100 protein-coding genes and 1 tRNA gene (2 of these 101 running past the window's edge) are annotated in these 115,343 nt (G+C 62.3%); 58 read left to right on the forward strand and 43 right to left on the reverse strand.

From position 1 onward, the window contains the following. The 3 genes in view from A6B35_RS00785 to A6B35_RS00795 are tightly spaced (at most 19 nt apart) and all read left to right on the forward strand, a layout consistent with a single transcriptional unit that may run on beyond the window. On the forward strand, positions 1-852 hold the final stretch of the coding sequence (locus tag A6B35_RS00785; protein WP_006200251.1) for a PrkA family serine protein kinase. 1,098 nt of this gene lie to the left of the window's left edge; only the last 852 of its 1,950 coding nucleotides appear in the window; the start codon falls outside the window, past its left edge; the stop codon is at positions 850-852. Between the two features lie 19 nt (positions 853-871). Continuing rightward, entirely contained in the window at positions 872-2,182 is a 1,311-nt protein-coding gene (locus A6B35_RS00790; RefSeq protein WP_040582070.1) for a YeaH/YhbH family protein, read from the forward strand. Positions 2,183-2,191: 9 nt separating this feature from the next. Further along, positions 2,192-3,742 carry a SpoVR family protein gene (locus A6B35_RS00795; protein ID WP_006200253.1) on the forward strand — a complete coding sequence of 517 codons (1,551 nt, stop codon included), beginning with the start codon at positions 2,192-2,194 and terminating at the stop codon, positions 3,740-3,742. A 64-nt stretch (positions 3,743-3,806) separates the two neighbouring features. On the opposite strand, the gene A6B35_RS00800 is transcribed toward A6B35_RS00795, so the two are convergent. From A6B35_RS00800 to A6B35_RS00810, 3 genes are read right to left on the reverse strand one after another with little or no spacing between them, the layout of a single operon-like run. Continuing rightward, on the reverse strand, positions 3,807-4,703 hold the full coding sequence (locus tag A6B35_RS00800) for an HlyC/CorC family transporter (protein WP_006200254.1): 897 nt from the start codon (positions 4,701-4,703) through the stop codon (positions 3,807-3,809). Beyond that, positions 4,700-5,839: a 3-dehydroquinate synthase gene (gene aroB, locus A6B35_RS00805; RefSeq protein WP_006200255.1), complete on the reverse strand. Its 1,140-nt coding sequence runs from the start codon at positions 5,837-5,839 to the stop codon at positions 4,700-4,702. Before aroB ends, A6B35_RS00800 begins: the two co-directional genes overlap by 4 nt. Continuing rightward, complete coding sequence (locus tag A6B35_RS00810) at positions 5,836-6,447, reverse strand: shikimate kinase (protein ID WP_006200256.1); 612 nt, start codon at positions 6,445-6,447, stop codon at positions 5,836-5,838. Before A6B35_RS00810 ends, aroB begins: the two co-directional genes overlap by 4 nt. A gap of 162 nt (positions 6,448-6,609) precedes the next feature. Between A6B35_RS00810 and A6B35_RS00815 the strand changes: the two genes are divergently transcribed. The 6 genes from A6B35_RS00815 to A6B35_RS00835 all read left to right on the forward strand — a co-directional run bounded on the left by A6B35_RS00815 (position 6,610) and on the right by A6B35_RS00835 (position 10,875). Continuing rightward, positions 6,610-6,762, forward strand: a complete 153-nt coding sequence (locus A6B35_RS00815) for a hypothetical protein (protein WP_006200257.1) — start codon at positions 6,610-6,612, stop codon at positions 6,760-6,762. A 26-nt stretch (positions 6,763-6,788) separates the two neighbouring features. Continuing rightward, entirely contained in the window at positions 6,789-7,706 is a 918-nt protein-coding gene (locus tag A6B35_RS00820) for a site-specific tyrosine recombinase XerD (RefSeq protein WP_006200258.1), read from the forward strand. 100 nt (positions 7,707-7,806) lie between these two features. Then, positions 7,807-8,757: an acetyl-CoA carboxylase carboxyltransferase subunit alpha gene (locus A6B35_RS00825; RefSeq protein ID WP_006200259.1), complete on the forward strand. Its 951-nt coding sequence runs from the start codon at positions 7,807-7,809 to the stop codon at positions 8,755-8,757. Positions 8,758-8,922: 165 nt separating this feature from the next. Further along, complete coding sequence (locus A6B35_RS37110) at positions 8,923-9,057, forward strand: hypothetical protein (RefSeq protein WP_280110128.1); 135 nt, start codon at positions 8,923-8,925, stop codon at positions 9,055-9,057. A 259-nt stretch (positions 9,058-9,316) separates the two neighbouring features. Next, positions 9,317-10,612 (forward strand): L,D-transpeptidase family protein, encoded by a 1,296-nt coding sequence (locus tag A6B35_RS00830; protein ID WP_006200260.1) that lies wholly within the window; start codon positions 9,317-9,319, stop codon positions 10,610-10,612. 11 nt (positions 10,613-10,623) lie between these two features. Further along, positions 10,624-10,875, forward strand: coding sequence for a sulfurtransferase TusA family protein (locus A6B35_RS00835; protein ID WP_006200261.1), 252 nt, complete (start codon positions 10,624-10,626; stop codon positions 10,873-10,875). Positions 10,876-10,994: 119 nt separating this feature from the next. Here the strand turns inward: A6B35_RS00835 and A6B35_RS00840 are convergent, their stop codons facing one another. Both A6B35_RS00840 and A6B35_RS00845 read right to left on the reverse strand, forming a co-directional pair. Further along, entirely contained in the window at positions 10,995-12,098 is a 1,104-nt protein-coding gene (locus A6B35_RS00840; protein WP_006200262.1) for a CobW family GTP-binding protein, read from the reverse strand. Positions 12,099-12,101: 3 nt separating this feature from the next. Continuing rightward, positions 12,102-13,268, reverse strand: a complete 1,167-nt coding sequence (locus A6B35_RS00845; protein WP_040582071.1) for a D-alanyl-D-alanine carboxypeptidase family protein — start codon at positions 13,266-13,268, stop codon at positions 12,102-12,104. Between the two features lie 214 nt (positions 13,269-13,482). On the opposite strand from A6B35_RS00845, the gene A6B35_RS00850 reads away from it, so the two are divergent. The 3 genes from A6B35_RS00850 (at position 13,483) to A6B35_RS00860 (ending at position 16,026) form a co-directional block, all read left to right on the forward strand. Then, a complete protein-coding gene (locus tag A6B35_RS00850; RefSeq protein ID WP_006200264.1) occupies positions 13,483-14,646 on the forward strand; it encodes a M20 aminoacylase family protein in 1,164 nt (387 codons plus the stop codon). Between the two features lie 178 nt (positions 14,647-14,824). Next, a tRNA-Arg gene (locus tag A6B35_RS00855) sits at positions 14,825-14,901 on the forward strand. Positions 14,902-15,228: 327 nt separating this feature from the next. Beyond that, entirely contained in the window at positions 15,229-16,026 is a 798-nt protein-coding gene (locus tag A6B35_RS00860) for a hypothetical protein (RefSeq protein ID WP_006200265.1), read from the forward strand. Positions 16,027-16,240: 214 nt separating this feature from the next. Here A6B35_RS00860 and A6B35_RS00865 read toward each other — a convergent pair whose 3' ends face one another. The 3 genes from A6B35_RS00865 to A6B35_RS00875 all read right to left on the reverse strand — a co-directional run bounded on the left by A6B35_RS00865 (position 16,241) and on the right by A6B35_RS00875 (position 20,065). Beyond that, positions 16,241-17,185, reverse strand: a complete 945-nt coding sequence (locus A6B35_RS00865; RefSeq protein WP_006200266.1) for a formylglycine-generating enzyme family protein — start codon at positions 17,183-17,185, stop codon at positions 16,241-16,243. A gap of 8 nt (positions 17,186-17,193) precedes the next feature. Beyond that, on the reverse strand, positions 17,194-18,699 hold the full coding sequence (locus A6B35_RS00870) for an arylsulfatase B (protein WP_006200267.1): 1,506 nt from the start codon (positions 18,697-18,699) through the stop codon (positions 17,194-17,196). A gap of 478 nt (positions 18,700-19,177) precedes the next feature. Then, the gene (locus A6B35_RS00875; protein ID WP_006200268.1) at positions 19,178-20,065 is read right to left on the reverse strand and encodes a hypothetical protein; all 888 of its coding nucleotides are present in this window, start codon (positions 20,063-20,065) and stop codon (positions 19,178-19,180) included. 317 nt (positions 20,066-20,382) lie between these two features. Here A6B35_RS00875 and A6B35_RS00880 point away from each other — a divergent pair, with 317 nt between their 5' ends. The 4 genes from A6B35_RS00880 (at position 20,383) to A6B35_RS00895 (ending at position 26,121) form a co-directional block, all read left to right on the forward strand. Then, on the forward strand, positions 20,383-22,119 hold the full coding sequence (locus tag A6B35_RS00880) for an adenylate/guanylate cyclase domain-containing protein (RefSeq protein WP_040582051.1): 1,737 nt from the start codon (positions 20,383-20,385) through the stop codon (positions 22,117-22,119). A gap of 393 nt (positions 22,120-22,512) precedes the next feature. After that, entirely contained in the window at positions 22,513-23,727 is a 1,215-nt protein-coding gene (locus A6B35_RS00885; RefSeq protein WP_006200270.1) for a glycosyltransferase family protein, read from the forward strand. 1 nt (position 23,728) lies between these two features. Beyond that, positions 23,729-24,973 carry a glycosyltransferase gene (locus A6B35_RS00890; RefSeq protein WP_006200271.1) on the forward strand — a complete coding sequence of 415 codons (1,245 nt, stop codon included), beginning with the start codon at positions 23,729-23,731 and terminating at the stop codon, positions 24,971-24,973. Further along, the gene (locus tag A6B35_RS00895) at positions 24,970-26,121 is read left to right on the forward strand and encodes a glycosyltransferase family protein (protein WP_006200272.1); all 1,152 of its coding nucleotides are present in this window, start codon (positions 24,970-24,972) and stop codon (positions 26,119-26,121) included. Before A6B35_RS00890 ends, A6B35_RS00895 begins: the two co-directional genes overlap by 4 nt. A 13-nt stretch (positions 26,122-26,134) precedes the next feature. Here the strand turns inward: A6B35_RS00895 and A6B35_RS00900 are convergent, their stop codons facing one another. Continuing rightward, positions 26,135-26,806 (reverse strand): class I SAM-dependent methyltransferase, encoded by a 672-nt coding sequence (locus tag A6B35_RS00900; RefSeq protein ID WP_081482062.1) that lies wholly within the window; start codon positions 26,804-26,806, stop codon positions 26,135-26,137. 344 nt (positions 26,807-27,150) lie between these two features. Here A6B35_RS00900 and A6B35_RS00905 point away from each other — a divergent pair, with 344 nt between their 5' ends. The 3 genes from A6B35_RS00905 to A6B35_RS00915 all read left to right on the forward strand — a co-directional run bounded on the left by A6B35_RS00905 (position 27,151) and on the right by A6B35_RS00915 (position 31,433). Then, positions 27,151-29,865: an ABC transporter transmembrane domain-containing protein gene (locus tag A6B35_RS00905; RefSeq protein WP_006200273.1), complete on the forward strand. Its 2,715-nt coding sequence runs from the start codon at positions 27,151-27,153 to the stop codon at positions 29,863-29,865. 187 nt (positions 29,866-30,052) lie between these two features. Further along, positions 30,053-30,502, forward strand: a complete 450-nt coding sequence (locus tag A6B35_RS00910) for a cyclic nucleotide-binding domain-containing protein (RefSeq protein ID WP_006200274.1) — start codon at positions 30,053-30,055, stop codon at positions 30,500-30,502. A gap of 76 nt (positions 30,503-30,578) precedes the next feature. Further along, positions 30,579-31,433 (forward strand): MBL fold metallo-hydrolase, encoded by an 855-nt coding sequence (locus A6B35_RS00915; protein WP_006200275.1) that lies wholly within the window; start codon positions 30,579-30,581, stop codon positions 31,431-31,433. Positions 31,434-31,497: 64 nt separating this feature from the next. Here the strand turns inward: A6B35_RS00915 and A6B35_RS00920 are convergent, their stop codons facing one another. Continuing rightward, positions 31,498-32,259 carry a polysaccharide deacetylase family protein gene (locus A6B35_RS00920; protein ID WP_006200276.1) on the reverse strand — a complete coding sequence of 254 codons (762 nt, stop codon included), beginning with the start codon at positions 32,257-32,259 and terminating at the stop codon, positions 31,498-31,500. Then, complete coding sequence (locus A6B35_RS00925; protein ID WP_006200277.1) at positions 32,256-33,344, reverse strand: glycosyltransferase family 4 protein; 1,089 nt, start codon at positions 33,342-33,344, stop codon at positions 32,256-32,258. The genes A6B35_RS00920 and A6B35_RS00925 overlap by 4 nt, the downstream gene beginning before the upstream one ends. 74 nt (positions 33,345-33,418) lie before the next feature. Here A6B35_RS00925 and A6B35_RS00930 point away from each other — a divergent pair, with 74 nt between their 5' ends. From A6B35_RS00930 to A6B35_RS00960, 7 genes are all read left to right on the forward strand, one after another. Beyond that, positions 33,419-34,600 carry a DUF3095 domain-containing protein gene (locus A6B35_RS00930; RefSeq protein WP_006200278.1) on the forward strand — a complete coding sequence of 394 codons (1,182 nt, stop codon included), beginning with the start codon at positions 33,419-33,421 and terminating at the stop codon, positions 34,598-34,600. A 399-nt stretch (positions 34,601-34,999) separates the two neighbouring features. Beyond that, positions 35,000-36,340: an adenylate/guanylate cyclase domain-containing protein gene (locus A6B35_RS00935; RefSeq protein ID WP_040582056.1), complete on the forward strand. Its 1,341-nt coding sequence runs from the start codon at positions 35,000-35,002 to the stop codon at positions 36,338-36,340. A gap of 163 nt (positions 36,341-36,503) precedes the next feature. After that, on the forward strand, positions 36,504-38,399 hold the full coding sequence (locus A6B35_RS00940) for an ABC transporter ATP-binding protein (protein ID WP_006200280.1): 1,896 nt from the start codon (positions 36,504-36,506) through the stop codon (positions 38,397-38,399). Continuing rightward, entirely contained in the window at positions 38,396-40,294 is a 1,899-nt protein-coding gene (locus tag A6B35_RS00945) for an ABC transporter substrate-binding protein (RefSeq protein ID WP_040582058.1), read from the forward strand. The genes A6B35_RS00940 and A6B35_RS00945 overlap by 4 nt, the downstream gene beginning before the upstream one ends. A gap of 2 nt (positions 40,295-40,296) precedes the next feature. Further along, on the forward strand, positions 40,297-41,295 hold the full coding sequence (locus A6B35_RS00950) for an ABC transporter permease (RefSeq protein ID WP_006200282.1): 999 nt from the start codon (positions 40,297-40,299) through the stop codon (positions 41,293-41,295). Further along, positions 41,292-42,473, forward strand: a complete 1,182-nt coding sequence (locus tag A6B35_RS00955) for an ABC transporter permease (RefSeq protein ID WP_006200283.1) — start codon at positions 41,292-41,294, stop codon at positions 42,471-42,473. Before A6B35_RS00950 ends, A6B35_RS00955 begins: the two co-directional genes overlap by 4 nt. A 147-nt stretch (positions 42,474-42,620) precedes the next feature. Then, positions 42,621-43,100 (forward strand): class I SAM-dependent methyltransferase, encoded by a 480-nt coding sequence (locus tag A6B35_RS00960; protein WP_006200284.1) that lies wholly within the window; start codon positions 42,621-42,623, stop codon positions 43,098-43,100. A 75-nt stretch (positions 43,101-43,175) separates the two neighbouring features. Here the strand turns inward: A6B35_RS00960 and A6B35_RS00965 are convergent, their stop codons facing one another. Then, complete coding sequence (locus A6B35_RS00965) at positions 43,176-44,591, reverse strand: adenylate/guanylate cyclase domain-containing protein (RefSeq protein WP_006200285.1); 1,416 nt, start codon at positions 44,589-44,591, stop codon at positions 43,176-43,178. Positions 44,592-44,806: 215 nt separating this feature from the next. On the opposite strand from A6B35_RS00965, the gene A6B35_RS00970 reads away from it, so the two are divergent. The 5 genes from A6B35_RS00970 to A6B35_RS00990 all read left to right on the forward strand — a co-directional run bounded on the left by A6B35_RS00970 (position 44,807) and on the right by A6B35_RS00990 (position 51,868). Continuing rightward, a complete protein-coding gene (locus A6B35_RS00970; RefSeq protein ID WP_006200286.1) occupies positions 44,807-45,628 on the forward strand; it encodes a hypothetical protein in 822 nt (273 codons plus the stop codon). Positions 45,629-45,701: 73 nt separating this feature from the next. Continuing rightward, positions 45,702-46,226 (forward strand): GNAT family N-acetyltransferase, encoded by a 525-nt coding sequence (locus A6B35_RS00975; protein WP_040582060.1) that lies wholly within the window; start codon positions 45,702-45,704, stop codon positions 46,224-46,226. A gap of 59 nt (positions 46,227-46,285) precedes the next feature. Further along, positions 46,286-47,611: a hypothetical protein gene (locus A6B35_RS00980; protein WP_244425872.1), complete on the forward strand. Its 1,326-nt coding sequence runs from the start codon at positions 46,286-46,288 to the stop codon at positions 47,609-47,611. Positions 47,612-47,868: 257 nt separating this feature from the next. After that, complete coding sequence (locus A6B35_RS00985) at positions 47,869-51,168, forward strand: ATP-binding protein (RefSeq protein WP_040582062.1); 3,300 nt, start codon at positions 47,869-47,871, stop codon at positions 51,166-51,168. 19 nt (positions 51,169-51,187) lie between these two features. Then, complete coding sequence (locus A6B35_RS00990; RefSeq protein WP_006200291.1) at positions 51,188-51,868, forward strand: redoxin domain-containing protein; 681 nt, start codon at positions 51,188-51,190, stop codon at positions 51,866-51,868. Positions 51,869-51,874: 6 nt separating this feature from the next. On the opposite strand, the gene A6B35_RS00995 is transcribed toward A6B35_RS00990, so the two are convergent. Continuing rightward, positions 51,875-54,832, reverse strand: a complete 2,958-nt coding sequence (locus tag A6B35_RS00995) for a trifunctional glycosyltransferase/class I SAM-dependent methyltransferase/polysaccharide deacetylase (RefSeq protein ID WP_244425871.1) — start codon at positions 54,830-54,832, stop codon at positions 51,875-51,877. Between the two features lie 409 nt (positions 54,833-55,241). Between A6B35_RS00995 and A6B35_RS01000 the strand changes: the two genes are divergently transcribed. From A6B35_RS01000 to A6B35_RS01020, 5 genes are all read left to right on the forward strand, one after another. Beyond that, entirely contained in the window at positions 55,242-57,461 is a 2,220-nt protein-coding gene (locus tag A6B35_RS01000; protein WP_006200293.1) for a mechanosensitive ion channel family protein, read from the forward strand. 586 nt (positions 57,462-58,047) lie between these two features. After that, on the forward strand, positions 58,048-58,713 hold the full coding sequence (locus A6B35_RS01005; RefSeq protein ID WP_040582064.1) for a coiled-coil domain-containing protein: 666 nt from the start codon (positions 58,048-58,050) through the stop codon (positions 58,711-58,713). Between the two features lie 7 nt (positions 58,714-58,720). Further along, a complete protein-coding gene (locus tag A6B35_RS01010; RefSeq protein ID WP_065518128.1) occupies positions 58,721-61,378 on the forward strand; it encodes an OmpA family protein in 2,658 nt (885 codons plus the stop codon). 16 nt (positions 61,379-61,394) lie between these two features. Next, positions 61,395-61,886 (forward strand): Rab family GTPase, encoded by a 492-nt coding sequence (locus A6B35_RS01015; protein WP_006204825.1) that lies wholly within the window; start codon positions 61,395-61,397, stop codon positions 61,884-61,886. A gap of 3 nt (positions 61,887-61,889) precedes the next feature. Next, positions 61,890-62,960 (forward strand): adenylate/guanylate cyclase domain-containing protein, encoded by a 1,071-nt coding sequence (locus tag A6B35_RS01020; RefSeq protein ID WP_065518129.1) that lies wholly within the window; start codon positions 61,890-61,892, stop codon positions 62,958-62,960. A gap of 148 nt (positions 62,961-63,108) precedes the next feature. Here A6B35_RS01020 and A6B35_RS01025 read toward each other — a convergent pair whose 3' ends face one another. From A6B35_RS01025 to A6B35_RS01065, 9 genes are all read right to left on the reverse strand, one after another. Continuing rightward, positions 63,109-64,167: an ABC transporter ATP-binding protein gene (locus tag A6B35_RS01025; RefSeq protein ID WP_006206445.1), complete on the reverse strand. Its 1,059-nt coding sequence runs from the start codon at positions 64,165-64,167 to the stop codon at positions 63,109-63,111. 40 nt (positions 64,168-64,207) lie between these two features. After that, a complete protein-coding gene (locus A6B35_RS01030) occupies positions 64,208-65,029 on the reverse strand; it encodes a carbohydrate ABC transporter permease (protein WP_006206446.1) in 822 nt (273 codons plus the stop codon). Continuing rightward, entirely contained in the window at positions 65,030-65,968 is a 939-nt protein-coding gene (locus tag A6B35_RS01035; protein WP_006206447.1) for a carbohydrate ABC transporter permease, read from the reverse strand. After that, positions 65,968-67,305 (reverse strand): ABC transporter substrate-binding protein, encoded by a 1,338-nt coding sequence (locus A6B35_RS01040; protein WP_006206448.1) that lies wholly within the window; start codon positions 67,303-67,305, stop codon positions 65,968-65,970. Before A6B35_RS01040 ends, A6B35_RS01035 begins: the two co-directional genes overlap by 1 nt. A 62-nt stretch (positions 67,306-67,367) precedes the next feature. After that, positions 67,368-68,027 (reverse strand): GntR family transcriptional regulator, encoded by a 660-nt coding sequence (locus A6B35_RS01045; protein WP_006206449.1) that lies wholly within the window; start codon positions 68,025-68,027, stop codon positions 67,368-67,370. Between the two features lie 18 nt (positions 68,028-68,045). Next, positions 68,046-68,930: a dihydrodipicolinate synthase family protein gene (locus A6B35_RS01050; protein ID WP_006206450.1), complete on the reverse strand. Its 885-nt coding sequence runs from the start codon at positions 68,928-68,930 to the stop codon at positions 68,046-68,048. Between the two features lie 163 nt (positions 68,931-69,093). Continuing rightward, entirely contained in the window at positions 69,094-70,479 is a 1,386-nt protein-coding gene (gene chrA, locus A6B35_RS01055) for a chromate efflux transporter (protein ID WP_006206451.1), read from the reverse strand. Continuing rightward, positions 70,476-71,294: a chromate resistance protein ChrB domain-containing protein gene (locus A6B35_RS01060; RefSeq protein ID WP_006206452.1), complete on the reverse strand. Its 819-nt coding sequence runs from the start codon at positions 71,292-71,294 to the stop codon at positions 70,476-70,478. Before A6B35_RS01060 ends, chrA begins: the two co-directional genes overlap by 4 nt. 185 nt (positions 71,295-71,479) lie before the next feature. Further along, positions 71,480-72,268 (reverse strand): 3-hydroxybutyrate dehydrogenase, encoded by a 789-nt coding sequence (locus A6B35_RS01065; RefSeq protein WP_006206453.1) that lies wholly within the window; start codon positions 72,266-72,268, stop codon positions 71,480-71,482. 228 nt (positions 72,269-72,496) lie between these two features. Here A6B35_RS01065 and A6B35_RS01070 point away from each other — a divergent pair, with 228 nt between their 5' ends. Beyond that, positions 72,497-73,285: an acetoacetate decarboxylase gene (locus A6B35_RS01070; protein WP_006206454.1), complete on the forward strand. Its 789-nt coding sequence runs from the start codon at positions 72,497-72,499 to the stop codon at positions 73,283-73,285. Continuing rightward, positions 73,278-74,438, forward strand: a complete 1,161-nt coding sequence (locus A6B35_RS01075) for a patatin-like phospholipase family protein (protein ID WP_006206455.1) — start codon at positions 73,278-73,280, stop codon at positions 74,436-74,438. Before A6B35_RS01070 ends, A6B35_RS01075 begins: the two co-directional genes overlap by 8 nt. Positions 74,439-74,655: 217 nt before the next feature. On the opposite strand, the gene A6B35_RS01080 is transcribed toward A6B35_RS01075, so the two are convergent. Beyond that, a complete protein-coding gene (locus A6B35_RS01080) occupies positions 74,656-75,189 on the reverse strand; it encodes a TetR/AcrR family transcriptional regulator (RefSeq protein WP_006206456.1) in 534 nt (177 codons plus the stop codon). A gap of 146 nt (positions 75,190-75,335) precedes the next feature. Between A6B35_RS01080 and A6B35_RS01085 the strand changes: the two genes are divergently transcribed. Both A6B35_RS01085 and A6B35_RS01090 read left to right on the forward strand, forming a co-directional pair. Next, positions 75,336-76,646, forward strand: a complete 1,311-nt coding sequence (locus A6B35_RS01085) for an efflux RND transporter periplasmic adaptor subunit (RefSeq protein WP_006206457.1) — start codon at positions 75,336-75,338, stop codon at positions 76,644-76,646. Then, positions 76,643-79,726: an efflux RND transporter permease subunit gene (locus A6B35_RS01090; protein ID WP_065518130.1), complete on the forward strand. Its 3,084-nt coding sequence runs from the start codon at positions 76,643-76,645 to the stop codon at positions 79,724-79,726. Before A6B35_RS01085 ends, A6B35_RS01090 begins: the two co-directional genes overlap by 4 nt. A 162-nt stretch (positions 79,727-79,888) precedes the next feature. Here A6B35_RS01090 and A6B35_RS01095 read toward each other — a convergent pair whose 3' ends face one another. Further along, a complete protein-coding gene (locus A6B35_RS01095) occupies positions 79,889-80,341 on the reverse strand; it encodes a L,D-transpeptidase (protein ID WP_006202191.1) in 453 nt (150 codons plus the stop codon). Here A6B35_RS01095 and A6B35_RS35375 point away from each other — a divergent pair. From A6B35_RS35375 to A6B35_RS36095, 3 genes are read left to right on the forward strand one after another with little or no spacing between them, the layout of a single operon-like run. Next, complete coding sequence (locus tag A6B35_RS35375; RefSeq protein ID WP_139032210.1) at positions 80,340-80,639, forward strand: hypothetical protein; 300 nt, start codon at positions 80,340-80,342, stop codon at positions 80,637-80,639. The genes A6B35_RS01095 and A6B35_RS35375 overlap by 2 nt on opposite strands. 59 nt (positions 80,640-80,698) lie before the next feature. Further along, complete coding sequence (locus tag A6B35_RS01100; RefSeq protein ID WP_006202192.1) at positions 80,699-81,031, forward strand: hypothetical protein; 333 nt, start codon at positions 80,699-80,701, stop codon at positions 81,029-81,031. A gap of 40 nt (positions 81,032-81,071) precedes the next feature. Next, on the forward strand, positions 81,072-81,239 hold the full coding sequence (locus A6B35_RS36095) for a hypothetical protein (RefSeq protein WP_006202193.1): 168 nt from the start codon (positions 81,072-81,074) through the stop codon (positions 81,237-81,239). A 73-nt stretch (positions 81,240-81,312) separates the two neighbouring features. Here the strand turns inward: A6B35_RS36095 and A6B35_RS01105 are convergent, their stop codons facing one another. Beyond that, positions 81,313-81,996, reverse strand: a complete 684-nt coding sequence (locus A6B35_RS01105) for a response regulator transcription factor (RefSeq protein ID WP_006202194.1) — start codon at positions 81,994-81,996, stop codon at positions 81,313-81,315. A 47-nt stretch (positions 81,997-82,043) separates the two neighbouring features. Here A6B35_RS01105 and A6B35_RS01110 point away from each other — a divergent pair, with 47 nt between their 5' ends. Together A6B35_RS01110 and A6B35_RS01115 are read left to right on the forward strand one after the other, a co-directional pair. Continuing rightward, positions 82,044-82,820, forward strand: coding sequence for a response regulator (locus tag A6B35_RS01110; protein WP_193364559.1), 777 nt, complete (start codon positions 82,044-82,046; stop codon positions 82,818-82,820). Positions 82,821-83,049: 229 nt separating this feature from the next. Beyond that, complete coding sequence (locus A6B35_RS01115) at positions 83,050-85,140, forward strand: sensor histidine kinase (protein WP_006202196.1); 2,091 nt, start codon at positions 83,050-83,052, stop codon at positions 85,138-85,140. A gap of 184 nt (positions 85,141-85,324) precedes the next feature. Here A6B35_RS01115 and A6B35_RS01120 read toward each other — a convergent pair whose 3' ends face one another. Next, positions 85,325-85,732 (reverse strand): hypothetical protein, encoded by a 408-nt coding sequence (locus A6B35_RS01120; protein WP_006202197.1) that lies wholly within the window; start codon positions 85,730-85,732, stop codon positions 85,325-85,327. 525 nt (positions 85,733-86,257) lie between these two features. Between A6B35_RS01120 and A6B35_RS01125 the strand changes: the two genes are divergently transcribed. Continuing rightward, the gene (locus A6B35_RS01125; protein WP_006202199.1) at positions 86,258-87,460 is read left to right on the forward strand and encodes an aromatic ring-hydroxylating oxygenase subunit alpha; all 1,203 of its coding nucleotides are present in this window, start codon (positions 86,258-86,260) and stop codon (positions 87,458-87,460) included. 456 nt (positions 87,461-87,916) lie between these two features. On the opposite strand, the gene A6B35_RS01130 is transcribed toward A6B35_RS01125, so the two are convergent. Then, a complete protein-coding gene (locus A6B35_RS01130) occupies positions 87,917-89,332 on the reverse strand; it encodes an aminotransferase (protein WP_006201242.1) in 1,416 nt (471 codons plus the stop codon). Positions 89,333-89,620: 288 nt separating this feature from the next. On the opposite strand from A6B35_RS01130, the gene A6B35_RS01135 reads away from it, so the two are divergent. The 3 genes from A6B35_RS01135 to A6B35_RS01145 are packed head-to-tail and all read left to right on the forward strand — an operon-like array spanning position 89,621 to position 92,494. Next, positions 89,621-90,538 (forward strand): ABC transporter permease, encoded by a 918-nt coding sequence (locus A6B35_RS01135; RefSeq protein WP_006201241.1) that lies wholly within the window; start codon positions 89,621-89,623, stop codon positions 90,536-90,538. After that, positions 90,535-91,362 carry an ABC transporter permease gene (locus A6B35_RS01140; protein ID WP_006201240.1) on the forward strand — a complete coding sequence of 276 codons (828 nt, stop codon included), beginning with the start codon at positions 90,535-90,537 and terminating at the stop codon, positions 91,360-91,362. Before A6B35_RS01135 ends, A6B35_RS01140 begins: the two co-directional genes overlap by 4 nt. Positions 91,363-91,420: 58 nt before the next feature. Continuing rightward, positions 91,421-92,494 carry an ABC transporter ATP-binding protein gene (locus tag A6B35_RS01145; protein ID WP_006201239.1) on the forward strand — a complete coding sequence of 358 codons (1,074 nt, stop codon included), beginning with the start codon at positions 91,421-91,423 and terminating at the stop codon, positions 92,492-92,494. Here A6B35_RS01145 and A6B35_RS01150 read toward each other — a convergent pair. From A6B35_RS01150 to A6B35_RS01170, 5 genes are all read right to left on the reverse strand, one after another. Then, positions 92,458-93,768 carry a flavin monoamine oxidase family protein gene (locus A6B35_RS01150; RefSeq protein WP_006201238.1) on the reverse strand — a complete coding sequence of 437 codons (1,311 nt, stop codon included), beginning with the start codon at positions 93,766-93,768 and terminating at the stop codon, positions 92,458-92,460. The genes A6B35_RS01145 and A6B35_RS01150 overlap by 37 nt on opposite strands. Continuing rightward, positions 93,765-94,841, reverse strand: coding sequence for an extracellular solute-binding protein (locus A6B35_RS01155; protein WP_006201237.1), 1,077 nt, complete (start codon positions 94,839-94,841; stop codon positions 93,765-93,767). The genes A6B35_RS01150 and A6B35_RS01155 overlap by 4 nt, the downstream gene beginning before the upstream one ends. 115 nt (positions 94,842-94,956) lie before the next feature. Next, positions 94,957-96,039 carry an ABC transporter substrate-binding protein gene (locus A6B35_RS01160; RefSeq protein ID WP_006201236.1) on the reverse strand — a complete coding sequence of 361 codons (1,083 nt, stop codon included), beginning with the start codon at positions 96,037-96,039 and terminating at the stop codon, positions 94,957-94,959. Positions 96,040-96,092: 53 nt separating this feature from the next. Continuing rightward, the gene (gene betI / locus A6B35_RS01165) at positions 96,093-96,779 is read right to left on the reverse strand and encodes a transcriptional regulator BetI (RefSeq protein ID WP_006201235.1); all 687 of its coding nucleotides are present in this window, start codon (positions 96,777-96,779) and stop codon (positions 96,093-96,095) included. A gap of 6 nt (positions 96,780-96,785) precedes the next feature. Then, complete coding sequence (locus A6B35_RS01170; protein WP_006201234.1) at positions 96,786-97,580, reverse strand: methyltransferase domain-containing protein; 795 nt, start codon at positions 97,578-97,580, stop codon at positions 96,786-96,788. A 200-nt stretch (positions 97,581-97,780) separates the two neighbouring features. On the opposite strand from A6B35_RS01170, the gene A6B35_RS01175 reads away from it, so the two are divergent. From A6B35_RS01175 to A6B35_RS01190, 4 genes are read left to right on the forward strand one after another with little or no spacing between them, the layout of a single operon-like run. Continuing rightward, positions 97,781-99,400 carry a phytoene desaturase family protein gene (locus A6B35_RS01175; RefSeq protein WP_006201233.1) on the forward strand — a complete coding sequence of 540 codons (1,620 nt, stop codon included), beginning with the start codon at positions 97,781-97,783 and terminating at the stop codon, positions 99,398-99,400. Continuing rightward, entirely contained in the window at positions 99,387-100,952 is a 1,566-nt protein-coding gene (locus A6B35_RS01180; RefSeq protein ID WP_006201232.1) for a phytoene desaturase family protein, read from the forward strand. The genes A6B35_RS01175 and A6B35_RS01180 overlap by 14 nt, the downstream gene beginning before the upstream one ends. A 2-nt stretch (positions 100,953-100,954) precedes the next feature. After that, entirely contained in the window at positions 100,955-102,214 is a 1,260-nt protein-coding gene (locus tag A6B35_RS01185; RefSeq protein WP_065518131.1) for an aminomethyl transferase family protein, read from the forward strand. Between the two features lie 2 nt (positions 102,215-102,216). Next, complete coding sequence (locus A6B35_RS01190) at positions 102,217-102,462, forward strand: hypothetical protein (protein ID WP_006200564.1); 246 nt, start codon at positions 102,217-102,219, stop codon at positions 102,460-102,462. 13 nt (positions 102,463-102,475) lie between these two features. On the opposite strand, the gene A6B35_RS01195 is transcribed toward A6B35_RS01190, so the two are convergent. From A6B35_RS01195 to A6B35_RS01210, 4 genes are all read right to left on the reverse strand, one after another. Continuing rightward, positions 102,476-103,534 carry a dipeptidase gene (locus tag A6B35_RS01195; protein ID WP_006200563.1) on the reverse strand — a complete coding sequence of 353 codons (1,059 nt, stop codon included), beginning with the start codon at positions 103,532-103,534 and terminating at the stop codon, positions 102,476-102,478. A 152-nt stretch (positions 103,535-103,686) separates the two neighbouring features. Next, positions 103,687-103,986, reverse strand: coding sequence for a GNAT family N-acetyltransferase (locus A6B35_RS01200; RefSeq protein ID WP_006200562.1), 300 nt, complete (start codon positions 103,984-103,986; stop codon positions 103,687-103,689). A 3-nt stretch (positions 103,987-103,989) separates the two neighbouring features. After that, positions 103,990-104,613: an alpha/beta hydrolase gene (locus A6B35_RS01205; RefSeq protein WP_065518132.1), complete on the reverse strand. Its 624-nt coding sequence runs from the start codon at positions 104,611-104,613 to the stop codon at positions 103,990-103,992. 5 nt (positions 104,614-104,618) lie between these two features. After that, the gene (locus tag A6B35_RS01210) at positions 104,619-105,551 is read right to left on the reverse strand and encodes a VOC family protein (RefSeq protein ID WP_006200069.1); all 933 of its coding nucleotides are present in this window, start codon (positions 105,549-105,551) and stop codon (positions 104,619-104,621) included. A gap of 225 nt (positions 105,552-105,776) precedes the next feature. Between A6B35_RS01210 and A6B35_RS01215 the strand changes: the two genes are divergently transcribed. After that, the gene (locus A6B35_RS01215; protein WP_006200068.1) at positions 105,777-107,339 is read left to right on the forward strand and encodes an alkaline phosphatase family protein; all 1,563 of its coding nucleotides are present in this window, start codon (positions 105,777-105,779) and stop codon (positions 107,337-107,339) included. A gap of 82 nt (positions 107,340-107,421) precedes the next feature. Here A6B35_RS01215 and A6B35_RS01220 read toward each other — a convergent pair whose 3' ends face one another. Then, positions 107,422-108,768 carry a PRC-barrel domain-containing protein gene (locus tag A6B35_RS01220; RefSeq protein WP_006200067.1) on the reverse strand — a complete coding sequence of 449 codons (1,347 nt, stop codon included), beginning with the start codon at positions 108,766-108,768 and terminating at the stop codon, positions 107,422-107,424. A 254-nt stretch (positions 108,769-109,022) separates the two neighbouring features. On the opposite strand from A6B35_RS01220, the gene A6B35_RS01225 reads away from it, so the two are divergent. Then, a complete protein-coding gene (locus A6B35_RS01225) occupies positions 109,023-109,943 on the forward strand; it encodes a diacylglycerol/lipid kinase family protein (protein ID WP_065518133.1) in 921 nt (306 codons plus the stop codon). Between the two features lie 26 nt (positions 109,944-109,969). On the opposite strand, the gene A6B35_RS36100 is transcribed toward A6B35_RS01225, so the two are convergent. Then, positions 109,970-110,143 (reverse strand): hypothetical protein, encoded by a 174-nt coding sequence (locus tag A6B35_RS36100; RefSeq protein ID WP_085983167.1) that lies wholly within the window; start codon positions 110,141-110,143, stop codon positions 109,970-109,972. Positions 110,144-110,288: 145 nt separating this feature from the next. On the opposite strand from A6B35_RS36100, the gene A6B35_RS01235 reads away from it, so the two are divergent. Then, positions 110,289-111,821, forward strand: coding sequence for a sensor histidine kinase (locus A6B35_RS01235; protein ID WP_006203846.1), 1,533 nt, complete (start codon positions 110,289-110,291; stop codon positions 111,819-111,821). 64 nt (positions 111,822-111,885) lie between these two features. Here the strand turns inward: A6B35_RS01235 and A6B35_RS01240 are convergent, their stop codons facing one another. The 3 genes from A6B35_RS01240 to A6B35_RS01250 form a co-directional block, all read right to left on the reverse strand. Further along, complete coding sequence (locus A6B35_RS01240; protein WP_006203847.1) at positions 111,886-112,350, reverse strand: hypothetical protein; 465 nt, start codon at positions 112,348-112,350, stop codon at positions 111,886-111,888. An 11-nt stretch (positions 112,351-112,361) separates the two neighbouring features. Continuing rightward, entirely contained in the window at positions 112,362-112,688 is a 327-nt protein-coding gene (locus A6B35_RS01245) for an ElaB/YgaM/YqjD family protein (protein WP_006203850.1), read from the reverse strand. A 116-nt stretch (positions 112,689-112,804) separates the two neighbouring features. Further along, a complete protein-coding gene (locus A6B35_RS01250; RefSeq protein WP_006203851.1) occupies positions 112,805-113,566 on the reverse strand; it encodes a Crp/Fnr family transcriptional regulator in 762 nt (253 codons plus the stop codon). A 225-nt stretch (positions 113,567-113,791) separates the two neighbouring features. Here A6B35_RS01250 and A6B35_RS01255 point away from each other — a divergent pair, with 225 nt between their 5' ends. Next, positions 113,792-114,115: a response regulator gene (locus A6B35_RS01255; RefSeq protein ID WP_050900763.1), complete on the forward strand. Its 324-nt coding sequence runs from the start codon at positions 113,792-113,794 to the stop codon at positions 114,113-114,115. Positions 114,116-114,148: 33 nt separating this feature from the next. Here the strand turns inward: A6B35_RS01255 and A6B35_RS01260 are convergent, their stop codons facing one another. Further along, complete coding sequence (locus A6B35_RS01260) at positions 114,149-114,700, reverse strand: RNA polymerase sigma factor (RefSeq protein WP_006203856.1); 552 nt, start codon at positions 114,698-114,700, stop codon at positions 114,149-114,151. Between the two features lie 2 nt (positions 114,701-114,702). Next, entirely contained in the window at positions 114,703-114,906 is a 204-nt protein-coding gene (locus tag A6B35_RS01265; RefSeq protein ID WP_040583264.1) for a NepR family anti-sigma factor, read from the reverse strand. A 223-nt stretch (positions 114,907-115,129) separates the two neighbouring features. Here A6B35_RS01265 and A6B35_RS01270 point away from each other — a divergent pair, with 223 nt between their 5' ends. After that, positions 115,130-115,343: the 5' end (the start) of a response regulator gene (locus tag A6B35_RS01270; RefSeq protein WP_006203858.1), read on the forward strand. 581 nt of this gene lie beyond the right edge of the window; the window shows 214 of its 795 coding nt (coding positions 1-214); the start codon lies at positions 115,130-115,132; its stop codon lies off the right edge, out of view.

The following is a 115,343-nucleotide window of genomic DNA, read 5'->3' on the forward strand; positions in this document are numbered from 1 at the left end:
GACATTCTCAGCCGTTTCACCGTTTCGACCCGCCTGGCGGAGCACTCCAACTCGCCGCTCTACACCAAGATGCGCTCCTATGACGGCGAGAACCTGAAAGAGGTCGACCCCAGGGCGAAGTCGGTACAGGAGTATCGCGACGCCGCCGGCGTCGATGAAGGCATGACGGGGGTCAGCACGCGCTTTGCTTTCAAGATCCTGTCGCAGACATTCAACTACGACACCAAGGAAGTGGCCGCCGATCCCGTGCATCTGATGTACATTCTGGAAGAGGCGATCAAGCGGGAGCAGTTCCCGAAAGAAACGGAAGCGGCATATCTCGAATTCATCAAATCGGAGCTCGCCGCGCGTTACGCTGAGTTCATCGGCCACGAAATCCAGAAAGCCTATCTCGAATCCTACAGCGAGTATGGCCAGAACCTTTTCGACCGCTACATCGCCTATGCCGACGCCTGGATCGAGGACCAGGACTACAAGGACCCCGACACGGGCCAGATCCTCAACCGGGAGGTCCTGGACAACGAACTGTCCCAGGTCGAAAAGCCGGCAGGCATCGCCAATCCCAAGGACTTCCGCAACGAGGTGGTGAAGTTCACGCTGCGCGCTAGGGCAAAAAATCACGGCCGCAACCCGTCATGGACGAGTTACGAAAAGCTGCGCGAAGTCATCGAGAAGCGGATGTTCGGGCAGGTCGAGGATCTCCTGCCGGTGATCAGCTTCGGCTCCAAGCAGGACAGCGTAACGGAAAAACGCCACAACGAATTTGTGCAGCGAATGGTCGAGCGCGGCTATACCGAACGGCAGGTGCGCCGGCTGGTGGACTGGTACATGCGGGTGAACAAGGCGGGTTGACAGGGCCCGGATGGTTTCCATGCCGATCTTCATCGACCGTCGCCTGAACCCGAAGGACAAGAGCCTCAGCAATCGACAGCGCTTCCTAAGGCGTGCTCGCGAGGAATTGAAACGAAGCATCCGCGATCAAATCCGCAGCGGCAGGATCGCCGACGTGGATGCCGAGCACACCGTGCCCATGCCCGAAAGGGGAACGGCCGAGCCGAGCTTCAACGACGACAAGGCCAGCGGCCGGCGCCAGCACATCCTTCCTGGCAACAAGCATTTTTCCCCTGGAGACCTGATCCCCAAGCCCGGTCAGGGCAGCGGCGCAGGGGCCCCGGGCAACAAGGTGTCGGAAGACGATTTTCGTTTCGTTCTGTCTCGCGAGGAGGTGCTCGAGCTCTTTTTCGAGGATCTCGAACTGCCCGACCTGGTCAAGCTCAATCTCAAGGAGATCCTTGCCTTCAAGCCGCGCAGGGCCGGCTTCGCCGCGACCGGTTCGCCAACCAACGTCAATGTCGGTCGCACCATGCGCAACAGCCACGGCCGGCGCATTGCGCTGAGGCGCCCGAAGCAGGCGGAACTGGATGCGATCCTCCAGGAAATCGCCACGCTTGAGTCGGCACCAGCCGGCGCGGCGACGCGGCAGCGCATTGCAGGATTGCGTGAGGAGCTTGACCGGCTGGAACGTCGGCGCAGGCGAATTGCCTTTGTCGATCCGGTCGATATCCGGTTCAACCGCTTCGACGCCCGGCCCATACCGAACGCCAAAGCCGTCATGTTCTGCCTGATGGACGTTTCCGGATCGATGGGCGAACGCGAGAAGGACCTGGCCAAACGTTTCTTCGTGCTGCTGCACCTGTTCTTGAAGCGGCGCTACGAACGCACGGAAATCGTCTTCATCCGCCACACGCACGAGGCGCACGAAGTGGATGAGGACACGTTCTTCTACAACACGCAGAGCGGCGGTACCATCGTCTCCACCGCGCTTGACGAAATGCACCGCATCATCGAACAGCGCTATCCGGCCAACGAGTGGAACATCTACGCCGCGCAGGCCTCGGACGGCGACAATTTCGCCACCGATTCCGAGCGATGCATAGAGTTTCTGGACCGCAGGCTCATGCGCCTTTGCCAGTACTTCGCCTATGTAGAGATCATCGACGAACGAGAAACCCATATATTCGGCGCCACCGAAAACGGGACGTCGCTTTGGCGCGCCTACAGCAGGGTCGAGCTGAAATGGCCCAACTTCCAGATGAGCCGCATTGCCACTCCGGCAGACATATACCCGGTCTTTCGCCGGCTCTTCGCCAGGCAACCGGCTCCTGCCCGCAAGAGCGCCTGAGGAGGGCCGATGGCCAGACAAGCCACCAAACCGGGTCTGCTGTTTTCAGGATCTGACTGGGATTTTGGTAAATTGTCGCGGGCCCACGAGGCGATCCAGGCCCTCGCGATCGAAGAGCTGCACCTCGATACCTATCCGGTGCAGATGGAGATCATATCCTCTCAACAGATGCTCGACGCCTATTCATCGGTCGGCATGCCGCTGATGTATCGTCATTGGTCGTTCGGCAAGCATTTCCTCTACGAGGAACTGCTCTATCGCAAGGGCGGACGCGGCCTGGCCTATGAACTCGTCATCAACTCAAACCCCTGCATCGTCTACCTGATGGAGGAAAACACCATGGCCTTGCAGGCTCTGGTGACGGCGCATGCGGCACTCGGACATAACCATTTCTTCAAGAACAATCATTTGTTCAGGCAATGGACGGATGCCGGGGCGATCCTGAGCTATCTGGACTTCGCCAAGGGCTACATAACCCGCTGCGAGGAGCGGCATGGCCTTGCCGCGGTGGAGGCGGTTCTCGACGCGGCGCATGCGCTGATGGAACAGGGCGTATTTCGCTATCGTCGTCCGCCGAAATTGTCCTCGGAACGGCAGCGCGAGGGGTTGCGTGAGCGCCTGGAATACGAAGAGCGTTCCTACAACGATTTGTGGCGCACGCTGCCGCCCGCGCAGGGAAACAAGAAGATCGACGACAGGGACCGGGGCATGGCCGATCCGAAGAAATCGCTCAACCTGCCGGAGGAAAACCTGCTGTACTTCCTCGAAAAGAACAGTGTCGTCCTTGAGCCCTGGCAGCGCGAACTCGTCAGGATCGTGCGCATCATTGCGCAATATTTCTATCCGCAGCGCCAAACGCAGGTGATGAACGAGGGCTGTGCCACCTTCGTGCACTATACGCTCATGAACATGCTGTTCGACCGGGGCCAGATCAACGAAGGCGCCATGCTCGAAATCCTGCGCAACCATTCGAACGTGATCTTCCAGCCGGCCTTCGACGATCCGCGCTATTCCGGCGTCAATCCTTACGCGCTTGGCCTCGATATGATGCAGGACATACAGCGCATCGCGACCGCGCCGACGGCGGAGGACCGCGACTGGTTTCCCGACATCGCGGGACACGGCGACTGGCGCGAGATCCTGCTCGACGCCTGGGCGAACCATCGCGACGAGTCCTTCATTCGCCAGTACCTCAGTCCAACCTTGATCCGGAAATGGCGGTTCTTTGTCCTTGGCGACGCAGCCGACCAACCGCATTATCAAGTCGCCTCGATCCACAACGAGCGTGGCTACAGGAAGATCCGCGCCGCGCTGGCTCACAGCTACGATGTCGGAGTAAACCGGCCCGACATCCAGGCCGTGGATGTAGACCTGCTTGGTGACCGGCATTTGCGGCTGCAGCACAAGGTCAAGGACGGCGTCGTCCTCGATGAGGCCAGCCGCGACGCGACGCTGCGCCACATCCGAAAGCTCTGGGGCTACGAGGTCAGCCTGGCGGCGGTCGATGCCCAGACCGGTGCGACAATCAACGAGCGCTCGACCCGCCAGATCGCGGAGTGAGGCTTGGCATTGCGCCGGGTTCTGAGGCCTTCAATGGCATGGCTGGAGGCGACTTGCGGGCCAATCAGGCTTCGCCGGCAGGCTTGATCCTCAGCCTGGCGATCCGGTTCTTGTCGCGCTTCATGACGACGAAGCGCATGCCGTGGAAGGTGAAGGCCTGCTTCTCCTCGGGGATCGACTGCGTCTCGTGGATGACAAGGCCGGCAATGGTGGTGGCCTCTTCGTCCGGCAGGTTCCAGTCGAGTGCGCGGTTGAGGTCGCGGATCGGCACGGTGCCGTCGACGACGACGGAACCGTCGGCCTCCTGCTTGACGCCTTGGATCTCGATATCATGCTCGTCGGCGATCTCACCGACGATCTCCTCGATGATGTCCTCCAGCGTCACCAGCCCTTCGACCTCGCCATACTCATCGACGACGATGGCGAAATGCGCCTTGCGGCGTAAGAACGCGTTGAGCTGTTCCTGCAGCGTCGTGGTGTCGGGCACGAACCATGGTTTCGACGCGATCTTCATCACGTCGATCCTGGAAAAGTCGTTGCCGACCTCGTTGAGCGCCCTGAGCAGGTCCTTGGCATGCAGCACGCCAACAATGTTGTCGAGCGAGCCCTTCCACAAGGGCATGCGCGTGTGCGGGCTCTGAAGTATCTCGCGCACCACGGCTTCCGGCTGATTGTCGGCATTGACGGAGCGCATATTGGTGCGGTGGACCATGATGTCGGACACTTCGAGCTCCTCGAGGTCGAACAGGCCGCCGACACGGTCGCGATCCTCGCGCACCATCTGGCCGTCACGGCGGAAATCGTCGACCGCGCCACGCAATTCGTCATGGCTCGAACGCTGCGGCTCGATCGGCTGCAACTCGTAGCCAAAGAGGGCAAGCAAGCGCGTGCGCAAGAGAAGGACCAGCAGCATGAGGCCGGCAAGGACGGCGGCGACGATCCATCCGGGCTCGTTCATCATCCAGGTCGGCTTTCCTGACCCGGGTGGCTCTCTTTCAGGAACGACAAGACTTCCGAGGCCGGCACATCCCTGGCGATGAAGGACTGGCCGATGCCGCGCGTCAGGATGAAGGTCAGCGCACCGCGCGACACTTTCTTGTCCTGGGTGATGAACGAAAACAGCGCCTCGGCGTCGGGCAGTTCGCCGGGGATGTCGGCCATCCGCCAGGGCAGGCCGACGGCGCTGAGATGCGCCTCGACGCGTGCCGCATCGTCCGGGCTCGCCAAATTGAGCCTCGAGGAAAAGCGATGCGCCAGCGCCATGCCGATGGCGACGCCCTCGCCATGGACGAGGCGGGCGCCGTCATAGCGGATGGCAGCTTCGAGCGCGTGGCCGAACGTGTGGCCGAGATTGAGCAACGCGCGGTCGCCGGTCTCGAACTCGTCGCGCGCGACGACATCGGCCTTGGCGCGGCAGGCCTCTGCGATGGCTTCAGCCCGCGCCGGGCCACCGTCAAAGACCGCGCGCCAGTTTTCTTCCAGCCAGGCAAAGAAGGCCGGACGGTCGATCAATCCGTATTTGGCGAGCTCGGCATAGCCGGCGCGGAATTCCCGGATCGGCAGCGTGTCGAGCACCCCGGTGTCGGCCAGCACCAGCTTCGGCTGATGGAAAACGCCGACCAGGTTCTTGCCTCGTGCGCTGTTGATGCCGGTCTTGCCGCCGACCGAGGAATCGACCTGCGCCAGCAGTGACGTCGGGATCTGCACGAAATTCATGCCGCGCCGCACGATCCCGGCGGCAAAGCCGGCAAGGTCGCCGATGACGCCGCCGCCGAGCGCGATGACGACGTCGCCGCGCTCCAGCTTCGCGGCAAGCACGCCGTCCACCACCTCTTCGAGATAGGCAAAGCTCTTGGTCTTTTCGCCGGCCGGAAGCGTGATGACGGCAGGCTGGATGCCGTCTTGCTCCAGGCCGGCCTTCAGCGTCTCGAGATGGGCAGCGGCGACATTGTCGTCGGTGACGACGGCAGCACGCGTGCCGGGCAAACGGCGCGAAATCTCGGCGCCCGCGCGCAACAAAAGGCCGGAGCCGATCAATATGTCGTAGGCACGCTCGCCGAGCCCGACCTCGACGGTGACTGTCTCGCCGGTATTCATGGACGCACCTCGCCGTTCGGCACGATTTCAGCAACGCCGAAATGTCCGCAAAGCGCATTCACAACTTCGGCCGCGATGACCTCCTTGCGGTCGTCGCGGGTCGGCACGGTGATGTTTGACGTGGCATAGACCGGATAGCGCTCGGCCATCAGCCGTTCGAGCACAGCGCGCGGATCGGGGTTCTTCAGCAGCGGCCGGTTCTGCTTCTTGGACACGCGCTCCATCAGCAGGTCGAGTTCGGCCTTCAGCCACACCGACACGCCATGGCCGGCGATCGCCTCGCGCGTCTGCGCATTCATGAAGGCGCCGCCGCCGGTCGACAGCACCTGCGGGCCGTTTTCCAGCAGGCGCAGGATGACACGCTGCTCCAGCGCGCGAAATTCCGTCTCGCCGTAGCGCTCGAACAGCTCCGGCACGGTCATGCGCGAGACGCTTTCGATCTCCTGGTCGCTGTCGATGAATGGCAGTGCCAGCATCGCCGCCACCTTGCGGCCGATCGCCGTCTTGCCGGCACCCATCAGGCCGACAAAGACGATCGAGCGCTCGCCCAGCCGCTCGAGCAGCTCGGCATGGCCTTCGCCTTGAGGATTTGCTGGCAACGCGTTCATGAGACCATGATGTTTCTAGGCCCTCTTTGCCGGCGTATCGACATCAAAAGCCTGTTTGCGTCAAGCAGGAGGCACGCAAGCTTCGTCCTTGAATTGGCCGGATTGGCGTCCCATAAGGGCACAGGGTTTGGAAATGCAGAACAAGAAGACGGGCGAAGATTGATGCCGACTCTGTTTCGCTTTGTCGTGACGCTGATGATTCTTGCCGGCATTGCCTATGGTACGATGTTTGCGCTGGCGATGTTCGTCGAGCCGAAAAAGGCTGAGATGAGCGTGCGCATCCCGCCGGAAAAGCTGAATCCCAAGAAGAACTGATCAAAAAAGAAAACCGATCCAGAAGAATGAACAGCGCCGCTCGCATCGAAGCCTTTCTCGAAATGATGAGCGCCGAGCGAGGTGCCGCCGAAAACACGCTCTCCTCCTATCGCCGCGACCTCGAGGACGCTTCGCAGGAGATAGACGGCGGGCTTGCCGGTGCCGGCGCCTCCGAAATCCGCTCTTATCTCGACGACATCGCCGAACGCGGCTTTGCGCCGACATCGCAGGCGCGAAAACTGTCGGCGATCCGCCAGTTCTTCAAGTTCCTCTACGCCGAAGGCCTGCGCGGCGACGACCCGACGGGCACGCTGGACAGTCCGAAGAAGGGCCGTCCGCTGCCGAAGACGATGAGCGAGGCCGAGACCGGCCGGCTGATCGACCGTGCGGCCCTGGAAGCAGGTGACACCTCGCAGAACGATGGCGACAGCCTGGCGGCTCTGCGCCTGCATGCCCTGGTCGAAGTGCTCTACGCCACCGGCCTGCGCGTCTCCGAACTGGTCGGCTTGCCGGTGACGGTAGCCTTGCGCGACGACCGTTTCTTCATGGTGCGCGGCAAGGGCGACAAGGAACGCATGGTGCCGCTGTCGTTGAAGGCGCGCACCGCGATGCGGGCCTGGCTCACCGCCAGAGCCACCGTGCCGGCTTTTGCCGACAGTTCTTTCCTGTTTCCGGCCGCCTCCGACACCGGCCATCTCTCGCGGCAGGTGTTTGCCCGCGACCTGAAGGGGCTCGCCGCCAGGGCCGGCATCACCGCGGCGAAGATCTCGCCGCATGTGCTTCGCCACGCTTTCGCCAGCCATCTCTTGCAGAACGGCGCCGACCTCCGGGCGGTGCAGCAGCTGCTCGGCCATTCCGACATCTCGACCACGCAGATTTACACCCATGTGCTGGAGGAGCGGCTGGTGCGGCTGGTCAATGATCATCATCCGCTTGCCGACTAGGCCTCATATCGCTATGTGAGGGCGACGTTCCACCGCCCGGAGCCTCCGTTTTCGAGGGTTTCGCCAGCCATTGCCTTCCGAATTGCCGGTCCGCTCAAGAATGTACAATTACCTCGATTTCGAAAAGCCGGTGCAGGATCTCGAAGGCAAGATCCTTGAGCTGAAGAAGCTTGCCGAGAACGGCGAGGCCGTCGATGTAGGCGACGAGATCAGCCGGCTGGAGAAACGCTCGCGCGATGCGCTGCGCGATGCCTACAAGGCACTGACGCCGTGGCAGAAGGTGCAGGTAGCGCGCCATCCTGACCGGCCGCATTGCGTCGACTACATCAAGGGCTTGCTCAGCGATTTCACACCGCTGGCCGGCGACCGCAATTTCGGTGAGGACCAGGCGATCGTCGGCGGCTTCGCCCGCTTCCGCGGCGAGCCGGTGGCGGTGCTCGGCCAGGAGAAGGGCTCGGACACGGCAAGCCGTCTCAAGCATAATTTCGGCTCGGTGCGGCCCGAAGGCTACCGCAAGGCGGTGCGTCTGATGGAGCTTGCCGACCGCTTCAAGATCCCGCTTTTGACCCTGGTCGACACCGCCGGCGCCTATCCCGGCGTCGGCGCCGAGGAACGCGGCCAGGCCGAAGCCATCGCCCGCTCGACTTCGGCCTGCCTTGGCCTCAAGGTGCCGTCGATCTCGGTGGTCATCGGCGAAGGCGGCTCCGGTGGCGCCATTGCGATTGCCACCGCCAACCGGGTCTACATGCTCGAGCACGCCATCTATTCGGTGATCTCGCCGGAAGGTGCTGCTTCGATCCTGTGGCGCGACACCACCCGCTCGAAGGATGCCGCGACCAACATGAAGATCACCGCCCAGGATCTTTACGAAATGAAGATCATCGACGCCATCGTCCCCGAACCGCTCGGCGGCGCCCATCGCGCCCCGGAAACGGTGATCGCCGCCACCGGCGACCTAATCGCCAGGACGATGAAGGACTTTGCCGGCGCCAACACCGATTTCCGCGAGCAGCGCCGCGAGAAATACCTGGCCATGGGCCGTAGCCTCTAGGGCGGTTCACCGTTTCACCGAAACGCCGATGCGCATTTCCGCAAGTGGCAGCAGACGCTACCGCTTGCGGGTTCAAAGTAGACTATCCTGGGGTTCGGGACTGGGTGCCATAGACACCCTGCTTTAACGACTGCTAGTTAAGCTTTCGCTTTAGGGGGATTTGAGATGAAAAAATACGAGAAACCTACGCTGGTCAAAGCGGCCCGCCTGCAAGCACTAACGGCTCAACAAGTGAGTTCCCAGCCGCCAGTGGACGATGGCAATAGCGATGGCAATGACCAGGGTGGCGACATTGTCTAGTCCCCGTTAAGTCCGGATCTGTCAAAACGTATGATCACCCTGGAATTGCCCCGGTCACCACACGGCAAAGTGGCGGCAGGGCATGATTCTGCCACAAAAATGCCGCTGCGTTCGGCTCAATGGAATTTGCCGTGAGGGGTGATCCGAAGCTTGCGGTAAGGATTTTTCAAGGTTAACGGGCTTACGGTCCGCTAATGTTCAGCGTGTGGGCCGGCGGTGCCGAAGTCTGTCGCCCGAGAGAAAAGACATAGCCATACCCATGTTTGCCAAGCTTGCCCGCACCGGAGCCCTGATCGCCGCGATTGGCGTGGCCGGCTGCAACGATTCCTCGATGAAGGATTTCGCCCCGGAGGCCAACAAGCCGCTGCCGGACAAGATCCTGGCCGACATGAAGGCCAAGGGCATGGTCCGCACCTCCTCGGTGATGGCTCGTATCTTCAAGGAAGAGGGCAAACTGGAGATCTGGAAGGCCAAGACCAACGGCCGCTACGATCTGGTCGCCAGCTACGACATCTGCAAATGGTCGGGCAAGCTCGGACCCAAATTCACCGAGGGCGACCGCCAGGCGCCGGAAGGGTTCTACACGGTTCGTCCCCAGCAGATGAACCCGCGCTCAAATTACCATCTGTCCTTCAACATCGGCTATCCCAACGCCTATGATCGCGCCAACGGCCGCACCGGCTCCAACTTGATGGTGCATGGCGCCTGCTCGTCCTCGGGCTGCTATTCGATGACGGATGCGCAGATCGAGCAGATCTATGCCTTCGGCCGCGACGCCTTCCAGGGCGGCCAGACCGAGTTCCAGATCGAGGCCTTTCCGTTCCGCATGACCCCCGCCAACATGGCGCGCTACCGCAACGACCCGAATTACGACTTCTGGAAGATGCTGAAGGTCGGCTACGACAATTTCGAGATCACCAAGGTGCCGCCGAAGGTCGATGTCTGCGAGAAGCGCTACGTCTTCAACCAGGTGGCTCCGGAAGGCACGACCTTCGATCCGACCGGGCCCTGCCCCGCCAGCACGCAGCCGGATTCGCTGAAGAGCGCCTACAACGCCTACCAGAGCACTTACGAAGCGGCGTTCAGCGGCGCGGTCAAGTCCAGCGTGCCGGCGCCCAAGCCGACGATTGCCGGCATCAAGGAAGCCAGCATCGTTTCCGACTGGTCGAAGCGCCGCGCCCGCGGCGAGCGCGTGCCGATCGATCCGCCGTCGCTCAACTCCGACGGTACGGTGACCGAGACGGCGCGCATGGGCCGCATCGATTCGCCAGCCGGCCGCAAGATGGCCGCGCTCGACGCGGAGAAGGCGGCCAAGAAGAAGGCCGAAGAACAAAGGCTCGCGGCAATCGAGGCCGCGAAGGCTGCGAAAGAGGCGGCGAAGGCGCAGGCACTGGCCGAAAAGGAGGCCGAGAAGGCCGCGGCCCAGCAGCCGGTCGCCACCGCGACCATCGCGCAGCCCGCCGAGGCCGCACCGGCAGAGACGCAGGCGGCTGACGCCGGCGACGGCACGGTGACGAAGCTGAAGAAGAAGCTGCTCGGCATGTTCGGCGGCTGAGGTTTTTCACCTTGGTCAAGCGCGACGCTGTCTATGACCTCAAGGGGTTGAACTGCCCCTTGCCTGTGCTCAAGGCAAAAAAACGGCTGGCCGCGATGCGGCCCGGCAGCCGGCTGTGGCTTGAGACCACCGACCCGCTGGCGGTCATCGACATTCCCGCCTTCTGCTCCGACGCCGGCCACCAGCTGATCGAAACGGCGGCGGTTTCCGGCGGCCATCGTTTTCTGGTTGAGCGTGGCGGCACCGTGGAAATCTTGCGGTAATCTGTCGCCTTCGCGAGCTAGAGCAATTGCAGGAAAAGTGTGAAACGGTTTTCCGTCCGGAATTGCGTCAGAACAAAGAGATTGAGCGGTTCAGCGTTTCCGTGAAACGATGAAACGCTCTAGCGCCGCCCGGCGATCGCCAGCGGATTGTCTTCCAGCGCCGCGCGGTCGGGCGTGTCGATCGACGGCCGGTTGGTGAAGGCGGCAAACAGCCGGCGCAGATAATCCTCCGGCATGTCGAGCGTGATCAGCACCAGCCTGGTGCCACGCTGGCCGTCGGGCCAGGACGGCAGCCGCGCCGGCGGATGCAGGATCTTCTGCACGCCGTGCACGACCAGCGGCCGCGACGGGTCCTCCTGCAACTCGATGACGCCCTTCATGCGCAGCAGGCGCTCGCCATGCGTGGAGCGCAACAGGTCGAGGAACATCTCGATCGCCGAAAACGGCACCGGACCGTCATGCACGAGCGAATAGGACCGCACGCGTGAATCGTGGCGATGGCCGTGGTGATGGTCGTGATCGCCATGATGGTGATCGCCATGATCATGGCCGGCTTCTTCGCCGAGCCAGCGCTGCACGTCGGCGGATTTCGTCGCCGGATTGTAGAGGCCGCAGTCGAACAGCGCCGCCGCTCCCGTGCTCCTGTCGCCCGCCTCGAGCAGCGCCGCACCCGGATTGATCTGCCGCAGCCGGGTCCGCAAGGCATCGAGATCGCCTGATTCAGTCACCAGATCGGTCTTGGTCAGCACGATGCGGTCGGCGACGGCCGCCTGTTTCAGCGCCTCGACATGGGCATCGAGCGTCGCATTGCCATTGACCGCGTCGACCAAAGTGATGACGCCATCGAGCCGGAAAGCCTGGACCAGCGCTGGATGCGCCATGATCGACTGCAGCACCGGCGCCGGATCGGCGAGACCGGTGGTCTCGACGACGACGCGGGCCAGTTTGGCGATACGGCCGGTCTGCAGCCTGTCGACGAGATCGGCCAGCGTGTCGACCAGTTCGCCGCGCACCGTGCAGCAAAGGCAGCCATCGGAGAGCTGGATGATGCCGTCGGACGCCTGCTCGACCAGCAGATGGTCGATCGCCACCTCGCCGAACTCGTTGATGATGACGGCGGTGTCGGCGAGTGCGGGATCCTTGAGCAGCCGGTTGAGCAGCGTCGTCTTGCCGGCGCCGAGGAAACCGGTCAGCACCGACACGGGGATCGGGAAGCTTGCCATCGCCTAGTTCTTCGCGGCCTTGACCGGCTGGTCGCCCTGTACGGCGGCCGACCCAACCACGGTGGCGCCGGCCGGTGCCGGCCGGTCGGGCCGCCAGGTCGGCAGCGGCACGTCGGCGAATTCCTGGCCGGCCTCGTCGAGCATCGCCTTCGGCGTCGGCCCGGTGGCGCCGCCGAGGCCGACGGCGACCAGGGTCGGCACGTGGTCGAGCTTTTGCTGGTAGGGCGATTTCGGCACGTCCTTGGCGGCAATGGCCGGCGGTGCTTCCGATTGCTCCGCCTTCGTCTTCTTCTTGCAGATTTCGTCATTCATGTCGTTGGCCGAGAGCGTGTCGCCATAGGACGGCAAGGCGGCGATGGTGGTCGAGCCGGTCGCCGGCGCGTCAAAACCCTGGTCGAGGAGGCGTGCCGCCGTCTCGGCCCGGCTTATCGCGGATTTTTCGCCAAGCACCACCGCCACCAGCGTACGGCCGTTGCGGGTTGCCGAACCGATCATGTTGAAGCCCGAAGGACAGACGAAACCGGTCTTCATGCCATCGGCGCCGGGATAGCGGCCGATCAGGAGATTGTAGTTCGAGATCGCCTTCTTGCCGACGGCCAGCCCCTCGATCGAGAACCAGGGCGCGTATTGCGGGAATTCGCTGCGGATCGCCATCACCAGCAGAGCGAGGTCGCGCGCCGTCGTGTACTGTTCGGGCGAATAAAGCCCGTTCGGATTGACGAAATGCGTTCCGGTCATACCGAGCCGACGCGCCTCGGCATTCATGCGTTCGGCGAACGCTGCCTGCGAGCCGCCAACATTCTCGCCCACGGCCATGGCGATGTCGTTGGCCGATTTGACCAGCATCATCTTCAGCGCATTGTCGAGCCGCATCACCGAGCCAGGCTTGAAGCCCATCTTGCTCGGCGGCTCGCCGGCGGAATGCTTCGTCACCTTGATCGGCGAATCGAGCTGGACCTCGCCCGCCGCGATCGCCCGGAACGTCACATAGGCGGTCATCAGCTTGGTCAGCGAGGCCGGATACCAGCGCTTGAAGGCGTCCTGATGCTCGAGGATCTTGCCCGTCTGCAGGTCGAACAGGACCAGCGGATTGGCGAGAACCGATGTCGCGAAGGCGGGCAGCGCAACTGCGCCCGCCAGCAACAATTTGAGAAAATGCCTGTACCGCATCATGGAATCCGAAATCGCCTCTTGCCGTAGTCGCCTCTGGCTCCGTAAGATTTCATTACACGGTCGCCAGCATATTGGTCCGACCCTCATCCCCGGACCGCTTTGCTGCGGTGCTATTTACCCTATGTGACGCCAACATGGCAAAGTGCCGGACAATCACGATTGCAATTGAGCAGACGCAACCCGGCTGCCCCAACAGCGAAATGGACCGATCATGCCTATCCTGAATCGCGCCGCCGAGATGCAAGAAGAGGTTGCCGGCTGGCGACGACACCTGCATCAGACGCCGGAACTGAACTTCGACGTCTTCCAGACCGCCGCTTTCGTCACCGAGAAGCTGAAGGCATTCGGCTGTGACGAGGTGGTGACGGGCCTCGGCAAGACCGGCGTGGTCGGCATCATCCACGGCCGCAAGGGCGACGGCACGACCATTGGGCTGCGCGCCGACATGGACGCGCTGCCGATCAACGAGATCACCGGCAAGCCCTATGCGTCCACCATTCCCGGGAAAATGCATGCCTGCGGCCATGACGGCCACACGGCGATGCTGCTGGGCGCGGCCAAATACCTGAGCGAGACCCGCAATTTCCGCGGTTCCGTGGCTGTGATCTTCCAGCCGGCCGAGGAAGGCGGAGGCGGCGGCAACGAGATGGTCAAGGACGGCATGATGGACCGCTTCGCCATCTCCAAAGTGTTCGGCATGCACAATATGCCGGGCCTGCCGGTCGGCCAGTTTGCCATCCGGCCGGGCCCGATCATGGCGGCGACCGCCGAATTCACCATCACCGTCAAGGGCCGCGGCGGCCATGCGGCGATGCCACACGGCACCATCGATCCGATCGTCATCACCAGCCAGTTGGTCGGCGCCTTGCAGACGGTCGCCTCGCGCAGCACCGACCCGGTCGAGGCGGTGGTGGTGTCGGTGACAAAGTTCCACGCCGGCGACGCCTACAACGTCATTCCCGAAAGCGCCGAGATCGCCGGCACCGTGCGCTCGCTGAAGAAGGAAGTCGCCAAGAAGGCGGAGGAGCGCATCCGCACCATTTGCCAGGGGCTGGCCACCGCCTTCGGCGCGACGATCGAGGTCGACTACAACGCCAACTATCCCGTCACCTTCAATCACGCCGAGGAAACGGTCTTTGCCGGCGATATCGCGGCCGATGTCGCGGGCAACGCCCAGGTGCACCGCGCCATCCAGCCGGTGATGGGCGGCGAGGATTTCTCCTACATGCTGGAAGCCCGCCCCGGCGCCTTCATCTTCATCGGCAATGGCGAAACCGCCGGCCTCCACCACCCGGCCTACGACTTCAACGACGAGGTCATCCCGCACGGCATGAGCTATTGGGTGAAGCTGGCCGAAACCGCGCTGGCCGCCTGACGGACTTTAACGCCGGGCCGCATGCGGCCCGGCGTTCGGGCACGGCGAGATTGCGGGCTTGTCGGCGACGGCGCAGGCCTTGGAATTCAAGGCCGCGCCATGCCTTGGCGCATCCACCCGGCGCCTTGAACCTTCCTCTTGGCGAAACGATCCGAAGCGGCTATGTGTCGGGCCGCATGGTCCCGTAGCTCAGTAGGATAGAGCGGCAGATTCCTAATCTGTAGGTCACAGGTTCGATTCCTGTCGGGATCACCATTCAGTCACAGCAAAAATGGCTCGCCTTGGCTGGCTCGAAATTCGGTTGAGATAGGCTGGGCCGTCTCTGAACAGTCGGTCTTGGTCGCGCGTCCGGTCTCTGTTTCTCCCGCCTTTTCACGACCTGTCTCAGCGGGAGTTTTCCGCGCCCTAGAGATGCAGCGATCGTCGAATATCCTGAAGGATGCGGCCCGCGGCGTCGGCGGTGGCCGTGGAATTTTAGGTGATGCTAATACGCAACACCGCGCCGCAGATGCGATTTTGATCAATTTCACGCAGGGCAAATCCTGCTAATATTGTGAAAAGCTTGCCAAGAGGGGAGTTGTAATGCGCTTTGATCGGAATTTGCTGCTTGTCGGCTTCGTCCTGCTTGGCTCTGGACGCGTCTTCGCCGCCGACCTGCCCAGCCCGAACGCGCAGACGGTGGAGGAAACCGCGCCGGCGGGCCAGCCATACTGGTCCTTCACCGCAGGCACGTATCTGTGGGCGGCCGGCATGAGCGGCGACGTCGGACAGTTCGGCCTGCCGCCGGTTTCGGTAGAAAGCTCGTTCTCTGACATCCTGAAGCATCTGGACTTCGGCGCGATGCTCGTCGCCGAACTCCGCTACGGCGACTTCGGGCTGTTCAACGACCTCATGTACATCAAGCTTTCAGGTGAAAACGCCACGCCTCGCGGTATCGTGGCCAACAGCGTTAGCGTCGACTCCCAGAGCGTGACCTACACCGCGGCTGGCGAATATCGCCTGATCGACGACCCCTCGGGCAGCCTCGATCTCCTGGCGGGCGCCCGGGTCTGGTCGGTCGACACCGACATATCTTTTAGCGGCGGTATCCTCGATGGGCAGACCTTCAGCGAAGGCGATACCTGGGTTGACGCACTGGCCGGGGTCAAGGGGCGCTTGAACCTCACTCCCGAGTGGTATCTGAGCGGCTGGGCCATGGCCGGCGGCGGCTCGTCCGACTACATGTGGGACCTGTGGGGCGGCGTCGGTTATCAGGTCAGCGACAAGTTCTCCGCCCTGGTCGGCTATCGCGCTTCCGGGGTCAATTACGACAACGGTGACGGCTTCGTCTTCGACGTCGTCCAGCAGGGACCGGTGATCGGGGCGATCTACCGCTTCTGAACCGGCAGCACTCGGCGGAGACTAATGATGCGCTCGCCTTTGAAGGCCTGCGGCCGGTCGCCACCAACATTGTCACATCCCTCCTGCGCACGCCGTCAGCGCAACACGGACCGAACCGATATACTTACCGTTACCCGCTGATGAATTGAACCACTACTTTACTCGATACCGAATTCACTGCGTTTACGCCCGCCTAACCAGGGGCAAACTGCCATCACACTGAACGCGTGATGCAACGGAAACCGAGGTGGCATGTGGACGTGTCCACAGGCTGTGCCATGCGCGCGGCTGGGCGGTAACGCCGGCAGTAGCTGGGGGCGCACAGGAAAGAGCCGCCCTTGGTGACCTTGCGCGGGATCCTGATGTCGGGCGTCAGCGGGTCGTAGCTCGCCTCGCGTTCGCCGCCACGGGGATTGGTCATCGTACAACATGGGCTCTCTATCAGGCGGTGCTCCTGGTACCAGTCAGTGGTCCACTGCCAGACATTGCCAGCCATGTCGTAGAGCCCATAGCCATTTGCCGGAAAGGAGCCGACCGGCGCGGTCCATTCATAGCCATCCTCGCAATCGTTGCGGAACGGGAACTCGCCCTGGTACGTGTTGGCCATATGCTGGCCGCGCGGCGTTAGTTCGTCGCCCCAAACGAAGTCGGCGCCATCCAGCCCGCCGCGGGCAGCGAACTCCCATTCGGCCTCGGTCGGCAGCGCCTTTCCCGCCCAGTTCGCATATGCCTGCGCGTCCTCATATGCGATATGGACGACAGGATGGGCTTCGAGGCCCTTGAGCGTGCTGGCGGGCCCACGCGGATGCCGCCAGTTCGCGCCGCGCACGTAGGCCCACCAGTTGTAGTGATTGCTGCGATCAATGCCGCGCGCAGGCCTGACGAACAAGGCTGAAGCCGGCGCCAATGAATCGGCGCCGGCTCCAGGATAGTCCGCGGCATTTGCCGGATGCTCGGCCAGTGTGACGTAGCAGCTGGCCTCGACAAACCGCCTGAACTCGGCATTCGTGACAGTCGTGCGATCCATCCAGAAGCCGCCGACGACAACACGGTGCGCCGGCGCCTCTTCCGGATAGTGGTGGTCCGAACCCATCAGGAATTCGCCGCCGGGGATCCACACCATGTCCTCGCGCGCCGGCGCCTCGATCGGCCTGCCCATCCCGCCTGTCAGTCTCCCAAGTTGAATAGCATTGACGGATCGGGAGTGATGGGCGGCGCAAAGAAGGTCAACCGCACTGCTTCCATAAACAATTGCGGCGGGGCCATCTCGCTTGCCAGCTCGGTTATGCGCCCTTGCAGCTCCTTCACCCTGTCGGGGTTCGCCGCCGCGAGATCGTGAGCTTCGGACTTGTCATCGGCGAGATTGAAGAGCTCAACCTTGGGAGGCAACGAGGCCTTCCACACGAGCTTCCAGTCGCCTTTGCGAACGGCGCCGGCCAGAGGATCGACGTTGTAGACCACCTCGCTGCGGGGAGACGGCTTTCCTTCGCTCAGGGCGTCCCAGACGTTCATGCCGTCCAGCGGCTTGTTCTTCTCCAGCTTGGCGTCGGCGACGGCGGCAAGCGTGGGGTACATATCCACGACGTGGACCATGCTGTCGACCACGCCCGGCTTGATCTTGCCGGGCCAGTTGGCGAGCGCGGCGACCCTGGTGCCGCCCTCGTAGAGTGTGCCCTTGCCGTCCCGATAAGGTCCGTTGCTGGCGGGCAGCTCGCCGCCGACCTTCGAATCGCCGGCAAACAGCGAGTTCTTCACACCACCGTTGTCGCTGTGGAAGACGATGATGGTGTTGTCGCGCATGCCCTTCTTTTCGAGCGCCGCAACCACCTTGCCGACGCCGTCGTCCATCACCGAGATCATTGCCGCATATTTGCGCCGGTTGTCGTCCGCGATGTCCTTGAAGCGGTCGAGATAGTCCTGCGGCGCCTGGAACGGCGTGTGCGGCGCGGTGAAGGCCAGGTACAGGAACAGCGGGCTCTTGCCCTCGTGGCGCTCGACAACCCGCACGGCCTCGTTGCCGAACAGCGTGTTGTCGAAGCCGGTTTCGTTGAGCGGCTTGTTGTTGCGGTACCAGTCCTTCACGCCGTGGGACGAATGCTTGAAGTGGTCGATCTCTCCGACCAGCGCGCCGTAGAAATAGTCGAACCCGCGCTGCCGTGGCCAGAACTCCGGCTTGGCATGGCCGAGATGCCATTTGCCGACCATCGCCGTCGTGTAGCCGGTATCCTTCAGTGCCTGCGGCAGAAGATATTCGTCGACGGGTAAACTGTAAGTGCCTGCCGCAGGAATGACACCTACCTGCAGGCCGTAGCGCAGCGGGTAGCGCCCGGTCATCAGCGCCGCGCGCGTCGGCGTGCACATCGGCAAGGCATAGAACTGCTCAAGCCGGGCGCCCTCCGCGGCGAGCTTGTCGAGATTCGGGGTCGGGATATCCGAGCCATTGAAGCCGGCATCGCCAAAGCCCATGTCGTCAGCGACGATGTAGACGATGTTGGGGCGCGCCGGCTGGGCCGCCGCAGGCTGAACCCCAGCAAGGCCGGCGAGCACGCCCGAAAGGCCGACGGGTGTAGCCAGTCGCGACGCCGCAACCGCCGTGCCGGCCATCAATGCGTCCCGCCGCGTGATTTTGTTGCCGATACCGGCTTCAGCCGGGAAGTCTCGATCGTTGCCCATGTTTTGCCCCTGCCCTGTTAGACCAGATCACGCCGTTCAGCGCCCGATGTCCTCGGCGCAGCCCACTGAACATGCCTTTTCTGTTCATAGTCCCCGCTCGCCGTTCGTTGGCGATGTTCCCGCGCCAGATTGATGTTTAAGCTACACCTAATACAACCGTCCTGCTATCCACTTTGCGCAAAGGACGTTTCTTGACCTCTTGGCCTTCATCGCTCTCGCATGGGGACGTGCAGCTCGGCCCAGACCACTTGCCGATGCAGCCTCAGGAATGCCCATGCTCGCCGGCCACCATCACGCCGCAGCTTTATCTTACCGGTTGGGGAATGGTGGGGTGGGCCGTTTCTGCCGATGTGACCTGGGACGTGACGCGATCGTATAGGGCTGGGCGTCCAGGCTGGACCGCCCCGGACGGCACGTCGCTTACCGGGAGGTCCGTAGCCTGCTTGCCACCGGCGGAAAAGGAAACAATCCCGGGCTCTTAAGTTACCACCGAAAGGCTCGCCGAGGTCGGCTGCAACACGCCGGGGAACGGCCCGATCCTGGCCGGGCGATGCCCGGACTGGAAGAGGTTGCTGTGGAGGTTGGCGATCCACTGCTTGCCTTCCGTCGTCAGCTCCAGATAGCGGATCGCGTCACCGATATAGGGCTCGACCTGCAGCGTGAAGAAATCGGTGAAGATGGCGCCGAGATCGGCGGCGGTCTTGCAGCCGAGCTTTTCCACCATCCCGATCTCAGAGAACTCGGCAAACAGCGCCGGCAGCTTGCGGTGGTAGAAGGGATCAGCGAGCTGGCCGATCAGGTCCGCGGCCCTAACCAGCGCCGGCTCGGTGTTGGTGACCTGATATGCCGGATCGTTCGGCACCGGAAAGCGCGTCATCTCGATCGCCTCGATAATGCGCTCCTCGTTGATGAACTTCGAGGAAGCAAACCGTTGGCGCGTATAGATCTTGGCGCGCTCGATATGATAGGGCGCAAGTACCGCGTCGGAGGCGCCGCGCGGTGGCGTATGGCGGTCGCCGGCCTCGTTGATGACGAAGCTGTCCTCGGTGTCGCCCTGGCACACGCCGTGCACCATGCCAATGTCGTGGACAAGCAGCGCGCAGGTATAATGTAGCCAGTCATCGGGGGTCAGGGATTCCGAAAGCAGCCGGCCGCGGATGATCTGCTGGCCAGCGAGCGTAACCATCAGAGTGTGTTCGATGTTGTGATAGAGCGCGTTCGAATTGCCGATGCGCTCCAGGACCAGGCGGGCCGCCCCGCCTATGTAGCTCGCATATTCCGAATTGCGATGCGAGAAATACTGGAGATAGAGTTCTGACAGATAGTCGCCGAGCCGGTCGGCCATGATGGAGATTGGATTGAGCATGACAACCGTTCCTGACCGCTTTGAAGCAGACATGTCGCGCCGCGCTGTGGCCATCCTAGCACGGTTTTGGCCTAGGTCTTATCTACAGCGACACCTATCTCAAACGTCTTGAACGACGGCCAATCTGTCGCTCACTCGACGAACAGCCCGCACCAATCGCGATAAGCAGTTTTCCAAGTGTACGAACCTGGCGCGACCTTCGCTTCTCACCTCCAGTGCCTCGGATGCGGGCAAGGCGAAAATCCCGTACCATACCCACTAAGCCTTTGATTCCAGCGACTCCATGTTAAAGTTGCGTGTTTCTTTGAGGCTGAAGTATGGAACACAGGCTCGCTGCAGTGCTTGCAGCCGACATGGCAGGATACTCTCGGCTCATGGAAGCCGACGAGCAGGGCACGCTCGCCCGGCTAAGAACCCACCGGATCGAGCTCATCGATCCGGCAATCGCCAAGAATCAGGGCCGAATTATCAAGACCACAGGCGATGGCATGCTCGTCGAGTTCCAAAGCGTGGGGGACGCCGTACGCTGCGCCGCAGAGATTCAGATCCGCATGCGCCGCCGCAACACAGACGTGCCGGAGGACCGTCGTATCCAGTTTCGCATTGGCATCAACCTCGGGGATATCATCTTCGATGATGGCGACATCTACGGCGACGGCGTCAACGTTGCGGCGAGACTGGAGCAGCTCGCCGATGTCGGCGGGGTATGCGTCACCCAAGCCGTTTACGAACAGGTCTCCGATCGCATTGAAGTCAAGTTCGAGGATCTAGGCGAGAAGTCGCTGAAGAACATTTCACGCCCGGTGCGGGTCTGGCGTGCGGTGCTCGACGCGGCTGCTTCGGCAGCGGGCAACGGCGCCGCCCGACGTGGCGTCATCAAGCCCTCGATCGCCGTCCTGCCCTTCGCCAATATGAGCGGCGATTCCGAACAGGAATTTTTCGTCGATGGCCTGACCGAGGACATCATCACGGAACTTTCGCGCCGGCATGAGCTTTTCGTGATCTCGCGCAACTCCACCTTCGTCTACAAGGGGCAGTCGGTGAATCTGCGCGAAATCGCCCAGAAGCTGGGCGCACAATATCTGGTGGAGGGCAGCGTCCGCAAATCGGGCGGGCAGCTCAGGGTCACCGCCCAGCTGATCGACACAGCAAACGACACACATATTTGGGCCGAGCGATACGATCGCAAGCTGGACGACGTGTTCGCCATCCAGGATGAGCTGACTGCGGCAATCGTGGCCACGCTGCCAGGCCGCGTCGAGGCCGCGCAACAGGACCTCGTCGCGCGCAAGACGCCGGCCAGCATGGCCGCTTACGAATGTGTGCTGGCGGCCAAGGTCCGCCACCATCGCAGCAGTCGCGCCGAGAACGAGGAGGCGCTGAAACTGATAACGCGGGCAGTGGAGCTCGACCCCGACTACGCGCATGCCCACGCCTGGAAGGGCTGCATCCTGGGGCAAGCCTGGGGCTACGGCTGGTGTGTCGACAAGGACGCGACTTTCGACGAGGTTGTCCGCGAGGCGGAGTCGGCGCAGGCGCTGGACGCCAACGATGCGGACGTCCAACGAATCCTGGCGGCGATCAACATCAACCGCAACGACCTGACCAAGGCCCGCCACCACCAGGAACGCGCTCTCGCGCTCAATCCGAACTACGATCTTGTCGTGGTCCAGCAGGGCGAACTTCTGACTTGGCTCGGCCGGCCCAAGGAAGGGGCCGACTGGATTCGCAAGGCCATGCGGCTGAACCCTCACCACCCGGAGCGCTTCTGGAGCCATCTCGGGAAAGCGCTCTTTGCAGCCCGGGAATACTCGGAAGCCGTCGAGGCCTTCATGCATCTGTCGAAGATGGATGCCAGCCAGCACGCCTTTGTTGCGGCCGCCTATGGCTGGCTGGGTGATCGGACAGCTGCGGCCGCGCACTACGCTAAAATAAGCAAGTTGGATTCGGAGTTCACGATCGACACGTTGGTCGCCACCCTGCACTACGCGAATGACGCGGACCTTCAGCATTTGGTTGATGGGCTAAAAACTGCCGAATCCGCTCAGTTCTAGGCATAGGTTCGCTGGCTTCGTGCGACGGTCCAAATGATCTTCGAGCGGTTCGAACGATCAAATCGGCAACCGCACTGGCTGGACGCTCAGTTACGAAGGTGTTACCGGCCAATGGGGGACCGGTCGATCGACAAGGCCTCTGCAAGCTGGCCAAGCGAACGGATCTGCGTCGGCGAGGATCATACCAGTGAATGATGAAGCTTCTTCTGGACCATGTGGCAGGCGGGCAGCCGAGCAGACGCAGCTTCCTGGCTTCAGCATTTGGGCCGTCTTGGATAATACAAATTGAAAATTGTGCCCTCATGTTTCAAAACAGGTCGATAGACCCGCGGGGATGGTTTCGTGCGGGGCCGTCCACGGTCCTCAGGCGAGAATTCTAAAAGACGTTCAACAATGACCCAGCACGTACAAAACGCGCGAATTCTAATGTACAGCCACGACACGTTCGGGCTCGGCCACTTGCAGCGCTGCCGGACGATCGCGCATTCGCTGGTCGAGGATTTCCGCGGACTTCAGGTGCTTATCATTTCGGGTGCGCCTATCGCCGGCGCCTTCGACTACCGCGCCCGTGTCGACTTCGTGAAGATCCCCAGCGTCATCAAGTTGCGCAACGGCGAGTATACCTCGCTGGAAAAGGATATCGATCTGCATGAGACGCTGAGGATGCGCCAGTCGATCATCCGCCACACAGCCGAGACCTTCCGGCCGGATATCTTCATCGTCGACAAGGAACCGCTCGGCCTGCGCGGTGAGATCGAGGACACGCTGTCCTACCTCAAGACGCGGGGCACCACGCTCGTGCTTGGCCTGCGTGAGGTGATGGACGCGCCGCATCTGCTCGAAGCAGAGTGGGCACGCAGGGATGTGATGCGCAAGATAGGCCTGTTCTACGACAAGGTCTGGGCCTATGGTCCGCCGGATTTCTACGATCCGTTGACCGGCCTGGATGTGCCACCGGCTGTCAGGGCAAAGATGAAGTTCGTCGGTTTCCTGCAACGGAGCCTGCAGAAGAACGAGTTGCCCGGCCACCGGCCCGAGGGCGACTATATCCTCGTTACCACCGGTGGCGGCGGTGATGGCGGTGAACTGATCCACGACGTCATCGATGCCTATCAGCAGGATCCGCAGTTGCAGCATAGGGCGCTGATCGTGCTTGGGCCTTACATGCCGGCGCGCAAGCGCAACAAGCTGCTCAGGAAAGGGTCCAAGATCCCCTATATCAAGATGATCGAGTTCGACAATCGCATGGAAGAGCTGATTGCCGGCGCCAAGGCGGTAGTGGCGATGGGCGGTTACAACACCTATTGCGAGATACTGTCTTTCGACAAGCCGGCGCTGATCGTGCCGCGCGTCAAGCCTCGCGAGGAACAACTGATCCGAGCACGGCGCGCAGCCGAACTCGGCCTCATCGAGATGCTTTTGCCGGAAGAAGCCGAGGATTCCCGGCGGTTTGCCAATGCACTGAAGGTGCTGCCGGACCGACCCCGCCCATCGCAGAGCAATCCCCATCTGACGCTGGAAGGGCTGCCTCATATTTCCGAAATCGTCGCGGAACTGCTCGACCGGCGGGCCGGCCATCACCTTTCGGTCATTGAAGGCATGAACTGAGTTGCAACACCGCAAGATCGTCGTGGTTCTGAAGGGCTATCCGCGGCTGTCGGAAACCTTCATCGCGCAGGAACTGCTTGGTCTGGAGCGCGCGGGGTTCGACCTGATACTCGTCGCGCTCAGGCGGCCGACCGACGCAAAACGCCACCCCGTGCATGACGAGATCAAAGCACCCGTCCATTATCTGCCGGAATATCTGCATGAGGAGCCGTTGCGCGTGGTTCGCTCGCTGTTTGCCTATCTGCTGCGGCCGAGCTTCTGGCGCGCGCTCGGATTGCTGGCTACCGATATCCCCCGCGACTTTACGCGCAATCGCGCGCGACGCTTTGGGCAAGCGCTCGTGCTGGCGGCCGAATGGCCGGAAGACGCGGGCTGGCTGCATGCACATTTCGCGCACACGCCGGCGTCGGTGACGCGCTATGCCAGCCAGCTTCGTGGCCTGCCCTGGAGCTGCTCGGCCCATGCCAAGGACATCTGGACTTCGGCGGACTGGGATCTGGCTGGCAAGCTTTCCTCGGCGCGCTGGACGGTCACTTGCACGAAAACGGGCTTCGACCGGCTGAAAAAACTCGCCAACGGCAACTCGTCCGTGCATCTGAGCTATCATGGGCTCGACCTTGATCGCTTCGGCAGTTTCGGCGAGGCGCGAAAGCAGCATGACGGCTCGGCGCCGGACGAACCGGTTATCGTTCTGAGTGTCGGGCGCGCCGTTGAAAAGAAAGGTTACGATACCTTGCTGGAGGCCCTTGCCCTCTTGCCTGGCGATTTGGCGTGGCGTTTCGAGCATATCGGCGGCGGCGAGGAACTGGAACGGCTCAAGGCGCTGGCGCAAAAGCTCGGACTGGATGGTCGCGTCTCGTGGAAAGGCGCGCTTGCGCAGCAGGAGGTGCTTGAGCACTACCGCTGCGCGGACATCTTCGCCCTGGCCTGCAGGATCACCGCAGATGGCGACCGGGACGGTCTGCCGAATGTTCTGGTGGAGGCAGCTAGCCAGCGGCTTGCCTGCGTGTCGACCGATATTTCCGGTGTGCCGGAGCTTTTATCGCCGGATGAAACCGGGCTGCTGGTTCCGATGGAAAACCCAATTGCCCTGGCACAGGCGCTGGAGCGCCTGATCCGTGATCCCGTGCTGCGCGCCCGCCTCGGCGACGCCGCAGAGCGGCGCGTGCGCGGCAATTTCGATCATACGGCAAGCATTGGACAGCTCAAGGAACTGTTCGAGCGGGAGTGGCGGGCCGCCGAATGAAGCGGCTGCGCGCTTTCTTCTATGTCCAGCACCTGCTCGGTATCGGCCATCTCGCGCGCGCCAGCCGCATTGCGGCGGCTCTGGTCGATGACGGGTTTGACGTAACCGTCGTGACCGGCGGAGCGCCGATCGCGGGGTTTCCGGGACCAGGTGTAAAGTCTGTAACCCTGCCACCTGTCACCTCCGGTGATGAAGGGTTTTCCGGTCTTGTCGACCTGCAGGGCAAACCCATCGACGATGATTTCAAGAAATCGCGTTCAGAGATGCTGCTGCAGGCATTCCGGGATTGCAGGCCTGATATCGTCATTGTCGAGGCGTTTCCATTTGGACGCCGGCAGATGCGTTTCGAACTCTTGCCGCTGATCGAGGCCATCGACGCGGCGTTGCCCAGGCCGCTGCTGGCGACGTCCGTCCGCGATATCCTTCAGGAGCGCGTCAAGCCGGGCCGAGACGAGGAAACGGTCGATCTCATCAACAGGCATTTCGACCTGGTTATAGTCCACGGCGACCCGGCTTTCGCAACCATCGACAAGACATTTCCACTGGCTGGGGCGATCAGGGCCGAGATCACCTACACAGGGCTCGTTGCCGCGCCGCCGGCGCCCGCGGCTTCCGAGCGCTTCGACGTGCTGGTGTCGGTTGGCGGCGGGGCTGCTGGAAAGAACCTTGTCAGATCCACCATCGCAGCTGCGCGGAATGCCAACAACGCTTCGAAATGGTGTTTGATCACCGGCCCAAACCTGCCGAAAGACGAGTTTGACGCGATTGCACGCGATGCCACGCCGGGTCTGTCCATCTTCCGGTTCCGCGAGGATTTCGCCAGCCTGCTGACCGGCGCCCGCCTGTCAGTCTCGCAGGCGGGTTACAACACGGTCTGCGATGTCCTGCGCGCGGGTTGTCGCTCCCTGCTCGTTCCATTTGTAGCCGGCGGGGAAACCGAACAGACGTTTCGCGCCTTGATGCTCGAAAAACTCGGTCTTGCAACGGTGCTGATGGAACAGAACCTGACGCCTGAAGGTTTGGCGCAAGCGATCGAACGGGCGCTTGTGGGACCGACGCCATCCGCGCATCGTCTCGATCTGGAAGGCGCGCGTCGCTCGGCGCAAATCCTGCGCGAGCGGTATCGAACCTGGTCCCCGAAATCCTAACGCGAGTCGCGCTTCAAACAGTTCCGATCAGCATGAAGCGCGTATAATTTTTTGTCGGCAGTTCACCGGAGAACCTGATCTCCCGCAGCGCCGCCATGGCTTCGAAGGCTGCAAGTGAGGCCACGCAGTTGATGTGCGTTGGCTCGCTGAAATAATCGTTCGATTGCAGCAGCACATTCGTGCCCCGCGGAAGCAGAGCAAGCCAGGCGGGCAGATCGGCTATGTGTTCGCAGCTCGTATTGACCACAAGGTCGGGCCGCCCGGCAGCATAGTCGAGTGCATACATATCTGCCGTCAGCGCCCTGAACCGGTCGCCGGCTTCCCGGTTGAGGGTCCGGGCGACCGCCCCGACTTCGGGATCGATGTCGATGCTGTCGACCGCCGCGATGTCGAAGCGGGCGTCGTTGAAAAGCATTACCGGCAATACGCCGTACCATCCACCCAGAACCCATATGCGACCGAACTGGCCGCCGCAGCTTTCGTACAGCCTGTCGAGCGCCCACATCTTGCAGGCGACCTGCTTGTGGTTGAAAGCGTTGGCGATATCGGCCTGCGGATGCTTGGCGATGACGCGCGCCAGCCCTGCCACGAGAGGGCATTTGACATAGGCAGCAATTCCCCGCGTGAGGTCCAGGGTCTGCTCGTGCCCGTCCATGCCGGCATTGCGTGGTTGCGTGACATCCATCATATTCGTCTTGTATGTTGGGATTTCGGGCGACGCAATCTTGCCTCCCGCAAGGCTGTTTGATCCGCGGACGTGATTATGCTGCAAGCCGCTTCGCCATTGCCCGGTGCCGGAGAGAGCCGCTTGCATCTGTCCGGACCATCGGCGTCCATCCGCCAGCACCAGCCGCGCAGCTGCGGCCTCGTGCTCGGCTCTTCGCAAAAACCTAACGGAAGCCGCGAAGCATTTGAGCCCAGGACAATTTCCGTGCACCGCAGCTTCGACGTAGAAATTGCCGATACGCCATTCGCCAGCAGGTGCTTTTACATCCTGCGTCCTTCCAACTGAAGGGTCCACAGTCGCATATGGAACCCAGCCTAGCCCGTTATATCTGGACGCACACCAAGAAGCAGCAGATCTGGATATTGATGATCGTCCTGCTTTCGATGATCCCGTATTTCATGTCCTTCGACCTGCCGAAGCTGATCGTCAACGGCCCGATCCAAGGTAGGGGCTTCGAGCAACCGGGCGCGACCCAGCCATTCATGAGGCTACACTATGACCTGCCGTTCATTGGTGAGGTCCTGTTCTTCTCCGGTTTTCAGCTCGACCGCACGTCGACGCTGTTTGCCCTGAGCCTTGTGTTCCTCTTGCTGGTCGTCATCAACGGCCTGTTCAAACTCTACATCAACACCTACAAGGGCCGCCTCGGCGAACGCATGTTGAGGCGTATCCGTTTCGACCTGGTCGATCGTGTGCTGCGGTTTCCGCCGGTTTACTTCAAGCGGGTGAAATCCGCCGAAGTGGCAACCATGGTGAAGGACGAGGTGGAGCCGCTTGGAGGCTTCATCGGCGATGCCTTCGTGCAGCCGGTGCTGCTCGGTGGCCAGGCGCTGACGGCCATGCTGTTCATCATGGTCCAGAACGTCTGGCTCGGAATGATTGCAGTCGTGATCGTGGTGATCCAGATCGTGCTCATCCCACGAATGCGGCGGCGGCTGATCGTGCTTGGACGCGAGCGGCAGTTGACGGCGCGCGCGCTTTCGGGCCGGGTTGGCGAAATCGTCGACGGCATCGGCGCGGTTCACGTCCACGATACATCAAACTACGAGCGCGCCGACATAGCTGCCCGGCTCGGGCTCATCTTCAAGATCCGCTTCGATCTTTACCAATGGAAATTCATGGTGAAGTTCCTCAACAATTTTTTGGCACAGCTCACGCCCTTTCTGTTCTACATGATCGGCGGGTATCTGGTCATCCAGGGGCGGCTGGACGTCGGCCAGCTCGTGGCCGTGATCGGCGCCTACAAGGACCTGCCCGGACCGATGAAGGAACTGATCGACTGGGATCAGGCGCGGCAGGATGTCCAGGTCAAATATCAGCAGGTCGTTGAACAGTTTACCGTTGAGGATCTCATTGCGCCGAGAATCGGGGCATTGACGATCGACGATCCCGCTCCGATGACCAACCCACTGTCGGCGACCGGTCTGTCCATAGCAGACGATGGCGGTGCAATGCTCCTTAATCGTATCTCCCTCCAGGTCAGGCCGGGTGAGACGGTGGCGCTGGTCAGTACCGCGACAGGTGGAGCGGAGGCGCTTGCAGAAGCCTTCGCGCGGCTGACCTGGCCGGACAGCGGAAGGATCGCTTCGGGCGCCGACGACCTGCTTGAACTCCCCGAAGCAGTGACCGGCCGGCGCATGTCCTATGCCTCGTCGGATGTTTTCCTGTTCCAGGCAAGCCTCCGCGATAACCTGCTCTACGGTTTGAAGCATGCGCCGCTGACATCGGTGCCTTATGAAGGTGCAGCGGCAGACCAGCGCCGCTGGAACGTCGACGAGGCGCGCCGGTCGGGCAATCCGGAGCTTGATATCCACAGCGACTGGGTCAACTACGCTTCCGCCGGCGCTACCGGCCCGCACGACCTCTTTGAAGCCGTGCGCCGGGTGCTCGACGCGGTTGTCCTGTCGCGCGACATTCTGGATCTTGGCTTGCGCTCTTCGGCCGACCTCACGCGTCACACGGAGCTTGCCAGGCGGATCGTCGAACTGCGTGCGGCGCTGCGAACCCGGCTGGAACACGAAGGGCTGAGCGGACTGGTGGCTCCTTTCGAGCCAGGCGCCTACAACAAGGAAGCAACGATCGGCCAAAACCTGCTCTTCGGCGCTGCCGCCGGCCCCGAACTTGCCGACAGGGCTCTGGCGGCCAATCCCTATTTTGCTTCTGTGCTGAAGCAAGCCGGCCTCGACCGCACGCTCTACGAAATGGGCATGGAGATCGCCGAACAGGCGATCGAGCTGTTTGCCGACCTGCCGCCCGATCACCAGTTCTTCCAGCAGCTCGCCTTCATGAGCGCCGAGGAGATACCCGCCTACGAAACCTTGCTGCAACGGCTCAAGAACCGTCCCTACGAGGCGGTTTCGGAGACCGACCGCGCCATGATCGTCACCTTGAGCTTTGCCTATATCGAGCCCCGGCACCGCTTCGGTCTGCTGAGCGACGAGCTGATGAGCAAGATCGTCGCTGCACGCAACCGGTTCTATGAAAACCTGCCGCCCGAGCTGCAAAATGCGATCGAACGGTATGATCCTGCCAAATACATTGCCGCGGCCACCGTCATGGATAATGTCCTGTTCGGGCGTGTGGGCAACAACCATCCCGACGCGCCGGACCGCATACGCTCCATCGTCTATGACATTCTTGATGAACTGGGTCTTTATGCCGAACTTCTGGATGTCGGCCTGGACTTCAACGTCGGCGCCGGCGGCAGGCGGCTGACCGGTGGCCAGCGACAGAAGCTCGATGTTGCCCGAGCCCTGCTCAAGCGTCCTGATTTTCTCATTCTCAACCGGCCGCTGTCGGCGCTCGATCAGCGCATGCAGGATAAGGTGCTGCGAAACGTGCTCGAGGAAGCCAGACGCGACGGCCATTCGCCGGCAATTGTGTGGGTTGTGACGAACCCGGCAATGGCAATGATGTTCGATCGCGTCATCGTCTTCGACTCGGGTCAATTGGTGGAAGACGGAACACACGAGACACTTTTGGCGGGAAGGGGTATCTTTAAGGAACTGCTGTCATAGAGCATTGGACATTCAGATGGGATCATTTTGCCGGTGGGAACTTGCTGCAAGTTCAAGGGGAGGTTTCGGCCGATCGGGCTCGCCACCTTTCGCGTGGTTCGTCTCGCCATCCGGAAACAGAATTGATTCCATCTGGGTGTCGGTTGTTCTAGTCTCGCAGACGTAAATTTTGGGAAGGTTTGCGACAATGCTGCTCAAGGATGAGGTTGGAATGCTGCAACGCGTTCCCTTGTTCTCCGGCATAGAGCCGACAAAGCTCAAGCTGCTTGCGTTCACATCCGATCGCGTGAGCTACAGCGCCGGCCAAATCCTTTTCCGGCAGGGCGACGAGGGAGACGCCGCCTATGTCATTCTTTCAGGCAGCGCGGATATTCTGGTCGATTCCGACAGCGGACCGATAAAAGTTGCCGAACTGGTGCCAAATTCGATTGTTGGCGAGATCGCCATATTGTGCAACAGCTCCCGCACGGCCACCGTCAGAGCCGCAAGTCCGGTGGAAGCCTTGAGAATCCGCAAGGATCATTTCCTGAGGCTTATGAAGGAGTTCCCGGAAATGACCATCGAGATGGTGCGGGTTCTTGCCGATCGCCTAAGCCATACGACCGCGGATCTGATCGACGCACGAAGCGCCAAATAACGAATGACCTTGCGCTTAATCCTCGCCGTCGTGATGGCACTGGCTACCATAGGCGACTGGACTGCGAAGGGGTAGCATGGACGACGACGTTTTCCTGGTCAGGTTTTGGGGCGTGCGCGGCAGCATTTCGGTATCGGGGCCAGAATTCTCTCGCTATGGCGGCAACACAATCTGCATTGAGATGCGATGCGGTAAGCATACGCTTCTGTTCGACGCGGGCTCTGGCCTACGGCCTGCCGGCTGGGCGCTTCAGGCGTCGGGCGTGACCGATTTCGACCTGTTTTTCACCCATTGCCATTACGATCACATCATCGGGCTGCCGGCTTTCAAGCCGATCTATGACCGGAGCGTCAAGGTCAGGCTCTGGTCCGGGCATCTTGCAGGACGCATGACGACCCGGCAGATGGTCGATGAGTTCATGCGGCCGCCATGGTTTCCGGTGAAACTCGATATCTGCAAGGCAAGCATCGACTGTCGCGATTTCGTATCCGGAGACGTGCTTCGGCCGCGCGAAGGGGTGGTGGTCCGAACCGGCAGTCTTAACCATCCGGGCGGCTGCGTAGGCTATCGGGTCGAATGGGGCGGCCGCGTCGTCGCGGTGATCACAGACACTGAGCACGAGCCGGACAAACTCGATCAGACGGTGCTCGGCCTGATCCAAGATGCCGACCTCGTCATTTACGATTGCGCCTACACCGAGGAGGAAATGGAACGCCGCCGCGGTAACGGACACTCGACATGGCAACAGGGCGTCAAGCTCTGTGAGGCGGCCGGTGCGCGGGAGCTTGCGCTGTTTCACCACGATCCGACACGCACCGACGAGGAACTGGACGAGATCGAGAAACTGGCCAAGGACAGGTTTGCCGGCGCTTTTGCCGCGCGGGATGGCCAGACGGTCAAATTTCCAGTCTCATTGCACAAAAAGCGCTGAGCTATTTTCCTCTCTTTGTTTGAGCATGATCTTATCCGAAAACCGGATTCCACTTTTTGCGGGATCATGCTCCCGCGGCGCTGCGCCCGATCAATGTCCTGATCGAAAGCCATGCGCAGGCTTCAGTCCGTGCGGTGACTGTGAACAGCCGTTCGAGGAAAAGCCAGGCCAATTCATCATGTACGAGATGGTGGGTGAGCAGGCCGACCGGTTCGCCGCCGTCGAATGCATGTTGCAATTGCGCGATGATAGCCTGAACCAATAGGCCATGATCGCGGCAGCCGCGCGTGCCGTGCCAATCCATGATGTCGACATTGCTGTTGATGACCGCCAGTGAAGCCGGCTTCGGCGGCCCAAAGACCGACAATGCCGAAAATCCTATCGATCCAAGGTCGGATACCAAGCCGGCGTCGATCCTGTTCCAGGGTGGCACCAGCATCGGAACGGCACGTGCGCCGTGCAGGCCGGTTACGTGCGACAGCCCGCGAGCCAGTTCATCGAGCACCGCCTCGCGTGGCCGATGCGCGCCGAGCTCCTGCTTTTTCTGGTCCTCGGGCGCATGATTTCGGTGCGCCCAGCCATGGATGGCGATCGTGGCATGCGGCGCCTCTTCAAGCCGGACCACAAGCTTCTCGTCGGTCTGGGCCGGAATGACGGCCAGAGTGACCGGAACCGCGAATTGACCGGTGAGGTCGAGCAGCCGATCAAGCGCAGGCGTCGGATCCACGGCGTCGTCGTCGCGCAGCCAGAACTCTGCCTTGCGGCCCGCCCTTTGCCGGCGCACCAGCTCTTCCACCAGGGGCTGCCAGATCTGATCGGATGTCATGAAGCCGATATCTTCGAAATAAGTTCGGCCAGACGCGCTGCTGCACCGTCGAGGGACCGCTCCTCGAGGACGAAACGTCTGGCTTCCGCGGCCATGATGATTCTTTCGTCGTTATGGGCCAGAAGCCTTGCAATGGCGGAAGCGAAGGCCGCCACATCGCCCGGCGGGGTGAGAAACCCGGTCTGGCCATCCCGCACGACCTCCGGCACGCCGGCAATGTCCTGAGCCACCACCGGAAGGCCGGCGGCCTGTGCTTCAAGATAGGCAACGCCATAGGCCTCGCCGTAACCCGGCCAGAGGTAAATTCCCCCACGGTAGAGGACATCGGGCACGGCGGCTGGCTCAATCGCACCAAGCCATTCGATACGGTCGGCGGGCAAGCCGGCGAATTGCGCTCTGACCTCATCACGGGCAGGCCCGTCACCGACGACCGACATGGTCCAGGGCAGGTGGCCAATCCGACCGAGCGCTTGCGCCAGCATGCGATAGCTTTCGACTTTGTCGCCCGAGCGCATCATGGCGACGGTAACGAGACGCGTCGGACAACCCCGTACCGGCAATTCCTGGAATACCGATGTGTCGATGAAGGGCGAAAGCATACCGAGAGCGGCGTCGGGAATGGCATTCGTCAGCCCCTGACGATCCCTTTGTGTGAAGCAGATGTTCAGCGCCGCCTGTTTGATGGCTCGCGCCACCAACGCCTGGCTATCGGCCCACAAGCCGGTGTTGCGCCGCCTGGAATAGGAGGCTTCCGCTGTCACATAGGGGACAGCAAAGGCCGACGCCAGCTCGGGTCCGATCAGGTCGGGCGCCTTGTAGTAGGGATGATAGGAGAACCAGAGATCGGGCTTGCCGTCACGATCCCAAAGCTTGGTTAGCCGCGCGGCCTCCCCTCGGACCTCGATCTTGAGCGCATCGAAACTTTCCGGCTCCGGCCGGCGTAGATAGATGCGCAACTCGGATGCCAGTTCGACGCTATGCCCGCCATGCTCCAGCGCCTTGACCAGCATCCGTGCCATCTGGCGGTCGCCGGAGACAACGGGATGATTGGGCGACTTCAGCGGCGCGTAGAAGGCAATTCGCATCGCGCGATCCTATCATCGCAAAGCCTGCGCAAGTCAATTTCGACGCGTGATCGACTTCACCTTCAAGTGCTGGGATGTGCTATCTGATGCTCATGGAAACAGCTGTCGCGTCCGACCCGTTTGTCGCTTCTTTGCCGGTCTTCGCAAAGTTCGAAAGCGTTGCCGATATCGATAATTATCGGCCTCTCCCCGATGGCTGGGCGCTGGCCACCGCCGACATCGTCGGCTCGACCAAGGCGATCGGGGCCGGGCGCTATAAAACCGTCAATATGGCCGGCGCCAGCGTCATTTCGGCGCTGCTCAATGCGCTGGGTCGGCAAGATCTTCCCTATGTCTTCGGCGGCGACGGCGCACTCGTGGCGTTTCCCGGCTCGGCGCTGGAGATCGCCCGTAACGCGCTGGCGGCTGTCCAGAGATGGGTGGCGGACGAACTGGACCTGACCTTGCGAGCGGCAATCGTGCCGATAAAGGATATAAGAGCGCAAGGCCTCGACGTTCGCGTGGCGAGGTTCCAGGCCTCCGAAGCGGCCTTCTATGCCATGTTCGCCGGCGGTGGCGGCAGTTGGGCGGAAGCCGAGATGAAAGCGGGGCGCTACCGCATCGATCCTGCGCCGGCCGGCGCGCGGCCGGATCTGACCGGCCTCTCCTGCCGCTGGAACCCGATCGAAGCCCGGCACGGCGAAATTGTCTCGATCATAGCCATACCGGGGGCTTCGCGAGACTTGCGCGGTTTTCAGTTTCTGGCTTCCGACATCATCGCCCTTGCCGGCAGGCAGGAACGCGATGGCCACCCGGTGCCGGTAGACGGGCCGGCCTACAGTCTTCTGCCCGCCGGCCTCGATGTCGAGGCGCGGGCCACGGCGCCGCCAGGGCGGCGGTGGCTGGCGAAGCTCTGGGTGATGTTCCTGATGACGCTTACGGCCGTCACCGATAGATTTGGCTGGACGATCGGCCGTTTCGATCCGAAGGTCTATAAACGCGAGGTGGCCAGCAATTCGGATTTCCGGAAGTTCGACGACGGCTTGAAGATGACCATCGACGTTGAAGCGGATGTGTTGCAACGGATCGAGAGCCGGCTGAAACAGGCGGAAGAAGCGGGCATCTGCAACTATGGCCTGCACCGCCAGAAATCGGCCTTGATGACATGCCTCGTCATCTCGCCGCTGCAGCCCGATCACGTTCATTTCATCGATGGCGCCGACGGCGGCTATGCGATGGCTGCCGCAAGCCTGAAGGCGAAGGCGCCGGTCCGATGACGGCTTACAGAAATCGATTGAGGATTTCGATGCTGTCGTCGTTGCAACCGACCACGACGCGATCGACTGTCAGGCGATCGCTGATCACGCTCTTCTGATCGTCGACACACGCAATGTTTTTGGCCGCCTCGGACTAGCCCGAGAGACGGTAGTGAAGGCCTGACGGCGTCTAAGCCGGCCAATTTTTCGCCCGATGTCAGGATCGTGGTTGCACTCCGCCGGCTGCCTCGCCACATAATGTTGCAGGTGATAGATGCAGTTTACGCCTGCTTCCTTCCTGCAAGGACAGTCATTCTGGACATTCTTCGACGGCTTTTGCCAGCGAAGCCAGCTTCATTGACTTCGAGGGCGTGGCAAAATCAAAGGAGATGGCTCGTCTTCGACGGGTTTCGAGATAGCATGAGCACAGCGCAAGCAGAAATTTCCACCATTCTCATGGATAAGGTTGCCGATTGGCTGACCCAATCGGCGCTGGCGGGCAACGACCTGGAAACATTGGTAAAGGGCTTTTGTGAGCGGCTGGCTGCTGCCGGCCTGCCGCTGAAGCGGGTGCATTTGAGCTTTTCGATGCTTCATCCGCTTTATGACGCGCTTGGCTTCACCTGGCTTCGCGGCCAGGGCCTGGAAGTGGAAGGCTTCCGCAGTGAGAACGGCGTTCATTCTGACAGATTCCTGACCAGCCCATACTACCATCTGCTCAGCAACAAGCTCGACCATCTGCGGCGCCGGCTCGACCCGTCGGTGCGGTCAGAGTTTCCTGTTTTCGATGACCTCAGGCTTATGGGCGTCACCGATTACATGGCTTTCGTCCATCCTTTCAACGGCGATACCAGTCAGGGCATGATGGGGTCCTGGTCGACCGACAGTGCTTCAGGCTTCAGCGACAGCATGATTTCGGCGCTGCTGCGCATCCAGAACCATCTCGCTATCGCAACCAAGATGGCGGTGCTCACCAAGCTCGCGGACAACATGATGACCACTTATCTCGGCGGCGACGCCGGCAGGCGCGTGCTGGACGGTCAGATCAAGCGCGGCGAGGGCGACACAATCCGGGCCGCGCTGGTCATGGGCGATATGCGCGGGTCGACAAGGCTTGCCGAAACCTCCGGCCGCGAAATCTATATCGATACGCTGAACCAGTTTTTCGACGCCGTTGCTGCACCCTTCAATCGCAGAGGCGGGCAGATCATGAGTTTCATAGGAGATGGCTTCATTGCCGTCTACCCCTGCGAAAGGCACCGCTCGCAGTCCGAGATCGCCTGCCAGGCTGCTCTTGCAGCAGCCCACAAGGCCACCGCGCGCATGATTGACCTCAATCTGCGCAGAAAGGAGCAGGGGTTGGGCGACATAAACTTTGGCATCGGCTTGCATGTCGGCAATGTGATGTTCGGCAATGTCGGGCTTACCGACCGGCTCACATTCTCTGTCTTCGGCTCGGCTGTAAACGAGGTCCAGCGCCTCCAGACCCTGACCAAGAAATATCCGCACAGCGTTCTCGCCAGCAAGGACTTCGCCGGCTATTGCGGCGCCAACAGCTGGCTGACGCTTGGCAAGGAGGAACTGGCGGGAATCAAGCAGAAGCTGACGGTGCTTTCACCCGATCTGTCGGGTGCTCTCGCACTCGAAGAAGACGCTGCGCTGGAGCCGATTTACGACCGCATATCGGACGCCGAGCAGGTCATGCTGCTTCATCGCGATGCCGCGCGGCTGTTGGCGGGCGACCGGAGGAAGCTCCAGTAACCACCACGATCTGATCCGAATGCCTTTGGTATGCAGTCCGGTCGCCGGTTCCGCCAGCGAACTGGCGACCGTTTCGAATCCAAGTTGCTCTAGGCTGGCAATTCGCTAGTCTCACTTTCTGGGCCTGCCGCCCGGCAGGCGGCAAGAGTGGGCTGGTGTGAGAATGAATTCGGGCGTTGATCTGCTGCGGATCGAGGATGTTGGCATCTCTTTTGCCATTGTCGGGGGACCGTTGCATGCCGTCAGGCGGGCAAATCTTCGCGTCCTGCCCGGCAAGGTTACCGCGCTTGTGGGCGAGTCCGGTTCCGGAAAATCGGTTCTCAGCCAGGCAGTGATGGGCATTTTGCCGAAGACAGCCCATGTTCGCGGCCGTATCCTGTTTTCCGATCCTGAAAGGCCCGGCACGACGCAGGATATCCTGCAGATGCCGCGTGACGGACCCGAAATCCGGGCGTTGAGAGGCAGCCGCATCGGTAAGATCTTTCAGGAGCCGATGACATCGCTGTCGCCGCTGCACACGATCGGCAACCAGGTCAGCGAATCCCTGCAGATTCATACGCCCATGGCCCGGGCGGAGCGCAAGACGCGGACCGAGGAAATGCTCAGCCTTGTCGGCTTTCCCAATCCCAAGCGCGCCTATGACATGTATCCCTTTGAACTTTCGGGAGGATTGCGTCAACGCGCCATGATCGCCATGGCGCTTATCTGTCGGCCGGCCTTGCTGATCGCCGACGAGCCGACGACGGCGTTGGACGTCACCATCCAGGCGCAAATCCTGCAATTGCTGCGCGGACTTCAGACCAAGCTGAACATGGCGATGCTGCTGATCACGCACGACCTCGGCGTGGTCGCCAATGTCGCCGACGAGGTGGTGGTCATGTACCATGGCGAGATCATGGAAATGGGACCTGTCGAGGCGATATTCCGCCGGCCAGGTCACCCTTACCTGAAGGGCCTGATGGCAGCCGTTCCGCATTTCGACCTGAAGCCCGGTGAAAGGCTAAAGGCACTCCGCGAGGTGCCGGTGAATGCCGGGAACCTGCTCGGCAAGCAGACGGCGCCGGCATCGAAGGGGCCCGACGACATCCTGTTGTCGGTCAGAGATCTGAAAAAGACCTTCACCACTCGCAAGTCCGGATGGTTCGGCGGGGGTCATCAAACCTCCGTTCGCGCCGTGGACGGCGTGAGCTTCGATATCAGGCGGGGTGAGTGCCTGGGTCTGGTCGGCGAAAGCGGCTGCGGCAAAACCACCGTCAGCAAGATCCTCATGCGGGCTGTCACCCCCAGCGGCGGCTCTGTGACCTTCAACGGCCGCGATGCACCGATCGACGTCTTGGAAGCCGAGGGAGACGCCCTGCGCATGCTGCGCGCGAAAATCCAGATGGTCTTCCAGGATCCGGTTTCGTCGCTTTCACCTCGCATGACGGTAGAGAACATCTTGAGCGAGCCGCTGGAAATCCATCAACGTGGCAATGCCGCGTCCCGACTCGCCACGGTCAAGAGCCTGATGCAGGCAATCGGGCTCGATCCGCGCTTCATCAAGCGTTATCCGCACAGTTTCTCCGGCGGGCAGCGTCAGCGTATCGGCATCGCGCGTGCGTTGGCGCTGGGGCCTGAACTCCTGATCTGCGACGAGCCGGTTTCGGCGCTCGATGTTTCTGTCCAGGCGCAGATCCTGAACCTTCTGAAGGACCTGCAGAAGGAACTGGGCCTGACCTATCTGTTCATATCCCACAATCTGGCGGTGGTGGACTACATGGCAGACCGCATCGCGGTGATGTGCGGCGGGCGTATCGTCGAGCTTGCGCCGCGCGAAATTCTGCTCAGGAAACCGATCCACCCCTACACGCGCTCACTCGTCGCCTCGGTACCTTTCCCCGATCTCGACAGGCCGATGGATTTCAAGACGCTGAAGCTCGGCGGCGCTTCCGACACCAGTGCATGGGGACCGCAATTCCGCGACGAGAGCGATGAGGATATGCTGTCGCCGCTCGATCTTGGCGGCGGCCACCTCGTGCTGGCCCGGCGTTCGGCCGATGTCAGCGAGCTACGCCGTTGATTAGCCGGCGCACCATCCTTGGCCTCATGGGTTCGGCATTGCTGCCGGGCACGTTGCGCGCCGCCGATCTGGAGCCGGAATTTCTTCAGCCGCAGCTGAAGGCCAAGGCGCTACCGGCACTCACTGAGCGCCTGCCCAAGAGCCCGCGCGCGTTGAATCTCGCTGCGATGGGCCGGCAGCCCGGCCAGTATGGCGGCACGCTGCGAACGATCATCGGTAGCCAGAAAGATATCCGGATGATGACGATCTACGGCTATTCTCGCCTGGTTGGCTATGACGAAAAGCTCAACTTGCAGCCCGACATTCTCGAGAGTTACGCCGTAGCGGATGATCGCGTCTTCACTTTCAAGATACGGGAAGGGCACAAATGGTCTGACGGCAGCCTGCTGACGCCGGAGGATTTTCGCTATTGCTGGGAAGATGTCTGGCTGAACGATGAGCTTTCGCAAGGCGGGCTCGCCACGGCCCTGCTGGCGGACGGCAAGCCGCCACGCTTCGAGATCGTCGATCCGTTGACGGTCCGCTATAGTTGGGATGCGCCCAATCCTGACTTCCTGCCCAAGCTCGCTGCTGCTTCGCCGCTATCGCTTGTTCTGCCGGCCGCCTATCTCAAGCAGTTCCACAAGAAATACCAGGATGCATTCCGGCTCGCCGGCCTGATGAAGGAGAACCGGGCCAAGAAATGGACGCTCCTGCATATCCGCATGTCACGGCAATATCGCCCGGAAAACCCGGATCTGCCGACGCTCGATCCCTGGCAGAACCGGACCAAGCCGCCGGCCGAGCAGTTCGTCTTCGAGCGCAACCCGTTCTTTCATCGAATAGACGAGAATGGCCGGCAACTGCCCTATGTTGACCGGATTGTCATGAATGTCAGCTCGTCGGCGATCATTTCCGCCAAGACCGGTGCCGGCGAGAGTGACCTGCAAGGCATGGGAATTGACTTCGCCGACTACGCCTTCCTGAAGGATGCGGAGAAGCGCTACCCGGTGAAGATGCATCTGTGGAAACGCACCCAGGGTTCGCGGCTGGCGCTGCTGCCCAATCTGAATTGTGCCGACCAGGTGTGGCGTGGCCTTTTGCGTGACGTGCGCGTGCGCCGCGCACTTTCGCTCGCTGTGGACAGGCGCGAGATCAATATGGCTGTGTTCTACGGATTGGCGCAGGAAAGTGCCGATACGGTCCTGCCGGAGAGCCCGCTCTACCGGCCGGAATTCGCGAAAGCCTGGGTCGCCCATGATCCCGACCAGGCCAATGCCCTGCTCGACGAGGCCGGGCTCCAGGCGCGTGACGATGACGGCCTGCGGATACTTGCCGATGGACGCCCGGCGCAGATCATCGTGGAAACGGCCGGCGAAAGCACACTGGAAACCGACGCGCTCGAACTCATCACCGATCACTGGCGCAAGATCGGCATCGCCCTGTTCATCCGGACTTCGCAGCGCGACATCTTCCGCAGCCGGGCGCTTGGCGGCCAGATCATGATGTCGATGTGGTCGGGCATCGACAATGGCGTGCCGACCGCCGACATGAACCCGAGCCAGCTGGCCCCCACCATCGACGACCAACTGCAATGGCCGCTCTGGGGTGCTCACTACTTGTCGCATGGCAAGATGGGTGAGGCGCCCGATCTTCCCGAAGTGGTCGAGCTGATGGCCTTGCTCAAGCGCTGGAACGCATCGACCGAAGCGACTGAGCGTGCCGAAATCTGGAATTCGATGCTGTCGATCTACACCGATCAGGTGTTTTCGATCGGCACGGTGAACGGAACGCATCAGCCGGTTCTGGCGTCCTCGCGGCTGCGCAATCTGCCTGACAAGGCGCTCTACGGCTTCGACCCGACTGCTTATTTCGGTGTCTACATGCCGGATACATTCTGGCTTGGAGACTCCTGAGCGTGCTTCGATATATTGTCTGGCGCATCACTGTGATGGTTCCAACGCTGCTGGTCATATCGGCGCTGGTGTTCACCATCATCGAACTTCCCCCAGGCGACTATTTCGACAGCTATGTCGCCGAGCTTCGGGCTCAGGGCGAAGGGGTGGATTCCGATCGCATCGAGATGATGCGCAAGGAGTATGGTTTCGACAAGCCGCCGATCATTCGCTACTTCTACTGGGTCGGCGGGATGCTGCGTGGCGATTTCGGCTATTCCTTCGAATATGAGCTGCCGGTTCGCGACGTCGTCGGGGACCGGATGTGGCTGACCGTGCTGGTTTCGTTCGTGACAATCATCTTCACCTGGCTCATCGCCTTTCCGATCGGCATATACTCCGCAACGCGCCAATACAGCTGGGGCGACTACGGCCTGACTTTCCTCGGCCTTCTCGGCCTTGCCATTCCGAACTTCATGCTGGCGCTGATCCTGATGTATTTCGCCAACATCTGGTTCGGCACGTCCATCGGCCATCTCATGGACCCGCAATATCTCGCCGAGCCGATGAGCTGGGCCAAGGCGAAGTCGATCCTCGCCCATCTCTGGATCCCGGTCTTGATCATCGGCACCGGCGGCACGGCAAGCATGATCCGGCGGCTGCGCGCCAATCTGCTCGATGAACTTCACAAGCAATATGTCGTGACCGCGCGCGCCAAAGGCCTTCATCCCTTCAGGGCCCTGGTCAAATATCCGCTGCGCATGGCGCTCAATTTCTTCATTTCCGACATCGGCTCTATCCTGCCGGCCATCATCTCAGGCGCCGAAATCACGGCGATCGTGCTGTCTTTGGAAACGACCGGGCCGATGCTGATCAAGGCGCTGCAAAGCCAGGACATGTATCTGGCAGGGTCGTTCCTGATGTTCCTCGCCTTCCTGACGGTCATCGGCGTCCTGATTTCCGACCTGGCGCTAGCGCTGCTTGATCCACGAATTCGTTTGCAGGGCGGCAGCACCAAATGAAGACGGATTCGCCGCTGCCCACTCCGGGTGCTCCACTGCAACACTACATTTCCAGCGCGCCCTTCGACCTGCAGTCGGTCGAGGCGATGACGCCGGAGCAGTCGAAGGTCTTCCAGGCGTCGCAGTTGCGGCTGATGTGGTGGAAATTCCGCAAGCACCGGCTTGCCCTTGTATCGGGCATGTTCCTGGCGGTGCTTTATTTCGGGATACTGATCTGCGAGTTCCTAGCGCCCTACAATCTGCACACGCGCAACATGGACTACATCTATTCGCCGCCGCAGCGGGTGCACCTGTTCCACGACGGCCAGTTCGTCGGGCCGTTCGTCTATGGCCGCCAGATGAAGTTGGACATGGACACGCTCAAGCGAAACTACATCGAGAACCAGAATGACGTTCAGCGGCTCCGTTTCTTCTGCAAGGGCGACAGTTACCGGTTCTGGGGCCTGATCGAAGGTGACAGGCATTTTGTCTGCCCTGCCGAAAACGGCCAGCTCTTCCTGGCCGGCACCGACAGGCTGGGGCGCGATGTGCTCTCGCGCATCATCTATGGCGCACGCATTTCACTGACGATCGGCCTCGTCGGCATCAGTTTCAGCTTCCTGCTCGGCATCGTGATCGGCGGACTGGCAGGTTACCACGGCGGTATCTTCGACCTCATCGTTCAACGGATAATCGAAGTTCTGCAATCGATTCCCAGCATTCCGCTATGGCTGGCTCTGGCGGCGATCATGCCGATAACTTGGAGTCCGATCCTGATCTATTTCGGCATCACCGTCATACTCGGGCTACTCGACTGGACCGGACTGGCGCGGGCCGTGCGCTCAAAGCTTCTGGCCTTGCGCGAGGAGGACTACGTTCTGGCCGCGCAATTGATGGGCGCCAGGAGCAGCCGCATCATCGGGCGGCACCTCATTCCCGGCTTCATGTCGCATCTGATCGCGACGGCGACGATCTCCATACCCGGCATGATCCTGGGCGAGACGGCGCTGAGCTTCCTCGGGCTCGGCCTGAGGGCGCCAATAACCAGCTGGGGCATCCTGCTCACCGAGGCGCGCAGCGTCAGCGTGATCGCGTTCTATCCATGGCTGCTTTTGCCGATGCTTCCCGTCATTCTCGTCATCATGGCGTTCAACTTCCTCGGCGACGGCTTGCGGGACGCCGCAGATCCCTACAAGTGAGATCGCTATTTTGCCGCGCGCCGTGTCGTCGACTTCACCCGGCATGACCCTTGTCGGCGGCCTGTTCCGTCATTGCGATGTTCATCGTTCGCCTCTATATGCGGCAAGCCTCGATCGGGGTTTCTGGTTCAGGACATACAATCGCATATGAGCCGCCTCGACAGTTTCATCCGCAGGATGACCGCACAGCGCGACATTCTCGATCATGTCTGCGCCGAGGTGGCGAAGATGGAGGGGCCCGTGATCGAGCTCGGCCTCGGCAATGGCCGGACGTTTCACCATCTGCGCGAGCGCCTGCCCGGACGCCGGATCGTGGCGTTCGACCGCGCACTTGCCGCACACGCCAGCTCAATTCCCGAAGCTGAAAACCTCGTGCTCGGCGAAATACGCGAGACGGCGGAGAGGTTCATTGGCATCGACGCCGCTCTTGTTCATGCCGACATCGGCACCGGCTATGAAGATCGCGATGCAGTGACCTCTGCCTGGCTTCCCGATCTGATCGCGCGCCTGCTTCGCGTCGGCGGCATCGCGGTCAGCGGCACGCCGCTTGATCACCCGCAGTTGCAACGCCTCGCGCCGCCGCCTTCGGTGCCCGCCGATCGTTATTTTATTTCCAGGCGCGTGTGAGCGGCATCTTCAGGCGCGTGTGAGCGGCCGAGACCACCCCAATCTTCAGGGGCCAAATCGTCAGGGCCCCAATCGTCAGGGGATCGTATAGACTGCTATCTCCCGCTCAATGCCGCGCAGCGAGACTTCGTGGGGCACGGGCGTCAGCGCGTTCCTGCGCAACAGATCGGCGGTGAGATTGTCGTCGACCACCGCACGCGTGGCGAAGATCGCCTGTGCGTTGGCAAGGTTCTGGACCCGCGAAGCAATGTTGACCGTCTGGCCGAAATAGTCCTGTCGCTCGTTCATGGACACGGCGATGCAGGGGCCGGCATGGACTCCGATCTTGAGCAGCAGATCCTCGCGCCCGCTCTTGTCATTGAGCGCACGCATGGCATCGCGCATCCTGAGGGCCGCAGCAATCGCACGATCAGGCGTGGCGAAGGTCGCCATCACCGCATCACCGATCGTCTTCACCACCGCGCCTGCCTCCGCCGCGACGATCTCGTGCAGAACCTGGAAATGCTCACGCACGAGATCGAAGGCTGAAAGATCGCCCACCCGCTCGTATAGCGCGGTCGATCCGCGCAGGTCGGTGAACAGGAAGGTCAGGCTGGTGATCTTCAGGCGCTGGTTGATGTCGAGCGTATCCGCGCGATAGAGATCGCGGAACGTCTGGTTGGTGAGCAGGCGCTTGGCGGTCAGGAACGGCCGGCGTTTGCCCAAGAAATCATGCAATGCCTGGCCGGCGATGAAGATCGTCGGCAGCACGCGGGTGTCGGTCCTGTTTTCCAGCGAAATGCGCAACGGGCCGGGTTGCATCTCCAGCGTCTGGTTCTGGACGTGGTCGCGGTCGAAGACCAGAGAGAGGCTTCGGCGCTCCTTTGTTGGTTCGCCCTTGCCGTCGATGAACTGCGCTGAATGCGTGACCGGCTCGAAGACGATGATGAATTCGGACGGAAGCTGTATCTGCAGAACCGCCTTTTCACCGGGCGCAAGCTCGATATCCTCCAGCGAGAACGCTTCCATCTTTTTCGCGAAATCCTCTTCCGGCAGATCGACGCCGGACGCCCAGTAGATCTGGCGGAAATATTCCACCAACGGCAGTTCGTGCGGATTGTGGGCGGCAATCCTGCGCACGCGGGGACTGACGGTGAATGTCACCTCGACCATCTCGTCGAGGGTCGGCGGATAGCCCTCGGAGCACAGCGCGCAGGTGTATTCGTCCTTCTGCAGGGTTTTCAGCGTGGCGTTGGTGTCGAGCACGCCGCCACAGCCAGGGCACAGAACATTCCAGGAAATGTCGAAGATGCCCACCCGCGCCGCATGGAGAAAGGCGCCTATGGCGCGTTCCTCGTCGAGGCCATGCTTGCTGGCGAAAGCTGGCGCATTAATGCGGCAAAGTTCGCGGTCCTCGCCCTCCGCGATGGTTCTCTTGATCGCGTCGATTGCCTGTGGATCGACACCGGTCGATTGCCGCAGAAGCGAGAACAGATCCTGAGCTTCGTTCATCGTGCAGGCTCCGGAAAATGCCCCCGAGGCGTGTTGACCGGACCGGTCTGGTCCGAGTGCTTCATCTTACTTCGAAACGGACCGTACGGCCATTCGATGAACAAGCCTGGTGACAGTTCAATTGCCATTCGGCGGATTTTCACCGGCCGCAAGCGACACTATGATGGTCCATGGGGCATTCATCTTTGGGGCATTCATCTTTGGGGCTTTCTCCCATGTCGACATCCAACAACCCGCCATTTCCCGCGGCCCTGCGCCTTTTCTCGGCGGGGGTCATCATCGTCCTGATCGTCGGCGCCGGCCTGTTTTTCGCGCCTGTGCTGGTCAGGCCGCGCTGGCCCTGGGCCGTCACGCCGTTCAATGCCCGCTTCCTCGGCGGCTTCTACACCGCCGAAATGGTCGTGATGGCGGCGCTGCTGGTCTGGAATCGTTGGTCGCCCGGCAGGCTCGTGCTCGTCATGGCCTTCATCTTCACCGTCATCGTGTCGGTGGCCTCGTTCGTCAATCTCGGCTATTTCAACTTCGAGCGCAAAGCGCCCTGGCTCTGGTTTCTGGTCTATCTTGCTTCGGTCGCAGTATCCGGGCTGTTCCTGTGGCGAGCCAGGGCCCGTCCTTCAGCAAAAGGCGTGACCTTAAACCCCGCATGGCGCGCCTACATGCGGGTGGAATCCGCGATTCTCGGGCTCTACGGCGTCGGCCTCTTTCTTTTTCCCCTGACATTCGGCGGCTTCTGGCCATGGCCGATCGATGCCTTCCACGCTCAGGTCTACAGCGCCATCTTCCTCGCTGGTGCCGGCGGCACATATCTCGCCTGGAGAAGCGCGCCGCGCGAGGAACTGCTCGTGCTCGGCCTGGCGCAGTTTCTGGTTGGCCTGCTTGCCATCCTTGGCCTCGTCATCACGGACGCCGCGGTGCACCGGATCGACTGGACGGCGACCGGGACATTGTGCTGGCTCGTCCTTTTCGGTTGGATCGGCGTCAGCGGCGTCTTCAAACTCTACGCCGCCTCCGGGTATTTTAGCTCGCAATCGGCATAGGTTGCAGAGACGGCTGGATTTTCAGGTGACGTCCGGTGCATCGTGCCGGCCGATTGCCTTTGTCGGGAACGCCATGACCAGCACGACCTCGCCATCCTCCGAGAAAATCCAGCCGCAGCTCCGGGCCGTCCGGCCGAGCGATGCGGAGGCGCTTTGCGCAATCTTCAATATGCCGGGCTTCCGCTGGGGCACGCTCAGGATGCCCTTCGAGATGGTGGAGCAGGTGGAGCGGCGCATCGCCAAATCCGGCCAGGAAACCACCTGGATCGTTGCGGAGCTGGACGGCAAGGTCGTCGGCCATGGCAGCCTGGTCGTGCAGGGTTCGCCGCGCCGCTCGCATGCTGGCGAGATCAACATTGGGCTTGACGATGCCTTTGTCGGCAAGGGCATTGGCTCTGCCATACTTGGCGCGCTGCTTGACGTGGCCGACAATTGGCGGGCCCTGAAGCGGGTCGAATTGACCGTCTATGCCGACAACGAACCGGCCGTCCGTCTCTACACAAGCCACGGCTTCGAGGTCGAAGGCCGGCATGTGAAGGCAGGTTTTACCGACGGGCAGTACCACGACCTCCTGAGCATGGCCCGGCTGCGGTTCTGATGACCGCCGTCTTTGACCCAACTACTAGGCCTCCGGTGGAAATTCTGACCGCGCTGTCGATGCTCTGCCCGGAAGTCGTGCGTGACATCGAGCAGCACTGGAACGCACCGGTTTCCGATTACGCCCGCCATCTGTGGCGGCCGGTGGCAAGGCCTGCATCGGGCCCGGCGATCGCTGCCCGCTCGATCCTGCGCGAAGTCCTGCATCAGCGCCTTGGTGTGATCATGCAGCCTGAAGAGATCGACAAGGCCCTCGAAGAATTCGAGCACAGGCCGGTGATTCAGTCCGGCCTGCATTGCCTGCTTCTGATGGACCGGATCACCTTCGATGCCCTCCTGCTTGCCTGGCTCGGCGCGGTCGAAAACGGGCTGTCGGCCTTCATCTGCTTCATGGGAACGACGATGACCATGGAGACGATTGGCCGGGAGGGGCCGGGATGGCTCGATGTCGGCGACGACAAGGTCAACCTGTTTGGCATGGGACGCCACAAACTGTGCCGAAAAAGCGCCTGCGCGGCCGGTCCCGTCACCCTGAACAAGCGCGCGCTCGAAGCGGTGGGCGACGAAACGGATGCCAGCCGCTGGCTGGGCATACTGCTTGCCAGCCAGGACAAGGTTTTTGGAACCGCCGCCGATGCGCTGACAGCCCTCAACGAGGCTCTGGTCGCCGATTGGGATCGCTCCGGCATGGCCCAGCCGGTTTTCATCGATGATCGGCTCGCCGCTTCTGTCGTGGCGCGGCATCTGGAACATGACGGCAGCCTTCTTTCCAGGCTGCTCCTTGAGCCAGCAAAGCGCGAGCGTCTCGAACGCGCCTTGCAAGAGGCCGCATCGAGCCCATTTGGCAGATTCCTGCCCAATGCCACGGCCCATTTCTGGGGCATCCGCGAGGAGCGCGTGCGCAAGCTCGTCCTCGAGAACGGGCAGCTGATCGAGCCTGACAGGCCGCATGGTCTTTCCATCCCGTTCGAGGGGCCGCATCTCAGGCAGGCGCTGCTGGACGGCGTCCTGCTGCCGAACTTGTTCCTGATGTTCCTCGTCCTTGCCATACTGCCGCGTGTGCGGGTTGTGGGCGGCCTGAGACAGATTGGTTATGTAGCGCTTTTCCACTCGATTCTGCTGGCTGTGCTGGATGAAAACGCGCCGGAAGAGCGCGATCTGGCTGCGGAGCTGCAGGTTCGGGAAAATGCCTGGGGCACCCGGGTCATCGATGAAAAGATCTCGGTCCGCGAGCAGCTTGCCGGCCTGCCGGACGGGGCGCTCTTCCCGGACCTGCTCCGGCAATACCGTTTGCGGACATTTGCCGAGACGACCGACGACCTGAAACTGGTTCGCGAAAACAGCCGATGGCGCAAGATCGGTCGGGCAGAGCTCAAGGCGACCTGAGCCTCACTTCAGGCCTTAGTGCGCAACCGCAAGCGGATGGCTCGCTGATATCCTCGAGCAGGACTTTCGACGCAAACGACAGCCACGCGGCCGCCGTTTCGGCCGTGCTCTGCGACCAGACCCACACTGGTCGCACGATGTCCATTTGCGCTGCCGCTTGCTGCTCGACGGCTATGGGTTCATCCTTGTGTGAATACCCGGCCGTGAAGTGCGAAGCGAGATCACGCCGTCACGGCCCCCTAGTGAGGTCTTGTTCGATGGACTGCTCGGGCTGCGGTTTCGAGGTTGAGGGCGGTTTCGCTTTCTGTCCGAGGTGTGGCAGGCGCCAGCCCGTCGCATGCGCCAGCTGCGGCTATTCCTGCGCACCTGATTTCGAGTTCTGTCCGAAATGTGGGGCAAGCGTCGGTGCGCCCGCAAAAGCCGTCGAACGGCCTGCTCCGACACCAAGCCGGACCATTGTGCCGCCTTCTCGAACTCCGTCGTTGCTTGCGAACATCGAAAGCGAAGATGGGCTGCATCCCGTCTCTGACGCCGATCGCCGGACGGTAACGGTCCTGTTCGCCGACCTTTGCGGCTTCACGACACTCAGCGAGCAGCTCGACCCCGAGGTCATGCAAGCGCTGCAGAACGAACTGTTCAAGGAATTGACGGCGGCCGTGCGAAACTTTGGTGGTTTCGTCGACAAATTCATCGGCGATGCATTGCTCGCTTTGTTCGGTGCGCCGGTCGCGCATGAAGACGATCCGGAACGCGCGCTTCGCGCCGCTCTCGACATGATCGCCCGGACGGCGCGGCTCGGCGAAAGCGCCCCCCACTCCGGCACGCCTCTGTTGCTCCACATCGGCATAAACACTGGTCCGGTCGTTACTGGCGGTTTGGGCATCGGCACCGCCAAATCCTATTCGGTGACCGGCGACACAGTGAATACGGCGCAACGCCTGCAATCGCTGGCCGCGCCGGGTGAGGTGCTGGTAGGCGAGCTCACTCACCGGCTGACCCGGCATGCCTTCGCTTTCGAGCCGCTGGGTGATGTCGTGCTTCGCGGCAAGGCTGGCAGTGTGCTCGTCCATCGGCTGGATGCACCGCTTGCGGCGCCGCGTGCAGCGCGCGGGCTCGAGGCGCTCGGCCTCAGCGCGCCGATGATAGGTCGTGGTGCGGAGCTCCACAGAATGCTGGCGAGCCTTGACCAGGCGTGCGGCGGCTCGGCCCAACTTGTCCGCCTCGTCGGAGAAGCCGGTATCGGGAAATCGCGGCTGGTGAAGGAGTTCGTCGCCCGCGTCGGCGACGAGGATCGTTTTCGCAACGTCGCCGTGCGGCAGGCCACGTGCTCACCGCTGGGCGAACAGTCATTTGGCGCCTTGGGCGCAGTGGTGCGCAGCGCTGCCGGAATGATGCAAAACGACAATGGGGACGAAATGCGGGGGAAGCTCGCAGGCTTGCTTACCGATCTCGGCCTGCAGGGTGAGGAGGCGAAGCGACTGATGCCTTTGCTCTACCATGTGCTTGGTCTTGGCGACCCCGATGCCACCTTGCAGCATGTCGAGCCCGAGCAGCTGCGGCGGCAAATTCTCTACGCAGTCCGCACTATCATCGAACGGCGGCTTGCGTTGTCGCCGCTGTTGATTGTCGTCGAAGACCTGCACTGGGCCGACGCCGTGTCGCTCGAGGCACTACGTTTCGTGATGGACAGGTTGGAACGCACGAGGTTGATGGTGCTGGTCACGCATCGTCCGGCGCCGGACAACGGCCAGCTCGACTCAAGTCGGGTCAGTCACACGGCGCTCAGGCTTTCGCCGCTCAACAATGATGACGGACGCAGCCTGCTGGCGGCGCTTTTCGGCGAGAGCTGGGTAAATTCCGCAGGAGGGCTTCTCGACCAGATCCTCGAGCGCGCGGGCGGCAACCCCCTTTTTGTAGAGGAGATCGTTCGCGGCCTTATCGATCGCGGTGTACTGATGCGCGAGGGCCCGCGATGGCGGACTGTGGCAGGCGAAGCGGCAACCGGCATTCCCGCCACTATCCAGGCAATGCTGCTTGCTCGCGTCGACCGGCTGCCGCAAGAGGTGCGCCGGTTGGCCCAGGAAGCCGCGGTAATCGGCCCGCGCTTCGATGCCACACTTCTGAAAACCGTGACGTCCGACCCCGGCCGCCTGGAAGCCGGCTGCGAACTGCTTTGCGACGCGGAAATCATCGAGGAAGTTGCCGGATCAGGCTCGGTCTCGTCGCAAAGTTACCGCTTTACGCAAACTTTGCTGCAGGACGTGATCTACCAGAACCTGCTCCTGCAACGCCGGACCGACATCCACGGGCGGGTCGGTGCTGCCTTGGAGCAACTGTGCGGCGACAAGCCGGAACGGCTCGAGGATTTGACCGTGCTCGGTCATCATTTCGCACAGAGCGCCTCGCGGGAGAGAGGCGCGCATTACCTGCAGGCGGCTGGCGATCGCGCTCGCATGATATATGCCAATGACGACGCCCTTCGTTTCTACGAGCGAGCACTGACTGCGTTGGGCGCGATCGGGCAAACACCGCTCAAACTGGCAATTCAAGAGCGCATTGCCGATTTAAGCGGCCCGGTAGGCCGTCGTGAGATCGCGCACAGCCACTACGAGGCGGTATTGCAGGCATACCGCGAGTCAGCCGATCGTGTCGCTTCGGCGCGCGTTTTGCGTAAGATCGGCCGGCTGCTTTGGGACGTCGGCAAGCGGGACGACGCAGAATCCCGCTATGCTGAAGCGGCAGCGCTCCTCGATGGAGCGGATGCCCCGGTCGAACAGGCGCATCTCTGGCAAGAACGTGGCCGACAGGCTTTCCGTAGCGGAGATCACGCTCTCGCGGCAAAATGGGCAGACGCGGCGCTGGATTGCGTAGGCACTCTGACAACGGAGCATGTCTCCGAGGTGGGACGTGATGCCACTCTTGTGACCGCCGAGGCGCTCAATACCAAGGCTGTGGCGCTGGCTCGGCTTGGGCGAGACCGTGAAGCCGTGCGTCAGGTTGAGCGTAGCATTGAATTGGCCGAAGCCGCCGGTCACCTGGGCGCGGCCTGCCGCGGCTACACCAATCTTGGCGTGCTTTACACGACCATCGATCCGGCAAAGGCGATGGAGGTCTGTCGGCGCGGTCTTGAAGTGGCGCGCCATATTGGTGACTTGGGATTCCAGGCGCGCCTCCTCGCCAATCTGGCGGTCGCTTGTTGTACCTTCACGGATCGCTGTCCAACGGAGGGCGTGCCTGCTGCCGAGAAGGCCATCGAGATCGACCGGGCGCTCGACCAGCGCGAGCACCTGCCGGTGCCGTTGATCGTGCTTGGGCAGATCCACCAGTGCAACGGCCGCCCGGAACTGGCGGTTGGCTTGTTCCACGAAGCACTGGACGTGGCCCGCGAAACGGGCGAGCCCCAACTGCTGTTTCCGTGCTATGATGGTCTTGCAACGCTTAATCTCGACCTCGACAATCTGGCCGAGGCCGAACGCTACTTTTCCATGGCGCAGGGTATATGCGCCCAGCACGGGCTCGACCCGGAAGCGCTTGTGGTGCTGCCTTTTCTCGACTAGCCGGGGCTGGAGGTTGGAAATGTCCGCGCGTATTGACTTGGTACCGCTTCAACCGGGCGACCGTGCGCCGAACGTGGTGCTCGACGCCATCACCCAGGAAGGCAAGATCGCGCTTGACGACTTTCGCGGACAAAAACCCGTGCTTGTCGGCCTGTTTCGAGGTCTGCATTGTGCGTTTTGCCGGCGCCATATCGCCGCCCAGGCGCGGCTTGATCCGGAGCTGCGCGAAAAGGGCGTGGGAAGCCTGACGGTGGTCAACACGCCGATCGAGCGGGCGCGTCTCTATTTCCGCTACCACCCGATGCCGAATCTGCTTGCGGCCTCCGACCCTGAACGCGCTTCACATCGTGCTTTTGGACTGCCCAATCTCGAATTCACCGAAAACGAGACGAACTGGCCGTACAAGGTCTCGATGGCAGTGGCAAAGGATATGCGGGTCGACGTACCAGGCGAGTTGCCCGGTCCAATGGATCCTTTTGCGGCCAGCGAATTCCTCGACAAGAGGGACCATTACGAAGTGACCGAGGCCGACGAGCAGATGATGGCAACGGGACACGGACAATTGGTCGGTCAGTTCCTACTCGACCGGCAGGGGATCGTCCGCTGGAGCTTCACGGAGGTTCCGGAGGGTGGGCGATACATGTTCGGAGGGCCGAGCCCGCAGGAGCTGATGTCGGCCGTGTCCCAAGTCGCCCAATAGAAAAGTTCACCGCTCTTCGAGCACGGCCTCTACAATGGCAACAAAGTCATTGAGCGAGCGATCTCCGCGAATCTCGATGCGCGGAAGGTCGATGGGTTCGCAATCGAGGTCCGCCGGCCCGTGTCTGCCACCGAAGCCGGTCCGATAGCCGCATTCCTTGGCCAAACGGCCAAGCCTTCGGTCGGTGACGGAGAAGGGTGCCGCGAACGCCGTGGTTGGCCGACCGGTCCACCGTTCGATGAACATACGGGAGCGCAGGAGCTCGGCGGCCAGGTCAGAGCTTGCCAGACCATCGATGGCGCGATGCGTCGCCAGGTGGCTTCCGAAGAACGCACCCTCGCCGGCGAGGCGTCGCACCGTCCGGGCGTCCATAAGCGGCGTCGGCGGACCGCTGTCGGCGTCCCACTGCGCACTTTCACCCACCAAGTCCGTCACCAGGAACACTTCCGCGGTCAGGTCGTTGGCGCGCAAGGTCGGCCAGGCATGGTCGGCAAAGTTCTGGAAGCCGTCATCGAAGGTGATGAGCACCGGGCGGCCAACGAAAGGCTGGCGGTTGACGATGGACCCTTCCAGCTGCTCGGACGAAATCGCGTGAAAGCCATTGGCGCGCAGCCATGCCATCTGGCTGCCGAACAAGGCGGGTGTGCACCGAAAACGGGCGAGCGCGGCCGGACCGTCTTCGGCAATGCTGTGATACATGAGGACAGGAATACGCTGCCGCCGCTCGCTGCGTGCAACGTCGCGGCGCAAGGCCCGTGCCCCGCCCCAGACGATTTTTCGCGCGACCCCGATTTCGATGCGCGCGCGGATTGGCACATGATCAATCATCGGTTCCGTCGCCACCTCGCCTGGCGACAGGCGGCGGAAGCGGTCTATGCGATAGAGCTCCGTCTGGATCGATTGATCGAGGACGAGGCCTTCGGTCGCTGCCAGCGTCTCCGCGATCGCTTGCGCACCGAATGTGTTCCAGTCGAAGCCCGTCCTCTCAGGATTGTCACGCAGCACGAATGCGTGTGCGCTGATGAAGCTGCCGCCAGGCGCCAACGCCTCAACGACTTTTTTGGCGAAGCGTTGCAACTCGGCGAGATCATCCAGGTAGTAGAGCACTTCCGAACAGAAGATCAGATCCATTTCACCCGGCAGCGTGTCCGCCATGAAATCCAGCACGCCGAACTCGACATTCGGCTGGTCGCTGCATCGCGCGCGCGCGCGCTCGACGGCTACGGCGGAGATGTCGGTTGCGGTCAAATGGCCCACACGCGGCGCCAGCTGCCGCGTGAAATGGCCCTCCGCGCAGGCCAGCTCAAGCGCCCGTCCGATGGGACCGGCAGGCAGAATTTCGAGCTGCCGCTCATATTTTTCCTGCTCATAGGACGAACCGTAGTTCCAGGGATCCTCGGTCGCGAAATAGCGATTCCAGAACGAGCTGCGATCATTGCCGCGCCCATCCGCGGCCGGTGAGCGGCGCGGCGCGGGAGGAGGCTCCGTAGCTTCGGCGCTCAACTGAACCAACTCCCGCGCCTCCGCGGCCAATCGCGCGAGTTTGCCGAAGTGGCTGTCCAGATCAGACCGGCGTTCCGCTGTGGACAACAATGCCTCGGCTGCAATGATATCTGACGTGTCGGCACCGTCGCCCTGTTGCGGTACAGGCGATCGCCCCGCAAGCCTTCCGGCACTGTCTACAAGCCGCTCAGCGGGCGCGACATTCTGAATCATTTCAATCCAATGACGCCTTGTCACTGTCCCGAGTGCGCCGAACTGCACGACAGCCTCGATCCGGCCATCCATCATCAGATAGGCATAAATTTGATCGATGCCTTCCGGGAGTTCGATCGAGGTTGGACTGCGGGCGTCGACGCGTATTCCAAGTGTCCGCGCCAGCCTGCGCGGCGCGGCAAGATCGTCGACGTCGAGAAGCATTTGCTCAATATGATACTGGACGCGGCGACCCGCGACGGGATTGTCCCAGACCTTGCCGAGTTCGACGATCAACCCGGTGAGGGCGCCGCCGAACCTGTCCCACCTGGCAGCCAATTGCGCCGGCGCCGACAGGCTTCCTACCATAAGGCCATCGAAAGCCACCTTGGCGACCTCACGCGCCCACTTGCGTCCTGCCGGCAGCGCGCGCATCGACTGCGGGTTGATCGACCGCGAGCCGCTGCCGCAATCCGAAGCGGCGTTCCACAACGCGAACCACGCGAGTGCTTCGGAAGCGCTGCCGCCATTCGCCTCGATCGCTCCATTGGCATGAGTCGGTGCCGGGTGCTTGACCCTGGGATCAGGAGAAAAGCCGCGGGCGATCACAATTTCCGCATCTGCCAGCATCCGCGTCGAATTGCGGGAGAGCGAGTTGGGGCTGACCCTATAGAAAGCGAGCGGCTCGTCGACCATCACCCAATTTTTGCCTAGACGTGCAAGACGCTGCCACAGATCCCAGTCCTCGCAGGTGCGCAGCGACACATCGAAACCGCCCAACTCGACAATTGTCTGCCGGTCGACCAGCAGCGTGTGAGTGCGAATTGCGCACCGGCGGGCGAATGTTTCGAAGGGCTGGATCGCAACCTCGGTTGCGATGCTCGACGGGGTGAGTTCGCCATCGGGCATCACGCGCCGAGAACCGCAATAGGCGGCCACCGCATCGGGCGCGGTTTTCAGCGCGGCCAGCATTTTCGCAAGGAAGCTGGCATCCACCCAATCATCCGCGTCCAGAAACATGAGCCAGTGGCCGCGCGCTGTCGAAATCCCGCTGTTTCGCGCACTGGCGGCACTAGACGCGCAAGAACTCAACGTCCGAAATCGGGCATCGTGCTCCACATAATCAGCGATGACCGCGGGGGTGCTGTCCGTGGAGGCGTCGTCAACGATGATCGCCTCCCAATCCACTATTTCCTGATCGAGAAGACAATCGAGTGCGCGTGCCAGCGTCACCTCCGCGTTGTGCGCAGGAACCACGATGGAAACCAAGGGATTATGCGCCACGCCGTCTTACCCACGCCTGAAGTATCCCGTGCACAACTGCAACCGCGTCACGCCGGAACAGGTGATTGATCATATAAGCGTCGACCCATTCGCACTACGAGCCTGGGATCCTAGTGCCAGTCCATAGAGCGGCCGGAGGCCTAGGCCGAGGTCGGAATGCCCTGCCCCGGCGGCCAAATAAACACCGCCAAGTACCCGGCGCAACGGTCTAGCTTGGAACGATGAAGTGTTGCACCACAACATCGGTTTCTTCAAGGTAGGAGCAACGACGGACATAGATGTCGTTGCTTGCCGATTTTGGCGGAAGGTTACAGCACGGATGCCACTCATGATTCGACGATTGGGAGCCAGGCCTCTGGCGCGCCCGGCACGACGTTTCGGAGATCTGGCTGCGATGTTTGTCCTGATTGCCAAGCCGCTCCTCTTTGGGATCGCCCTCTTGCTGACTCTTCCGGCACAGGCGCAGGCGCCGGCCACCGTCCCGCCTGAAAAGGTCAAACAGCTGTTCGAGCTCCTCGACGATCCGTCAGTGAAGGCCTGGGTGGCCGAACAACGAAATCAGGATGCCGGGTCAACGGGAGTGCCTGCCGAGGCAGCCGCTTCGCCGGCCGCCGCATCGTCCGACGCCGTGGCCGCACCGAGCCAGATGAATACGATGGCATCCTCGACGCTCGATCGGATCAAGCATCATATCGAAAGAATCGTGCGAACATTGCCCTTGCTGCCAGGCCAGTTCGCGCGCGTTCGGGCAGAGACCATGGCGGATATGTCCAGCAAGGGATCCGCCGGCGTCTTACTGCTGATTGCGATTTTCATCGCTGCCGGCCTGGCGCTCACCTGGGCAACGTACAAGCTGACCCGCCCATTTCGTCTTTGGATCATCGCGCAACCGAAGGATACGCCCATCGGGCGGGCCAAGAAGATTGGCGGCCGCTCGCTTTATTCCAGCCTGCTGATCGTGTCGTTCGCGCTGGGCAGCGCCGGCGCGTTCATGTTGTTCGATTGGCCAATGCTCATCCGCGAGATTGTGCTGACATTTCTGATGGCTGCAGTCTTTACATGGGGTGTGCGCACGTACGTGGCAGCCCTGCTCGTCCCTTCCTTCATGCACGTCGAGAGCGCCGTCGAGGTTCGTGCCTTGCCGGTAACCAACGAAACGGCTGACCATTGGTCCTATTGGGTAGCTCGGATCGTCGGCGTCTTCGCCTTCATCGCGGCCGCGTTCGTCCTTTTGCCGGGTCTCGGCATCGATCGGGACGGAATGATGGTCCTATCGGTGGGCGCCGATTTCGTATTGCTGCTGCTCTTGCTGCTTGCCGTTTGGCGCCGGCCAAGAACATGGCGGGACGGTGGGCACGGTCACACGGCAGCGACATGGCTGTTGACTGCTTATTTCGTCGTTCTGTTCCTGCAGCGCATCGCGGGTCTTTACACAATCTTCTGGTTCACCTTCGCCGCATTCTTCCTGCCTTTGGCAATCGTGCTGACGCAGAGCGGGGTTAATTTCGTGCTGCGGCCGGGTTCGGAAAATGCTGGCCGGCCTACGATCCCGGCCGTGACGATCGCTGTCATCGATCGTGGAATCCGGATGATCTTTATCCTGGCGGCGGCTTACCTTCTCGCGCGTGTCTGGGGTCTGGACATGCAGTCCATGCGGGATAGCGATACGACCACCACGCTCATTTTGCGCGGCTTGATCAATGTCATGGTCATTGCGCTTGCCGCCGATTTCGGCTGGTCGATCATCAAAGCCTTGATCGAACGAAAGCTGGGCATCGAAATGCCGCACGCGGTGATCGGCGAGGAGAACGTGCCGACCCTCGATCCGCAACAGGCGCGGCTGCGCACGCTCTTGCCTATCATCCAGAACATTCTGCTTGCAGTGATCGTCGTGATGGCGGTGCTGATGATGCTCGCCTCAGTGGGTATCCAGATCGGCCCGCTGATCGCCGGCGCAGGCGTCGTTGGCGTCGCCGTGGGTTTTGGCGCACAGACCATCGTCAAGGACGTGATCTCAGGCGTATTTTATCTACTCGATGATGCGTTTCGTGTCGGCGAATATATTACATCGGGCAGCTACAGGGGTACGGTGGAGAGCTTTTCGCTGCGCTCGGTGAAGCTGCGTCACCATCGTGGACCGCTCTTCACCGTACCGTTCGGCGAACTCGGGGCAGTCCAGAACCAGAGCCGTGACTGGGTTATCGATAAATTCAACATCACCGTCGGCTATGACACCGATATCGACTTCGCTCGCAAGCTGATCAAGCGAATCGGCCTCGAACTGGCGGAAGATCCCGAATTCAAACACTGGGTGCTCGAGCCGATCAAAATGCAGGGCGTACAGGAGTTCGGCGAGTACGGCATCGTATTGAGACTCAAGGCCACAACCCGACCAGGAGGCGCCTTTGGCATGAAACGCAAATTCTATGTACGCATCCGCCAGGTCTTCAAGGAGCAGGGCATCGAACTGCCGTTCCCGACCGTCCATGTTGAGGGGCTACAGAACCCGCATGGGCCTGAGATCGCGCCCTCGGAAATCACACCCGCGTTGAAAATGGCCGTCGCGCAGTCGCACACCAATCGGCGCAGAAAAAAAGCCGGCACAACGGAGTAGGAAAGCTGCGGCACCCTGTCGGTCACAGTGCGGCTTGGCGGTCGCCCGTGGCAGGGATATTCTTTTATCTTCAAACGTTTAGGACGAAAAGTAACCGCCACGAGCCTCGGTGACACCGCATGACCGCGCGCTCGACAAGATCGCGAAAGCTTTCCAACCAGATCCGGGGGATCATGAAAACGATCGGCTTGCTCGTTCCCGCCGGGAAGGAAGGCTGATGGTCTTAGTATACAGCCGGGTGCAAGGCAGCATGTGCACCGCCAGACAAGCGAATTGCAATACGTCTAAAGAGTCTTCGCAGCGCAATTGCGCTCCAGTAGTATAGCCCGTTATAGTATTGCTCCTTTGGTTGGCAGATTACCCCCGCGGGCCGATTAGGTTAGCCGGCTATGGTCACTATAGCGAAGAGACATTAGAGTGACGGCAATCGTAACTTGTGCATTTGTTGCTAGTCCAAGAGACGTAAAAGGGACGCACGAAGCGCGCCTAGGCCAAAAGTCCGGCTTGCAGGCCGGCTATTTTGCTGACATGTTCACCAGTTTCTAAATTACCACTGTGGCAGCTGTTCAAATGAAGGGGCGTAGGGATGGCCAAGGAATCTTCGAGTACCACTTCTCCGGCAAATAAAGCGGACGCAAATCTGATAAGTAATGCAGAGGGAAACGGGCTGACCTTTTTGGGGGGCCAGGCTCGCGAGAGCGGGGCCCCTGGCGACGCTGTAGGTGTCGACAAGATACGTGATCTGCTGTTCGGCAACCAGATGCAGGACTATGACCGCCGTTTTTCCAAGCTTGAAGAACGGGTCCTGCAGCGCTTCAAGGATGTCGAATCCGAGGCCAAGCGCAATCTTGAAATGTACGAGTCAAATGCAAAGAAGCAGGTCGACTCGCTTGCCGGGCAATTGCGGAACGAAAAAGACGCGCGAGCCGACGCCGACAAGGAGATTGACCGGAATCTTCGCGAGCAAAATCAGGCGCTTGAAAAGCAGGTGCGCGCGTTGTCGGATCAATTGAGCGAGCTTGAGCGCGAAATTGCGGACCGGATAAATCGAAACGATCATTTGCTGCGTGAGGAAATCAAGCAAAAGTATGAAAGCATTCAGATGGTAATGGAGAAGATGTTTTCTGATCTCGGCAATGTCAAGACCGACCGCAATCTTCTGGCTGGCCTGTTTGTCGAGGTTGCAAAATGTCTAAATCAGGATCCCGTCGGCAACAAGAGCAACTCGGAACGCAGCTGGAAAGTGAGTTGATCGGAACTTGACGTCAACCGTCGACCCAATCAACCTTCCGCAAAGAACAGCTTCTAACGATCCAGAGATTGATCGCGAAGCTCTGGCTCGTCTTTTGGTCGAAATTGCCCGGAATGTTGATCCGGACTATCGAGCGCGTTTTGAAGGAGTTCCAACCGCCGATCCTCGCATGGAAACGCTGCGCCAGTTGCTGGTCGGCCGCGAAATTTCGGAGCTTTCACGAGTTTCGGATCTGCTCGATGAACCTGAGCAGCTTGCGGCTGCAGTGGGGGGCGTTCTTCCCAGTGCTGCCGCACGTGCGCCTCATGCGCAACTCGGCGAGGCCCTTGCGCCAGCTGTCGAGAGGGCCGTGCAACGGTCTATCCAGAAGAGCCCGCGTACGCTTACGGATATATTATACCCCGTATTTCTGCCGGCAATTCGCAAGTCGATCGGGGAAAAGATCGACCAGACCTTTCAGTCGCTGAATGAAACTTTAAGACATATATTTACCTGGCATGGGTTAAAGTGGAGATTTGAATCTTGGAGAACAGGTGCAAGCTTCTCTGAAGTCGTTCTTAAGCATTCTCTTGTGTATCGTGTAGAACATGTCTTTCTCATTAACCGCAATTCCGGGCTTTTGATAGCCCATGTAACTGCCGAAAACGCAACGAGCGAAGACCCTCAACTCATTTCTTCGATGCTTAGTGCAATTCAAGATTTTGTAAAAGACTCATTTAACGAGAAAGAACAGAGCGGCCTGGACACTATCCGTTTTGGGGAGCTTCGTCTCTGGTCAGAAGTTGGACCTTTTGCGACCTTGGTTGCGGTGATCCGGGGGAATCCGCCAGAGGAATTACATGAAATAGTTCGCGATGTGTTGTTTCGCATCCATGACGAATACTCACAGGCTTTAGAGCAGTTTGACGGCGACAGTTCGCAGTTGATCGGCGTAGAGACGCAGTTGCAGACCTGCGTTGAACTGAAGCAGGAGGACTCAAACCAGGGATTTCCATGGCTGGTGACGGCCGCAGTCCTGCTGATTTTGATTGCGGCAGGGGGTTGGTTCTTTCTTTCCTGGCAATCCGGGCAGCGCTGGCAGGCCTATGTGTCGCGATTGGCGACCCAGCCGGGCATCATCGTTGCCGAACAAAAGGTGAGCGATGGCCAATTCTACATTGCCGGCCTGAGAGACCCGCTTTCCGCCGATCCGCAGTCGCTGTTGTCTGGAACGGAGGTCGATCCCGCTCGCGTTCATTCACAGTGGCAATTCTATCAGAGCCTTGAGCCGGAGTTCGTGTTGAAGCGGCTGACGGCGTCACTGGCTCCGCCGGATACAGTACGACTTTCGATCGTCGATGATCGCATCGTTGCCGAGGGTGAGGCTCCCGACACCTGGATAGATCGGGCGCGCTCAGCTGCCCGACAGCTTTCGGCAGGTGGACCGGAATTCGACATCTCCAAGGTTCGTGATGTGAGCCCCGAAGCACGCGCGGCGGAGCATTGGCAGGCCTATGTGTCGCGGCTGGAGACCCAGCCGGGCATAATCGTTGCCGAACAAAGGATCCGCGATGGCCAATTCTATATTGCCGGCCTGAGAGACCCGCTTGCCGCCGACCCGCAGGCTCTGCTGTCCGGAACGGAGGTTGATCCCGCCCGCGTTCATTCGCAGTGGCAATTCTATCAGAGCCTTGAGCCGGAGTTCGTGTTGAAGCGGCTGACGGCGTCGCTGTATCCGCCGGATACAGTACGACTTTCGATCGTCGATGATCGCATCGTTGCCGAGGGTGAGGCTCCCGACACCTGGATAGATCGGGCGCGCGCAGCGGCCCGACAGCTTTCGGCAGGCGGACCGGAATTCGACATCTCCAAGGTTCGTGATGTGAGCCCCGAAGCACGCGCGGCGGAGCACTGGCAGCATTATGTGTCGCGACTTGAGGCCCAACCGGGAATCATCGTCGCCCAACAAGCGGCAAGGGGCGGACATTTCTACATTTCCGGCCTGAGAGACCCGCTTGCCGCCGACCCGCAGGCTCTGCTGTCCGGAACGGAGGTCGATCCCGCCCGCGTTCATTCACAGTGGCAATTCTATCAGAGCCTTGATCCGAAGTTCGTGGTGAAGCGGCTGACGGCGTCGCTGACCCCGCCGAAATCGGTTCGGCTTTCGATCGTCCAGGGTCGCATCGTTGTCGTGGGCGAGGCTCCTGCCGCCTGGATCAACCGGGCGCAAGCCGCCGCCGAACAACTTTCGGAGGACGGAGTGGTTCTGGATGTCTCGCAGCTGAGTGAGCTGAGCCTTCCAGAACTCAATCGTTTGAGAGAGGCCATCCAGGCAACCGATATTTTCTTCAACTCCGGCAAAGTTGTCCCGGGACCGGAGCAGACGCCGGTGCTCGACAGATTGGCGGATCAAATAAAGGAATTCGCCCAAAGTGCCCGCAAGTCAGGCATAACAGCGCGGTTCATGCTGACCGGCCATTCGGATGGCACGGGCCGTGAGACGGCCAACGCGTCGATCAGCGCCGCTCGCGCCGAGACAGTTCGCGCGCTTCTCAACAAGCGCGGCGTCGCTCCGGAACTGCTGCTGGTTCGGGGCGCGGGTACTTTTGAGCCGGTGGTGCCTGAAAATAGTCAAACCGGGAGCTCCACGAATCGCCGGGTTTCGATTACGGTAAACTTGGACTAGTGCGGAGCCTGGGACGTTGCAAAAAAAGATCTGCATGCTGGGCGGGTTCGCTGTCGGAAAGACGAGTCTGGTCCGCAGGTTTGTGCAAAGCATCTTTTCAGACACCTACTTGACCACGGTGGGAGTGAAAATCGACAAGAAGAGTGTCGCACTCCCGGACAAAACCGTGGATCTGATTTTGTGGGATTTGGCCGGCGAAGACGATATCGGCTCATTCCGCGTCAGCTATGTGCGGGGTGCGACCGGGCTGGTGCTTGTCATCGATGGAACCCGCGCCGCTACTCTCGCCGTGGCGCTCACACTGCGCGAGCGGGCCGAGGCCGAATTCGGCGCTATGCCGTTTGTATTGCTGTTCAACAAATCCGATCTGACCGATCGGTGGGCAATATCGGATAGCGAGATTAACGAACTGAGGCAACGTGGATGGCAAATATATCTAACAAGTGCGCTTTCGGGTGAAAATGTTGATGATGCGTTTCGCCAGCTTGCTTCGATGGTCACCGAATAGACCATGCCTGGATTGCCAAAAGAAGTCAGAAGTTGGATTTACAATTTCTTCTACAGTGAGCACTCCGTCGCATATCTGAAAATTGACGCCCAGCTTTGCATAGCTGCGAAGGGCGGTAACGTTAAACATTACGGACTCTCATCACTTCGCATTGGTAAGCCTGTTGCCGAGCAGCTTGAATTCATGGAAGGTTTGCTGCCTTGCCCGGAGCTTCCATATCATATGGCCATGGTAGAACTGCCCAGCGGGCGTGTCGCGGATCTTCATCTTTTTGCCGACAATGCCTGCGTGTGGCTGATCTTTCTTGACGCCACTGCAGAACGCGACAGTAGGCAGCGGCTTCAACAGAAGGCTTATGAAATGACGCTCCTGCAAGAGAGGGAGCGTCAACTCAACGAGAAACTGCAATCGACGAACGAGGCGCTGAGGGAGAGCCAAGAGGGCTTGTCGCGTGAATACCAGCGCGCCGAAACCTTACTCCTCAACATTCTTCCGGCGTCGATCGCGGAGCGGTTGAAGGCGGACGAACAAATTGCAGACAGCCACGCAGAGGTGAGTGTGCTTTTTGCCGACATCGTCGGTTTTACGGAAAGAGCGCGGAGCGTCGGAGCCGTGACGACGCTCGCTATCTTGAATTACTTCTTCAAGGCGGCGGATCTGCTCTCGGAACTATACGGCTGCGAAAAGATCAAGACAATCGGCGATTGTGTGATGGTGGTCGCTGGCCTGCCCACCGCGCGATCCGACCATGCCGAAGCCCTGGCGCATTACGCACTTGAACTGCGGAAAGCGGGTAAGCGCGAACGCTTCGCAGGCGAACCGCTAGGACTCAGAATTGGAATTCACTCAGGACCAATCGTCGCTGGCGTCATAGGCAAAAGGCGGTTTGCCTATGACCTGTGGGGCGACACCGTCAATCTCGCCTCACGTATTCAAACGTCCGCGGAGCCCGATGAAATCCGTATTTCGGATGCAACTCACGAACTGCTTGGACCAGATTTTGCTTGCGACCCACTCGCGGAAACGGAATTGCGAGGTACAGGTCGTGTGCGGATGTGGCGACTCCGGGCCTGATCGGCCCGCTTGGCGGCCCAACGGCCCTTCACTCCCAGCATCGGCTATTGGGACGCGACCCAATCGAGGACAGCGACATTTTCTGTCAGCGTTTCCCCGCTATCCCGTACGAGAGCTGGAACATAACCCTTTTGCGTGACCGTCCCGGTCAGATACGCCGCCCGGTCTTGGCGTCGAACAGATGCGCGCAGCTGCGGTCGACCTCGATCCGCACTGTCTCGCCCTGCTTCAGCGCCAGCCGCTCGCGGAACAGGCAGGAGATCTCCTCGCCGGCGCAGTCGACCTTGGCGAATATCTCCGAACCGGTCGCTTCCAGAAGCGTGACCGTGCCGGAGATGCCCTGGGCCGCCGCACGGATATGTTCGGGGCGGATGCCGTAGATGAGTTCGCTTCCTGAAGCGTGCGCCGGGTGGATGCCTTCTGGCAGCGGCAGGGTCAGTCCGCCGTTGCTGCGGAAGATGCCTTCCTCGATGCGGCCGGCAATGAAGTTCATCGACGGCGAGCCGATGAAGCCGGCGACGAACAGATTGGCCGGCCGGTCGTAGAGGTCGAGCGGCGCGCCGATCTGCTCGACCAGGCCGTCATGCAGCACGACGATCTTGTCGGCCATGGTCATCGCCTCGATCTGGTCGTGCGTGACATAGATCGTGGTGGTGCCCAGCCGCTGGTGCAGCGCCTTGATCTCGCCGCGCATCTGGACGCGCAGCTTGGCGTCGAGATTGCTGAGCGGTTCGTCGAACAGGAACACCTGCGGGTCGCGCACGATGGCGCGGCCCATGGCGACGCGCTGGCGCTGGCCGCCGGAAAGCTGCCGCGGAAAGCGATCGAGCAGCTTCTCCAGCCCGAGAATGTTTGCGGCCCTTTTGACACGCCCGGCGGTGTCGGCCGGATCGGCTTTCTTGATCTTGAGCGCAAAGCCCATATTGTCGGCCACCGTCATGTGCGGATAGAGCGCGTAGTTCTGGAACACCATGGCGATGTTACGGTCCCGCGCCCTGAGATTGTTGACGGTGCGCTCGCCGATGGCGATCTTGCCGCCCGAGATGGTCTCCAGCCCAGCGATCATGCGCAGCAGCGTCGATTTCCCGCAGCCCGACGGCCCGACCAGGATGACGAACTCGCCATCGGCGATATCGACGCTGACGTCGTGGATGATCCGCGTGGCTCCGAAAGCCTTCTGCACGTTGTTGATGGTTACCGATGCCATTGGATTCCTCCAGAAAGAGTAATGTCCGCTCGGACCGCCCTCAGCCGCCCTTGACGGCGCCGGCGGTCAGCCCCGCGACGATCTGCCTTTGCGCGAACATGGTCAGCACCAGAACCGGCAGCGTCACCACCAGTGCTGCGGCGGCCAGCGGTCCCCAACTCACCTGCTCGTAGGAGAGCATGTTGTAGACAGCGACCGGCAGCGTGCGCGTCTCACGGCTGGCCAGCACGATGCCGAAGACGAAATTGTTCCACGAGAATATGATGGACAGGATGAAGGCGACGACGATGCCCGGCTTGGCGATCGGCAGCGCGACCAGCCGGAACACCTGCCAGGACGAGGCGCCATCGATGTTGGCCGCCTCTTCCAGTTCCATCGGCGTCGTCTCGAAATAGCCGATCATCACCCAGACCACGATCGGCACGGTCACCACCAGATGGATGATGATCTGCGGCCACAGCGTGCCGAGGATGCCGATCCATTGGAACAGCAGGAACAGCGGGATCAGATAGGAAAGCCCCGGCGTCATGCGGGCGATCATGATGACGACCGCCGACCGTTCGGCCTTGAGTCGCGCGATGCCATAGCCGGCCGGCACGCCGATCAGCAGCGCCAGCAGCGTCGCCGTGCCGGTCACCAGCACCGAATTCCAGAAATAGAGCAGGAAGTTGTTTTCCTCGAACACCTTTGCATAGTTCGACCAGGCGAGATGTTCAGGGATCAGGATCGGCGGATAGGCGCCGTTGTCGATTTCGAATTTCAGCGACAGTGAGATCATCCAGAGGAAGAACAGGATCGCCGGCGAGACGATGACCAGGGCCGCGAAGAACAGCCCAATCTGGTTGAGCAGTCGTGAGCTCATCTATTTGCCCTCCTGATCGATCCATTGCGAACGCTGGCGCAGCATCAACAGGATGAAGGACAACGCCACGATGACGATGAAGAACACCACGGCCATGGCCGAGCCGTAGCCGATGTCGTAGTAGGAGAAGGCGGTGTTGTAGAGATAGATGTTGATGGTCTCCGACGCCGTGCCCGGCCCGCCCTGGGTCATGGCGTAGATGATGTCGAAGCTCTTCAGCGCATCGATGGTACGGATGATCATCGCGATCATCAGGAACGGCGCGATCATCGGCAAGGTCAGGTAGCGGAACTGCTGCCAGGCATTGGCGCCGTCGATCTCCGCACTTTCGAACGGTTCGCGCGGCACCGAGGCCAGCCCGCCGAGCACGATCAGCATCACCAGCGGCGTCCACTGCCAGGTCTCGACCGCGACCAGCGAAGGGATGACGGTGTTGGCGTTGAAGATCCATTCCTGGGCCGGGATGCCGACCAGCGACAGAAGGTAGTTGAGCACGCCAAGCTGCGGATGGAACATCATCGTCCAGACCAGCGCCACGGCAACCGGCGTCGCCATCATCGGCATCACGAAGACGCCGCGCAGCAGGCCGCGCAGCGGAAACTTCGCGTCGAAGATCAGGGCGGCGACGGTGCCGAAGAACATCGGCGCGACGACCGACAGGAACGTGTAGGTCAGCGTGTGCCACAGCGATTCCCAGAAGCGCGGATCGCTCGCCAGGCGCAGATAGTTTTCCGCGCCGGCAAAGTTTCGCGACTGGCCGAGCGTCCAGCTGTTGACGCTCATCCATAGGGTGAAGGCCCAGGGAAAGACGATCACGGCGCCGACGACGACGAGCGCTGGAACGACGAAGGGCCAGTAGTTGGGAGCCAGCCTTATCGTCTGGCTCCCGTCTGTGGCTTCAATCGTCACCCCGGCCTGTTCTGGGGTGGTGGCGGACATCAGCCTTGCTCGCTCCTGTCGAGAACCGGCTGGAACTGCTCGGTGGCCTTCTTCAGCTCATCGGCCGGATCGGCACCGGCGATCATGTTGCTCAGTGCCACGCCAAAGGTATCGCGGAACTCGGTGACCGGGATGATGACCGGCAGCGCCAGCCGGCTGACATTGCCGGAGCCGACCACCGCATCGAGCCAGCTCGCCGGCATGGTGACACCCTCGCGCACCTTGGGGTCTTCCAACACCGATTTGCGGAACGGCACGCCGGCGCCAGCCTGCAGCAGGCGCGCGCCCATGGCCGGCGACACCGCCCACTGGCAGAACAGATAGGCGGCCTCCTTCTTCTCGCTCGCCGCCGTCACGCCGATGCCGTCGCCGAACGTGCCCGAGGCATGCGCCTTGGGCCCCTTGGGCATGACGCCGTAGCCGACCTTGCCGACCACCCGCGACTTCTCGGGGTTTTCCATCGGCGGGGCAAAGCCGACGCCGTCGAACCACATGCCGATCTTGCCTTGCAGGAAGGCGGACTGGGCTTCGGCCCAGTTGAAGCCGGTGACGCCGGGAGGAGCAGCCTTGGTCATCAGCCGCTGATAGAGGCTGGCGGCCTCGATCGCCTCCGGCGAGGTGGTGCGCAGCTTGCCCTCGGCGTCGAGCGGCGTCATGTCGTAGCCGAGCATCAGCGACGTCCACACCGGCGTGTTGGCGTTCTTGAGCCCGCGGGCGACGAAACCATAGGTGTTGGTCGACGGGTCGGTCAGCGCCTCGGCTGCGGCCACCAACTGCTCGAAGGTCTCGGGGTATTTGAGCCCCTTGGCTTCGAACAGTTCCTTGTTCCAGTAGAGGATCCAGTAATCGACCGAGAACGGCAGCGAGCGCAGCGCGCCCTGCCCGTCCTTGGCGAACACCATGCCGGCATCGGCGAAGTCGGTTTCGACCAGCCCCGGATCGGTGAGCGTGGCATCCTTGAGATAGCCGGAGATGTCGGCCAGCCAGCCGCCTTTCTCGAACTGCCGCTTCTGCACATGGTAGCTCAGATGCACGACATCGAAGCTGGGTTTGCCGGAGCTGAGCTCGATGACCGTCTTCTGGCGCTGCTGCTGCTCGGGTGTCGCCTCGGCATTGACCTTGATGCCGGTCAGTTCCTCGAACTCGGCGAGATACTTTATCAGCGTGTCGCTGCGCGGGCTCTTGACCAGATTGACGTCGAGCGTCGTGCCGGCAAAGCGCTTCCAGTCGACGCCGGCGGCAAAGCCCGGGCGCAGGCCGACAAGGCCGGCGGCGGCGAGAGCCGCGGTTCCTGCGAGGAGTTGCCTCCTGGTTGGGTTGAACAGATTGGACGACATTTCTTCCTCCCGGTTGCTGTCGTTGTCGATTGCACCGCGGTTGCGGCGCGGTTCATGCTTCCTCAGATTTGCAGCGCCAGCCGACGTGCATTGTCGATATGCTGGCTGATCGCCTCGACCGCCTTCTGCGGATTGCGGCTTTCCATGGCTTCGATCACCGTAAGGTGCTCGCGCATGACCGGCACGACGCGGCCGTCGATGCGGAAACGCTCCTGGTGGATCAGCCGGATCTTCACCGAATTGACCAGATAGGCCTTGGCGATGATCTCGTTGTCGAGCGCGTCGATGAAGGTGTCATGCATGGCCCAGTCGATGGTCTGCGCCTTGGCTTCCATTTCCGGCGTCGCGGCCTGTGCCAAAGCGTGGGCCAGCATCTCCTCGTGCTCGCGCCGGAGCCGGGCGAGCTCGGCGTCGGGCGCGTTGACCGTGAACAGGGCGACTGCCTCGCGCTCCATGAACAGACGGAACTGGAAGGCTTCGCGGATCAGGTTGATGTCGATATGCGCGATCTGCATGCCGCGCTGCGGAATGGTCGTCAGTAGCCCCTCGGCCTCGAGGCGCGGCACGATCTCGCGGATGGCGCCAAGCGGCAGCCCCGTGAAGGCGACCAACTCGCGCTGCGACACGAACTGGCCGGGCCTGAGGTCGCGCGCCAGAAGATGCCGCGTGAAGCTGGCATACGCCTTTTCCCTCAGGGTTCCCGGTTCGCTGCTGTCGTCCATTCAGCGCTTCCTTGCCGGTCAGGCCGGCTCTGTTGCAAACAGCCTGTCATAGGCGGCGGCAAGCTGCTGCCGGCCCTGCGCGGCGATCGGCTCCAGCGGCGGGCGAACCGCCAGCCAGCCGTCGTCGCCGGTCTTGCGCGCCACCATCACCTTCACCGCCGGCGTGACCGGATGTTTGAGCAGTTCGAGCACGAAATTCTCGACGCGGGGGTCGTCACGACCGTCCACCGCCATGGCGCGGATTTCGCCGGTGACGAAATTGGCCATGCCGGAAATGGCGCCCTGCCCGCCCTGGCGCACGCTTCTCGCCAGATGCCGCTCGTCGCCGATCAGGATCACCAGGTCGCCATGCGCGGCAAGCAGCGCCTCGCTGTAGCTCCAGTCACCGCCCGAATCCTTGACCCCGGCGACGATGGCCGGAAAGGCGGCGCGCAGCCGGCCGATCAGGCCAAGCGGCAGCTGCACCATGGTGACGGAAGGGATGTTGTAGAGCAGGACATCGCGCGCCAGCGGGCCGAGCGCGGCAAAGACCGCGGCGAACCATCCGAACAGCCCGTCCTCGCCGACGTTCTTGAAGTAGCTAGGCGGCGCGAGAAGGATGTTGCGGGCGCCGCGCTGCAGGGCATGACGCGCCTGTTCGGCCGCATCCTCGGCCGCGTCGACCAGAACGCCGGCGACCAGCTGGTGCGCCGGGATGCCGGCGGCGAGCATCGCCTCGATGACCTTTCGTCGCTCTTCGGTGCCCAGGGAAGCGCCCTCGCCGGTGGTGCCGAACAGCGTCGCGCTGCTGCAGCCGCCGCCAAGGCAAGCCTTGGCCTGCGCGACCATGGCGGGCACCGCGATCTGCCCGGACACATGAAAGGGCGTTGCAAGCGCAACCGAAAGACCAAAGCGCGAAACCACCAGAAGGCTCTCCAGATATCAATCTGCAGGCAGTTGTATCAGACTAACATGTCAGTTGTAAACAGGGCGATGCGCATTTTTCGAAACGATGCGCTGCGACGCGACGGCGAGCGGATCGACGCCTCACGGGCAAAGGCGATGTGACGCCATCGCGGGCCAGGCTTCACACGGCCAGCAGCACCAGTCCGGCCAGCGCCGATCCGGCCAATGTCGGCAGCATGCCGATCTTCAGCCTGAGCATGGCGACCATCGCGGCGGCGGCCAGCAGTGCGGCACGCCAGTCCAGCGACGACAGCACCGGGATCTCCATCCCGAGGCCGACGCTGCGCACCTGGCCAAAAACGACATGCAGTGCAAACCACAAGGCAAGGTTCATCACCACGCCGACGACGGCCGCGGTGATGGCGCCGAGCGCCGCTGACAGCGCCTTGTTCTGCCGCAACTGCTCGATGTAGGGCGCGCCGAGGAAAATCCAGAAGAAGCAGGGCACGAAAGTCACCCACAGCGTCAGCAGCGATCCGAGCGATCCGGCGATGAGCGGGCTCATCGCGCCGGCGTGGCGGTAGGCGGCGACGAAGCCGACGAACTGCAGCACCAGGATGAGCGGCCCGGGCGTCGTTTCGGCGAGGCCGAGACCGTCAACCATTTCGCCGGGCGCCAGCCAGCCGAAAGAGGTGACGGCCGCTTGCGCGACATAGGCGAGAACCGCGTAGGCGCCGCCGAAGGTGACGACCGCCATGACGCTGAAGAAACTGCCAAGCTGCGTCCAGACGCTGGTCGAACCGGTCAGAGCCGCGATCAGCGCCACCGGCCCGAGCCAGATCGGCAGCCAGGTTGCGATGGTGCGCGGCGCGTGCCATCTCGTTGGCCTTGTATGGTCGAGCTGGCCGCGCTCGAACATCAGGTCGACCACTCCCCGAATGTCAGGCGCGTTGCCCTTGCCGTGCGCCGCTCCGGAAAACGGCACCGGCGCAAGGCGATTGCCGATCCAGCCGGTCAGCCCGGCTGCCAGGATGATGAGCGGAAACGGCAGCTTGACGACATAGATGGCAAGGAAGGCGGCGATCGCGATCGCCACCATCACCCGGTTCTTCAGTGCCCGCTTGCCGATGCGGATGACGGCCTCGACGACGACGGCCAGCACCGCCGCCTTGACGCCGAAGAACAGCGCCTCGACGACCGGCGCGTCATTGTAGAGCATGTAGAAGCTGCTCAGGCCCAGCATGACGATGGCGCCCGGCAGCACGAACAAGGTGCCGGCGACAAGGCCGCCCAGGGTCCGGTGCAGCAGCCAGCCGATATAGATGGCGAGCTGCTGTGCCTCCGGACCAGGCAGCAGCATGCAGTAGTTGAGCGCATGCAGGAAGCGCTGCTCGCCGATCCAGCGGCGCTCCTCGACCAGTTCCTTGTGCATCAGCGCGATCTGGCCGGCCGGCCCGCCGAAGGAGAGCAGGCCGATCTTCGCCCACAGCCGCACTGCTTCCCTGAAGGTCGGCATGGCCGGGGGCTGCACCGCCTCGACCTGATCGTTCGCGGCAAGGGAGCTCATGGCGCTTTGCCCCCGCTCGGCCAGTTATGCGTTTCATCGGTCGCGTCGCGGCACCACCGGAAGAACGCATCGTAGAGTAGCATGCCGGCCTTGAGTTGTTCGAGATCGTCGCGGAACATGCGCGACAGGCCGAGCGACGCGGCGAGGAACCCCGCTGCCTGCGGTACGAGATCGAGGCGTGCGGTATCGGCGGCGCGCACGATCAGAGCGAGGCGATCGAGCGCCTCGGAGCGCAGTCCGAACTCCTCGATCATGGTGTCGAAGGTGCAGCGCTCGCCGCGATGGCTCCAGAACACGTCGTCTACATCGAAGGGAACCGCCGAAAAACGATCGGCGGCCGCCAGCACCTCGGACGGTTCGACGAACAGGAACACCGCCGAAGGATCGACGAAACGGCGGATCAGCCACGGACAGGCGATACGGTCGACCTTGGGACGCGCGCGTGTCACCCACACCGTGCGGCCCTTGTTGTCGCGCGGCGGCATCGCATCTGCCTTGAACAGAGGTCCCTTGGCCGCGCCCCAGGCCTCGAAGCCGCCTTCCAGCGATTCAGCAGCGATACCTTCATGGCGCAGCCATGCGGCGACGCCTTGCGAGAGCTTTTGCCCTCTTTGACAGATGACGACGACGCGGCGCCCGGCGAAGTCGGCCGCCCAGGTCGAGACGGTCCTGAAATCGCGCCGGCACGACGCCGGCAGCAGGCGCGGATCGGCTTCAAAATCCTCATCGATACGCACGTCGACGAGATCGGGCGCGTCGGGCAGGCCGACGAGACGGGAGAGTTGCGCTACGGTGATTGCGGTTGTTGACGGCATGGCGTCCACCTCCAGGAAAAGAGAGCTTGGACGCGATCGTTGGGCTGACGCCTCACGGGGTCATCGCGATGAACCCCTTGCCACAATGCTGGAACGATCGCCGGCCTTTGTCAAGAAAGCAGCAGCTGGCGCTAACGACGCCGGCCGCGCCTGCCCGCGAAAACCGGAACGCCTGCCGCTGGCGCTTACTGCGCCGTCCAGCCGCCATCCATCGGCAAGGTCGTGCCGGTGATCTGCCTGGCCGCGTCCGAGCACAGGAACAGCGCCAGCGCCGCAAGCTCCTCGACGGTGACGAACTCCTTGGTCGGCTGGGCCGCGAGCAGCACATCATGCTTGACCTGTTCCTCGGTCATGCCGCGCGCCTTCATCGTGTCGGGAATCTGCTTTTCGACCAGTGGCGTCCAGACATAGCCGGGAGCGATCGCATTGACGGTGACCCCGTCCTGCGCCGCTTCCAGCGCTACCGTCTTGGTTAGACCCGCAATGCCGTGCTTGGCCGAGACGTAGGCCGACTTGAAAGGCGAGGCGACCAGCGCATGCGCGGAAGCCGTGTTGATGATGCGGCCCCATTTGCGCGCCTTCATGCCGGGCAGTGCGGCCTTGATCGCATAGAAGGCCGCAAGCAAATTGATGCGGATGATGGCTTCCCACTTGTCGTCGGGAAACTCTTCGATCGGCGCCACATGCTGGATGCCGGCATTGTTGACCAGTATGTCGAGGCTGCCGAAGGCTTCCTCGGCCTCGCGCACCATGGCGCTCACCGCCGCGCCGTCCATCATGTTGGCGCCGGAATAGCGGCACTTGACGCCGAAATCCTGCTCGATGCCGGCGCGCTCCTGCTCGATATCAGCGGCGTCGCCCAGCCCGTTGATGGTGATGTTGGCGCCTTCGGCGGCGAAGGCGCGGGCTATGGCCAGGCCGATACCGCTGGTCGAGCCGGTGACGAGGGCGTTTTTCGAAGGCAGCAAACCCATGGGGGATCTCGCGAGAAGTGGGAGGGAAGTACGATCATATATTTGTGCATTGCAGCACGACAATGCCAGAACCATATGTCGATGCGATTACAGCCAGATTGCGGCCCAACCCGGTCCGCGATTGACCTTGCGGCCGTGGTCGCCCGGCTGACACGGGACTGTCATGGTGCCGTGCAACATAATTGCCTGCGCATTCGCGCAGTCATCCCGAATGAATGGGGTACAGACTTGGAAATCGCCGATGTCATGAAGCGCGCCTATGCGATGCCGCTCACCAACCCGTCCTTCCCGCCCGGTCCCTATCGTTTCTTCGACCGCGAATACGTCATCATCACCTACCGCACGACGCGCGAGGCGCTCGAGGCCGTCGTCCCGGCGCCGCTGGAGATCGACGAGCCGCTGGTCAAGTACGAGTTCATCCGCATGCCGGATTCGACCGGCTTCGGTGACTATACCGAGACCGGTCAGGTCATCCCCGTGCGCTACAAGGGCCAGCACGGCGGCTATGTCCATTCCATGTACCTCGACGACGACGCGCCGATCGCCGGTGGCCGCGAGCTCTGGGGTTTTCCGAAGAAGCTCGCCAGCCCCAAGATTGCGCATGAGGGCGAGGTCGTGGTCGGCACCTTGCACTATGGCAGCGTGCTGTGCGCCACCGGCACGATGGGCTACAAGCACAGGGAAGCCGACCACGATCAGGTGCTCGCGTCGCTCGCCGCGCCCAACTTCCTGATCAAGATCATCCCGCATGTCGACGGAAGCCCGCGCATTTGCGAGCTGGTTCGCTACTACCTCACCGACGTGACGCTGAAAGAGGCATGGACCGCACCGGCCGCGCTCGATCTCAGGCCTCATGTCATGGCCGACGTGGCAAAGTTGCCGGTGCTCGACATCGTGTCCGCCGTCCATTTCACCGCCGATTTGACGCTTGGGCTGGGCGAAGTCGTCCACGATTACCTCGCCGGCCACGGCCAGTCCGCTGCCAGTGCATCCCAGCCGGAGAAAGCTCGTGCTTGAACGCACCCGCAACAAGGCGCCCGCCGCCACCATTGCGGAGATCACGGCGCAATATGACCGCATCGCTCTGGTGTTCCAGGGCGGCGGCGCGCTCGGCGCCTATCAGGCCGGCGTCTATCAGGCGCTGGCCGAAGCCGGCTGCGAGCCGAGCTGGCTGTCCGGCGTCTCGATCGGCGCCATCAACGCCTCGATCATCGCCGGCAATGAGCCGAGCCGCCGGCTGCAGCGTCTCGAGCAATTCTGGCAGACGATTTCGGGGCGCAAGATCTGGGCCTATACGCCCGAAGGCGACATTTACCGCGACATTCGCAACCGCACGTCCTCGTGGATGACGATGGCCATGGGTCAGCCCGGCTTCTTCAAGCCGCGCAATCCCAATCCCTGGTTCGAACAGCCGGGTGCCGACGGCGCCACCAGCTTCTACGACACCGCCGAATTGAAGGACACGTTGGAAAACCTGATCGACTTCGACATCCTCAACGACGGCAGGAAGCGGCTGAGCGTCGGCGCGGTCAATGTCAGGACCGGCAACTTCGTCTATTTCGACACCGACAATGTGCGCATCGGCCCGGAGCACATCATGGCCAGCGGTGCGCTGCCGCCGGCCTTCCCGTCGGTCCGCATCGAGGGCGAGTATTACTGGGACGGTGGCATCGTCTCCAACACGCCGCTGCAATATCTGCTCGACCAGGAAGAGGACCGCTCGTCGCTCGTGTTCCAGGTCGACCTGTTCAGCGCCCGCGGCGCACTCCCGCGCGGCATGGCCGACGTGCTGTCGCGCCACAAGGACATCATGTATTCCAGCCGCACGCGCCAGAACACCGACAATTTCCAGCGCATCCATGCGCTGAAGATGAAGCTGCTCGACGCGCTGAACCGCGTCCCGCCCGAACTGCTGAAGGACGGCGAGAAAGAGCTGATCGCCGACTATTCGGACGCCGGCGTGGTCAACATTGTCCACCTCATCTACCAGCACAAGGGCTATGAGGGACACGCCAAGGACTACGAATTCTCGGGAACCTCGATGCGCGAACATTGGGAGATGGGCCTCGAGGACACGCAGCGCACGCTCCGCCATCGCCAGTGGCTGACCCTGCCGACCGACGTCGAGGGCGTCGCCATCCACGATCTGCACCGCGAAGATCCCACCTAAACCAGGCCTTCAGCCCCGGAGCCGCCCGACTGATGCAGCGGATGATCCGGTCTCGGAATACCCGCTTCGCTTGAAACAACGTCCACCATCGTCCACTCCGTTTGCACTGCAGCAAAGACGGGAAGACGCTATGTCCGGACGATGAAGCTGGTGTGACGATTTCGACCGGGAGTTGCGTTCGGTTGAACCTGAACCCGACCTCAGTGGGCGCGGCAACTCATTTTGCAATCTCCAGCAGCGACGCCACCAGCAGTCGGCGCTCGTCCTGCGAGAGCACGTCGGAATCGAAGAGATTCATGCTGCGAAGCCCTTCAATGGCGAGAAAGCAGACCAGCAGCGCCTTGATATCAGGCGTCTCATCCTTCAGCCGCTCGAACAGCTGCTGCTTGAAGGTTTTTATCGGCGTCATGAAATCGGGATCCTCGGCGATTGCCGAAAAGATCCAGGATGCCGAAGGTTTCGGCTCCTCGCAATCGTCGGCCGAAAGCCTGACATAGGCCGCAAGCCGGCTTTCGCTGCCGTTGTCGGTCGCGCGGGACTCCAGCGCCTGCTCGAATTCGCGCAGATAGTCCTCCACCAGGCCCTGCATCAGTTTGGCCTTGGTCGGGAAATTGTAGAGCAGGCCGCCCTTCGACACACCGGCGCGGCTGGCGACGGCGTCGAGCGACAGGCTGCCGGGACCGGTCTCCCGCGCCACCTCGGCGGCAGCGGCGAGGATCTTGTCGCGGGAATTTGCTCTGCGGGTTTTCATCGGCGCCTCCCCTTACATTAGCCTATGTGGAATTGACAAGACCGTCCAGACGGTACAGTAAGACCGCCATCATTTGAATCGGGACATGACGCCAATATCTGTCCCGGGATCGACCGCCATGCCGGTCGCCGGTTGAGGGGGCACTCTTGTTCAAGCGCATCATCCAGATAATCGTCATCGCCTTGGTTTTGCTCGTGCTCGCGGTGGTATGCGGCGGCATCGTCGGCTTCAACTTCCTGCGCGACAACGGGATCAAGCAGTATTTCGCCACGATGAAGCCGCCCGCGGCGACCGTGTCGACGACCATCGTCAAGCCGTCGAGTTGGACGCCGGGCGTCGAGGCCATCGGCACGGTCAGTGCCGTGCGCGGTGTCGACCTCACCGTCGAAACCGCCGGCATCGTCAGGGAGATCCTCTTCCACGCCAACCAGAAGGTTGCGGACGGGGCGGTCCTGCTGCAGCTCGACGATGCCGTCGAGCGCGCCGACCTCGAAGCGACGAAGGCGCAAGTGGCGGTCGTCCAGACGGCGCTGGAGCGCGCCATCGAACTGCAGAAGCGCGGCGTCAATCCGGAAGCCACGCTCGACACGGCACGTGCAACCGCAACAGCCACCCAAGCCCAAGTGGCCAAGCTGCAGGCGGTGCTCGACCAGAAGCGGCTGACGGCACCTTTCAGCGGCACGGTGGGTATCCCGAAAATCGACCTCGGCCAGTATCTGGCGCCCGGCACCGCGGTGGTGACCTTGCAGGACCTGGACACGATGCGGGTCGACTTCTCGGTTCCCGAGCAGCAGCTGCCGCTGCTGAAGATCGATCAGACAGTGCGGCTAGGCATTGGCGGCGGTGAGATGCCGTTCGCTGGCAGGATCCGCGGCATCGACCCCAAGATTGATCCCGCGAGCCGGCTTGTCACCATCCGGGCAGAGGTCGCCAACACCGAAGGCAAGCTGACGCCTGGCCAGTTCGTGCAAGTGCGTGTCGAACTGCCCGAGGAAAACAACGTGCTGGCGGTGCCGCAGACGGCGCTGACGTCCAGCCTCTATGGCGACTTCGTCTTCGTCGTGCGTCCGGCCAAGGCTGCCGAGGCCGCTCCGGCCCCGGCAGGCAAGCCGGAAGAAAAGCCGGCCGACAAACCTGCGGCGGATGCCGCCAAGCCCGCGGATGCGATGAAACCCGCTGCCGAAGGTGCTGCAGCAAAGCCAGCCGACAAGGCGGCTGCAGACCCGGCCAAGCCTGCAACGGAAGCGCCGAAGCCGGAGCCGGAGCTTGTCCTTTCGCAGGTCTTCGTCAAGCCGGGCCGCCGCAACAATGGCATGGTTGAGGTCCTGGAAGGGATCGCCTCCGGTGACGAGGTCGTCACCGCCGGTCAGAACCGGCTCTACAACGGCATGTCCGTTGCCGTCGACAACACCATCGACCCGACCAAATCGGCTAACAACCAGGCCGCCCAGCAATGAGCATTTCCGACATCTTCATCCGTCGCCCGGTCCTGTCGACCGTTCTGGCCTGCATGATCCTGCTCCTGGGTTTTCAGGGCATCTTCAACCTGTCGATCCGGCAATACCCGAAGGTCGATGAAACCGCGATCACGATCACGACCGCCTATCCCGGCGCCAGCGCCGACCTGATCCAGGGCTTCATCTCCGCGCCGATCGCGCGCGCCGTCGCCTCGACCGAAAACATCGACTACGTCACCTCGGCAAGCCGGCCGTCTTCCAGCACCGTGACGGTGCAGATGAAACTCGGTTCCAATCCCGATGTCGCGCTGACCGAAGTGCTGTCGAAGGTGCAAGGCGTGCGCGGCACCTTGCCGGATGCGTCCAAGGACCCTGTGATCGTCAAAGGCACCGGCGACCAGTTCGCGATGATGTACATCTCGATGCAGAATCCGAACATGACGAAGGAGCAGCTGACCGAATATATCGAGCGCGTCATCCGGCCCCGTATCTCGACGGTGGAAGGCGTTGCCGACGTGCAGATCTTCGGCGCCCAGGAATATTCGATGCGCGTCTGGATCGACCCGGTCAAGCTTGCCGCGCGCGGCGTCACCGCGGCGGACGTGCTGACCGCCATCAATGATTCCAACTTCCTCTCCGCGCCCGGCAATACCCAGAACGAGTATGTCGTCTCGTCGATCACCGTGCGCTCGACATTGCAGACCCCGGAGGCTTTCGCCGAGCTTCCGCTGCGCTCGAAAGACGGCAACGTGGTGCGGTTGCGCGACGTTGCGCGCGTGGAACTGGGCGCGGAGAATACCGACACCAGGGTCAGCTTCAACGGCAAGCCCGGCACCTTCCTCGCCATCTTCCCGACGCCGGCGGCGAACCCGCTGACGACGGCGGCGGCGATCCACAAGATCGTGCCGACGATCCAGGACACGCTGCCGAAAGGCATGACGATCGAGATCGTCTATGATTCCACCGAACAGATCAGCGCCTCGATCGAGGAGGTGTTCAAGACCATCGCCGAGGCGGTGGCCATCGTCATCGTCGTCATCCTGCTCTTCCTCGGTTCGTTCCGCTCGGTGATGATGCCGATCGTCACCATTCCGCTATCGCTGATCGGCGTCTGCTTCCTGCTGCTTTCGGTCGGCTATTCGATCAACCTCCTGTCGTTGCTGGCCATGGTGCTGGCGATCGGCCTGGTCGTCGACGACGCCATCGTGGTGGTGGAGAACATTCACCGCCACATGGAAGAAGACCACATGTCGCCGATGCAGGCGGCCTTCAACGGCATGCGGGAAATCTTTTCCGCCATCGTCGCCATGACGATCACGCTGGCCGCAGTGTTCGCGCCGTTGGCTTTCACCGGCGGCCTGACCGGCGCACTGTTTCGCGAATTCGCCGTCACCCTTGCCGGTTCGGTGGTGCTGTCAGGCATCATCGCCGTCACCATCACGCCGATGATGTCGGCGCGCCTGCTGAAGGCAGGCGCGCCCGGCCGTTTCCAGCGCGTTGTCGACGGCACCTTCGGGTGGGTCGAGCGCGTCTATGAGAAGGCGGTCAAAGGCTCGCTGAATTATCGCCCGGTGACACTGATCATCGTCCTTGCGCTGGTCGGCGTCACCGGCTTCGCCTTCACAAAGACCTCGAGCGAACTGGCGCCGGAAGAAGACCAAGGCTTCCTGCTGTCGATCGTGACCGGGCCGCGCTACGCGACGTCGGACTATACCGAGACCTACGTCAATCAGATCCTGGGCCTGGTCAAGGATATCCCGGAAACGCGGGCGCAGTTTTCGGCGGTCGCCTTCGGCGGCCAGACCAACGGCGCCTTCGTCGGCTTCGCGTTCAAGGACTGGGCCGAGCGCGCCCGCAGTTCGAAGGAGCTCCAGGCCGACATACAAGGGCGTCTCGGCAAGGTCGCCGGCGTCGAGGCCTTCGTCTTCGCGCCGCCGACGCTGCCGGGCTCCGGCGGCGGCCTGCCCATCTCGATGGTGGTGCGCTCGACCGGCGCTGCTTCAGAGGTCTACGAGGCGGCGGAGCAGATCAAGAACAAGGCGCAGGCCTCCGGCCGTTTCATCGTCGTGCAGAACTCGATGTCCTACGACGCGCCACAGGTGACGGTGACCATCGATCGCGATCGCGCCGCGGCCCTCAACCTGCCGATCGCCGACATCGGCCGCACCTTGACCTTGCTGGTCGGCGGTGCCGAAGTGGCGCAGTTCGACCGCGACTCCAACAGCTACGACATCATCCCGCAGGTGCCGCAGGAATTCCGCGACAATCCCGAGAAGCTGGCCGAGTATTTCGTGCGCAGCGCCTCGGGCGAGATGGTGCCGCTTTCTTCCGTGGTGACGATTTCGACCAATGCGTCGCCGGCGGCCATTGAGCAGTTCAACCAGCTGAACTCGGCGACGATTTCCGCGCTGCCGCTGCCTGGCGTCACCACTGGTGACGGACTGAAGGCCCTGGAGGACATCGCCAAGGAGAGCCTGCCCGAAACCTTCTTCGTCGACTATTCCGGTCAGTCCAGGCAGGAGAAGGAACAGGGCAACACGATCCTGATCGCCTTTGCGGCGGCCGTGCTGGTCATCTATTTGGTGCTGGCGGCGCAGTTCGAAAGCTTCCGCGATCCGCTGATCATCATGATGGCGGTGCCGCTGTCGATCTTCGGCGCCATCGTACCGCTCAATCTGGGTCTCGGAACGCTGAACATCTACACCCAGGTCGGCTTGATCACGCTGATCGGCCTGATCACCAAGCACGGCATCCTTTTGGTCGAGTTTGCCAACCAGCAGCGAGAGAAGCACCATATGTCGCGGCGCGAAGCGATCGTCGCCTCTGCCAAGGTCCGATTGCGGCCGATCCTGATGACGACGGCGGCGATGGCGCTGGGCGTGGTGCCGCTGATCATCTCCAGTGGTGCCGGCGCCGCAGCCCGTTACTCGATGGGCCTGGTGATCTTCACCGGCATCCTGGTCGGAACCATGTTCACGCTGTTCGTGGTGCCGATGTTCTACACCTTCATCGCCAGCAAGGACTTGCCGCATCACGCCGAGAAGCCGGATCCGAAGCTGATGCCGGTGCCGGTGGACTGACAAAGACAAGCGACAAAAAAAGAGGCCGGAAATTTCCGGCCCCTTTTTTGACTGAGTTGATTAACCGCGGAAACCGCTTACAGCACCTTCCGGCGGGAGCCTGAAACGGTGAAAGCGCGGCAAGCTTGCCGAAGCTTCACAGCCGGCTCCAACCACAGCCTGCTACTTGACGATGACGATGCTGGTGTTGGCCGGGCCAAAGGCCTCGACCAGCTGGTAGAAATCGGCGGCATTGTCGGGATGCAGCCGCACGCAGCCATGCGAGGCAGGCCGGCCGAGGTTCTTGATGGCATAAGTCGCATGCACCGCGTAGCCGCCACTGAAGAAAACCGAATGCGGCATCGGGGCATTGTCGTATTTCTTCGAGTACCACATCTCATGCATGCGGGTCGGCTTGAACGAGCCGGTCGGCGTGACATACCCCCTGCCGCCGGTCGACACCTTCCAGGCGAAGGTCGGGCGGCCGTCGACCAGCACTTCCATGGTCTGCTGCGAAAGCGAGACACGGGCCAGGATCTGGTTGGCATGGGCGGCGCCACTGCCGAAGAACAAGGCCGCGCCGGTAAGCGCAGCGGCAGTGATGTTGATAAGCTTGGCGGAAATGGTGGTGTGCATGATGTCCCCTCTCTCTGCCGGTCCGGCCGGCTCCAATTCGATGGCGGACTTATCGCTGCGTCATGTTTCAGGCCGACTTCGCTTGATGCTCGCTTTTGTTTCGAATCTGTTTCCTAATATTAACAAGTATGGTTACCCCGACCCGCCGGTTCAGGCCACTATGGTCTGGCGGCTCTACAACCCGACACAACCGAACTCTCACGCTTTTGCGAAACGAAGGCGCGATTTTCCTTTACAGGAAAGGGACTTAAGCCGTCTCGAAACCAACCTGCAACAAAGCGTCGCCCACGCGGCATGATCTGGATACAGCCTGGCCGCACAGTTGACGTAACGAAAAGCAGTCGGCACCAAACGAAAATGAGCAGCAAAACGAACATCCCGTCCTGGATCCTCAGGATAAGCATCGCGGCGGTCATCGTCGGCGGCGTCGGCACAATTGCCGCAAGCCCGATGACGACGCTTGCGGCGATGAACACGGGCGAGGTTTCGACGCTGCATGCCGCACTGTTCATCGCCACGGTCTGGATCGTCTCCAGCCTGCGCATTAACCGGCTCAAGGCCCTCTGGCGGGTCGGCCTTGGGCTGAAGTGGATGCGCGGCGCCTCCGGCTACTTGCTGCCGAGAGGACCGAAGGCCCGCGCCGCGACGGGGGGCTCCGTGGGCGGCGCGGGCACTTCGGGGGTTTCCTGAAGCGCCAATATATTTTGGGCTGATCTGAAGGGATGGAAGAATGAACACGAAGTCTGCTGCCGCGGTGCTTTCTGCATTGCTTTATGCCCAAGCCCTGCTCGGCTTTGCCGGCCTTGCCGCGGTGCTGTTGCGGGATCGTGCCCAGACCTATGAGGTCAGCCTCGCCAGCGATATGCCGTCAGGGCCTTCCGTACTCGTGGTGCGCTGAGCGATTGCATCGGACCCAAAAGATGGAAACCGGTCCGATGCTGAAACAAAGAAACAGGGTAACCGTCCTGTTTTCAGTCGGCGCGCTGCGTCGGCGGGTCGAACCGGTAGCCGGCTCCCCTTATTGTGGTGATGGTTTCGGTGTCGAGCTTGCGGCGCAGCCGCACGATGCGCGAATCGATCGAACGATCGAACGCGTCGGCGTTTTCGGCAGGTGCCGCTGCAATGATGTCGTCGCGCGTCAGCACCTTGCGCGGGCTGGCCAGAAACAGCCGGAGCAGCGCCACCTGGCCCGGCGAGAGCTGGTCCTCGGTGCCCGAGCGATGCATGACCATGGCCGACCTCAGATCGACGGTCGCATTCTCCAGCACGACCAGTTCGCCCGCACCTCTGCCGCGCCGCGCCAACAGGCCGCCGATGCGCGCTGCAAGCTCGCGGACATTGAGCGGACTTTCGACGACGTCGGCGGCGCCGAGCTCGAGCGCCAGCACCTTGTCGACAAGGTCGGCCGGCCGGCAGATCAGGATGAAATCAGGCCCGCCCTCACCGCCATGGCGCCTCAAGAGATCGCGTCCCTCGGCCTGGCTCAGGCTGTCGCCGACAACCACCACGTCGATACCCTTGGCCGAAAGCAGCGACTCCGCTTCCCAGGGCTGGCGCGCTTCGCGCACGTCGTGGCCACGCCGCTCAAGATGGTCGGCGAGGTCGCTCGCAACCACTTGCGCCAAGGATACGAGCGCGATGACCGATCGTGCCATGTTTTTTCCACCTCGCGACAGACATCTCAAGATGAGTGCTGGACATGATGTTTATACCCAATCTACTTTCCGCTGAAAGCGGGAGCGAGAGCATAGTGCGGGCAAGGATTGTAGTCGTCGAGGACGAGCCTGACCTGAGGGAGGCGGTCGCCGAGTATCTTGGCGCCAGCGGCTATGAGGTGGCGATGGCGGAAAGTGCCGCCGAGGCGCGGACCTTGCTGGAAACGCAATCCTTCCATCTGGCCATTCTCGACATCGCCATGCCCGGCGAGGACGGTCTGTCGTTCGGCCGCTGGCTGCGCTCCAAAACCCCGATCGGCATCATCTATGCCACCGCCGCCGGCACCGCGCTCGACCGCATCGTCGGACTGGAGCTCGGCGCCGACGACTACATCGTCAAGCCGTATGAATTGCGCGAGGTTCTGGCCAGGGTCCGCAGCGTGCTGCGCCGCGTTCCGCAGCCGACCGTGCCGCAGGCCGCCAAGGCCGAGACGGGCGCCGGGCGCCGCCTGAGCTTCGGCGCCTTCCAGGCCGATCTCGACGGCAGGCTTGTCACCGGCGCCAACGGCGCGGTCATCGATATGGCCAAGAGCGAGTTCGACGTGCTGGAGGTCTTCCTGACCCGCGCCAACCGTCTTTTGACGCGCGCCGCGATCTCCGAAGCGATCGGGTTTGTCGAAGATCCGGAATCCTCGCGCGCGGTCGATATCCGCATCATGCGGCTGCGCAAGAAGATCGAGGCCGATCCGGCCAATCCGAAATTCCTGCGCACGGTGCGCGGCGAAGGCTATATCTTCTCGCTGCCGAACGGCGACGGCAACTGAGCCGTACAGCCCGGCGTCGTGGATTTGAAATGCTCGCTGTTTCGGCAATAGCGTTCGCCAATTTCAGGATTCAAAACCGTACGACGGCGCCGCGCGTCCTTTCGAACACGCAACGGAAGCTGTAGCATTCTGATTTTGCGCATCACGCTTCCGGAAATCGGCATCGATTTTCGGGCTATGCGCTGAATTCCGTAGTCTATCAGATGTGGCTTTTGGATAATTGCTGATCATGACTGCCGACGCAGAAAACACGGACATGAAGGGCGACCGCCAGGGCGCTGCAATGGCGGCTGTGCGCGTCGTTCGCCGGCTGCGCGAAGCCGGCGACTGGCAGCGCGAGATGGAGACCATCCTGGAGACGCTGTGCCACGCCATGGATTGCCAGCGCGGCATCCTGTTCCGGTTGCGCGAATTGCCAGGCCAGGGCTTTGCCCAGTCGGTCTCGGCCTACTGGATCGACCCCGACTTCGGCGGCGAACTGGCATCGCCGACGGTCATCATGCAGACGGTCGTCAATTCGGATCCGCTGCTGGAGCGACTGGCCGAGGACGAGCGTCAGGGCAAGGTCTTTGCCGGCCACACGCGCAATCTGGAAGGCTTTCTCAGAACCGACTTCGAAAAGCAGAACATCAAGTCGTTCCTGTCGGTTTCGGTCTTCGCGCACGGCCATCTTTGGGGCACGCTCGCGGTTAACGACTGCGTCGACGAGCGCGGCTGGACCGACGAGGAAGAGGCGACGCTGCACATCATCGCGCTCGCCATCGGCGACGCCATCGAGCGCTCGCCCTCGGACGCCCATGCCAGCGAAGTCATCCGCCGTACCATGCTGCAGGCCTCGCTCGACGCCATCATCGTCATCGACGAGACCGGCTCGATCATCGAATTCAATCCGGCCGCCGAAAAGATGTTCGGTTTTCGGCGCTCCGACATACTCGGCAAGGACCTGCTCGATACGGTGGTTCCGGTATATTACCGCAAGGGCTATGCGTCGGGCGCCGACTACATGTCGGGCCGCGGCTCGCCGATGGTCGGCCAGCGGCTCGAAACGGTCACCCAGAATGCGGCCGGCGAGGTTTTTCCGATCGAATTGACGGCGACCGAGATGCGGGTCGCCGACCGCCGTCTCATCTTCGGCTCGATCCGCGACCTGCGCGACAAGCTGCGCGCCGAGGAGGAGATCGGTCGTCAGCGCGAGAAACTGCACCAGAACGAGAAAATGGCGGCGATGGGTTCGCTGCTGGCAGGTGTCTCGCATGAGCTGAACAACCCGCTTGCCGTGGTCGTCGCGCAGTCGACGCTTCTGCACGAATTCGCCACCGACCCGCAGACCAAGGTGCGCGCCGAAAAGGTCCGCGCCGCCGCCGAACGCTGCGGCCGTATCGTCAAGAGCTTCCTGTCTATGGTGCGCCTGCATCCGGCGGCACAGGCCGAGACCGATCTCAACCAGGTGATCCGCGCGGCACTCGAAGTGACCGCCTATGGCGCGCGCTCGAGCGGCATAATCATCGACACCGATTTCGCCGCCGGCCCGCTGCTGGCCATGGCCGATGCCGACCACGTGACACAGGTGGCGGCCAATTTCCTGATCAACAGCCAGCATGCCTTGGCCGGCGTCGCGGGCGACCGGCTGATCAAGGTACGCACATTTCGCAGCGACCGCGGCAATCCCGGCTTTTCGATCGAGGACAACGGACCCGGTGTGCCGGAAGCGATCCGTTCGCGCATCTTCGAATCCTATTTCACCACCAAGCCGGTCGGCGTCGGCACCGGCATCGGCCTGTCGATCTCGAAATCGATCATCGAACGGCACAACGGCAACATCTGGTTCGAGGAAGTCCTGCCGAGGGGTGCCCGCTTCGTCGTCCAGTTGCCGGCGATCGCCGCCGGTGCAGCCGCGGCCGGCGAAAGCCCGGCGCGCTCGAGCGGCCTGCGCCATGCGCTGATCATCGACGACGAGCCCGATGTCGCCGGCTCGCTGTCCGACATTCTGGAACTGATGGGCTTGAAGTCGAGGGTGGTGGCGGCCTGGACATCGGCAGCCGGGATCCTCGCAGGGCATATGCCGCCCGACATCGTCTTTTCCGACCTGCGCATGCCCGGCACCAGCGGCATCGCCATCTATCGCGAGCTGCTTGCCGAACGGCCTGACCTGGCGCAGCGCTTCGTGCTCGTCACCGGCGACCTGATCGGCGCCAAGGCCGAGATCGAGGCGTTGCCGGCGCCACAGCGCCCGCAAATCCTCGAGAAGCCTTTCAGCACGCTGGACGTCCGCGGCGTGCTCTCGGCCATTGCCGAGCAGGTCGCCGTGGCCGCCGGCTGACCCCTTCCCTGGGTCTGTTGAGATCAGGTCAGGCCGGCCTGACCTGAACATCAATAGACCCAAAAAAAGAGACTCCCGACCGACGTGCGGCGGGAGCCTGACTGGAGCGCTGGAGGTGCGCTCTGGGAGGTCCAAGCATGACCCGAAGACTAGATACCTACTGTCGGATCATGCCTAGCAGAACTCAAAAAACATTCGGCGTGTTGCTCATCGGCGCGGCATTGGCGATCATGCGGACGGCGCGGTCTCTATGCACGCCGGACTGGGCGGCAATGACGCGCAGGCAATCCGCGCTCTCGGCACCCCAGGCCTGGCCCTTGCAGGCAAAATCGATTTCCGGCTTCGGCAGCCGTGCTGTCTTGACCGTGGTCGAGGCGCCGTCGATGACGTTGGCTGGCGGATTGAACGAAGCGAAGGCCGGACCGGCCGCCGGCGTGAATGCCATGATTGCGAAAGCGCAGGCGCCCATCATCATGAACATCACCATCGGATGATCAGTGGCGCGCTGGCGCAGGGCCAGCTTCGGACGCCTGTCATTGCGCTCCGGCACTTGCCTGCCGCGGTCGCTGTTGGCGTGAACCTTCGTAAACATCGCCGTTCCCTTCGTTTATTTTTGTCTTTGCTATAAAACGAACTTAATCGCGCCTGGTAACGGACGAACGACGCGCGAAGGTTGCCCGTGTAACAGCGTTGAAACAAGAAAATCGGGCATATCCGGGCACAATCGGGCAAGCGCCGATGGTCTGTTTCGTTTGCGAAGCTGTTTCATGTGCATGATCAGTATGTTGCCTAGACGGTGATAGCGTTGAGCTATGCCCCGACCTGCCCGGCCAGACTATGAGCAAGATCACACTCCGGGCGGCAGTCTGCCGGCGCCGCGGCTTTTTCCTCGGAAATGCGTTCATTTTCCCAGGCGCGGCGCCCGCGAATCTCCGCGCCAGGCGCATCATCCACAACCGGCGCTAAGGCCCGGATTTTCCGGGATTTTCTCTCGTCGGACCAGATCCAGGTCTGCACAATTCAGCCATGCTGAAATCTCTGTATTTCCACAAGCCATTGCATTTCAAAGAAAAATATGATTTTATTGAATGAGTATTCAACAAATGAAGAGCCTTTTATGAACCCGCACCTCCGTGACGTGGCGATCCCCAACAATTGGGACCGGCGGGGCCTGCCGGGCTGGAGTTACCACTCCAGCGCCCTTCTCGAACTCGAGAGGGAATACGTCTTCCGCAACCACTGGCAGATCGCCGGCCATGTCTCCGACGTGCCGAATGCCGGCGACTATCTGACCATGGATGTGGTCGGCGAGCGCGCCCTGATCGTGCGCGGCAAGGACGGCGTCGTGCGCGCCTTCAACAATATGTGCCGGCACCGCGGCAGCCGCGTCGTCGCCGACAGCCAGGGCACCTGCAAGAACGCGCTCGTCTGCCCCTTCCATGGCTGGGTCTACAATCTCGATGGCACGCTGCGCGGTGCTGCCCGTCCGCGTTCCTTCCCCGATCTCGACAAGACCGAGTTCGGCCTGATGCCGCTCGACCTCGAAATCTGGATGGGCTTCATCTTCATCCGCTTCCGCAAGGGTGGCCCGCAGCCGTCAGTGGCCGAACTGCTGAAGCCGATCGAGGCCGAAATGGCTCACTACAACGTTGCCGAGATGGTGCCGTCCTGGGGCATCTGGACGCAGAAGTCGCCGGTCAACTGGAAGTCGGTACGCGATGTCGACAATGAAGGCTATCACGTCGCCATGGCGCATCCGGCGCTGCAGGATCTCTACGGCGCGACCTATTTCGACGAGCCGTTCATCAACGGCGTGTCGCGCTCCTTCGCCACCTACAATCCGCATGCCGGGCGGCGCTGGAGCGTGCGCGAATACATCAAGCTCACCCCCGACGCGTCGCATCTGCCGGAGCATCTGCGCAGAGCCTGGATCTATTACGGCATCTTCCCCAACAACGCGCTGTCGATCATGCCGGAATCGGTGCAGTTCTATCAGGAGTTCCCGATCTCGACCGGCGAGACGCTGCTGCGCGGCGCGATCTACCGCTATCCCGATGAGACCAGGGAGCAGGCGGCTGCGCGCTATCTCGCCTACCGCATCGACCGTGACACGATGAACGAGGACGTGCAGCTTTCGGTATGGTCGAACGAATCCATGCTGTCGGAGGCCTTCGAAGGTTTTTACCTCTCAGACCTGGAATACGGCGTGCGCACCCACCACGACCATCTGCGCCAGCAGATCCCGGTGCTCGGGCTCGAGACCGCGCCGGAGGAGAAGGACATGTGGGCACAGAATGACGCGCTAAGGTCGCGGTCGTAGCGCGAGGCGGCGAAGCTGCCAATCTCCCCCCTCGTGGGGGAGATGTCCGGCAGGACAGAGCGACTGTCTTGGAAGTCCAGTGCGTTTTTGCCCGGAAGCTACACGTCCTGGTTCCATTTTCACTGGCCCCTCCTTGCGCGAGGCGGGGTTGGTCCTCGGCCGAGGATTTCCCCAAGCGACTGTTCGGGCTTGGGAAAATGGTGTAGCTGGCCCACGCTCTGTCACGATCTTCGAGATCACTGGGGCTACGGGCTTGGCTCCGCGACAACTTCTGGTGGCCGCCAAAAGTGGTCGGTTCCAAGTTACAAGGGGGCGCGAAGGAACGCTAGCCTTCCTTACTTTGCGATCACCCGCAAACTGGCGAAGGTGTGTGGAATAGCTGACAGGCCGGCGGGACAGCGCCCCCCTCTGCCCTGCCGGGCATCTCCCCCACAAGGGGGGGGGGGAGATCAGCCATCACCCCTGCCACACGCCCTCTTTCCTCAAATCTTCCATCGTGCGTGAAATGCCTTCGCGCAGGATCGCGACCATGTCGTCGATCTGCTCCCGCGAAATGATCAGCGGCGGCGACATCACGCACATGTTGATCAGCGGCCGGACCAGCAAGCCGAGCTCATGGCAATGTGCGTCGATGCGCTTGCCGACGTCCTTGTCGAGCTTCAGCGGATCCTTGCTTTCGCGATCGGCGACGCATTCGACGCAGCCCATCAGCCCCATGCCGCGCACCTCCCCGACCAAAGGAAGTTCCTCCAACGTCTTCAGCTGCGCCTGGAAATAGGGTGCGACCTCGCGCGTATGGGCAAGCACGCTCTCCTCGAGGATATCGAGGTTCTTCAGCGCCACCGCGCAGCCGATCGGATGACTGGTGTAGGTCAGACCATGGCCGAACAGCGCGTCGGGGTGGTTCGAGCGGCGCAGCTCCTGCAAAATCCGCTCCGAGATGATGACGCCGCCGAGCGGGAAATAGCCTGATGTGACGCCCTTGGCGAAGGTGATCATGTCGGGATCGATGCCGAACATTTCACCGGAGGCAAAGACGTGGCCGAGCCGGCCGAAGCCAGTCACCACCTCGTCGGAGATGTAGAGGATGCCGTTGTCGCGGCAGATTTCGCGGATGCGCTTCAGGTAGCCATCCGGCGGCACCACGACGCCGCCCGAGGCCTGCACCGGCTCGCCGACGAAGGCGCCGATCCTGTCGGCGCCGATGCGCGCGACCGTGTCGCGGAACTGATCGACCAGGAAGTCGGTGAACGCCTCTATGCTCATGCCTTGCGGCCGGCGGAACGGGTCCGGCGAAGAGAGCTTCACGACCAGTTCGTCGGCGCCATCCATCCAGTGGCGGTCGCGTGGGCGGCCATTGAGCGAGGCCGACAGATAGGTCGAGCCGTGATAGGCGCCGCCGCGGCTGAGGATCAGCTTCTTTTCCGGCCGCCCCCGCACATTGTTGTAGAACTGCATGAAGCGCAGTGCCGTCTCCACCGCCGAGGAGCCGCCGGTGGTGAAGAAGACATGGCTGAGATCCCCCGGCGCATGGCCGGCGATGCGCATGGCAAGCTCCGCCGATGGCGCGTTCATCGTGTACCACGGCGTGTTGTAGGACAGCGCCATCGCCTGGTCGTACATCACCTTGGCGAGTTCCTCGCGGCGGTGGCCGACATTGATGCACCACATGCCGGCCGGTCCGTCGATCAGCCTTTTGCCCGATGCGTCGGTGATGTAGATGCCCTCGCCCTCGCCGATCAGCGCGCGCGCCTCGGTGCCGACCGAGCCGGCGAACGGCCAGGGCTGGACGAGATGGCGCTTGGCCAGTTCGACGGCGTCGACATCGGCATCGGCCGTTTCCTTCGCCTTCAGGTCTCTTGCAGCCGCCATCTTCGCCTCACATGCTCTCGTGACAATTTTCAGCGGACACGAAGTCAAGCTCCAAGCCTTGGGAAAAGTGGCTTTCTTCACTTCATTTTGAATGTCCGTTCAATCAATATTACAGAAATAGCGCTTGATTTCAATCGCCGGATGCGCGCATGATGAAAGAAAGCCGGCAAGCAAGGAGCGCGCCGCAAATCATGCTCCTTGCATAAAACAGGCGACCGGCGCCAACAATGGGATGAGCATGGCAGGACAGTCCGAGCCAGCAACCGAGATCACGCCGGGGGCGCTGCAATGACGGCGGCTGCCGAGGGGTCGCCTGCACGGCGCATGACACGGGCCAGGCGAAACGCCCTTCTGCAGTCCGAACCCGTCCAGGGCTTTGCCCTGATCAGCCCCACCTTCCTCTATGCCCTCATTCTTCTGGTCCTGCCGATCCTGGTGGTCATCGCTCACTCCTTCTGGACGCAGAACTATCTCACCATCGACCGAACCTTCACGCTGGAGAACTACCGCATCGCGCTGACCGAGCCGATCTATCGCGACCTGCTCTGGCGCTCTCTCTACATCTCGCTGATGGTGAGCTTCTTCACGGTCGTGCTCGCCTATCCGATCGCCTACTTCATCTCGTTCCATGGCGGCCGTCACAAGAGCCTGTGGCTGTTCCTGATCACCATTCCGTTCTGGACCAGCTATCTGCTGCGCGTGATGTCGTGGAAGGTCATCCTCGGCTACAATGGCGTGCTCAATTCCGGCCTGATGGGCCTCGGCATCATCGACGAGCCGTCGACGGCACTGCTCTACAATTCGACCGCCGTCATCATCACGCTGACCCATGCCTGGGCGGCCTTCGCCATCCTGCCGATCTTCGTGTCATTGGAAAAAGTCGACCGCACGCTGGTCGAGGCGGCCAAGGACCTCGGCGACGGTCCGCTCCGTTCCTTCCTGCGCGTGACACTGCCGCTGTCGGTGCCAGGTATCATCTCGGCGGCACTCATCGTCATGATCCCGACGGTCGGCGACTATGTCACACCGAAGCTTGTCGGCGGCAAGGACGGCGTCATGATCGCCAACGCCATCCAGGCGCAGTTCGGCAAGGCGTCCAACTGGCCGCTGGGCGCCGCACTTTCCGTCACCACCATGCTGATCGTGACGCTGATCGCCGGCACCATGGTGCTCATCATCCGCGCCGCGCAGAGGCTGGCCCGATGACAGCGTTGCGGCGTTTCCTGCCCGGCGGCGGCTGGCTGTCGGCCTATGCCTTCCTTTATGTGGTGTTCCTCTATCTGCCGGTTATCTTCCTGCCGATCTTCTCGATCAACACCGCGGCAACGCCGAAATTCCCGCTCTCCGGCTACACGCTGAAATGGTACGAGGATCTGCCGCGGACGCCCGCACTGCTCGACGCCGCCTGGAACAGCCTGGTGGTCGGCGTCTCGGCGTCCATCCTCGCCACCGTCTTCGGCATCCTCGCCGCCCGCTCCATCACCCGCTACCGCTACCCCGGCCGCCGCGCCATCAACGGCCTGATCATGGCGCCCTTGGTGCTGCCGGAAGTCATCGTCGCCATCTCGATGCTGCTGGTGATGCTGCAACTGGGCTTGAGTCTGTCGCTGTTCACCGTTGTGCTCGGCCATGTGCTGGTCTGCATCCCCTATTCGATGACGGTGCTGACCTCCGGTTTCGAGGGCTTCGACCGCAGCCTTGAGGAGGCCTCCGCCGATCTCGGCGAGAGCGCCTTCGGCACCTTCCGGCGGGTGACGCTGCCAATGGTGGCGCCGGCGATCATCTCCAGCCTGCTGGTCTGCTTCACCATCTCGCTCGACGAGTTCATCATCGCCTTCTTCCTGACCGGCACCGATGCGACGCTGCCGATCTACATCTGGGGCCAGCTGCGTTTCGCATCGAAGCTGCCCGGTGTGCTGGCGCTGGGCACCTTGCTGCTGGTCGCCTCTTTCCTGCTGATGACCGTTGCCGAAATCCTGCGCCGCCGTGCGGCCAGGCGCACACAGAACGAGGGAGGCCTCTATGCCTGAGCAGTCCCAGGCCGCCCGGCCTCATCAATCCGAACGGCCCCCGCTTTCCGAACGACCCATGATCGAAATCCGCAACGTCACCCGCAGCTATGGCGCCTTCAAGGCGTTGGACGATGCCACGCTGACCATCAGGGAAGGCGAGTTCTTCTCGCTGCTCGGCCCATCCGGCTGCGGCAAGACCACGCTGCTGCGCATGATCGCCGGCTTCGACAATCCGACCACCGGCTCGATCGCCGTCGGCGGCCAGCCGATGGAAGGCATCCCGGCCAACCGCCGGCCGACCAACATGGTGTTCCAGAGCTATGCGATCTTTCCGCATCTCAATGTCGAGCAGAACGTCGCCTACGGGCTGAAGCGGCTGAAGCTCGAAGGATCGGAGGAAAGGCGCCGCGTCGAGGAGGCGCTGGCGCAGGTGTCGCTGACCGGCCTAGGCAAGCGTCTGGCCACCGAACTCTCCGGCGGCCAGCGCCAGCGCGTCGCGCTCGCGCGTGCGCTGGTGATGCGGCCGAAGGTGCTGCTGCTCGACGAGCCGCTGTCGGCGCTGGACAAGAAACTGCGCGAGCAGATGCAGGTCGAGCTGCGCCGCCTGCAGCAGGCGGTCGGCATCACCTTCATACTGGTCACGCATGACCAGTATGAAGCGCTAGCCATGTCGGACCGCATCGCCGTGATGTTCGGCGGCAAGATCGCGCAGGTCGCCTCGCCCAAGGAGATCTACCAGCGGCCGGTCAATCGCCAGGTCGCCGACTTCCTCGGCGGCATGAATTTCGTCAAGGCCGAGATCGTCGAGGAGAACGGCGCCTCCTTGGTCGTCGACACGCTGGGCTTCGGCCGCGTCAAAACCGACAAACCCAAAGCTTTTGTCCGCAATGGCGGCGCCGCCACGCTCGGCATCAGGCCGGAGCGCCTGCGCGTGCTGTGGGACAATGCCACGGCGAAATTCGAGGTCGCCGGCAAGGTGGTCGAGCGCCACTATTTCGGCGAGATCACCCACTTGATCGTCGAGATACCAGGGCTGGAAAAACCGCTGTCAGTCACCGAGACCAATGATTTCGGCGCCGACGATATCCCGGTCGGCACCTCGATCCGCCTCGCCTATGATCCTGAAGCTTTGGTGGCGATGGCAGACTGAAGTTCGGTAGCGATCTTCTTGGCGGCGATGCGCCCTGCCACAATCGCGCCCTCGACATAGCCCGGAAATGACGGCGACACTTCCGACGAGGCGAAATGGACGGGCGGCACGCCGGCCAGGATCGTGCGTTCGGCATCCGTCGCCGTGGTGACGACAATAAGGTCGCTGTAGGCGCCACCGCTCCAGCGGTCATGCGTCCAGTCGCGATGGCTGAAATCGAGGATATCGGACGCATCCGGGCCGAGCGCTTCCTCCAGCCTTGCCGTCACTTCGGCGCGCAGCGCTGCATCGCTGAACTCGCGCCAGCGCAGCGCAAGCGGTCCGCCGACGAAGACGACGAGCGCGGCATGGTCCGCATCCTTGCTGGTGTCACAGGCAAACAGTCCCGGCCGGTCGCGCCACATCACCATGCCGCTCAAGCCGCGGTCGCGCCAGAATGGAGTTGCGTAGCGCACGAGGATTTTGATCACCGCGCCGCTCTGCCAAACGTCCAGCGCCCTCTTCAAGTTGACCGGCAGAGATGGTGCGAAATCGAGTTTCGCAGCTGTCGCCGGCGGCAGCGCGACCAGGACCTGGCGCGCTTCGATCGCGCCGTTGGCCGAGATAGCACGGACGCCTTTCGGCCCGTGTCCGATCTGCGTCACGGGCTCGTTCAGCCGCAGCCGGCCGCCGAGCTCGCCGGCCAGATCATCGGCCAGCGACTGCATGGTCTCGCGCAAGGAATACTGCAGCTCCGGCACCTCGTTGGTGATCCGGCGGTCATTGTCGATCAGGTGCCAGAGCGGCACCTTCTCCAGCGCCAGGCACCACAGGCCTTCGATCATCGACCGAAAGGCTACCTTGGCATCGGCGGTATCGTTCTGGCGGTCGAGCCAGGCTGCAACGGTCAGGCCGGCAATCGCGGGATCGTCAGGCGCGATGGCATTCATGCGCTCGCGGATCGCCATCGCGGCGAAATAGGTCCGCTCGGCCTCCTTCGGTGACATTGACGGCCGCGCGATGAAATCGCCCTCGACATAGGTCACGGCCAGCGTCTTGCCGCGCGCCTCGACCAGCGCCATCAATTCCGGCATGTCCTCGCACAGGAACTGGCCGCCGCTGTCGATGCGTTCGCCAAGCCCGTTCAACGTAGCCTCGACTCGCCCGCCGACACGGTCGCGCGCTTCGAGCAGCAGGAAATCGATGCCGGCTTTGTTCAATTCGAGCGCGGCCGACAGGCCGGTGAAGCCGGCGCCGACGATGACGACGCCGGTTCTTTCGATCTCTTTGCTCAATAGCCGGCCTTGATCTTCTCGAACTCGGCGACCATGCGCTGCTTGAGCTCCGCCGCCACCGGCTGCTGGAACAGCGTCTTGTCGAGGAATTTGTCGAGATTGTCGAAGCCGCGCTCGACCAGGATGCCGTGGTCGATCGCCGCCATGCCGGCGCCATTGCCGTGGCCGTAGCCGAAGGTCTTGACCATATGATCCGACACTCCAGGCGTATTGACTGCGTTGAGGAAATCATAGGCCTGGTCGAGCTTGCCGGGCGCATCCTTCATCAGCACATAGCCGCACACCCACGTCGACAGGCCCTCCTTGGTGTCGCGGTTCATTTCGATCGGCACGCCTTGGCCCTTCAGCGTTACGAAGGTCTCGTTCCAGCCCCAGGCGAGATCGACCTCGTTGCCGGAAAAGGCCTGATTGATGTCGGTGTCGTCGGTCCAGTAGAAGCGCACGTTCTTGTGCACGGCGCGCAGGAAATCGGACGCCTCTTTGAACTGCGCGTCCGTCATCTTGGTCCAGTCCTTCAGCCCGATGACCAGGCTTGCCAGCGCATAGGCGTCGTCGACATTGTCACCGATGGTGACACGACCCTTGAACTTCGGATCGGCGAAGATCTTGAGCGACTGCGCCTCTTCCTTGGTGACGTTGTCGGTCCGATAGAGCAGCGAGGTGTTGCCCCAGTCGAAGGGCATGAACCAGGCCTTGCCGTCGGCGGTCGTCGCCAGATCCTTCATCGCCATGATGCCGGGATTGAGGTCCTTCCAGCCTGATATTTTCGACGTGTCGAGCGGCTGCAGCATGCCGGCATCCCGCCACTTCACCACGCTCTGCGAGCAGGGATGCGCGATGTCGGCCTTGAAGCCGGCACGCATCTTTTCGAACGCTTCGTCCTCGTCACCGAAGAAGGCGAAGGTCGGCTCGGCGCCGTATTTGGCGGCGTACTCGGGATGCAGCAGCGGGTCCTCGTAGCCCGACCAGTCGAACACGACGAGATCGCCGCCGCCTTCGGCAAGCGCGTAGGCCGCACCCGCGCCGATGGTGCAGGCGGCGGCCAAGGCAAGGCGGCGAAGCATGGAATTCATGGCGCGAACCTCCCCCATCGCGAAAACGGCACGGCGACGTTAGGAGAATTTCCGCGCTTTGGCGAGCCCGTCGGCCCTGCCATGTCGGCGGGCGGACGGGCCAGTCGGAGCAGCCTCAATAGCCGGCTTTGATCTTCTCGAACTCGGCGATCATCTTGAGCTTGAGATCGGAGGGGATCGGCGACTGGAACAGCGTCTTGTCGACGAATTTCTGCACGTCGTCGTAGCCCTTTTCCTTCAGGATCGCCTGGTCGACGCCGGCCATGCCCTGGGCGTTGGCCTGGCCATAGCCCCAGTCCTTGACCAGCACCTTGGCGGTTTCCGGATCGTTGATGGCGTTCAGATAGTCATAGGCCTTGTCGACATTGTCCGGCGCATCCTTGAACAGCACATAGCCGCAGACCCAGGTCGAGATACCCTCGGCGGTGTCCTTCTTGGCCTTGATCGGCACGCCGGCGGCGACCGACTGCACCGTGGCGTCATTCCAAGCCCAGGCGAGATCGACCTCGCCGCCGCTCAGCTGCTGGACGATGTCGGTGGTGTCGGTCCAGTAGGAGCGGACATTCTTGTGTACCTGGCGCAGGAAGTCGGACGCTTGCTTGAACTGGTCGTCCGTCATCTTGGTCCAGTCCTTGAGCCCGATGGCGAGGCTGGCCAGCGCGTAGGCGTCGTCGACATTGTCGCCGATCGAAACCCGACCCTGGAACTTGGGATCGGCGAAGGCCTTCAGCGACTGCACGTCCTTCTCGTCGACCTTGTCGGAATTGTAGGTGAGCTGCGTGTTGCCCCAATCCCAGGGCATGAACCAGGCCTTGCCGTCGGCGGTGGTGGCAAGATCCTTCATCGCCATGATGCCGGGATTGAGGTCCTTCCAGCCCGCGATCTTCGAGGTGTCGAGCGGCTGCAGCAGCCCTGCCTCGCGCCATTTCACCACGCTCTGCGAACAGGGATGACCGAGGTCGGCCTTGAAGCCGGAGCGGACCTTCTCGAACGCCTCGTCCTCGTCGCCGAAGAAGGTGAATGTCGGCGAGTCGCCGTTCTTCTCGACATATTTCGGGTGGAAGCTGGGGTCTTCGTAACCGGACCAGTCGAACACGATCAGGTCCTTGTCGGCGGCAACGGCGAGCGCCGCCGCCGAAGCCGCCAGCGTTGCACCCAGTGCCAATGTCAGTGTCAGGCGTCGGCTGAGTATCTTCATTGCTGTTCCATCCTCTTTTGGTTGTTGATGCCGGCTTGATGCCGCCGGCTTTCTCACGGGTAATGCTTTGGAAATGCCGCCGACAGGAACGCGTTCGCCGCCTGCAGCGCGCTCTCGCGGGTGACGTCCTCGGTCCCCATCATCAGCCGCAGCCACAGACCTTCCAGCATGGCGCTCAGCGCCAAGGCGATGACTTGCGGCTCATAGGCATAGCCGCCGCTCTCTTTGAGCGTTGCGCAGAGATCGATGAAGATCTTCTGGTAGGCCGCGTCGCGCGCGCCGCAGAGCGCCTGATAGGTCGGCCGCGACTTGGCCTCGCCCCAAAAGGCGCACCAGGCGGCCAGCTTGCGCTTGTTGCAGATCGAACGGTCGAAATCGGCAGCAACCAGCGCCCGCAACTGGTGGGCCGGGTCCTCGCCGGCCTTGGTCAATGCGGCACGCCAGTGCGCGGCATATTCGTCGGCCATGTATTGCAACGTGGCGACGAGCAGCTTGTCCTTGCTTTCGAAGTGAAAGTTGACGATGCCGCGCGACAGGCCCGCGCCATCGGCAACGTCGGCCATCGTCGTCTCCGAATAGCCGCGCTTGGCCAGCGAATCGATCGTCGCCTCGATCAGCTGTTGCTGCCGGACTTCCTTCGACGCCTTGCGGCCGCGCTTTTCGGCGTCGCCTTTTCGTGCTGGTTCAGGAAGGACATCCCTGGCTTCTGCGGTCTTCATCGGCGTCATGATCTCCAGCATTGCCGGCTACCCAACCGGCTTTCGACCGCGAAGATGAGTGGGACGGTGCTCACCACTGTCAAGCACCTTCTGCATGGCTTCCCAGGTCCGGATGTTCTTGTCGACATAGGCAGCGCCGACCGCGGCAGTGACCGTCGGATAGAGCGGACCTTTCAGCCTCTCCAGCTCGCCGCGAGCGACCTCGCGATACCAGGGATTGCGGTCGCGAATGGTGACATCGGCAAACCCTGCCCGGCGCATCGCCAGCGCATAGCGCTCAGGCGAGGCCATGGCGAAGGACAGCCCCTCGGCCGCGACATAGGCCTTCATCTCGGACGACGGTTCGCCATCATGCGAGATCATCCAATTCGATGCCGCAAACATTCCGCCCGGCTTCAGCACACGAAAGATTTCGGCAAACAGCGCGTCCTTGTCGGGTACGTGCAGCAGCGCATCCTTGGAGAAGACGACGTCGAAGGAAGCATCTGTGAAAGGCAGCGGACCGGGCGGCGCCTGGACGAAGCTGACGCGGTCGCTAAGCCCGCGAGCCACTGCCCGTCTCCGCGCCACCTCGATCACCGGTCTCTCGACATCGAAGCCGATGGCGTGAGCGGCACCGTGGTGCTCGACCAGATGCAATGTAATGCCGCCCGCACCGCAGCCGATGTCGAGGATCGTCTTGCCCGCGAGCGACAGGCCTTCGACGACCCGGTCGACCTCGTCGGGCCCGCCCGGCGACAGATAGCCATCGCCCCACAGCGCCTCCAGGAAGCGGATGGCGGTGTCGTCATATTCCGGCTCGGCGTCCGCCGTTTCGATCATCTGACCTCAGCTCCGACTGCCTGCAGGACAGCCCAGAATGTCGGCAAAGCCTAGCGCATAAACAGGAAAACGCAACATCATTTGTTGAACATTCATTCAATATGGCTGGACAAAATGGCTGAAGCCGTGCCAAATTCCGAGCATTCGGGAACAGATCACATAAGAATGAACGGTGAGATCGCCATGAAGGCTCGGCGTATATGAAGGCGTGGGATGCAATCGTCATCGGCGGCGGCCACAACGGGCTGGTCAACGCCTGCTATCTCCAGCGCGCCGGCCTCGACGTGCTGGTGGTGGAGAAGAACGACTGGGTCGGCGGTGCGGCCACCAGCAGGGAACTGACGCCCGGTTTCCTCTACTCCAACTGCTCCTATGTTTGCTCGCTGTTCCGGCCCGAGATCATGCGCGATCTCGAGCTGCCGCGCTTCGGCCTGCAGGTGATTTCCTACGAGGGTGGCGCGGTCTTCACCCGCGACGGCGACTACCTCGCCAACTACCGCGACCATGACGCGCATCGGCGCGAGTTCGCCCGTTTCTCCAGGCGCGATGCCGAAGCCTATGACCGCTACGCCCGAGACGTGACGCGGCAGTGCCGTTTCATCCAGCCGCTGCTGATGCGCACCGCGCCGGACCCGACAAGCTTGCGGCCGCGCGACCTCGGCGAGCTTCTTTATCTCGGCAAGAAATTCGCCGGCCTCACGGCGGAAGAAATGGCGCTGACGCTGCGCTTCTGGACCATGTCGATCTCGGACTTCCTCGACGAATATTTCGAGACCGACGTCATCAAGGCGAACTTCGCGCTCTCCGGCATCATCGGCACGGCGCTCGGTCCGATGTCGCCGGGCACGGCCTACGTGCTGCTCCACCACTATATGGGCGAGGTCGACGGCTCGGTCGGCGCCTGGGGCTATGCGCGCGGCGGCATGGGCGCCGTCACCAAGGCGCTCGCCGCGTCCTTCAAGGCTTCCGGCGGCACCATCCGCACCGGCGCCGAGGTCGACCACGTGCTGGTCAGCCGAGGCAAGGCGAAAGGCGTGGTGCTGGCCGGCGGCGAGGAGATTTATGGCAAGCTCGTCGTCTCCAACGCCGACGTGAAGCGCACCTTCTTGAAACTGGTCGAAGAAAAGGAACTGCCCGATGTCTTCCTGCGCCGGGTCAGGAACTTCAAGATTCGTGGCTCGTCGGGCAAGGTCAACATCGCGCTGGATTCGCTGCCCGAATTCCCGGCGCTTCCGAAGGATTCGCCGGTCTATCGCGGCGATATGCATTTCACCGATTCGATGGAGCGCATGGAGCGCGCCTATGACGACTGGAAGGCCGGGCGCTGGTCGGTCGACCCGTTCCTCGACATGGTCATCCCGACGACGCTCGACCCGACCATGGCGCCGCCGGGCAAGCATTTCATGAGCTGCTTTGTGCAATACGCGCCGCCCAAGGTGAACGGCCACGACTGGACCGACGCCGATCGCGACGGCTTCGCGGAAAGCGTCATCGCGCAGATCGCGGAATATTCGCCGGGCTTCCGCGATCGCATTGTCCATATGGAAGTGCGCACGCCGCGCGAGATCGAGGCCGAGGTCGGCCTGACCGAAGGCAACATCTTCCAGGGCGAGCTGACCTTCGACCAGCTTCTGTTCAATCGTCCGGTTCCCGGCTACGCGCAATACCGCTCGCCGGTCGGTGGGCTCTATATGTGCGGCTCCTCCACTCATCCCGGCGGCGGCGTCATGGGCGCGCCTGGCCGCAATGCCGCCGCCGAAATCCTGCGCGACCTTGCCAAGTCAACCTCTCATATGAGCCCGGCCCATGACGTCATTTGATGTGATCATCATCGGCGGCGGCCATAACGGCCTTGTCGCCGCTGCAGTGCTGGCGAAGAGCGGCCGCAAGGTGCTCGTGCTGGAAGCCGCAACCGATATCGGCGGTGCGGCGCGGACCGACGAATTCGCCCCGGGCTTTCGTGTCTCCTCCGTCGCCCATGTGCTGAACCGTCTGCATCCCGATGTCGTGAAAACGTTGGAGCTGGAACGTCACGGGCTGGAGATTGCACGCGGCGATTTCGTGCCGACCGTTGCGCTGTCCAGGGATGGCCCGCCGCTTATGCTGCATGGCGCCTATGGCGAGGTGCTGACCGGCGCCAGTTCGTCCGAGCAAACCGCATGGAAGGAACTACGCGCCCAGCTGCTGCGCTATGCCGGCATACTGAAGCCCTTCTTGTCACGCCGTCCGCCCGACCTTGGCGCCATGTCGCTGCGGGAGACGGCAGCTCTTGGCCAGACAGCGCTGGCGCTGAAGAAACTCGGCAAGGAGGACATGCGCGATTTCCTGCGCGTGCTGTTGATGAATGTCGCCGACCTGCTTGATGAGCAACTCACCGACGACCGGCTGAAAGGCCTGCTCGCCTTCGACGCGACGCTCGGCAGCCATCTCGGTCCGCGTTCGCCGACCTCGCTGCTCGGCCTCTACTACCGGCTGGCGGGCGAGACGGGCGGCATCGCCGGGGCGCAGATGCTGCCTAAAGGCGGCATGGGCGCGGTCATCGCCGCCATCCGTGCAGCGGCGGAGAAGGCCGGCGTGACCATCCGCGCCAAGTCACCTGTCGCCAGGATCATCGTCGAAAAAGGTCGCGCCGTCGGCGTCGCGCTCGACAGCGGCGAGGTGCTACGTGCGAAAACGCTCATCTCCGCCGTCAATCCGGCAACAACCATCCTCGATCTCGTCGGACCGCGCGAGGTCGACACAGGCTTCGTACGCAAGGTCAAAAGTATCCGCATGAAGGGCGATGCGGCCAAGCTGCATCTGGCGCTCGACCGGCCGCCGCAATTTGCCGGTATCGACGCCGCCGGCCACAAGGGCCGCCTGGTCATCGCGCCCTCGCCCGATCACGTCGAGCGTGCCTTCAATCCCTGCAAATATGGCGAGTTCTCACCTGAACCCGTGATGGAGATCACGCTGCCCAACCTCACCGATCCGTCGCTTGCGCCCGCCGGCGCCTGCGTGCTGTCGGCGGTCGTGCAATATGCACCCTATGCGCTGAAGGAAGGCTGGAGCGCGGGCAAACCGAAATTCCTGAAGGCGATCATGGCTCAGCTCGAGACCTACGCGCCGGGCATTTCCAAGACCGTGCTTCACACCGAGCTTCTGACGCCGGCCGATATCGAGGCGCGCTACAGGATGCCCGGAGGCCACTGGCATCACGGCGAATTGCAGGCCGACCAGATGCTGATGTCGCGGCCGATGTCCGGATGGTCGGGCTACGACACGCCGGTCGAAGGGCTATTCCTCGCCGGCGCAGGCTCGCACCCAGGCGGCGGCGTTTCCGGCGCGCCCGGCCTCAACGCCGCGCGCCGCATCATCGCGATGAGGGCATGACCATGGCGCAAGCAACCAGGAAGAAGCCGGTCGTGACCGGCGCCGACACCGCCCTCGAAGCTCGCCTCGCGGCGCAATCGCATTTCCGCACACTGCGGCTGGGCACCCCCTTCCAGCCGCGCATCGACGCGCTGGCCAAGGCCCAGGACTGGTACAATTGGGCCGGCTACCGCGCCCCGCATTCCTTGTGGGACGAGGAACTGGAATATTTCGCCATCCGCAGCCAGGCGGCCTTGTTTGACATCTCACCGATGACGAAATACCGCATCGAGGGTCCCGGCGCCGAGGCCTTCCTCAACCGCGTCACCTTGCGCGACGTGACCAAGCTCAAGCCGGGCCGCGTCCACTACACCGCATGGTGCGACGACGCAGGTTTCGTGCTCGACGACGGCACTTTGTTCCGGCTGTCGCCGACCCGCTTTCGTCTTTGCTCGCAGGAGCGACATCTGCCCTGGCTGCTGGACAGTGCCATCGGTTTCGAGATCACCGTTAAGGAAGAAACCGAGGCCGTCGCCGGCCTGGCGCTGCAAGGCCCGACCTCGTTCGCCTTGCTGCGCGATGCCGGTTTCGCCGGCGTCGAGCGGTTGAAAATTTTCGACCTCGCCGAGTTCCCGCATGACGGCGGCGCGGTCACCATTTCGCGCACCGGGTTCACCGGCGACCTCGGCTACGAACTGTTCGTGCAAGCCGAGAAGGCACTGAGCCTCTGGGACCGGCTGATGGCGGCGGGCGAGTTGCGCGGCATCCGCGCCATTGGTTACACGGCGCTGAACCGCGCCCGGCTCGAAGCCGGGCTGATCGTCGCCAATGCCGACTTCACCACGGCCGAGCACGCCATCCGCGCCGACCGTCTGCGCATGCCTGACGAGATCGGCCTCGGTTTCATGATCGACCTGGAAAAAAGCCATTTCAACGGCCGCCGCGCCATCCTCGAAGCGCGGACCAAGAGAAAGCTGCGGCACGTGCTGGTCGGGCTGGAGATCGAAGGCAACATCCCGGCCGAGCATGCCATCGTCTACCACAAGAAGAGCCAGGAGGTCGGTCTGGTCAGCGCCGCCATGTGGTCACCCATGGCCAAGCGCAATATCGCCATCGCCTCACTGGCACGGCCTTTTGGGGATACGATGGTCGAAGATCTCTGGGTCGAGATCTACGCCATGCGCGAATTGCAGTACCAGAAGCTGATGAAGCGGGCCAAGGTGGTGCAGCGCCCTTTCATCAAGCTCGACCGCCGCACCACCAACCCGCCGGCGGATTTCTGAGCATGAGCGATGAGGCAGAGCGCGAAGCCGCCGAACAATGGCAGCTGGTCAATACACCGCTCGGTGAAAAATGGTCCGGGCGCACCCGCTATGCCGCCGCCATGTTCTTCTACAAGCGCGGCGAGATGAGCGCCGAGACGCTCGAGGTCTACCGCATCTGCGCGCGGCTGGATTCCACCGATCCGTTGCCGATCATCCGCGACCGCGGCGGCGGCCAGGACTGGCTGAAGCGCATGGGCTACAAATAGCGACGCGGGTCGATTATCCGATCGTCTTCTCGAGCATGCCGATCCAGTTGCGGTAGGCGATCTTCTCGATCAGCGCGCGGCCGAAACCCCGCGCGGCAAGCGCGTCGATCAGTTTCGGCAGGCCGGCGACATCGCCGATGACGGCCGGGATCATGGCGCCGTCGAAATCCGAACCTAGGCCGACCCCGTCCTCGCCCAGCGCCTGCAGCAGCGAGTCGACATGGCGCACCATGATCTCGAGTGAGGTGTCGGCGTTCATCCTGCCGTCCTCGCGCAGGAAGCCGGTGGCGAAGTTCAGCCCGACCATGCCGCCGCTTTCGCGGATGGCGCCAAGCTGCCAGTCGGTAAGGTTGCGGGAATGGCCGCAGATCGCGTGCACGTTGGAATGCGTGGCGACCAGCGGCGCATCACTGATTTCAGCGACGTCGCGAAAACCCTTTTCATTGAGATGCGAGAGGTCGATCATGATCTTCAGCTGGTTGCACGCCTTGACCAGCGCCTTGCCGGCATCGGTCAGGCCGGGCCCGGTGTCGGGCGAGGACGGAAAGCGGAACGGCACGCCGTTGCCGAAGGCATTCGGGCGGCTCCAGACGATGCCGAGCGAGCGCAGGCCGGCGGCGTGCAGCACGTCGAGCATGGTGAGTTCGGGATCGATCGCTTCGACGCCCTCGATGTGGAACACCGCCGCGATCGAACCCTTCGCCATCGCGTCGCGCACGTCGCCGGCGCTGCGGCATACGGTCAGCGCTCCGGCCCGCTCCAGCCGGAACAGGATCGAGGCCATGGCGATGGTGGAGGTGAGGGCTTCGCTGCGCGGAAGCTCGGGCGGCAAGGGCTCGTTGTCGCTCGGCGCCGGCGGCACCGCGGCGCGTTTGGTTTTCTCGACCGGCGGCGGGAAGATCGCGAACATGCCGCCGGCAAAGCCGCCCTTTTTGGCGCGCGGCAGATCGATATGGCCGCCTTGCGTCCCCTCGATGAACAGCTTTTCGACATCCGCCTCCTTCGACTGATAGAGCCTGAGCAGCGTGTCGTTGTGGCCGTCGAAGACGGGGACGAGATCGGTTTCGGTCATCAGGAAGCCATTCGGTTGAGGGCCCGCAGGCCGGGAGCCTGCCTGCGGGCGATACCTCTACTTAGGCAAGATGGCCAAATCGCGCAAATGCCAGACAGGTGATTGCATTTGTAACTGCTCGCGCGACCGTCTGTCTCCGCGCGGACAAACGCCTATTGCTTCAGCACGTCGGCCCATTCCGGATGGCGGCGGAACTGGGCGTTGGCGAAAGGGCAGAGCGGGATGATCTTCTTGCCGGCCGCGCGCGCATCCTCGACGGCGCGGGTGACGAGCCGAAGCCCCGCGCCCTGGCCGCGAAACGCATCCGGCACTTCGGTGTGGTCGATGATAAGCTGGTGCTCGCCGATCTTGGTGAAGGTCATCTCGGCCTCGGCGCCGCCAGGTCCGCGCAAGAAATAGCGCCCCTTGGAGCCGCGGTCCTCCAGTTCGATCTCAGGCAATTGGTCAGGCATTGCTTAGGCTCCTTCAACAGGCACGCCGGCGAAGAACCGCCGCGCCGCCTCGATTTCATTCGGCCGCACCTCGTGCCCGCCCTCATGCCATTCCACAGTGACATCGGCGCCATCGGCGCGCAAATAGGCCTCGAGCCGCGACGTCAGGTTGGGCGGGCAGATCGGGTCACGCTTACCGGCAGTGACCAGGATGTGGCGGCCGGCAAGGCTGCCCTTCACCTCCGGCTCGAACGGGATCAGCGGATGCATCAGCACCGAGGCATTGAACAGGTCGGGTGCAGCGAACACCACCGAGGCCAGGATGTTGGCGCCGTTGGAATAGCCGAGCCCAAGCACCGACGACGGCCTTGCCGCCTCGACCTGCGCCTTGACGAAGCCAACCATCTTGCCGGTCGCCCGCGCGAGGTCGTCCATGTCGTAGACGCCCTCGCCGGTGCGGCGGAAGAAGCGTGCCGCGCCCATTTCTGCAACGTCGCCGCGCGGCGACACTATCATACCGTCTGGAACGAGATCGCGCCCGAGCGAAAGCAACTGGCTCTCGTCTCCGCCAGTGCCGTGGAAGACGAAGAGCAGCGGGCCGCCCGGCGAACCGGGCAGCAGCTTGTGGATGTAGGCGTCCTTGCTCATGGTCCTCAGCCCCCCAGCTTCTGCAAATGCTGTTCGAGATAGGGCCTGAGATGCTGGTGCTGCGTCGGCAGCTTCAGCGCTTCGCCAAGATGGGCAGTGTCCTCGTCGCGGTCGAAGCCCGGCTCGTTGGTGGCCACCTCGAACAGCACGCCGCCCGGCGTGCGGAAATAAATCGCCCAGAAATAGTCGCGGTCGATCACCGGCGTCACCTGATAGCCGGTGTCCATCAGCGCCTTGCGCACTTCGAGCTGCTTCGCGCGGTTTTCGACGGCGAAGGCGACATGGTGGACCGAGCCGGCGCCAAGATTGGCGAAGGCAGCACCCGGCAGCGATTCGATGTCGACGACATCGGCGCCGTTGCCATTCTTCACCGCCAGCCGCGTGACGTTGCCGGACTTGTCGACTTCCTCATAGCCCATGAACTTCAACAGCTCCTCGGTGGCGCCGCCGTCCTTGAGCCTGAGCGACACCGAGTGGAAGCCACGGATCGCTTCGTCTGCGGGTACGCCGCCTTTCACCCATGGCGCGCGGCTGTCGGCCTTGTCCTCGACGAGGGCAAAACCGTCGCCATCGGGACCGGCGAAGGCCAGCCGCTTCTCGCCGAACGCTTCTTCGCGCGACAGCCCGGCAATGCCCTCGTCGGCGAAGCGCTTCTCCCAATAGGCAAGCGTGCCTTCAGGCACCGAATAGACGGTGGTGCCGACTTCGCCGACGCCATGGCGGCCCTTGCCGATGTTCGGGAACGGAAAGTAGGTCATCACCGAACCCGGCGTGCCGACCTCGTCGGCATAGTAGAGGTGGTAGACGTCGGGCGCGTCGAAATTGACGGTTTTCTTGACCCGGCGCAGGCCGAGCTTCTTGGTGAAGAACGCATTGTTCTGGCGCGCATCGCTGGCCATCGAGGTGACGTGATGCAGGCCCTTGATCTGGTCGAGCATTTTTCTGCTCCTTCCCTTGCTACTTGTGCGGCCCATGCCGCTGTCCACGCCAATATGAGGATAGGCACGCCGGCGTCAAAGGGCGCAAACACAGAATGGACTGTGCTGTAAAAGTGAACGAAGAAGCACATTTTGTTCACCGATCGACGAACTGAACCCAGCTTGCAACGGCCCGGAATTTCGGCTCCATGAGCGGCGCGCCTTCATCCAGTGAGGAGACCCAGATTGGCCAAATCCGGTAGACGCCCGAACGTTCTCCTCATCACCTGCGACCAATGGCGCGGCGATTGCCTGTCCGCCGCCGGCCATCCCGTGGTGAGGACTCCGAACGCCGACGCGCTTGCCGCCGACGGCGTCCTGTTCCGGCGCCACTATGGCGGAGCCGCACCCTGCTCGCCGGCGCGTGCCTGCCTCTACACCGGCCTCTACCAGATGAACAACCGCGTCTGCCGCAACGGCACGCCGCTCGACACCCGCCACGGCAACATCGCGCTCGCGGTCAGGGCCCTCGGTTATGATCCGACGCTATTCGGCTACACCGACGTCTCGCTCGACCCGCGCCGCCTGGCGCCTGGTGACCCCAGGCTGAAGAGCTACGAGGGCGTGCTGCCCGGCTTCAGCGTGCGCCAGTTCCTGCCCGAGCACCAGAAACCCTGGCTGTCATGGCTGAAGGCGCGCGGCGTCGAAACCGGCGCCGGCTTTCCCGACATCCATCGCCCTGTTGGTGGAGAGGCCGGAGATGACGTGACCCTCACGCCGCCCGTCTATTCGAAGGACGAGACGCCGACGGCCTTCCTCGCCGGCGAGTTCATCCGCTGGCTCGGCGAACAGGAAGGCGGCGCGCCGTGGTTCGCACATCTCTCCTTCATCAGTCCGCACCCGCCCTTCATCGTGCCGGACCCCTACAACACACTATACGATCCCGTCGACGGCCCCGCCTTCCGTCGCGCCGAAAGCTGGCAGGCAGAGGCGGAGCGTCACCCTTACCTCGCCTACGATCTTGGCCGGCAGAAGCGCGCCAGTTTCCGCCCCGGTGCCGAGGGCAAGGTGCGCGACTGGGGTGACGACAATTTTCGGGCCATCCGCGCGCTCTACTACGGCATGATCTCGGAAGTGGACGCGCAGCTTGGCCGCCTCTGGCAAGCGCTCAAGACGGCTGGCGCATGGGACGACACCGTCGTCGTGCTGACCTCGGACCACGCCGAGATGATGGGCGACCATTTCATGCTCGGCAAAGGAGGCTTCTTCGACGGCAGTTTTCACATCCCGCTGATCATCCGCGACCCGCGTCGCAGCGGGACATCGGGCAACCAGGTCGACCGCTTCACCGAGGCCGTGGACATACTGCCGACGCTGCTCGAGCTGCTCGACCAGGATCCGCCGCCACATCTCGACGGATTTTCGCTGAAGCCATTTCTGGAGAGCGAGACGCCAGAGGACTGGCGCGACGCGGCACACTGGGAATTCGATTTCCGCTCCATCGCCGGCGGCGAACCCGAACGCCATTTCGGCATTGGTTCGCGCCAGTGCAATCTTGCCGTCATCCGCACGGAAGAATTCAAGTACGTGCATTTCGGCGGCGGCCTGCCGCCGCTGCTGTTCGACCTGACGAAGGACCCCGGCGAGCTGACCAACATGGCCACCGATCCGGCCTATGCCGCGGTGCGGCTCGAGTTTGCCGAAAAACTCCTGGCCTGGCGCGCCACCCATCTCGACCAGTCACTAGCGCTGGCCGAGCTGACAGAGGACGGCGTTGTGGGGTATGTCAGTAGGACAATAAGGCAGTAGGCAGTGGGGAACAGGAAAAGCCAGTCCTACTGCCTACTGCCTACTGCCTACTGCCTACTGCCTACTGCCTGCTGCCTACTCCTTACTTCACCATCATCCGCTGCTGATCCCGCTTCTCGGCATAGCTGCCCTTCTCGTAGGCGGCCTGTGCCTCGAGCTGCTCCTTGGTGAAGGTGGTGTAGAGATATTTCTTGCCGTCCTTGTCGGTCATGAATTTGAGATTGTCCATGCCGACAGCCACTTCCTTCTCGCCGACGCCGAGGAAGCCACCAACGTCTACGATGACCGCGTCAGGCTTGCTGTCCGGCGCCAGCACGACATCGCCGATCTCGCCGACCTTGACGTCGTTGGCGCCGTAGACGGTCGTCCCTTTGAGGTCATCACCTCTGATTTCGCCGACCGGCATCTCTGTCAGCGTCGACTTGTCGATCGCCGCGGTTTGCGTGGGGTCGGTTGCCTTGACATCGGGCGTCGGGGTGGCCGGAGCCTCAGCTGTCACTTCGGGCGCAGGGGCGGCCGGAGCCTCAGCAGTCTTTTCCCCCGGGGCCGGGGCGGTCGTTGTTGGGGCGGCGGCCTTCGGGACCTCGTTCGAGGCCGTGCTGGCCGCCGGTGCCGGATCAAAGGCCTTGCGGTTGAAGTCCGGCTGCGCCTGCAGCTCTTCCTTCGTCGTCTGCACGACCAGCCAGCGATCGCCGTTCCGCTCGGCCCATTGCGTCTTTGCGAAGTCATAGGCGACGTTCTTTTCGCCCAGGCCAAGGAATCCACCGACGCCGATCACAAGCGACTGCGCCTGGTTGTCCTTGGTCAGAACGATGTCGTTCACATCGCCAATACTCTGGGCGTCGTCCGCGGTGCCGTTATAGACGGATTCGCCAATGATGTTGGTAGCCAGATTCCCATCTGCCTTTTTTACAACCGGTTCAGCCGGCGCGTTCATGTCGACAGGCTTCTGTGCCCCGGTAGCGTCCGTAGAAGACGTGTCGGTCGAGGCTGCTGGTGGGGCTGGGTCGTAAGGCTTTCTGTCGAAGTCCGGCAGCGCCGTCAGCGCTTCCTTCGAAGTCTCGGCGACCAGCCAGCGGTCGCCGTTCTTCTCGACCCACTGCAGCTTGTCGTAGTCGAACGCGACATCCTTCGCCCCGATGCCAAGAAAGCCGCCAACGCCGATGACGGCGGATTTCGCCTTGCCATTTTCGTCAAAGACAACATCGCTGACCTGGCCGATGCTTTGGGCATCGTCGGCCGTGCCGTTATAGACGGATTCACCGATGATGTTGGTCATCAGGCTGCCTTCCGCGCGCTCCACCGGAGCCGCTGGAGCCGTCTCGGTGGCGGGCGCCTCAGCAGGCGCTGGGGTTGTTGCCGTCTGTGCGAAAGCGCCGGTTGCAATCAGCGTTGCCAACGCGGTCGTCGCTAAAAGAGTGCGGATCATGATCGTCTCTCCTCGTGCCTGATTTCTGCACGCCGAGACCGACAAGAGGTCAGCCTCGGCATCCTCCTACTGGTTCACAACGTCGTGACCACGCTGTTGTTCCGAAATTAGGCGTGCTCGGCACATCCGGATAAGTCGCAGGAAACCTTGCGGGATTTCGCCCCAGCCAAGGGGAACCTTTCATCGGCCACTTCGTTTCAGCCTTTGGCTGGGACCTTCCCGGCCTGATGGGTTGTGAAGAAATCGGAGCGGGCATGCGATTTGCGGCGGTGCTGAACCGGGACGGCGGCACCTTGCGCACGACCGATCTCCCGGCGTTTTCCGAGCAGATGCGCAAGACGCTGGAGGCAGCGGGCCATTCCATCGACATCGACATCGTCGCCGGTGGCGACATCGAGGTTGCGCTGGAGAAAGCCGCGGCGCGGCGCGGTGTCAACGTCGTGCTTGCCGGTGGCGGTGATGGCACCATCTCGGCCGCGGCGGCCCTGCTGATGAATCGCAAGAAGGCACTGGCCATCCTGCCCGCCGGCACCATGAATCTTTTCGCTCGTGGGCTCGGCATCCCTCAAACGCTCGACGCCGCCGTGAAATCCTTTGCCGATGGCGAGGTGATCGCCGTCGACATTGCCAGCGCTAATGGCCGGCCATTCGTGCATCAGTTCTCGGTCGGCCTGCATGCAAAAATGGTGCAACTGCGCCAGAAGATGGAGTTCGGCTCACGCCTGGGTAAGATGCGGGCTTCTGTACGTGCCGCCTGGGTAACCATCAAGAACCCACCGGCCATGAACGTGACGCTGACCATCGGCGAAGCCGAGATCATCACCCGCACCACCGGCATTGGCATCACCAACAATCTGTTCGGCGAAGGCCACCTGCCCTACGCCGACAATCCCACCGGCGGCGTGCTCGGCATCTACATTGCCGTGGCGCGGCAGCGTGGCGAGTTGGCGAAGTTCTTCCTCGACATGGCGCGCGGCAGATGGCGCGACAGCGAGCATGTCGAAATCCACCAGGCCGACAGGGCGGTCCTGAAAATCCATTCGGCAGCGAAGAAATTCCGCGCCGTCATGGACGGCGAACTGGTCAGGCTCGAGCGTGAAACGGAAATCCGGATCCACCCCGGCGCGTTGAACGTGCTTGTGCCCGCGCGCGCCGCTCAGGCCAGGGCAGCGTGATGCAGCCCGACGCCATGACGCCGCAGCTAGCCGGCGGGTGCCTGGTCTTGATCGGCGGGCGTGTTGGTGTCGATCATCTCGCCATAGATCTCGGCGATGCCCCATGCGACAAAAGCCAGAAGCAGAGCCGCGATCAGAATCCTGAGGCCGTGCCGCCCCCACCGTCCTTGACGGGCTTTATCTTCAGGGATGATTTTCATGGTCGGCTCCCCCATGGTTTTGCGCCGGCGGACGGGACTGGCAAAGCATGGTCGGGTAACGATTCCTTGCTACGAAAGTTCCGCGGGCAGCCGCGTCTGACGGCATGGCGGCTTGCGACCACAAACCCGGGTATTTGGGGGCTCGGTGGACAACAGGGTTGAAAAAGCACCGGCTCTGCCGGCCGAAGTCTTCGACGCCGTAACCGCACCGGACCGGCTTGCCGTCCTCCATGGCCTCGATGCGCTCGATACGGCAGCTGATCCGGACTTCGATCGCATCAGCGGCCTTGCCGCGGCCGTCATGCATGCTCCTGTCGCGCTGATCACCCTGATAGATGTCGAGCGGCAGTGGTTCAAATCCTGTATCGGCTTCGATGAGACCGAAACGGCGACCGAAATATCTTTCTGCGCCCATGCGATCGCCGCCGGCGACGAGCCGATGGTTGTGGCCGACGCGACCCTCGACCCTCGCTTCGCCGGCAATCCGCTGGTCACCGGCAAACACCATGTCCGCTTCTATGCCGGCGCGCCGATGGTGGTGGCCGGCATCCGCATCGGCACACTCTGCGTGCTCGACCGCAAGCCTCATGCATTTCCGTCTGCCGCCAAGCTCGAGCAATTGAAGGCGCTTGCCGGCCTTGCCGCCAGCCTGTTCACGCTGAAGGACGCCACCCGCAATGGCGCCATCGCCGCGGCCGCACTTGAGCGCGAGGAAAAGCGCCGCGCCATCGCGCTCGACGCCGCATCTTTGGCCAGCTGGGCTTGGGACATCCGCACCGACATCATCGAATGTGATGTGCTGCTGTCGGAGCTGTTCAACCTGCCGCGCTCCAACCGGCTGCGAGCCCGCGACATCCTGGCCGCAATCGACCCGCGCGACGTCTACCAGACCGAGACGCGCTTTCGCGACGCGCTGACCGGCAGCGACGACTACTTTGGCGAATACCGCGTCAAGGGCATGCATCCGCCGCGCTGGGTGGCCACGCGCGGCCGTGTCATCGAACGCGACGGCGACGGCAAGCCGACGCTGATCTTCGGCGTCAACTACGACATCACCGAGCGCAAGCTCGGCGACGAACGGCAAAGGCTGCTGTTGCGCGAGCTGAACCACCGCGTCAAGAACACGCTGGCGACCGTGCAGGCGCTGGCGACACAGACCGTTCGCCATGCCCGCCAGCCCAGCGAATTCCTCGAAGCCTTCGGCGCCAGACTGCAGGCGCTGGGCGTTGCCCACAATCTGTTGTCGGACCGCGAATGGCGCGGCATCGGCATCAGGGAGTTGGTGCAGATCGAGGTCAAACCGTTCGACAGCACTGAGCGGCCGCGCATGACGATTTCCGGCGCCGATCTCCTGCTTACGCCCGACCAGGCGGTTGGGCTGGGCCTGATCCTGCACGAGCTTGCCAGCAATGCGCTGCAATACGGGTCGCTGTCGGCGGCGTCCGGAAGGGTCGATCTCACCTGGAAGGCCGAAGGCAAAAGAGGCGCGCGGCGCCTGGTGCTGACCTGGCGCGAAAGCGGCGGCCCGCAGGTTGAGCCCCCCGACCGCCACGGCTTCGGCTCGATCCTGATCCGCCGCAGCCTGGCCAAGGTCATCTCCAGCGAAGTGACCCACGAATTCCGCCCCGAAGGAGTCTTCGCCGAGATCTCGATGCCGCTGGAGGATCTGCCGAAGTAAGCCCGAATCTTTGTTTGACGCACTTCCGGACGGAAAACCGCTACACACTTTTCCTGGAATTGCTTCAGTCAGCTTCGCCGGCATCCTTGTCGTCGGCGTCGGGCTTCACGTTCTCGCGATAGATCGCGTAGGCGGCGAGCGCCACCGCAGGGCCAAGAATGGCACCCAGGCCGCCCTTGCCCTTGAGCAGCGCCGGCAACACGGCAAGGGCCGCCGTGATGCCGATCGCCTTCATGTCGGCGCTACGCCTGCGCGCCCGGCGCCGTGCGCGCGCACCGGCCGACAGCTGATAGACGATGAGGATAAGCCCCGCGACCGCCAGGAAACCGACGCCGAAGCCTATGGCGGCCGGCAACGAGCCATAGCGTTCGGCCGCCCAGATGTAGGCCGCGCCGATCAGGAAGCCGATGCCGCATAGTGCGGCAGTCGCGGCAACTGCATAGGCGATTGCGGCCGTGCGCGCGCGGCGCAGGGCCGCAACCGTTTCGCCCGTGGCGAGGGCTGAGATCAGCGATGCCAGCGTTCCCATCTGTGCAGGAACTAGCGCCGCGCCAGCAGCGCGAAGAGGAACCCCACGCCGGCGGCGATCGCCAGCGAGGTCACCGGCTTTTCGCGCACATTCGCCGCAATCTGCGCTTCGATGTCCTTGGCGTTGCCGCGCAGGCTGTCGAAGGCGGCTTCGCCCTGGGTCCGCAATTGTTCGACGCCTTCGCTGGCGGCGCGACGCGCCGTGCCATATCCATGTTCGCCGGTCTTGGCCAACTGCTTGGTGAGTTTTTCGATGTCGGCTTTCAACTGCCTGATGTCGGCTTCGAGGTCCGAATTCGCCCGGCTTTCGTTCGCGGTCTTTCCTGTGGCAGTCGCCATTGCTTAACTCCTTGCGTTTGCTTGATTTCAAACGCCCGACACACACCAAGGTTCCGAAATCGGATCCGGCTTCATGAAAGGCTGTTTGTGCCTGCGAGTCCAGCCCGGCCCGATGTTCAGATCAGCGGCCGTCGATCCTCGCCCAGCCCTTCCCAGTGCGCCAGCTCCTTCAGTCTTTCGTGGTCAATCACCTCGCATCCGCCATCGCGCCATACGATCAGCTTGCGGTCCATAAGCTTGCGGATCGTCTTGTTGGTATGGACCAGCGAAAGGCCAAGCGTATCGGCGATGTGCTGCTGCGTGATCGGGATGCGGACCGGGGCCTTGCCGTTCAGCCCGACCGCGCGGGCGCGGCTGGAGATGAAGGCGATGAGATAGGCCGCACGTTCCATCGCCGTACGCCGGCCGATGCTGAGCAAATTCTCGTCCAGCATGCGTTCCTCGCGCGACGCGATCCAGGTGATGTCGTAGGCGAGACCTGGATGGTTGCGATAGAGCTCATGCAGTTGTTCGCGCTCGAAGACGCACAGCAGCATCGGCGACAGCGCCTCGACGGAGTGCTGCATCTCGCCCATCAGGCTGCCCTGCAGGCCGATGAGATCGCCCGGCATCGAATAGTTCAGGATCTGGCGGCGGCCGTCCGACAGCAATTTGTAGCGGAAGGCCCAGCCTGAGAGCACCGTGTAGAGATGGGCGCTGTGGCTGCCCTCGACCAGGACCGTAGCGCCCTTGTCGACAGCCAGTTCCCCCTTCTTGAACGTGCTGACGAACAGCAGTTCCTTCTTCTCGAATTCGCGGAAGGCCGGCAGCGGCCGCAGCGGGCAGTTTTCGCAGGGATACTGGCGGCTGGAAAAAGAACGACCGTTTTGCCCGGACATTTCGACCCTTCTTCCAACCCTCACTCTGGAGAGGGTGGACAGCAACGCTTTGCAGGGATCGAGGTTCCGGCAATCACCATGCCTTTCAACAGGCCGTGTCTTTTTTAAATGACAGGCCGCCAAATAGCGCTCATGAATCGCTCCGTTTCAAGGAGACATTGCCCGGTGCCCTCATTGCTCGACGGATTGCGGATCCTCGTTCTCGAAGATGAATTCCTGATCGCCATGGATGTCGAGCAGCTGTGCCGCGATTACGGCGCCGGCGAGGTGGTGATCGCCCGCGACCTGACCGAAATCGAGCCCCAGGATGTGGTTGCGCAATTCGACGCGGCCATTGTCGACCTCATGCTGGGTGGCGCATCGACACGCGACTTCGCCTCGGCGCTGCGCGAATCGGGCGTGCCCTTCATCTTCGCCTCGGGCCATTCGGACGCCGACGAGATCAAGGCGTCCTTTCCGGGCGTCAGGCTGGTCGCCAAACCCTATTCGGGAGACGATCTCATCGAGGCCGTGGCCGCGGCCTGCGGTCGTTCGTCTGGATCAGTCTGAATCAGGATGCCGGGCACCGGGACCGGTTGACGCTCACGCTGCGTTCGACCCCGTCACCTGCGCCGAGATCGCATCCGGGCCGTACTCGTCTTCGCCGGAAATCTTCAGGATTTCCTGCAGCCGTGTGCGGGCGCGGCTGACCCGGCTTTTGATCGTCCCGACCGCGCAGCCGCAGATCTCGGCGGCTTCCTCGTAGGAAAAGCCCGACGCGCCGATCAGGATGATGGCTTCGCGCTGGTCCTCGGGCAGTTGCTCGAGCGCACCGCGAAAATCCTTGAGGTCGAGCTGGCCGTGCTGGGCCGGATGCACCGCGAGCCTCGCCGTCATGATGCCGTCGCTGTCCTGCACCTCGCGGCCGCGCTTGCGCATTTGAGAGTAGAATTCATTGCGCAGGATGGTAAACAGCCAGGCCTTGAGATTGGTACCGGGTTGGAAGCTTTCATGCTTGTCCCAGGCCTTGACCAGCGTTTCCTGCACCAGATCGTCGGCCTTGTCGGCGTTCTGTGTCAGCGACACGGCAAAGGCGCGCAGGCTCGGGATCGAGCCGAGCAGATCGGTCTTGAAGCTCTGGGAAACGGCCGTCATGCTCAGTCCTTCTTCGGCGCGGGTTCGGTCCGCTCCAGCTGGCTGAGCAGCTGGGCAAAGCGATCCGGCACGTGATCGGAGACCAGCTCGTCGTAATATTGCTTGAGTTTGCGGCCGATTTCCGAATTTGGCCCGAGCGGGTCACCGGAACCGGCCCGGCGCCTGCCCGCGGCGCCAGCCATGGTATCTTTCGTCATTTTTTTCATTTTGCCCTTGATTCCAGCACCCGAGCCGCACCCCAACAACACAAAACAAAAGGCAAGCGGCACCCTCGTCTGGTTTGCCCGTCCCAGCCCAGAACGCCATCCTCTTATATTAGTTCCACGTTGATCGGAACTTTTTAGGAAAGCTGGCGTTTGGGTTTTCGGGACTTGCGTTCGGCTTGACCTGCGAATTATGCAATTGCGTCATCTGAGGGAGACGTCCACCATGAGCCTTTCCGCCACCATCGCGCCGCACCTGCCGTTCCTGCGCCGCTTCTCGCGCGCCGTTTCCGGATCACAGGAAAGTGGCGATGCACTGGTCGCCGCGATGCTCGAAGCCATCATCGCCGACGTCGATATCTTTCCCGATGCATCGAACGACCGTATTGCGCTGTACAAGGTTTTCGCCAGGCTGTTCACCTCGATCGCCATCCGTGTTC

Origin of the sequence: Mesorhizobium amorphae CCNWGS0123 (assembly GCF_001686985.1) — a bacterium.
Taxonomy (GTDB): domain Bacteria; phylum Pseudomonadota; class Alphaproteobacteria; order Rhizobiales; family Rhizobiaceae; genus Mesorhizobium; species Mesorhizobium amorphae.

Excerpts from the sequence above, each read along its gene's own strand:
- A6B35_RS36100 (WP_085983167.1), bottom strand. The coding sequence starts at position 110,143 with ATGAAAATCATCCCTGAAGATAAAGCCCGTCAAGGACGGTGGGGGCGG.
- aroB (WP_006200255.1), bottom strand. The coding sequence starts at position 5,839 with ATGAATACCGGCGAGACAGTCACCGTCGAGGTCGGGCTCGGCGAGCGT.
- chrA (WP_006206451.1), bottom strand. The coding sequence starts at position 70,479 with ATGAGCTCCCTTGCCGCGAACGATCAGGTCGAGGCGGTGCAGCCCCCG.
- A6B35_RS00955 (WP_006200283.1), top strand. The coding sequence starts at position 41,292 with ATGAAGACGGATTCGCCGCTGCCCACTCCGGGTGCTCCACTGCAACAC.
- A6B35_RS00820 (WP_006200258.1), top strand. The coding sequence starts at position 6,789 with ATGAACAGCGCCGCTCGCATCGAAGCCTTTCTCGAAATGATGAGCGCC.
- A6B35_RS01025 (WP_006206445.1), bottom strand. The coding sequence starts at position 64,167 with ATGGCATCGGTAACCATCAACAACGTGCAGAAGGCTTTCGGAGCCACG.
- A6B35_RS00825 (WP_006200259.1), top strand. The coding sequence starts at position 7,807 with ATGTACAATTACCTCGATTTCGAAAAGCCGGTGCAGGATCTCGAAGGC.
- A6B35_RS01045 (WP_006206449.1), bottom strand. The coding sequence starts at position 68,027 with ATGGACGACAGCAGCGAACCGGGAACCCTGAGGGAAAAGGCGTATGCC.
- A6B35_RS01105 (WP_006202194.1), bottom strand. The coding sequence starts at position 81,996 with ATGGCACGATCGGTCATCGCGCTCGTATCCTTGGCGCAAGTGGTTGCG.
- A6B35_RS00975 (WP_040582060.1), top strand. The coding sequence starts at position 45,702 with ATGACCAGCACGACCTCGCCATCCTCCGAGAAAATCCAGCCGCAGCTC.
- A6B35_RS00810 (WP_006200256.1), bottom strand. The coding sequence starts at position 6,447 with ATGAACGCGTTGCCAGCAAATCCTCAAGGCGAAGGCCATGCCGAGCTG.
- A6B35_RS01125 (WP_006202199.1), top strand. The coding sequence starts at position 86,258 with ATGAACCCGCACCTCCGTGACGTGGCGATCCCCAACAATTGGGACCGG.
- A6B35_RS00800 (WP_006200254.1), bottom strand. The coding sequence starts at position 4,703 with ATGATGAACGAGCCCGGATGGATCGTCGCCGCCGTCCTTGCCGGCCTC.
- A6B35_RS01250 (WP_006203851.1), bottom strand. The coding sequence starts at position 113,566 with ATGTCCGGGCAAAACGGTCGTTCTTTTTCCAGCCGCCAGTATCCCTGC.
- A6B35_RS00870 (WP_006200267.1), bottom strand. The coding sequence starts at position 18,699 with ATGGGCAACGATCGAGACTTCCCGGCTGAAGCCGGTATCGGCAACAAA.
- A6B35_RS01020 (WP_065518129.1), top strand. The coding sequence starts at position 61,890 with ATGCCTGGATTGCCAAAAGAAGTCAGAAGTTGGATTTACAATTTCTTC.
- A6B35_RS00875 (WP_006200268.1), bottom strand. The coding sequence starts at position 20,065 with ATGCTCAATCCAATCTCCATCATGGCCGACCGGCTCGGCGACTATCTG.
- A6B35_RS00860 (WP_006200265.1), top strand. The coding sequence starts at position 15,229 with ATGCGCTTTGATCGGAATTTGCTGCTTGTCGGCTTCGTCCTGCTTGGC.
- A6B35_RS00920 (WP_006200276.1), bottom strand. The coding sequence starts at position 32,259 with ATGACATCCGATCAGATCTGGCAGCCCCTGGTGGAAGAGCTGGTGCGC.
- A6B35_RS00970 (WP_006200286.1), top strand. The coding sequence starts at position 44,807 with ATGTCGACATCCAACAACCCGCCATTTCCCGCGGCCCTGCGCCTTTTC.
- A6B35_RS01180 (WP_006201232.1), top strand. The coding sequence starts at position 99,387 with ATGACGTCATTTGATGTGATCATCATCGGCGGCGGCCATAACGGCCTT.
- A6B35_RS01080 (WP_006206456.1), bottom strand. The coding sequence starts at position 75,189 with ATGAAAACCCGCAGAGCAAATTCCCGCGACAAGATCCTCGCCGCTGCC.
- A6B35_RS01110 (WP_193364559.1), top strand. The coding sequence starts at position 82,044 with ATGTTTATACCCAATCTACTTTCCGCTGAAAGCGGGAGCGAGAGCATA.
- A6B35_RS00980 (WP_244425872.1), top strand. The coding sequence starts at position 46,286 with ATGCTCTGCCCGGAAGTCGTGCGTGACATCGAGCAGCACTGGAACGCA.
- A6B35_RS00885 (WP_006200270.1), top strand. The coding sequence starts at position 22,513 with ATGACCCAGCACGTACAAAACGCGCGAATTCTAATGTACAGCCACGAC.
- A6B35_RS00990 (WP_006200291.1), top strand. The coding sequence starts at position 51,188 with ATGTCCGCGCGTATTGACTTGGTACCGCTTCAACCGGGCGACCGTGCG.
- A6B35_RS01205 (WP_065518132.1), bottom strand. The coding sequence starts at position 104,613 with ATGAGCAAGGACGCCTACATCCACAAGCTGCTGCCCGGTTCGCCGGGC.
- A6B35_RS01000 (WP_006200293.1), top strand. The coding sequence starts at position 55,242 with ATGTTTGTCCTGATTGCCAAGCCGCTCCTCTTTGGGATCGCCCTCTTG.
- A6B35_RS01170 (WP_006201234.1), bottom strand. The coding sequence starts at position 97,580 with ATGATCGAAACGGCGGACGCCGAGCCGGAATATGACGACACCGCCATC.
- A6B35_RS01265 (WP_040583264.1), bottom strand. The coding sequence starts at position 114,906 with ATGAAAAAAATGACGAAAGATACCATGGCTGGCGCCGCGGGCAGGCGC.
- A6B35_RS01190 (WP_006200564.1), top strand. The coding sequence starts at position 102,217 with ATGAGCGATGAGGCAGAGCGCGAAGCCGCCGAACAATGGCAGCTGGTC.
- A6B35_RS00845 (WP_040582071.1), bottom strand. The coding sequence starts at position 13,268 with ATGCGGTACAGGCATTTTCTCAAATTGTTGCTGGCGGGCGCAGTTGCG.
- A6B35_RS01255 (WP_050900763.1), top strand. The coding sequence starts at position 113,792 with ATGGATGTCGAGCAGCTGTGCCGCGATTACGGCGCCGGCGAGGTGGTG.
- A6B35_RS01175 (WP_006201233.1), top strand. The coding sequence starts at position 97,781 with ATGAAGGCGTGGGATGCAATCGTCATCGGCGGCGGCCACAACGGGCTG.
- betI (WP_006201235.1), bottom strand. The coding sequence starts at position 96,779 with ATGCTGGAGATCATGACGCCGATGAAGACCGCAGAAGCCAGGGATGTC.
- A6B35_RS00790 (WP_040582070.1), top strand. The coding sequence starts at position 872 with ATGCCGATCTTCATCGACCGTCGCCTGAACCCGAAGGACAAGAGCCTC.
- A6B35_RS01095 (WP_006202191.1), bottom strand. The coding sequence starts at position 80,341 with ATGCACACCACCATTTCCGCCAAGCTTATCAACATCACTGCCGCTGCG.
- A6B35_RS00850 (WP_006200264.1), top strand. The coding sequence starts at position 13,483 with ATGCCTATCCTGAATCGCGCCGCCGAGATGCAAGAAGAGGTTGCCGGC.
- A6B35_RS01210 (WP_006200069.1), bottom strand. The coding sequence starts at position 105,551 with ATGCTCGACCAGATCAAGGGCCTGCATCACGTCACCTCGATGGCCAGC.
- A6B35_RS00900 (WP_081482062.1), bottom strand. The coding sequence starts at position 26,806 with ATGGATGTCACGCAACCACGCAATGCCGGCATGGACGGGCACGAGCAG.
- A6B35_RS00895 (WP_006200272.1), top strand. The coding sequence starts at position 24,970 with ATGAAGCGGCTGCGCGCTTTCTTCTATGTCCAGCACCTGCTCGGTATC.
- A6B35_RS01090 (WP_065518130.1), top strand. The coding sequence starts at position 76,643 with ATGAGCATTTCCGACATCTTCATCCGTCGCCCGGTCCTGTCGACCGTT.
- A6B35_RS01200 (WP_006200562.1), bottom strand. The coding sequence starts at position 103,986 with ATGCCTGACCAATTGCCTGAGATCGAACTGGAGGACCGCGGCTCCAAG.
- A6B35_RS35375 (WP_139032210.1), top strand. The coding sequence starts at position 80,340 with ATGATGTCCCCTCTCTCTGCCGGTCCGGCCGGCTCCAATTCGATGGCG.
- A6B35_RS01245 (WP_006203850.1), bottom strand. The coding sequence starts at position 112,688 with ATGGCGACTGCCACAGGAAAGACCGCGAACGAAAGCCGGGCGAATTCG.
- A6B35_RS01240 (WP_006203847.1), bottom strand. The coding sequence starts at position 112,350 with ATGGGAACGCTGGCATCGCTGATCTCAGCCCTCGCCACGGGCGAAACG.
- A6B35_RS01140 (WP_006201240.1), top strand. The coding sequence starts at position 90,535 with ATGACAGCGTTGCGGCGTTTCCTGCCCGGCGGCGGCTGGCTGTCGGCC.
- A6B35_RS00910 (WP_006200274.1), top strand. The coding sequence starts at position 30,053 with ATGCTGCTCAAGGATGAGGTTGGAATGCTGCAACGCGTTCCCTTGTTC.
- A6B35_RS01005 (WP_040582064.1), top strand. The coding sequence starts at position 58,048 with ATGGCCAAGGAATCTTCGAGTACCACTTCTCCGGCAAATAAAGCGGAC.
- A6B35_RS00965 (WP_006200285.1), bottom strand. The coding sequence starts at position 44,591 with ATGAACGAAGCTCAGGATCTGTTCTCGCTTCTGCGGCAATCGACCGGT.
- A6B35_RS00940 (WP_006200280.1), top strand. The coding sequence starts at position 36,504 with ATGAATTCGGGCGTTGATCTGCTGCGGATCGAGGATGTTGGCATCTCT.
- A6B35_RS00925 (WP_006200277.1), bottom strand. The coding sequence starts at position 33,344 with ATGCGAATTGCCTTCTACGCGCCGCTGAAGTCGCCCAATCATCCCGTT.
- A6B35_RS01185 (WP_065518131.1), top strand. The coding sequence starts at position 100,955 with ATGGCGCAAGCAACCAGGAAGAAGCCGGTCGTGACCGGCGCCGACACC.
- A6B35_RS01135 (WP_006201241.1), top strand. The coding sequence starts at position 89,621 with ATGACGGCGGCTGCCGAGGGGTCGCCTGCACGGCGCATGACACGGGCC.
- A6B35_RS01195 (WP_006200563.1), bottom strand. The coding sequence starts at position 103,534 with ATGACCGAAACCGATCTCGTCCCCGTCTTCGACGGCCACAACGACACG.
- A6B35_RS00880 (WP_040582051.1), top strand. The coding sequence starts at position 20,383 with ATGGAACACAGGCTCGCTGCAGTGCTTGCAGCCGACATGGCAGGATAC.
- A6B35_RS00795 (WP_006200253.1), top strand. The coding sequence starts at position 2,192 with ATGGCCAGACAAGCCACCAAACCGGGTCTGCTGTTTTCAGGATCTGAC.
- A6B35_RS01155 (WP_006201237.1), bottom strand. The coding sequence starts at position 94,841 with ATGAATTCCATGCTTCGCCGCCTTGCCTTGGCCGCCGCCTGCACCATC.
- A6B35_RS01060 (WP_006206452.1), bottom strand. The coding sequence starts at position 71,294 with ATGCCGTCAACAACCGCAATCACCGTAGCGCAACTCTCCCGTCTCGTC.
- A6B35_RS00830 (WP_006200260.1), top strand. The coding sequence starts at position 9,317 with ATGTTTGCCAAGCTTGCCCGCACCGGAGCCCTGATCGCCGCGATTGGC.
- A6B35_RS00915 (WP_006200275.1), top strand. The coding sequence starts at position 30,579 with ATGGACGACGACGTTTTCCTGGTCAGGTTTTGGGGCGTGCGCGGCAGC.
- A6B35_RS00840 (WP_006200262.1), bottom strand. The coding sequence starts at position 12,098 with ATGGCAAGCTTCCCGATCCCCGTGTCGGTGCTGACCGGTTTCCTCGGC.
- A6B35_RS01225 (WP_065518133.1), top strand. The coding sequence starts at position 109,023 with ATGCGATTTGCGGCGGTGCTGAACCGGGACGGCGGCACCTTGCGCACG.
- A6B35_RS00905 (WP_006200273.1), top strand. The coding sequence starts at position 27,151 with ATGGAACCCAGCCTAGCCCGTTATATCTGGACGCACACCAAGAAGCAG.
- A6B35_RS00930 (WP_006200278.1), top strand. The coding sequence starts at position 33,419 with ATGTGCTATCTGATGCTCATGGAAACAGCTGTCGCGTCCGACCCGTTT.
- A6B35_RS01040 (WP_006206448.1), bottom strand. The coding sequence starts at position 67,305 with ATGTCGTCCAATCTGTTCAACCCAACCAGGAGGCAACTCCTCGCAGGA.
- A6B35_RS01065 (WP_006206453.1), bottom strand. The coding sequence starts at position 72,268 with ATGGGTTTGCTGCCTTCGAAAAACGCCCTCGTCACCGGCTCGACCAGC.
- A6B35_RS01100 (WP_006202192.1), top strand. The coding sequence starts at position 80,699 with ATGAGCAGCAAAACGAACATCCCGTCCTGGATCCTCAGGATAAGCATC.
- A6B35_RS00960 (WP_006200284.1), top strand. The coding sequence starts at position 42,621 with ATGAGCCGCCTCGACAGTTTCATCCGCAGGATGACCGCACAGCGCGAC.
- A6B35_RS01130 (WP_006201242.1), bottom strand. The coding sequence starts at position 89,332 with ATGGCGGCTGCAAGAGACCTGAAGGCGAAGGAAACGGCCGATGCCGAT.
- A6B35_RS01145 (WP_006201239.1), top strand. The coding sequence starts at position 91,421 with ATGATCGAAATCCGCAACGTCACCCGCAGCTATGGCGCCTTCAAGGCG.
- A6B35_RS00815 (WP_006200257.1), top strand. The coding sequence starts at position 6,610 with ATGCCGACTCTGTTTCGCTTTGTCGTGACGCTGATGATTCTTGCCGGC.
- A6B35_RS00865 (WP_006200266.1), bottom strand. The coding sequence starts at position 17,185 with ATGGGCAGGCCGATCGAGGCGCCGGCGCGCGAGGACATGGTGTGGATC.
- A6B35_RS00985 (WP_040582062.1), top strand. The coding sequence starts at position 47,869 with ATGGACTGCTCGGGCTGCGGTTTCGAGGTTGAGGGCGGTTTCGCTTTC.
- A6B35_RS01260 (WP_006203856.1), bottom strand. The coding sequence starts at position 114,700 with ATGACGGCCGTTTCCCAGAGCTTCAAGACCGATCTGCTCGGCTCGATC.
- A6B35_RS37110 (WP_280110128.1), top strand. The coding sequence starts at position 8,923 with ATGAAAAAATACGAGAAACCTACGCTGGTCAAAGCGGCCCGCCTGCAA.
- A6B35_RS01030 (WP_006206446.1), bottom strand. The coding sequence starts at position 65,029 with ATGAGCTCACGACTGCTCAACCAGATTGGGCTGTTCTTCGCGGCCCTG.
- A6B35_RS01220 (WP_006200067.1), bottom strand. The coding sequence starts at position 108,768 with ATGATCCGCACTCTTTTAGCGACGACCGCGTTGGCAACGCTGATTGCA.
- A6B35_RS01120 (WP_006202197.1), bottom strand. The coding sequence starts at position 85,732 with ATGTTTACGAAGGTTCACGCCAACAGCGACCGCGGCAGGCAAGTGCCG.
- A6B35_RS36095 (WP_006202193.1), top strand. The coding sequence starts at position 81,072 with ATGAACACGAAGTCTGCTGCCGCGGTGCTTTCTGCATTGCTTTATGCC.
- A6B35_RS01160 (WP_006201236.1), bottom strand. The coding sequence starts at position 96,039 with ATGAAGATACTCAGCCGACGCCTGACACTGACATTGGCACTGGGTGCA.
- A6B35_RS01035 (WP_006206447.1), bottom strand. The coding sequence starts at position 65,968 with ATGTCCGCCACCACCCCAGAACAGGCCGGGGTGACGATTGAAGCCACA.
- A6B35_RS01115 (WP_006202196.1), top strand. The coding sequence starts at position 83,050 with ATGACTGCCGACGCAGAAAACACGGACATGAAGGGCGACCGCCAGGGC.
- A6B35_RS00935 (WP_040582056.1), top strand. The coding sequence starts at position 35,000 with ATGAGCACAGCGCAAGCAGAAATTTCCACCATTCTCATGGATAAGGTT.